Origin of the sequence: Nocardiopsis sp. JB363, assembly GCF_900143625.1 — a bacterium.
Lineage (GTDB): Bacteria > Actinomycetota > Actinomycetes > Streptosporangiales > Streptosporangiaceae > Nocardiopsis.
This window is the reverse complement of the sequence record NZ_FRFF01000040.1, coordinates 1-114,851: the sequence shown is the minus strand read 5'-3', so window position 1 is coordinate 114,851 and position 114,851 is coordinate 1. Positions and strand designations below refer to the sequence as shown.

100 protein-coding genes and 1 pseudogene (1 of these 101 running past the window's edge) are annotated in these 114,851 nt (G+C 69.0%); 31 read left to right on the top strand and 70 right to left on the bottom strand.

Going from position 1 to position 114,851, the window contains the following annotated elements; all coding sequences use genetic code 11:
* Positions 1-1,597 carry the 3' portion of a GH92 family glycosyl hydrolase gene (locus tag BQ8420_RS06515; protein WP_087096901.1) on the top strand. Its footprint begins 848 nt before the window's first position, so the window shows 1,597 of its 2,445 coding nt (coding positions 849-2,445); its start codon lies beyond the left edge, outside the window; its stop codon occupies positions 1,595-1,597.
* 7 nt (positions 1,598-1,604) lie between these two features.
* Here BQ8420_RS06515 and BQ8420_RS06510 read toward each other — a convergent pair whose 3' ends face one another.
* From BQ8420_RS06510 to BQ8420_RS06490, 5 genes are all read right to left on the bottom strand, one after another.
* Complete coding sequence (locus BQ8420_RS06510; protein ID WP_087096900.1) at positions 1,605-3,155, bottom strand: AbgT family transporter; 1,551 nt, start codon at positions 3,153-3,155, stop codon at positions 1,605-1,607.
* Between the two features lie 29 nt (positions 3,156-3,184).
* The gene (locus BQ8420_RS06505) at positions 3,185-4,162 is read right to left on the bottom strand and encodes a PHB depolymerase family esterase (protein ID WP_087096899.1); all 978 of its coding nucleotides are present in this window, start codon (positions 4,160-4,162) and stop codon (positions 3,185-3,187) included.
* Between the two features lie 86 nt (positions 4,163-4,248).
* On the bottom strand, positions 4,249-5,022 hold the full coding sequence (locus BQ8420_RS06500) for a creatininase family protein (RefSeq protein WP_087096898.1): 774 nt from the start codon (positions 5,020-5,022) through the stop codon (positions 4,249-4,251).
* Entirely contained in the window at positions 5,019-5,708 is a 690-nt protein-coding gene (locus tag BQ8420_RS06495; protein ID WP_087096897.1) for a FadR/GntR family transcriptional regulator, read from the bottom strand. The genes BQ8420_RS06500 and BQ8420_RS06495 overlap by 4 nt, the downstream gene beginning before the upstream one ends.
* Positions 5,709-5,745: 37 nt before the next feature.
* Positions 5,746-6,474, bottom strand: coding sequence for a TetR/AcrR family transcriptional regulator (locus BQ8420_RS06490; RefSeq protein WP_200815827.1), 729 nt, complete (start codon positions 6,472-6,474; stop codon positions 5,746-5,748).
* Between the two features lie 89 nt (positions 6,475-6,563).
* Between BQ8420_RS06490 and BQ8420_RS06485 the strand changes: the two genes are divergently transcribed.
* On the top strand, positions 6,564-8,423 hold the full coding sequence (locus BQ8420_RS06485; RefSeq protein WP_087096896.1) for a type II CAAX prenyl endopeptidase Rce1 family protein: 1,860 nt from the start codon (positions 6,564-6,566) through the stop codon (positions 8,421-8,423).
* Here BQ8420_RS06485 and BQ8420_RS06480 read toward each other — a convergent pair.
* The 20 genes from BQ8420_RS06480 to BQ8420_RS06385 all read right to left on the bottom strand — a co-directional run bounded on the left by BQ8420_RS06480 (position 8,401) and on the right by BQ8420_RS06385 (position 30,557).
* Positions 8,401-9,921 carry an acyl-CoA synthetase gene (locus BQ8420_RS06480; protein WP_087096895.1) on the bottom strand — a complete coding sequence of 507 codons (1,521 nt, stop codon included), beginning with the start codon at positions 9,919-9,921 and terminating at the stop codon, positions 8,401-8,403. The two genes, BQ8420_RS06485 and BQ8420_RS06480, sit on opposite strands and share 23 nt — an antisense overlap.
* Positions 9,922-9,940: 19 nt before the next feature.
* Positions 9,941-10,813 (bottom strand): CoA ester lyase, encoded by an 873-nt coding sequence (locus BQ8420_RS06475; RefSeq protein WP_087096894.1) that lies wholly within the window; start codon positions 10,811-10,813, stop codon positions 9,941-9,943.
* Complete coding sequence (locus BQ8420_RS06470; RefSeq protein ID WP_087096893.1) at positions 10,810-12,279, bottom strand: dihydroorotase family protein; 1,470 nt, start codon at positions 12,277-12,279, stop codon at positions 10,810-10,812. The genes BQ8420_RS06475 and BQ8420_RS06470 overlap by 4 nt, the downstream gene beginning before the upstream one ends.
* Before the next feature lie 43 nt (positions 12,280-12,322).
* A complete protein-coding gene (locus BQ8420_RS06465; RefSeq protein ID WP_087096892.1) occupies positions 12,323-13,747 on the bottom strand; it encodes an MmgE/PrpD family protein in 1,425 nt (474 codons plus the stop codon).
* Positions 13,744-14,607 carry a cyclase family protein gene (locus tag BQ8420_RS06460; RefSeq protein ID WP_087096891.1) on the bottom strand — a complete coding sequence of 288 codons (864 nt, stop codon included), beginning with the start codon at positions 14,605-14,607 and terminating at the stop codon, positions 13,744-13,746. Before BQ8420_RS06460 ends, BQ8420_RS06465 begins: the two co-directional genes overlap by 4 nt.
* Positions 14,604-15,800: a CaiB/BaiF CoA-transferase family protein gene (locus BQ8420_RS06455; RefSeq protein ID WP_087096890.1), complete on the bottom strand. Its 1,197-nt coding sequence runs from the start codon at positions 15,798-15,800 to the stop codon at positions 14,604-14,606. Before BQ8420_RS06455 ends, BQ8420_RS06460 begins: the two co-directional genes overlap by 4 nt.
* 212 nt (positions 15,801-16,012) lie before the next feature.
* Complete coding sequence (locus BQ8420_RS06450) at positions 16,013-16,369, bottom strand: hypothetical protein (protein ID WP_087096889.1); 357 nt, start codon at positions 16,367-16,369, stop codon at positions 16,013-16,015.
* A 41-nt stretch (positions 16,370-16,410) separates the two neighbouring features.
* Complete coding sequence (locus tag BQ8420_RS06445; protein WP_160049274.1) at positions 16,411-18,363, bottom strand: NAD(P)-binding protein; 1,953 nt, start codon at positions 18,361-18,363, stop codon at positions 16,411-16,413.
* Positions 18,360-18,803 carry a nuclear transport factor 2 family protein gene (locus tag BQ8420_RS06440; RefSeq protein ID WP_087096887.1) on the bottom strand — a complete coding sequence of 148 codons (444 nt, stop codon included), beginning with the start codon at positions 18,801-18,803 and terminating at the stop codon, positions 18,360-18,362. The genes BQ8420_RS06445 and BQ8420_RS06440 overlap by 4 nt, the downstream gene beginning before the upstream one ends.
* Positions 18,800-19,279: a (2Fe-2S)-binding protein gene (locus BQ8420_RS06435; protein WP_087096886.1), complete on the bottom strand. Its 480-nt coding sequence runs from the start codon at positions 19,277-19,279 to the stop codon at positions 18,800-18,802. The genes BQ8420_RS06440 and BQ8420_RS06435 overlap by 4 nt, the downstream gene beginning before the upstream one ends.
* A complete protein-coding gene (locus BQ8420_RS06430; RefSeq protein WP_087096885.1) occupies positions 19,276-20,157 on the bottom strand; it encodes a xanthine dehydrogenase family protein subunit M in 882 nt (293 codons plus the stop codon). Before BQ8420_RS06430 ends, BQ8420_RS06435 begins: the two co-directional genes overlap by 4 nt.
* Positions 20,157-22,544, bottom strand: a complete 2,388-nt coding sequence (locus tag BQ8420_RS06425) for a xanthine dehydrogenase family protein molybdopterin-binding subunit (RefSeq protein ID WP_087096884.1) — start codon at positions 22,542-22,544, stop codon at positions 20,157-20,159. Before BQ8420_RS06425 ends, BQ8420_RS06430 begins: the two co-directional genes overlap by 1 nt.
* The gene (locus tag BQ8420_RS06420) at positions 22,541-23,113 is read right to left on the bottom strand and encodes an ureidoglycolate lyase (protein WP_087096883.1); all 573 of its coding nucleotides are present in this window, start codon (positions 23,111-23,113) and stop codon (positions 22,541-22,543) included. The genes BQ8420_RS06425 and BQ8420_RS06420 overlap by 4 nt, the downstream gene beginning before the upstream one ends.
* Positions 23,103-24,479: an MmgE/PrpD family protein gene (locus tag BQ8420_RS06415; RefSeq protein ID WP_087096882.1), complete on the bottom strand. Its 1,377-nt coding sequence runs from the start codon at positions 24,477-24,479 to the stop codon at positions 23,103-23,105. The genes BQ8420_RS06420 and BQ8420_RS06415 overlap by 11 nt, the downstream gene beginning before the upstream one ends.
* On the bottom strand, positions 24,476-25,327 hold the full coding sequence (locus BQ8420_RS06410; RefSeq protein WP_087096881.1) for an ABC transporter ATP-binding protein: 852 nt from the start codon (positions 25,325-25,327) through the stop codon (positions 24,476-24,478). The genes BQ8420_RS06415 and BQ8420_RS06410 overlap by 4 nt, the downstream gene beginning before the upstream one ends.
* Positions 25,296-26,066 (bottom strand): hypothetical protein, encoded by a 771-nt coding sequence (locus tag BQ8420_RS06405; protein WP_087096880.1) that lies wholly within the window; start codon positions 26,064-26,066, stop codon positions 25,296-25,298. Before BQ8420_RS06405 ends, BQ8420_RS06410 begins: the two co-directional genes overlap by 32 nt.
* Positions 26,066-27,520 carry an FAD-dependent oxidoreductase gene (locus BQ8420_RS06400; RefSeq protein ID WP_160049273.1) on the bottom strand — a complete coding sequence of 485 codons (1,455 nt, stop codon included), beginning with the start codon at positions 27,518-27,520 and terminating at the stop codon, positions 26,066-26,068. The genes BQ8420_RS06405 and BQ8420_RS06400 overlap by 1 nt, the downstream gene beginning before the upstream one ends.
* Positions 27,517-28,548 (bottom strand): ABC transporter substrate-binding protein, encoded by a 1,032-nt coding sequence (locus BQ8420_RS06395; RefSeq protein WP_087096879.1) that lies wholly within the window; start codon positions 28,546-28,548, stop codon positions 27,517-27,519. Before BQ8420_RS06395 ends, BQ8420_RS06400 begins: the two co-directional genes overlap by 4 nt.
* A 21-nt stretch (positions 28,549-28,569) precedes the next feature.
* The gene (locus BQ8420_RS06390) at positions 28,570-29,409 is read right to left on the bottom strand and encodes an ABC transporter permease (protein WP_235005967.1); all 840 of its coding nucleotides are present in this window, start codon (positions 29,407-29,409) and stop codon (positions 28,570-28,572) included.
* A 341-nt stretch (positions 29,410-29,750) separates the two neighbouring features.
* On the bottom strand, positions 29,751-30,557 hold the full coding sequence (locus tag BQ8420_RS06385; protein ID WP_087096878.1) for an IclR family transcriptional regulator: 807 nt from the start codon (positions 30,555-30,557) through the stop codon (positions 29,751-29,753).
* Between the two features lie 123 nt (positions 30,558-30,680).
* Between BQ8420_RS06385 and BQ8420_RS06380 the strand changes: the two genes are divergently transcribed.
* The 4 genes from BQ8420_RS06380 to BQ8420_RS06365 all read left to right on the top strand — a co-directional run bounded on the left by BQ8420_RS06380 (position 30,681) and on the right by BQ8420_RS06365 (position 33,692).
* Entirely contained in the window at positions 30,681-31,343 is a 663-nt protein-coding gene (locus tag BQ8420_RS06380) for an SDR family NAD(P)-dependent oxidoreductase (RefSeq protein ID WP_087096877.1), read from the top strand.
* Between the two features lie 98 nt (positions 31,344-31,441).
* Complete coding sequence (locus tag BQ8420_RS06375) at positions 31,442-32,128, top strand: haloacid dehalogenase type II (RefSeq protein ID WP_087096876.1); 687 nt, start codon at positions 31,442-31,444, stop codon at positions 32,126-32,128.
* Between the two features lie 87 nt (positions 32,129-32,215).
* Complete coding sequence (locus tag BQ8420_RS06370; protein WP_200815826.1) at positions 32,216-33,148, top strand: ketopantoate reductase family protein; 933 nt, start codon at positions 32,216-32,218, stop codon at positions 33,146-33,148.
* A gap of 97 nt (positions 33,149-33,245) precedes the next feature.
* A complete protein-coding gene (locus BQ8420_RS06365) occupies positions 33,246-33,692 on the top strand; it encodes a carboxymuconolactone decarboxylase family protein (protein WP_087096875.1) in 447 nt (148 codons plus the stop codon).
* Between the two features lie 15 nt (positions 33,693-33,707).
* Here BQ8420_RS06365 and BQ8420_RS06360 read toward each other — a convergent pair whose 3' ends face one another.
* The 19 genes from BQ8420_RS06360 to BQ8420_RS06270 all read right to left on the bottom strand — a co-directional run bounded on the left by BQ8420_RS06360 (position 33,708) and on the right by BQ8420_RS06270 (position 54,461).
* Entirely contained in the window at positions 33,708-34,508 is an 801-nt protein-coding gene (locus BQ8420_RS06360; protein ID WP_087096874.1) for a methyltransferase domain-containing protein, read from the bottom strand.
* Positions 34,505-36,118, bottom strand: coding sequence for a class I adenylate-forming enzyme family protein (locus tag BQ8420_RS06355; protein WP_087096873.1), 1,614 nt, complete (start codon positions 36,116-36,118; stop codon positions 34,505-34,507). Before BQ8420_RS06355 ends, BQ8420_RS06360 begins: the two co-directional genes overlap by 4 nt.
* Complete coding sequence (locus tag BQ8420_RS06350) at positions 36,115-37,785, bottom strand: CoA transferase (RefSeq protein WP_235005966.1); 1,671 nt, start codon at positions 37,783-37,785, stop codon at positions 36,115-36,117. The genes BQ8420_RS06355 and BQ8420_RS06350 overlap by 4 nt, the downstream gene beginning before the upstream one ends.
* A complete protein-coding gene (locus BQ8420_RS06345; protein ID WP_087096872.1) occupies positions 37,776-39,386 on the bottom strand; it encodes a class I adenylate-forming enzyme family protein in 1,611 nt (536 codons plus the stop codon). The genes BQ8420_RS06350 and BQ8420_RS06345 overlap by 10 nt, the downstream gene beginning before the upstream one ends.
* A complete protein-coding gene (locus BQ8420_RS06340; protein WP_087096871.1) occupies positions 39,383-40,732 on the bottom strand; it encodes an NAD(P)/FAD-dependent oxidoreductase in 1,350 nt (449 codons plus the stop codon). The genes BQ8420_RS06345 and BQ8420_RS06340 overlap by 4 nt, the downstream gene beginning before the upstream one ends.
* A complete protein-coding gene (locus tag BQ8420_RS06335) occupies positions 40,729-41,727 on the bottom strand; it encodes a UbiA family prenyltransferase (protein WP_087096870.1) in 999 nt (332 codons plus the stop codon). Before BQ8420_RS06335 ends, BQ8420_RS06340 begins: the two co-directional genes overlap by 4 nt.
* Positions 41,724-42,869, bottom strand: coding sequence for a DegT/DnrJ/EryC1/StrS aminotransferase family protein (locus BQ8420_RS06330; protein ID WP_087096869.1), 1,146 nt, complete (start codon positions 42,867-42,869; stop codon positions 41,724-41,726). Before BQ8420_RS06330 ends, BQ8420_RS06335 begins: the two co-directional genes overlap by 4 nt.
* A complete protein-coding gene (locus BQ8420_RS06325) occupies positions 42,866-44,074 on the bottom strand; it encodes a DegT/DnrJ/EryC1/StrS aminotransferase family protein (protein WP_087096868.1) in 1,209 nt (402 codons plus the stop codon). Before BQ8420_RS06325 ends, BQ8420_RS06330 begins: the two co-directional genes overlap by 4 nt.
* Before the next feature lie 81 nt (positions 44,075-44,155).
* Entirely contained in the window at positions 44,156-44,686 is a 531-nt protein-coding gene (locus tag BQ8420_RS06320) for an EF-hand domain-containing protein (RefSeq protein WP_087096867.1), read from the bottom strand.
* 154 nt (positions 44,687-44,840) lie between these two features.
* Positions 44,841-45,311: a DUF6917 domain-containing protein gene (locus tag BQ8420_RS06315; protein ID WP_087096866.1), complete on the bottom strand. Its 471-nt coding sequence runs from the start codon at positions 45,309-45,311 to the stop codon at positions 44,841-44,843.
* Complete coding sequence (locus tag BQ8420_RS06310; RefSeq protein WP_087096865.1) at positions 45,308-46,228, bottom strand: Gfo/Idh/MocA family protein; 921 nt, start codon at positions 46,226-46,228, stop codon at positions 45,308-45,310. The genes BQ8420_RS06315 and BQ8420_RS06310 overlap by 4 nt, the downstream gene beginning before the upstream one ends.
* Positions 46,225-47,361: an Ldh family oxidoreductase gene (locus BQ8420_RS06305; protein ID WP_087096864.1), complete on the bottom strand. Its 1,137-nt coding sequence runs from the start codon at positions 47,359-47,361 to the stop codon at positions 46,225-46,227. The genes BQ8420_RS06310 and BQ8420_RS06305 overlap by 4 nt, the downstream gene beginning before the upstream one ends.
* Positions 47,358-48,656 carry a M20/M25/M40 family metallo-hydrolase gene (locus BQ8420_RS06300; RefSeq protein ID WP_087096863.1) on the bottom strand — a complete coding sequence of 433 codons (1,299 nt, stop codon included), beginning with the start codon at positions 48,654-48,656 and terminating at the stop codon, positions 47,358-47,360. Before BQ8420_RS06300 ends, BQ8420_RS06305 begins: the two co-directional genes overlap by 4 nt.
* Entirely contained in the window at positions 48,653-49,531 is an 879-nt protein-coding gene (locus BQ8420_RS06295) for a sugar phosphate isomerase/epimerase (protein ID WP_087096862.1), read from the bottom strand. Before BQ8420_RS06295 ends, BQ8420_RS06300 begins: the two co-directional genes overlap by 4 nt.
* On the bottom strand, positions 49,515-50,543 hold the full coding sequence (locus BQ8420_RS06290; protein ID WP_087096861.1) for a Gfo/Idh/MocA family oxidoreductase: 1,029 nt from the start codon (positions 50,541-50,543) through the stop codon (positions 49,515-49,517). The genes BQ8420_RS06295 and BQ8420_RS06290 overlap by 17 nt, the downstream gene beginning before the upstream one ends.
* Before the next feature lie 233 nt (positions 50,544-50,776).
* Positions 50,777-51,085 (bottom strand): hypothetical protein, encoded by a 309-nt coding sequence (locus tag BQ8420_RS06285; protein ID WP_087096860.1) that lies wholly within the window; start codon positions 51,083-51,085, stop codon positions 50,777-50,779.
* A 264-nt stretch (positions 51,086-51,349) separates the two neighbouring features.
* Positions 51,350-52,219, bottom strand: a complete 870-nt coding sequence (locus tag BQ8420_RS06280; RefSeq protein WP_087096859.1) for a carbohydrate ABC transporter permease — start codon at positions 52,217-52,219, stop codon at positions 51,350-51,352.
* A complete protein-coding gene (locus BQ8420_RS06275) occupies positions 52,216-53,199 on the bottom strand; it encodes a carbohydrate ABC transporter permease (RefSeq protein WP_087096858.1) in 984 nt (327 codons plus the stop codon). The genes BQ8420_RS06280 and BQ8420_RS06275 overlap by 4 nt, the downstream gene beginning before the upstream one ends.
* Positions 53,196-54,461, bottom strand: a complete 1,266-nt coding sequence (locus BQ8420_RS06270) for an ABC transporter substrate-binding protein (RefSeq protein ID WP_087096857.1) — start codon at positions 54,459-54,461, stop codon at positions 53,196-53,198. The genes BQ8420_RS06275 and BQ8420_RS06270 overlap by 4 nt, the downstream gene beginning before the upstream one ends.
* A 312-nt stretch (positions 54,462-54,773) precedes the next feature.
* On the opposite strand from BQ8420_RS06270, the gene BQ8420_RS06265 reads away from it, so the two are divergent.
* The 4 genes from BQ8420_RS06265 to BQ8420_RS06250 all read left to right on the top strand — a co-directional run bounded on the left by BQ8420_RS06265 (position 54,774) and on the right by BQ8420_RS06250 (position 60,553).
* Positions 54,774-55,295 carry a hypothetical protein gene (locus tag BQ8420_RS06265; RefSeq protein ID WP_087096856.1) on the top strand — a complete coding sequence of 174 codons (522 nt, stop codon included), beginning with the start codon at positions 54,774-54,776 and terminating at the stop codon, positions 55,293-55,295.
* Between the two features lie 133 nt (positions 55,296-55,428).
* Positions 55,429-58,803 (top strand): NACHT domain-containing protein, encoded by a 3,375-nt coding sequence (locus BQ8420_RS06260; protein ID WP_087096855.1) that lies wholly within the window; start codon positions 55,429-55,431, stop codon positions 58,801-58,803.
* 129 nt (positions 58,804-58,932) lie between these two features.
* A complete protein-coding gene (locus tag BQ8420_RS06255; protein ID WP_087096854.1) occupies positions 58,933-59,676 on the top strand; it encodes a GntR family transcriptional regulator in 744 nt (247 codons plus the stop codon).
* A 277-nt stretch (positions 59,677-59,953) separates the two neighbouring features.
* Positions 59,954-60,553, top strand: coding sequence for a hypothetical protein (locus tag BQ8420_RS06250; protein ID WP_087096853.1), 600 nt, complete (start codon positions 59,954-59,956; stop codon positions 60,551-60,553).
* Between the two features lie 102 nt (positions 60,554-60,655).
* Here BQ8420_RS06250 and BQ8420_RS06245 read toward each other — a convergent pair whose 3' ends face one another.
* Entirely contained in the window at positions 60,656-61,513 is an 858-nt protein-coding gene (locus BQ8420_RS06245; RefSeq protein WP_087096852.1) for an SDR family oxidoreductase, read from the bottom strand.
* A 113-nt stretch (positions 61,514-61,626) separates the two neighbouring features.
* Here BQ8420_RS06245 and BQ8420_RS06240 point away from each other — a divergent pair, with 113 nt between their 5' ends.
* Together BQ8420_RS06240 and BQ8420_RS31325 are read left to right on the top strand one after the other, a co-directional pair.
* Positions 61,627-62,007 (top strand): helix-turn-helix domain-containing protein, encoded by a 381-nt coding sequence (locus BQ8420_RS06240; protein ID WP_087096851.1) that lies wholly within the window; start codon positions 61,627-61,629, stop codon positions 62,005-62,007.
* A gap of 651 nt (positions 62,008-62,658) precedes the next feature.
* A complete protein-coding gene (locus BQ8420_RS31325) occupies positions 62,659-64,716 on the top strand; it encodes a tetratricopeptide repeat protein (protein ID WP_160049272.1) in 2,058 nt (685 codons plus the stop codon).
* A 51-nt stretch (positions 64,717-64,767) separates the two neighbouring features.
* Here BQ8420_RS31325 and BQ8420_RS06235 read toward each other — a convergent pair whose 3' ends face one another.
* Positions 64,768-65,139 (bottom strand): hypothetical protein, encoded by a 372-nt coding sequence (locus BQ8420_RS06235; protein WP_087096850.1) that lies wholly within the window; start codon positions 65,137-65,139, stop codon positions 64,768-64,770.
* A 193-nt stretch (positions 65,140-65,332) separates the two neighbouring features.
* Here BQ8420_RS06235 and BQ8420_RS06230 point away from each other — a divergent pair, with 193 nt between their 5' ends.
* Positions 65,333-65,749 carry an NUDIX domain-containing protein gene (locus BQ8420_RS06230; protein WP_087096849.1) on the top strand — a complete coding sequence of 139 codons (417 nt, stop codon included), beginning with the start codon at positions 65,333-65,335 and terminating at the stop codon, positions 65,747-65,749.
* 139 nt (positions 65,750-65,888) lie between these two features.
* On the opposite strand, the gene BQ8420_RS06225 is transcribed toward BQ8420_RS06230, so the two are convergent.
* Positions 65,889-66,404 carry an NUDIX hydrolase gene (locus BQ8420_RS06225; RefSeq protein ID WP_200815831.1) on the bottom strand — a complete coding sequence of 172 codons (516 nt, stop codon included), beginning with the start codon at positions 66,402-66,404 and terminating at the stop codon, positions 65,889-65,891.
* A gap of 366 nt (positions 66,405-66,770) precedes the next feature.
* Here BQ8420_RS06225 and BQ8420_RS06220 point away from each other — a divergent pair, with 366 nt between their 5' ends.
* Complete coding sequence (locus BQ8420_RS06220; RefSeq protein ID WP_087096848.1) at positions 66,771-67,271, top strand: metallophosphoesterase; 501 nt, start codon at positions 66,771-66,773, stop codon at positions 67,269-67,271.
* 25 nt (positions 67,272-67,296) lie between these two features.
* Here the strand turns inward: BQ8420_RS06220 and BQ8420_RS06215 are convergent, their stop codons facing one another.
* From BQ8420_RS06215 to BQ8420_RS06200, 4 genes are all read right to left on the bottom strand, one after another.
* Positions 67,297-68,328, bottom strand: a complete 1,032-nt coding sequence (locus tag BQ8420_RS06215; RefSeq protein WP_087096847.1) for a ParA family protein — start codon at positions 68,326-68,328, stop codon at positions 67,297-67,299.
* 67 nt (positions 68,329-68,395) lie between these two features.
* Positions 68,396-68,605: a hypothetical protein gene (locus tag BQ8420_RS06210; protein WP_087096846.1), complete on the bottom strand. Its 210-nt coding sequence runs from the start codon at positions 68,603-68,605 to the stop codon at positions 68,396-68,398.
* Positions 68,606-68,771: 166 nt separating this feature from the next.
* Positions 68,772-69,191: a hypothetical protein gene (locus BQ8420_RS06205; RefSeq protein ID WP_235005965.1), complete on the bottom strand. Its 420-nt coding sequence runs from the start codon at positions 69,189-69,191 to the stop codon at positions 68,772-68,774.
* Between the two features lie 131 nt (positions 69,192-69,322).
* On the bottom strand, positions 69,323-69,889 hold the full coding sequence (locus tag BQ8420_RS06200) for an ATP-binding protein (RefSeq protein WP_087096845.1): 567 nt from the start codon (positions 69,887-69,889) through the stop codon (positions 69,323-69,325).
* A gap of 230 nt (positions 69,890-70,119) precedes the next feature.
* Between BQ8420_RS06200 and BQ8420_RS06195 the strand changes: the two genes are divergently transcribed.
* From BQ8420_RS06195 to BQ8420_RS06190, 3 genes and pseudogenes are all read left to right on the top strand, one after another.
* Positions 70,120-70,971 (top strand): helix-turn-helix transcriptional regulator, encoded by an 852-nt coding sequence (locus BQ8420_RS06195; protein WP_087096844.1) that lies wholly within the window; start codon positions 70,120-70,122, stop codon positions 70,969-70,971.
* Between the two features lie 17 nt (positions 70,972-70,988).
* Positions 70,989-71,051, top strand: a pseudogene (locus BQ8420_RS33195) (DUF397 domain-containing protein); the annotation flags it as partial.
* Positions 71,049-71,294: a DUF397 domain-containing protein gene (locus tag BQ8420_RS06190; RefSeq protein WP_369825474.1), complete on the top strand. Its 246-nt coding sequence runs from the start codon at positions 71,049-71,051 to the stop codon at positions 71,292-71,294. The pseudogene BQ8420_RS33195 and the gene BQ8420_RS06190, both read left to right, overlap by 3 nt.
* A gap of 127 nt (positions 71,295-71,421) precedes the next feature.
* Here the strand turns inward: BQ8420_RS06190 and BQ8420_RS06185 are convergent, their stop codons facing one another.
* Positions 71,422-72,216 (bottom strand): SAM-dependent methyltransferase, encoded by a 795-nt coding sequence (locus tag BQ8420_RS06185; protein ID WP_087096843.1) that lies wholly within the window; start codon positions 72,214-72,216, stop codon positions 71,422-71,424.
* Positions 72,217-72,425: 209 nt separating this feature from the next.
* Between BQ8420_RS06185 and BQ8420_RS06180 the strand changes: the two genes are divergently transcribed.
* Both BQ8420_RS06180 and BQ8420_RS06175 read left to right on the top strand, forming a co-directional pair.
* Complete coding sequence (locus tag BQ8420_RS06180; RefSeq protein WP_087096842.1) at positions 72,426-73,751, top strand: cytochrome P450; 1,326 nt, start codon at positions 72,426-72,428, stop codon at positions 73,749-73,751.
* The gene (locus BQ8420_RS06175) at positions 73,733-74,827 is read left to right on the top strand and encodes a cytochrome P450 (RefSeq protein ID WP_087096841.1); all 1,095 of its coding nucleotides are present in this window, start codon (positions 73,733-73,735) and stop codon (positions 74,825-74,827) included. The genes BQ8420_RS06180 and BQ8420_RS06175 overlap by 19 nt, the downstream gene beginning before the upstream one ends.
* Before the next feature lie 60 nt (positions 74,828-74,887).
* On the opposite strand, the gene BQ8420_RS06170 is transcribed toward BQ8420_RS06175, so the two are convergent.
* Positions 74,888-76,213, bottom strand: a complete 1,326-nt coding sequence (locus BQ8420_RS06170; protein WP_087096840.1) for an MFS transporter — start codon at positions 76,211-76,213, stop codon at positions 74,888-74,890.
* A 79-nt stretch (positions 76,214-76,292) separates the two neighbouring features.
* A complete protein-coding gene (locus BQ8420_RS06165) occupies positions 76,293-76,970 on the bottom strand; it encodes a GntR family transcriptional regulator (protein WP_235005964.1) in 678 nt (225 codons plus the stop codon).
* Between the two features lie 174 nt (positions 76,971-77,144).
* Between BQ8420_RS06165 and BQ8420_RS06160 the strand changes: the two genes are divergently transcribed.
* The 3 genes from BQ8420_RS06160 (at position 77,145) to BQ8420_RS06150 (ending at position 79,285) form a co-directional block, all read left to right on the top strand.
* Positions 77,145-77,867, top strand: a complete 723-nt coding sequence (locus BQ8420_RS06160) for an NUDIX domain-containing protein (RefSeq protein WP_087096838.1) — start codon at positions 77,145-77,147, stop codon at positions 77,865-77,867.
* 77 nt (positions 77,868-77,944) lie between these two features.
* Positions 77,945-78,625, top strand: coding sequence for a histidine phosphatase family protein (locus BQ8420_RS06155; protein ID WP_235005963.1), 681 nt, complete (start codon positions 77,945-77,947; stop codon positions 78,623-78,625).
* Between the two features lie 360 nt (positions 78,626-78,985).
* Positions 78,986-79,285, top strand: a complete 300-nt coding sequence (locus BQ8420_RS06150; protein ID WP_087096837.1) for a WhiB family transcriptional regulator — start codon at positions 78,986-78,988, stop codon at positions 79,283-79,285.
* A 255-nt stretch (positions 79,286-79,540) separates the two neighbouring features.
* Here the strand turns inward: BQ8420_RS06150 and BQ8420_RS06145 are convergent, their stop codons facing one another.
* The gene (locus BQ8420_RS06145; RefSeq protein WP_235005962.1) at positions 79,541-81,328 is read right to left on the bottom strand and encodes an ABC transporter ATP-binding protein; all 1,788 of its coding nucleotides are present in this window, start codon (positions 81,326-81,328) and stop codon (positions 79,541-79,543) included.
* Positions 81,325-83,097, bottom strand: coding sequence for an ABC transporter ATP-binding protein (locus BQ8420_RS06140; RefSeq protein ID WP_087096836.1), 1,773 nt, complete (start codon positions 83,095-83,097; stop codon positions 81,325-81,327). The genes BQ8420_RS06145 and BQ8420_RS06140 overlap by 4 nt, the downstream gene beginning before the upstream one ends.
* 368 nt (positions 83,098-83,465) lie before the next feature.
* Between BQ8420_RS06140 and BQ8420_RS06135 the strand changes: the two genes are divergently transcribed.
* The 3 genes from BQ8420_RS06135 to BQ8420_RS06125 all read left to right on the top strand — a co-directional run bounded on the left by BQ8420_RS06135 (position 83,466) and on the right by BQ8420_RS06125 (position 87,779).
* Complete coding sequence (locus BQ8420_RS06135) at positions 83,466-85,868, top strand: ABC transporter permease (RefSeq protein WP_200815825.1); 2,403 nt, start codon at positions 83,466-83,468, stop codon at positions 85,866-85,868.
* Between the two features lie 11 nt (positions 85,869-85,879).
* Complete coding sequence (locus BQ8420_RS06130) at positions 85,880-86,674, top strand: ABC transporter ATP-binding protein (protein WP_087096835.1); 795 nt, start codon at positions 85,880-85,882, stop codon at positions 86,672-86,674.
* 106 nt (positions 86,675-86,780) lie between these two features.
* Positions 86,781-87,779, top strand: a complete 999-nt coding sequence (locus BQ8420_RS06125) for an iron-siderophore ABC transporter substrate-binding protein (protein WP_087096834.1) — start codon at positions 86,781-86,783, stop codon at positions 87,777-87,779.
* A 77-nt stretch (positions 87,780-87,856) separates the two neighbouring features.
* On the opposite strand, the gene BQ8420_RS06120 is transcribed toward BQ8420_RS06125, so the two are convergent.
* From BQ8420_RS06120 to mtr, 7 genes are all read right to left on the bottom strand, one after another.
* Entirely contained in the window at positions 87,857-88,669 is an 813-nt protein-coding gene (locus tag BQ8420_RS06120; protein ID WP_087096833.1) for an ABC transporter ATP-binding protein, read from the bottom strand.
* Entirely contained in the window at positions 88,666-89,718 is a 1,053-nt protein-coding gene (locus tag BQ8420_RS06115) for an iron chelate uptake ABC transporter family permease subunit (RefSeq protein WP_087096832.1), read from the bottom strand. The genes BQ8420_RS06120 and BQ8420_RS06115 overlap by 4 nt, the downstream gene beginning before the upstream one ends.
* Positions 89,715-90,761, bottom strand: coding sequence for an iron ABC transporter permease (locus BQ8420_RS06110; RefSeq protein WP_087096831.1), 1,047 nt, complete (start codon positions 90,759-90,761; stop codon positions 89,715-89,717). Before BQ8420_RS06110 ends, BQ8420_RS06115 begins: the two co-directional genes overlap by 4 nt.
* Entirely contained in the window at positions 90,758-91,783 is a 1,026-nt protein-coding gene (locus BQ8420_RS06105) for an iron-siderophore ABC transporter substrate-binding protein (protein WP_087096830.1), read from the bottom strand. Before BQ8420_RS06105 ends, BQ8420_RS06110 begins: the two co-directional genes overlap by 4 nt.
* Positions 91,784-92,130: 347 nt before the next feature.
* Positions 92,131-93,270 carry a hypothetical protein gene (locus BQ8420_RS06100; protein ID WP_087096829.1) on the bottom strand — a complete coding sequence of 380 codons (1,140 nt, stop codon included), beginning with the start codon at positions 93,268-93,270 and terminating at the stop codon, positions 92,131-92,133.
* Between the two features lie 210 nt (positions 93,271-93,480).
* Entirely contained in the window at positions 93,481-96,912 is a 3,432-nt protein-coding gene (locus BQ8420_RS06095) for a phosphodiester glycosidase family protein (RefSeq protein WP_087096828.1), read from the bottom strand.
* 281 nt (positions 96,913-97,193) lie between these two features.
* Positions 97,194-98,603, bottom strand: a complete 1,410-nt coding sequence (gene mtr / locus BQ8420_RS06090) for a mycothione reductase (protein WP_087096827.1) — start codon at positions 98,601-98,603, stop codon at positions 97,194-97,196.
* A gap of 248 nt (positions 98,604-98,851) precedes the next feature.
* Between mtr and BQ8420_RS06085 the strand changes: the two genes are divergently transcribed.
* Entirely contained in the window at positions 98,852-100,066 is a 1,215-nt protein-coding gene (locus BQ8420_RS06085) for an acyltransferase (protein ID WP_087096826.1), read from the top strand.
* Positions 100,067-100,081: 15 nt separating this feature from the next.
* On the opposite strand, the gene BQ8420_RS06080 is transcribed toward BQ8420_RS06085, so the two are convergent.
* The 3 genes from BQ8420_RS06080 to BQ8420_RS06070 are packed head-to-tail and all read right to left on the bottom strand — an operon-like array spanning position 100,082 to position 102,689.
* Positions 100,082-100,540: a hypothetical protein gene (locus BQ8420_RS06080; RefSeq protein ID WP_235005961.1), complete on the bottom strand. Its 459-nt coding sequence runs from the start codon at positions 100,538-100,540 to the stop codon at positions 100,082-100,084.
* Positions 100,541-100,575: 35 nt separating this feature from the next.
* The gene (locus tag BQ8420_RS06075) at positions 100,576-102,015 is read right to left on the bottom strand and encodes a HAMP domain-containing sensor histidine kinase (RefSeq protein ID WP_087096824.1); all 1,440 of its coding nucleotides are present in this window, start codon (positions 102,013-102,015) and stop codon (positions 100,576-100,578) included.
* Positions 102,015-102,689, bottom strand: a complete 675-nt coding sequence (locus BQ8420_RS06070; protein ID WP_087096823.1) for a response regulator transcription factor — start codon at positions 102,687-102,689, stop codon at positions 102,015-102,017. The genes BQ8420_RS06075 and BQ8420_RS06070 overlap by 1 nt, the downstream gene beginning before the upstream one ends.
* Positions 102,690-102,801: 112 nt before the next feature.
* Here BQ8420_RS06070 and BQ8420_RS06065 point away from each other — a divergent pair, with 112 nt between their 5' ends.
* Both BQ8420_RS06065 and BQ8420_RS06060 read left to right on the top strand, forming a co-directional pair.
* On the top strand, positions 102,802-103,650 hold the full coding sequence (locus BQ8420_RS06065; RefSeq protein WP_235005960.1) for an SGNH/GDSL hydrolase family protein: 849 nt from the start codon (positions 102,802-102,804) through the stop codon (positions 103,648-103,650).
* An 804-nt stretch (positions 103,651-104,454) separates the two neighbouring features.
* Positions 104,455-106,500 (top strand): BCCT family transporter, encoded by a 2,046-nt coding sequence (locus BQ8420_RS06060; protein WP_087096904.1) that lies wholly within the window; start codon positions 104,455-104,457, stop codon positions 106,498-106,500.
* A gap of 25 nt (positions 106,501-106,525) precedes the next feature.
* Here the strand turns inward: BQ8420_RS06060 and BQ8420_RS06055 are convergent, their stop codons facing one another.
* The gene (locus tag BQ8420_RS06055) at positions 106,526-107,431 is read right to left on the bottom strand and encodes a formylglycine-generating enzyme family protein (protein ID WP_087096822.1); all 906 of its coding nucleotides are present in this window, start codon (positions 107,429-107,431) and stop codon (positions 106,526-106,528) included.
* A 38-nt stretch (positions 107,432-107,469) separates the two neighbouring features.
* Here BQ8420_RS06055 and betC point away from each other — a divergent pair, with 38 nt between their 5' ends.
* Together betC and BQ8420_RS06045 are read left to right on the top strand one after the other, a co-directional pair.
* Entirely contained in the window at positions 107,470-109,008 is a 1,539-nt protein-coding gene (betC, locus tag BQ8420_RS06050) for a choline-sulfatase (RefSeq protein WP_087096821.1), read from the top strand.
* A 375-nt stretch (positions 109,009-109,383) separates the two neighbouring features.
* On the top strand, positions 109,384-110,901 hold the full coding sequence (locus BQ8420_RS06045) for a polysaccharide lyase family 1 protein (protein ID WP_200815828.1): 1,518 nt from the start codon (positions 109,384-109,386) through the stop codon (positions 110,899-110,901).
* A gap of 227 nt (positions 110,902-111,128) precedes the next feature.
* Here BQ8420_RS06045 and BQ8420_RS06040 read toward each other — a convergent pair whose 3' ends face one another.
* Both BQ8420_RS06040 and BQ8420_RS06035 read right to left on the bottom strand, forming a co-directional pair.
* Positions 111,129-111,953, bottom strand: coding sequence for a hypothetical protein (locus BQ8420_RS06040; RefSeq protein ID WP_087096819.1), 825 nt, complete (start codon positions 111,951-111,953; stop codon positions 111,129-111,131).
* Complete coding sequence (locus BQ8420_RS06035) at positions 111,946-112,236, bottom strand: hypothetical protein (RefSeq protein ID WP_087096818.1); 291 nt, start codon at positions 112,234-112,236, stop codon at positions 111,946-111,948. The genes BQ8420_RS06040 and BQ8420_RS06035 overlap by 8 nt, the downstream gene beginning before the upstream one ends.
* Positions 112,237-112,623: 387 nt before the next feature.
* Here BQ8420_RS06035 and BQ8420_RS06030 point away from each other — a divergent pair, with 387 nt between their 5' ends.
* Positions 112,624-113,856, top strand: a complete 1,233-nt coding sequence (locus tag BQ8420_RS06030) for an MFS transporter (protein ID WP_087096817.1) — start codon at positions 112,624-112,626, stop codon at positions 113,854-113,856.
* Positions 113,857-113,885: 29 nt separating this feature from the next.
* Here BQ8420_RS06030 and BQ8420_RS06025 read toward each other — a convergent pair whose 3' ends face one another.
* Positions 113,886-114,752, bottom strand: a complete 867-nt coding sequence (locus BQ8420_RS06025) for a helix-turn-helix domain-containing protein (protein ID WP_369825473.1) — start codon at positions 114,750-114,752, stop codon at positions 113,886-113,888.
* Positions 114,753-114,851: the final 99 nt, after the last annotated feature.

Sequence of the window (114,851 nt, the reverse complement as noted above, 5' to 3'; positions counted from 1 at the left end):
CGACGCCCGCAGGGGCAGCGGTTCGGGCGGCTACGTGTCCTTCCCCGAGGGTTCGGACGTGCGGATGCGCGTGGGGGTCTCCTACGTGAGCGCCGAGGGCGCCCGGGCGAACCTGGAGGCCGAGGTCGAAGACGACGCCACCGTCGACACCGTGGCCGCGCGGGCGAGCGAGGCCTGGCACGAGCGGCTGGGCGCGGTCGCCGTCGGTGGCGGGAACGAGGACCTGTACACCGAGTTCTACACGTCGATGTACCACGCGCTGCTCCAACCCAACCTGGTCAGCGACGTGGACGGGCGGTACCCGGGCATGGACGGCGAGCCGCACCGGATCGTGGACGGGCAGGGCGCCCAGTACTCCAACTTCTCCGGGTGGGACCAGTACCGCGCACAGATCCAGCTGTCGGCGCTGTTGGAACCGGAGGTGACCGGGGACTTCGCGCAGTCACTGCTGAACTTCTCCGAGCAGAACGGCGACGTGTGGGACCGGTGGGTGCACGTCAACGGCCCCACGCACGTGATGACCGGTGATCCGTCGGCGGTCACCCTGGCCACGTTCGCCGCGATGGGGGTGGACGGCTTCGACACCGAGGCCGCCTACGCGTCGTTGCGCGCCCAGGCCACCGAACCTCACCCGGACGGGCTGTCCGACGCCGGTTGCCCGGGTCAGTGCGAGGGGCAGCGCCCGAACCTGGAGCGCTACCTGGAACTGGAGTACGCACCGCACGACGACTGCCACTGCTGGGGCGGGGCGGCCGAGACCTTGGAGGGGTCCGTGGCCGACCATTCCCTGGGGCAGTGGGCGGGGCGTCTGGGCCTTGAGGAGGACGCCCGGATGTTCGCCGACCGGGGCGGCTACTGGCACAACGTCTTCGACCCCGACGCCACCGAGGACGCGGGGTACATGCGGGCACGTGACGGCGACGGTTCCTGGGTGGCGCCCTTCGACCCGGCGTCGGGGACCGGGTTCGCGCAGGGTACGGCGGCGACGTACACGTGGATGGTGCCGCACGACGTCGGCGGTCTGGCCGAGGCGATGGGCGGCCGTGACGTGGCCGCCGAACGGCTGGACGGGTTCTTCCGCACCCCCGACGGTGAGTGGTCGGTGGGCGGCGGCGACCCGTTGCGTTACGACCCCACCAACCAGCCGGGGTTGCACACGCCCTGGTTGTACAACGGGTTGGGACAGCCCTGGAAGACCCAGGAGACGGTGCGGGAGATCATCGCGTCCCAGTACGGGACGGGTCCGGCGGGTCTGCCGGGCAACGACGACCTGGGCACCATGTCGGCCTGGTACGTGTTCGCGTCGTTGGGCTTGTTCCCGCAGGCGCCCGGGCGCGGGGAGATGCTGTTGTCGAGCCCGGTCTTCACCCACGCGCGGCTGACCCCTCCGGGACGTGAGCCGATCACGATCAGCGCCCCGGCCGCCGGGGCGGAGTCGGTGTACGTGCACGGGGTGCGCCTGGACGGGGACGAGCACTCGCGTTCGTGGCTGCCGGAATCCTTCCTGGCGGAGGGCGGACACCTGGAGTTCGATCTGGGTGCCGACGCCGACACCGCGTGGGCGACGGCACCCGAGGATCTGCCCATGGACCACTGAACGCGGGTCAGCGCACCGGCGCGCCGGGGCCGAGCGGGATACCCAGGGCCCACCAGGCCAGGAACAGCAGGGTCCAGACCGTCGTCATACCGATCGCCAGCGGCAGCGTGTAGGAGGCCAGGGTGCCGATCCCGGCGCTCTTGCGGTACTGCTGCAGGAAGCCGAGCGCCATCACGAAGTAGGGGCTCATCGGGGTGATGGCGGTCGACCCGGAGTCGGCGATCCGGAACAGCGCCTGGGTGGTCTCGGCCGGCACCTCGATGAGCATGAGCATCGGCACCAGGACGGGTGCGCAGATCGCCCACATCGCCGAACCGCTGGTGATGATGATGTTGATCAGGCTCAGCAGCACCAGGATGAACAGGAACAGCACGACCACCGGGATCCCGCTGGTCTCCAGGGCCTCGGCCGCGCGCACCGCGATCACGTCGCCGATGTGGGTCCAGTCGAAGTAGGCCAGGAACTGGGCGATGGCGAAGAACAGCACCAGGACGGGTGCCATCTGCTTGATGCCCTGAACCATGAGCGCGGGCACGTCGCCGGGCTTCTCGATGGTGCCGACGCGGTGGCCGTAGATGATGCCGACCAGTCCGAACAGCAGTGCCACGAGCGCGCCGACCCCGGTGAGCAGCGGGGACTCGGCCAGTCCGCCGTCCTCGCCGCGCAGTGGGGAGCCCGCCGGGATGACGATGGCGGTCAGAGCGATCAGGGCGAGCACCAGCGCGACCAGGGCGCGACGCAGGCCGGATCGTTCGGCGTCGCTCAGTTTCAGCGAACCGATGTCCTCCAGGTCCGCGTCCGGGTCGGGGTCCAGGTCGGGCCGCTTGGCCAGGACGAACTTGGTGATCACGGTGATGACCGTGGCCAGTACCACCGAGGAGGCGATGTTGAAGTACCAGTTGCTCAGCGGCGAGACGAAGGCCCCCGGGTCCACGACCTGGGCGGCAGCCGTGGTGATGCCCGCGAAGATGGCGTCGTTGGGGGTGGGGATCGGGCTGGCGTCGTAACCGGAGGCGATGGCGGTGTAGGCGACGACCACGCCGAGGATCGGCGAACGTCCGACCGCGCGGAAGGCCAGCCCGCCCAGGGGCACGAGGATGATGTAGGCGGCGGCCGAGGCCACGTGCGACATCGTCCCGGCGAAGGCGACCGCGAACACCACCCAGCCGGTGGGAACGCGGGAGACGCTGACCCGCATGAGCGAGGCCAGGAAACCGCTGCGTTCGGCGACCGCCACACCCATGATGACCGCGACGATGGTCGCCATGGGCGGGAACGCGGCGAAGTTGTCGATCATCGTCGACAAGGCCATCGCCATGCCCTCGCCGCTGAGCAGGCTGCGGACCACCACGGTCTCCCCGTCGCTCGGGGAGACCACGGAGACGTCGAGCCCCGCCATGATCGCGCTGGCCACCGCCAGGATCGCGGCGAGGATCCAGAACAACCAGAACGGGTGCGGGAGTGCGTTGCCGACCCGTTCGATCACCGCCATGGCGCGGATGATGCGCGGCAGCGGGACGTCTTTTTCCCTGGTCGGATCGGTGGTGGAATCGGACATGGGTACTCCTGGGCTGTGAGGATCGGGTCTCATACGAGGGGCAGGCGGAAGCGGCTCATGAACCGCCACATCTCCTCGTGGGCCTCGATGGTCTGGGTGGTGTGCCCGCCGCCGCTGTAGGAGTCGGCGCCGGGCCAGGTGTGTCCGCCGCCCTCGACGGCGACGTGACGTACCGGGGCGTTCGGGGAACAGCCGCTCCAGCGGTACTCGGTGATGTCGGGCTCGACCCTGCGCGTGCGCGGGTCGGGGCGGCAGTCGTTGGTCTCGGCCCGTTCGGTGGTCCAGGTCAGGACGTCGGGCAGGCCCCGCTCGGGGTCTCCGGCGTAGGGGATCGTGGCGTCCTCGGTCCCGTGGAAGGACAGGGTCGGGACCCGGCGTTCCGGAGCGCAGTCCAGGTCGTTGGGGTACAGCGCCGCGGCGACGGGTGCGATCGCGGTGACGCGTTCGGAGGCGGCGCAGGCGAGGATCGCGGTGAAGCCGCCGCCGTTGGACTTGCCGGTGGCGTAGACGCGACCGCGGTCCACGCACAGCTCGGATTCGACGGTGTCGAGGACGTCGTGGGTGAAGGTGACGTCGTCCACGCCGGGCGCGGAGTAGGGGGCGCCCTGCCAGGCCTGCCGGTCACCGTCGCCCTGGCCGATCACCCCTTCGGGGTAGACGACGACGGCGGGCAGTTCGGAGAGTCCGGAGAACTCCTCAGTGCCGGCGCCGGTGTTGCCCCGCCCGTGGTAGGCGAGGACGACGGGCCAGGCGCGATGCTCGTCGTAGTCGTCGGGCAGGTGGAGACGGTAGGAGCGTTCGAGTCCGCCGCTGGTGAGAGGGTGCTGCGCGCTCTGCCCGGGTTCTTGGGGCGGTGCGCTCTCGCAACCGTCGGAGCGGTGCGGGGCGGCCTCGGGGGCCGGGGCGGCGGCCGTGGCCGTGGCCGTGGCCGTGCTCGACAGGAGCAGGACCGGTAGGGCGAGTGCGATCGTCAGGCGGGCGAGGGGTCGTCGGTACGGGCGACTCATGGTGTCCTCTTCCGTCGGGGGGCGTTTTCGGGTACGGCTGATGAACCCTCGGCGGACGTGGCCGGGGGCTGGTCAGGTGGGTGGGGTCAGGCCTTGAGCCACTCTTCGACGAAGTCGGTGACCTCGGCGACGACGCGATCGACGATGGCCGCGCCGTCCTCGGCCGTTGCCCTGGCGGGATCGCCCAGGACGCCGTTGGCGCTGAGTCTGTCGTAGCGCACTTGGAGGGTGGGGTGGCCGGGGCGGCGGGCGAGTCGGGACAGGGCGTCGAGCTCGGTCAGGTCCCTGGTGCCGGGGACGAAGCGGTCGGTGTGGACCATGTCGGGTGCCAGGTGGAGCATCTGCGCGGTCTCGGCCTCACCGCTGTGGCCGTGGACCTCGCTCTTGGGCATCCGGGCCACGACGTCGGCGGCGACGGTGGTCAGGGGGGACCAGGCGAACTGGAGGTCGGGCAGGTCCGCGAGCAGGTCCTGGGCCAGGGTGGTGAGGGAGGCGTTGTTGCCGCCGTGGCCGGTGATGACCAGGACCCTGCGCCATCCGTGCCGGTACAGCCCGTCCAGGTACTCGCGCAGCACCGTGCGGAAGGTGTTGACGGACAGGCTGAGGGTGCCGGGAAAGGCGACGTGGTGGGGTGAGACGCCCACCGGCAGGCTCGGGCCGATCACGGCTCGCCCGGACAGACGTTCGGCCACGCGTTCGGTCACCGCTTCGGCTCTGACCAGGTCGGTGGCCAGTGGCAGGGCGGGGCCGTGTTGCTCGAAGGCGCCCGCGGGCAGGAGGACGACCGGGCTCGCGGTGACGGCCTCGGCCGCCTGCTCGGTGGTCATGTCGGCGAGGTGGTGGGGACGGGGCGTGCTCATCGTCCGGCCTCCTCACGCGAGGCGGCGGCCACGGCGTCCCTGATCGCGGTCAGGTGTTCGCGGGTGAGCCGTTCGGCGGCCTCGGCGTCACGGTCCTTGACCGCGGTGTAGATCTCCATGTGCTCGGCGTGGTCCCGTTCGCGGTCGTGGTAGCGGTGCCTGATCTCGACCTGTTCGCGCGAACGCACGTAGAGCAGTGCCTCGACGGTCTCCCGCAGCAGGGTGTTGCCGGTGGCTGCGGCGAGCGCGACGTGGAAGTGCACGGGTGCGTCGCCGTCGAAGCGGGGCGGGTGCAGGGCGTTGTCGGTGGAGCGGTGGATCTGGGCCAGGTTCAGGTCGTCGCGCACGCGTGCGGCCGTGGCGACGATCGGCGGTTCCAGGACCAGACGGGCCTCGGCGAGTTCGAGGACCGAGTCCTCGCTCTCCCGGGGCAGGTGCGGGTTGACCAGGAGGGTCCGGCTGAAGCCCGCGCCCACGTAGGTGCCCGATCCGTGGCGGAACTCCACGACCCCGGTGGCCTCCAGACGACGCAGGGCCTCGCGCACGGTCGGGGTGGTGACCTCGAAGCGCTGGGCGAGTTCACGGGAGGACGCCATGAGATCCCCGGGAGACAGGCTCTCCTGACGGATGATCTCCACGATGTCGTCGGCGAGCCGCTCGGACAGGGAGGGCGCATGCTTGTTCATATAGTGACTAAATCACTTAGTCGGTTGGTGCGTCAAGTCACACGAGCTCGGCGATGCGTCGCTCCACCCCGTCCAACAGCCAGGCCAGGGCTTGCTCGAAGACCTGCACGGGGTCGTAGGGCTCCCGGAGGCGCTCGATGGCCTCGAAACGGCCCGCCTCGATCCGCCGAGTGGCCAGGTAGCCCTCCTGGACCGTGGCGAACGATCGACCCTCGGGGTCGACCCAGACCCGGGCCCGGTCGGCCGCGATCGTCTTGGCCACGTGTCCTTGGACGAGCCCGTCGACGGCCTCCACCACGGCGAGTGCCTCCTCGGCGGTGAGCCCCGTGCCGTCGAACACGCGGATGGCCGAGTCGGTCCAGGCGAAGGCGTGGGGGCCGATGAACGGGCCGGAGGTGATCTCGACCAGCCAAGGGTGCGCACGAAAGGAGGCCAGGTCCTCACGGGCCCAGGCCTGGACCTTCTCCCGCCAGGCGCCCGGGCGGGTGTGCGGGAGCGGCGCCTGACCGGTCATCTCGTCGACCATCAGGGCCAACAGGGCGGCCTTGTCGGGCACGTAGGTGTACAGGGTGGCGGCGCCGACGTCCAAGTGGGCGGCGACCTTGCGCATCGACAGCGCGTCGACGCCATCGGACGCGGCGACGCTCATGGCAGCCTCCACCACGCGCTGGACGGTGAGCCGGTGACGGGGGCCGCGCTTGGGCCGACCGAGACCGGTCCACAACAGGTCCAGGGTGGCCTCGATGCTCTTGCGTGTGGTGCCCACTCGACATCCCCTTCACCGAACCCCTTTGCCAAAACTCCGTACACTGTTCTACATTAGCCGAACAGTGTACGGAGTTCTTTGGAGCACTCATGCCCCCACCGGCAACCCCCCGCCTACGAGGCGACCTGATCCGGATCGGCTCACTGGTCGTCGTGTTCACCCTGACCGGCGTGGCCGCGTACGCGCTCATCGGCCTGCTCTCCGCCGAACCCGACGGCCCCCTGGGGCTGGGCGTACGTTCGGCCGCGTTCGCCCTGGTGATCCTGCCGCTGGTGTGGGCGCTGTGCCGTACGGCCGGGCGCACCCTGTCCTCGATCGGCCTGAGCACCCCTGGGCGGGCCTGGCCACCACTGGCGACCGCCGCCCTGAGCGCCTGGTCCGTGTCCGCCCTCGTCGTGGGCGCCGCGCTGATCACCGACAACGCCACCCTCGACTCCGCCGCCCTGCTCCCGGCCCTCCTCTGGGCCCTGCTGCTCGCCCCGCTGATGACGCTCGCGCAGATCCTGCCCGAGGAACTGGTCTTTCGCGGCTACGTCCAGCACCTGCTCGGGTTCCATCTCTCCCAGGTCGCCGTGCTCCTCGTCCAGACCGTGCTGTTCGCGGGCGCGGTGTCCTTGGCCATGGGATCCACCGACGCACTCCTCGACCTCGTCCTCCTCGGTGTCCTCACCGGCCTGTTGCGCATGACCACCGGCGGGGTCTGGGCCGGGGTGGGCGTGCGTCTGGCCCTGACCGCCACCGTCATCGTGCTGCACGGCGTCGACCTCTCCTTCGGCGCCGGCTCCGGGGCCTGGAACCTGGGGGTGAGCATGGGCGGTGCCTTCGCCGCCTACCTGGCGATCCGCTTCCTGTTCGCCGCCCGCCCCGAGCTCACTCGGGTGCCGGCGGATCAGGACGCCCTGCCACGCCGCCGGATCCCCGTGCGCGGCATCATGTACGACGTCGGCTCCAGCTACGTGCCCGGGCAGAACTCACGCGAACGCTGGAACCCCGAGGCGGTCCGCGAGGAGATGCGGGTCATCCACGAGGACCTGCACTGCACCACCGTGTCCCTGTTCGGCCAGGACCTGGACCGCCTGGAGCAGGCCGCCCGCTTCGCCCTGGCCCAAGGGCTGGACGTGTGGCTGCAACCCCGTTCCCTGGACGCCCGCCACGACGAACTCGTCGAACACGTGGGCCGGGCCGCCGAACTCGCGGGGCGGCTCATCGAGGAATACCCCGACCGGGTGGTGCTCAACGTGGGCTGCGAGCTCACCATCCTCAACCGTGACATCATCCCCGGCCGCGACATGAGGCGCCGGACGATGGCCCTGTACGTGTTCGGGATGCTCCCCTTCTACTACAATCGCCGGCTGAACAGAGTGCTGCGCAGGCTGGCCGAGGTCGCCCGGGAGCGGTTCCCGGGGCCGCTCACCTACGGTTCGGGCACCTGGGAGACCGTGGACTGGACGCCCTTCGACATCATCGGAGTGGACTACTACCTCGACGAGCTCACCCGCGGCTCCTACCGGCAGGGGTTGCGGGCCCTGAACCGGCTGGGCAAACCGGTGGTGGTCACCGAGTTCGGCTGCTGCTCCTACCGGGGCGCCGAGACCCTGGGCGGCTCGGGCGGCGACCCCCTGGACTGGCGCGACCTGGACGACCGGCGAGTGCGGGGAAACCCGGTCCGCGACGAGGGCGTCCAGGCCGACATGATCGAGAAACTCATCGACGTGTACGAGACCGAGGACGTGCACGGCGCATTCCTGTGCATGTTCGTCGAGGGCGACTGCCGCTACTCCCCCGACCCCACGCGGGACAGCGACATGGCGAGCTTCGGGATCGTGCGACCGCCCTCCCTGGAGTCGGGCCTGTCCCCCGACGACGGCCACTGGGAACCCAAGGAGGGCTTCCACGCCCTGGCCCGCCGCTACGGGGCCGAGGACCTCAATCGCGCAGTTCGCGCTTGAGGATCTTGCCCGAGGCGTTGCGGGGCAGCTCCGTCACCACCCGCACCGCCTTGGGCACCTTGAACGGGGCCAACCGCTCCCGCACGTGCTCGATCAGCGCTTCGGGGAGCTTGTCGGTGTCGGCGCCGGGCGCGGGCACCACGAAGGCGGTCACCGCCTCGATCCACTTCTCGTCGGGCATCCCCACCACCGCGGCCTCGGCCACCTGGTCGTGGGCGAAGAGCACGTCCTCGATCTCCCGGGAGGCCACCATCACGCCGCCGGTGTTGATGACGTCCTTGATCCGATCCACGATCTCGATGTAGCCCTCGGCGTCGGCGCGCACCAGGTCCCCGGAGTGGAACCAGCCGCCCCGGAACGCCTCGGCGGTGTCCTCCGGTTTGTCCCAGTAGCCCTCGCACAGCTGCGGGGATCGGAAGACCAGCTCGCCCGGCTCCCCCGGGGCCACGTCGTGGCCCTCTCCGTCGACCACCCGCAGCTCCACGAACAGGACGGCCCGTCCGGCGGACGAGGGACGGTCGTCGTGCTCCTCGGGTCGCAGCACGGCGGCCAGCGGGCCGATCTCGCTCTGCCCGAAGCAGTTGTAGAACCCCAGCTCGGGAAGGGTCGTGCGGAGTCTCTCCAGGACCGGTCCGGGCATGATCGAGGCCCCGTAGTAGGCCTTGCGCAGGCTGGAGAGGTCCCGGTCGGCGAACTCGGGGTGGCCGGCCAACGCGACCCACAGGGTCGGTGCGGCGAAGAACGCGCCGTGGCGGTCGGTCTCGATCCGACGCAGCAGGTCGGTGGGGTCGGGCGTCTCCACGAGGGTGTTGGTGGCGCCCACGGCCAGCCAGGGCATGAGGAAGACGTGCATCTGGGCGCTGTGGTACAGCGGCATCGCGTGCAGCGGATCGTCGTCGGCGCTCAGGTCCAGGGCCACCAGGGAGGACAGGTACTCGTGGACCAGGGCGCGGTGCGTCATCATGGCGCCCTTGGGTCGGGAGGTGGTCCCGGAGGTGTAGAGCAGCTGCACCAGGTCGGTGTCGACGACCTCCACGTCCAATTCCGGTACCGGCCCCTCGGAGGCGTCGGTCAGCAGCGAACCGGCGCCACCACGCAATTCCAGCACCTGTTCGATCCCGGTACGCGAACGCAGCCCGTCGACCGCGGACCGCAGCGCCGGGTCGGTCAGCACCATACTGCTGCCGGACTGTTCGAGCAGATAGGCCAGTTCCTCGCCTTGGAGGGCGAAGTTGACGGGCACGTGCACCAGCCCGGCGCGGGCACAGGCCAGGTAGCCGATGAGGTAGGCGTCGGAGTTGCGTCCGTAGGCGGCGATCCGGTCGCCCTTGGTCGCGCCCAGTCCCAGGAGGCGGGCGGCGGCGCGGGTGACCGCGTCGTCGAGTTCGGCGTAGGTCCAGGTGCGGTCCGCGAAGACCAGGGCGGTGCGGTCGGGGGTCCTCGCGGCGCTGCGGTGGAGGATGTCGTCCACGCGGCTGGAGGTGGTCGAAGTGGTCATGGCACCTGCCCTTCCAAGGTCAGTCGGCACGGACCCCATCCTGTTGTCCCCCCGCCCCCGTTCGCAAGAGCACTTCGCGGGCCGCGCGGGCCACGGCCTCGTCGACGAAGCCTCCGCGCTCGTCCGTCGTGGCCCCGGTCCCCTCCCCCTCCAGCGCGGACAGCACCGCTTCGGCTCGACGCACCTCCTCTTCGGAGGGGGTGAACACCTCCTCGACCACGGGGATCTGGCGGGGTGAGAGCAGGGTCCGAGCCCGAAATCCCTGGCGGAGCAGCTTCCGCGTGCCCTCGCGCAACCGTTCGACGTCGCGCACCGCCGTCTCCACCGGACCGATGGGGGCAGGCAATCGGGCCACGGCCGAGGCGAGCACGACCGACATCCGCAACGGGGCGAACTCGTCCCGCTCGGGGCCGGGCACCAGGCCGAGATCGGCCGCCAGGTCCGCCTCCCCCAGGCCCAACCGATGGACCCGTGGGGCCCGGGCCACCTGATCGACCGACGCCATGCCCGGAGCGGTCTCCAGCAACGCCAGTACCCGAACGCTTCCGCGCGGCACCGCAGCGCCCTCCTCCCACCGGCCGAGCAGGTCGTCCAGACGGTGGAGCGTCTCGGGCTCGGCCTTGGGGAGGACCACACCGACACGACCGTGGCCCGGTAGTACCGCGAGGTCCTCCTCCACGGAGCCGGCGTCGACCCTGACCCAGAGTTCGTGGGCCGACCGGTCGGTGGTCCGTTCGAACCAGGTGCGCAGGTTCGACCTCGCCGTGTCCTTCCGGTCGGGCGCCACCGCGTCCTCCAGGTCGAGGATGAGCGCGTCCACCCGCGTCCCGCCGGCCTTGAGGAGCTTGTCCTCCTGGTCGGCGGGCACGTAGAGGTAGGTCCGGGGATTCATCGGCCTCGACCCGTGGGACGGGCCTGGTACTCCCCGCCGGGTTCACCGGTCACCACGCCGTCGACCAGCACGTGCCGCCCGCGCAGGAAGGTGTCGGTGACGGCCGCGTTGAGTTCGAAGCCCTCGAAGGGGGTGTACTCCTGTGCGGACTCCGAGTCCTCGGCCCGCACCGTCCACGTCCTCTCCGGGTCCACGAGGGTGAAGTCGGCGTCGAATCCGGCCTCGATGGCGCCCTTGGTGCGCAGGCCGAAGCGCTGCGCGGGGTTCCAGGAGGTCAGTCGGGCGACCTCGCCCAGGGGCAGCCCGCGCCGGGAGGCCTCGGTCACCATGCCCGGCAGCAGGTATTCCGCGCCCCCGAATCCGGACTTGGCCAGGAAGACGTCCTCGGCCGGGTCGCCGAACTTGTCCTCCTCACGGCAGCAGGCGTGGTCGCTGACGACCCAGTCGACCTCGCCCCGGAGCACGTGCCCCCAGAGCGCCTCCACGTCGTCACGGCTGCGCAGGGGCGGGTTGACCTTGCCGCCGACACCCGAGGCGGTGGTGTAGTCGGCGAGCAGGTGGCCCACCGTGACCTCGCGGCGGAAGTCGATGTGCGGGAAGGCGCGCGCCATGGTCATGGCGGCTTCCATGGCCTTCGCGGAGGTGAGGTGGAGCAGGTTGATGGTGGGCAGTTCGGTCTCGTGCGCCAGGTAGGAGGCGATGGTCACGGCCAGGCCCTCGGAGTGGGGCGGACGGGAAGCGCTGTAGGCCTCCAGCCCGGACAGTTCGCCCTCCTCCTCGACCATCCGGGTGTAGGCGGTCATGATCTCGGCCGTCTCGCAGTGCAGCGACAGCGAGATCTCGTCGGCCAGGTCGGGGAAGCGTCGGCGGGCCTCCTGGACACCGCGCATGACGAACTCGAAGTGGGCCAGGTCGTAGCGCTCCCCCTCCGGGATCATGAGGAAGGAGTTCTGGTCGCTGGATCGGCCGTGCAGCCCGTGGCTGCCGTAGAACATGAAGATCTTGAACGAGGTGACCCCGTGTTCCTCCACCAGACGCGGGATCTCACGGATGTGCTCCCCCATCATCGGTGCGAGGTGGAAGGTGTAGTCGACGTGGGAACGCGACTCGACGGCCTTCAGGACCTGGGGGAAGACCTCCTCGTAGCTGCCACCGCTGTTCATGTAGTACTGACCGGTGCGCATGTAGTTCAGGGCCGTGGTGACGCCCCCCTGGGCGCAGGCCCGGCTCTCCTTCTCCGCGTCCACGGAGAGGGGGTTGTAGATGCCCCAGTGCTGGTGGGCGTCGACGAGGCCGGGGAAGGCGAGTCTGCCACCGGCGTCCACGATCTTGCCCGCTCCGGTCCGGTCGAGGCCGGGGGCGACCTCGGCGACGCGGCCCCCGATCACGCCGATGTCGGCGATGGTGGGCTCGGGGGCGGAGTGGTGCACGACGGCTGCGTTGGTGACGATGAGGTCGAAGGACATGGCGCGGACCTTTTCTGTTGCTTCTTCTACGGCCGGGTGGGGATCACTGCGTTGCGGTGTGCGAGACCGGAGGTTCGAGCGCGCGCACGAGCCGCCCCGTCTCCTCCAGGTCGCCCAGGTTCAGGGCCAGTTCCCGAGCGGCCATGGCCTGGGCGTCGGGCAGCCGTTGGGAGGTGTTGTCGAGGAACTTGCGGGTGATCTCGTCGTCGCTGAGCGGACGAGCGGGACCACCACGGTTCTCCAGGACCTCCTCGCGCAACCGCCGTCCGTCCCGGGTCCGCACGGTGACCACCGCCGGGAACTGGTACGGGTAGAGGCTGTCGCAGAGGGCGTCCGGTACGACGTCGACCAGGGCCATGAGGTCCCGCCTGCGCGGGTCGCGGGCGAGGTCGTCGGTGAAGTCGTCGGTGCCCACGCCCAGGCCTCCTCCACCCAGCAACCCCGCCACCAGGGCGTAGGGCGCGCTGAACTGGGCCTGGTAACCGGTCTCCGGTGTGCGCTTGACGTCGATGGGCTCACCGATGGTCCGGATCACCGCGGCGGGGACCCCGACCTCCACACCGACGATGTCCTCGGCGTCGACACGACCGCGCAAGCGGATGCCGGCGTCGATGACGGTGTGGGTGAAGTGGTTGGCCGGATAGGGCTTGAAGAAGATCCCGGGCACTTCCCAGTCCTCGCCCAACCCGTCGGTGATGGTGTCCACGTCGGAGTCCTCTCGAAGGAAGGCCCGGAGGAATCCGAACCGCCCCTCGATGACCGTGGGCGGTCCGGTGAACCCGCGCGCCACGAGCTGCGCGGCGTTGAGCGCGGACTGGGCCGCCCAACCACAGTGCAGGCGCTTGACGGTTCCTCCGGTGCGGTTGGCCTCGATCAGCCCGGAGGCGAAGGAGGCGGTCAGCCCCAGGGCGTGGACGATGTCCTCGGGCCCCTCACCGAGCAGCATCGACGCGGCCACGGCGGCGCCCATGGCACCGCAGATGGAGGTGGCGTGCTGCCCGTGTTCGAAGAACACGGAGTTGCCCAGCTTCCGGTCGTATCCGGCCATGCCCAGGCGAACGGTGACCTCCAGACCGGCGGCGATGGCGCGTTCGACGTCCCTGCCCCGGGCCTGGACGTGTTCGGCGGCGGCCAGGGCGGCGGGGACGACGACGGCGCTCGGGTGCAGGATCGAGGGCAGGTGCGTGTCGTCGTAGTCGAGGGAGTGGGCGAGCACCCCGTTGGCCAGCGCCGCCAGGGGGGCCGGAACACGTTCCGACGTCCCGATGATCCCCGCCTGGGGACGTCCTCCCTGGTCGATGACGTGTTCGATCACCGCGGTACTGGTGGGGAGCCGGTGGGCGGCCACGCACAGACCCAGGGTGTCCAGCACGCGGTGGCGAACGCTGCCGGCCACCTCGTCGGGTACGCCCTGGTCGGTGAGGCCCCAGGCGAAGTGGGCGAGGGAACGGGCGACGGTGTCGGTCATCGGTTCACCACCGCGAGCGGACGGACGGGGGATCCGGTGGCGCCGACCAGGGGCAGGGGCGCCATGACGAAGGTGAACTCGTGGATCCCCTCGGCCGCCACCTCCTCCAGATCCATCGCCTCGATGATGTACACGCCGTGTTCCACCAGCAGGATGCGGTGCGCGGGCAGGACCGCGTGCCCCGCCCCGGGGGCCAACCGTTCGAAGGCGATGGTGTCGGCCCCCGTCGCACGCGCGCCGCGTCGGGCGATCCACGACGCTCCTCGCGCGCCGACCCCGGGCACCCCGCTCTCGCGTCCGGTGTAGCGGGTCGGGTCCGCGTCGAAGTGGCGCCCCCAACCGCTGCGCACCAGGACCACGTCGCCTTCACGGACGGGGGTCCCCTGCACGCTCTCGGCGTGTTCGAGGTCGGCCGGGGTGATCTCGTATCCGGGAGGGCAGCCCTCCGGTGTCCCCTGTGCCGCGGGCACGTCCAGGAGTACGCCACGGCCGACCATCGGGGCGATGGTGTGGACCCCGTGTTCCAGGTAGCGTCCACCACGGCCCGCTTCGACCGCGTCGGCTCCACCGTGGAGGAGACCCTCGTGGGAGACGTGGGCGAGTGCGTCCACGTGGGTGCCCACGTGGGTGCCCATGGTGATCATGTCGTTGGCCGCCGAGCCTCCGTCCTCCCGCACCATGTCGCCGTGGCGGCGTGGAAGGGTGTGCCAGTAGGCGGGGTGGTTCGGTGATTGGGGCATGCCGACCTTCAGTGGTCGGCCCAGGTCGTACACGGCCACCCCCTCGGAGACCGCCCGCAAGAGGGTGTCGCCGTCAGGAGCGGTGGCAGCGGTGCCGGTGTGCGGGTTCGTGGTGGTCACGCGATGATCCGCCGTTCACGTAGGTTCTCGATCTCGTCTGTGTCCATCCCGAGTTCGTCGAGGATGGTCTCGGTGTCGGCTCCCAGAGGACGCCCGGTGAAGCGGATGCCCCCGGGCGCGTTGAGCGCTCGCCACATGACGTTGTGCATGAGGACGCTGCCGAGCTCGTCGTCCTCGACCCGGGTCAGCATGTCCGTCTCGCGAACGTGCGGGTCCTCGGTCAGGTCCCGCGCGTCGTACACGGGGGCCAGGGCGACGCCCGCCTCGGCGAAGGCCGTCTCCAGTTCGGGGAGGGTGCGCTGAGCGATCCAGTCACCGACGTGACCGTCGAGCAGGTCCGCGTGGGCGGCTCGGCCGGCTCCCGTGCGGAACCACTCCTCCTCGACGACCTCCGGGTGACCGACGAGTTCCAGCAGCCTCTCGGCGATGCGCTGGGCGCTGGAGGAGACCACGACCCACTTCCCCTCCTTGGTCCGGTAGGTGTTGCGGGGGGAGTTGTTGTGCGATCGGTTGCCGTTGCGGTGGCCGACCGTGCCCAGTTGGTCGTAGACGGTGGGGCCGGGCCCCACCGCGGCCATGATGGGTTCCAGGAGGTTGATGTCGATCACCTCTCCCTTGCCGCCGTTGTGTTCGCGCGCGTACAGGGCGGTCAGGGCCGCCGACGCGGCGGCGAGGCCACAGATGCTGTCGGCGAGTCCGAAGGCCGGAAGGGTGGGTGGCCCGTCCGCGGGGCCCGTCAGGTGCGCGAAGCCGCTCATCGCCTCGGCGAGGGTGCCGAAGCCGGGACGGCTCGCGTAGGGGCCCTTCTGTCCGAACCCGGTCACCCGGAGCAGGACCAGGGCGGGGTTGTCCCGGTGGAGCGTCTCGGGGTCGAGTCCCCATCTCTCCAGTGTTCCGGGGCGGAAGTTCTCCACGAGTACGTCGGCCTCGCGCACCAGGGTCCGGAGGATGCGCGCGCCTTCGGGGGTGGACAGGTCCAGTGCCAGGGCGCGCTTGTTCCGGGAGATCTCCTTCCACCAGAGGGGGACGCCCTCCTTGGCCGGCCCGTGCCCGCGCATCCCGTCCGCCAGTACCGGGTGCTCGACCTTGATCACGTCGGCGCCCTGGTCGCCGAGGATCTGGCAGCACAGTGGACCCGCGAGGATGGTGGACACGTCCAGGACCCGCAGTCCTTCGAGCGGTGCTCTTGGCATCGACTTCCACTCCCTTTCATTTCGTTCCCTTGGCGGGAACGCCGGTCCGCTTAGAGGTTAGGCAATGAGCGATCCATAAGTCAATCGTCAATTTTTCCGGCATCCGATAAAAAACGCATAGGGGTATAGGCCCCCGGCCGTACCGGCCGGGGGCCTGTCATCACCATGGAATTCGAACGACGTTTTACATCAGCGCGATGAACCCTCGAAGATCATCCCCAGATCTCATTGGCATACGTGATGTTGACGTCACTTCTCCAGCCGGTCTCGGGGTCCTTTCCCCAACGGTCGCGCCACTTCTGGGCGTGTTCGAGGATCACGGCGTCCCCGAAGTGCAGCTTGCCTCCGGCGTCGAATCCCTCCAGGTCATCGACGAACATCAGGTCGAAGTGCTGGAACCACTCCCCTGTGCCGCGCCCTTGCCCCGCGACGATGTAGTTGGAGTACTCCATGATGTGGGGGTTCTGCCGGAAGATCGGGTAGTCGACGGTTCTCGTGAACTCCTCGTACTCCTCCCTGGGGACTCCGGGGCGAACGTTGTAGGTGAGCATGACCAGTTTCCGTGCCATTGTTTCTCCCTGTTCTCACGCCGGGACAGTAAGCGATATCGTCAAAGCGCAAGCCCGGCCTTGCGCCCTTCGTGGATGGCTTGAAGAAGGGATCGGGGCGCTAACGCGTCTCCCACCATGCGAACCCGGATTCCTTGATCCTGCGCATGGGACGCGAGACCGTCTCTCGCCGACGGGGGCCGCACCAGGAACAGGGCGGCGACCTCGGGCAGGGTGTGCCGTCCGGGATGCAGGGGCGAGCGGACGGTGACGCGGGGACGCAGGCAGCGGACCTCGCTGGAGGGCCACACCGAGACGCCCACCCGGGCCAGTCGTTCGAGCAACGTCATACGGCTGTAGTCGTTCACGCCCCACAGGGGTGTCGCCCCCGGGGTCACCAGGTGGACGCCGGCTCCGGCTCCCGCCAGGGTCTCCACCGCCGAGGCCGAGGCCCAGGAGCCCTCCTCGTCGAGGACGACGACACACCGCCCCTCCCACCGCGCGGGATCGTCCAACGCCTGTTCCGCGGTCAGAGCGGCGCCCCATCCGGGCACGAGCGCTTCCTCGGGCTCGGCGCCACAGGCGACCACGAGCGTGTCCGGGCGTTCCTTCGCCAGCACCTCCGCGTCCACGGACTCACCGGCGCGCACACGGACCCCGAGACGGCTCAACCTGGCCTCCTGGTAGACGCGGAGCAGGTCGAGTTCCTCCCGCCCGCGTCCCCGCCGCGCCGTGACGGTGCGACCGCCCAGATCGGCCTCGCGCTCCCACAGGGTGACCCGGTGCCCCCGCTCGGCGGCCGTCGCGGCGGCCTCCATCCCCGCGGGTCCCGCGCCCACGACGCAGACGTCCAGGGCCTCGGTCGCCGGCCGGGATCGTTCGCCCTCGTGGCCGACCTCGGGGTTCATCATGCAGGTCAGCGGCCGGTGAGCACCGATCTCGCCGATGCAGAAGTTGCAGGACACACAGGGCCGGATCTCGTCCTCGCGCCCGCGGAGCGCCTTGTCGATCAGATGCGGGTCGGCGATGTGCGCCCGCGTCATGGCGACCATGCTCAGGTGGTCTCCGGCCAGGGCACGCTCGGCGTCGTCGAGGTCCACCACCCGGCAGGCCGCCATGACGGGCGTACGGGTGCAGGCACGGGCGACCTCCAAGGCCTGTTCCAGGTAGGGGGTGCGTCCCTCGCTCATGTCGGCGACGTGGTGTCCGATGGAGGGCACGGTGTAGGAGGCCAGGGACACGTTCAGGAACCCGAGGTCACGGGTGGTGTCCAGTCGAGAGGCGAGACGGACCGCCTGGTCGAGGTCCTGTCCGCCCGGAACCAGCTCGTCGGCGCTCAGTCGCACACCCACCAGCGCGTCCGATCCCACCTCGTCCAGGACCGCGTCCAACACCTCCAGGGGGAAGCGCCATCTTTCCTCCTCCCCTCCGCCGTAGGCATCCGATCGATCGTTGGAGGCCGGTGAGATGAACTGGTGCAGCAGGTGCCCGTGGCCGAGATGCACCTCCACTCCCTGGAACCCCGCGTCCACGGCCAGTCGGGCCGCGGCGCGGTAGGCCTCGCGAACGGTCCGCATCTCCGCTCGGGTCATGGCATGGGGCACTTGGCCGGCCAGGTGCCATCGGTGCGCCGACGGCCCCCAGGCCTCACGCCGGTGGAAGAGGTTCTCGCTGTGCCGCCCCGCGTGGGTGATCTGGCTGAAGACCGCGGCCCCCTCCGACCGGACCGCCTCGGTGATCCGTTCGAGGCCCTCGCGCGCCTCGGAAGAGGCGTGGAGTCCGCCCACCCGGCCCAGGCTGGTCTCGTGCACGCGCAGTGGCTCGGTGATGATGAGGCCCGCCCCTCCCCTGGCGCGCTCCCGGTGGTACTCCACGTGGCGGTCGGTGGGGAGGAAGTCCCGGGCGAAGTTGGTGGTGTGCGCGGACACGAAGATCCGGTTGCGCAGTTCCAGATCGCCCAGGCGAACGGGCGAAAGGGCACGTCCACGGTGTTCGGGAACGGAGGTGGTGTTCACGGCCGCGCCTCCTTCGCTCCCTCTCCGGGTCGCCGGCGCGGATCCAGCTCGTGGGTGGAGCGCACCCGCAGGACCCCGGTGACGGCGAGGTCGTTCCACACCCGTTGTTCGCTGATGAGCCCGTCGGTCAGACGGAAGTGGTCGGCGTAGCGGACGTTGTCGAAGGCCACGCCGTGCAGGTTCACCCCGAACAGGCGGCCCGTGGACAGGACGTGGGTGCCGTCCTCGGCTCCGTCATAGGTGTCCCGGTGCTTGTCCACGAAGCGGTATCGGCGCAGACCGTCGGCGCGAAGGGACTCCAGGTCCGTGTGGACCACGTCGCCGGGGAACATCATGCGGGCCCCGGGCGCCAAGTACGCGGCGGCCTCCCGCAGACGGCCGATGCCCACCAGGGCGAGGAAGTCCTCCACCACGGCGACGGACTCCTCCAGGGAACTCATGATCCCTCACCGCCCCGGGTCGAGCGCACGGCCGCGCGCACCGCGCGCACGATGGGGCCGTAGCCGGTACAACGGCACAGGTTTCCGCTGATGGCCTGCAGGATGGCCGCGTCGTCGGGGTCGGGTTCGGCGTCGAGGAGTTCGCGCACCGTGAGGAGCATCCCCGGCAGGCAGTATCCGCACTGGAAGGCGAACTCGTCCAGGAACGCCTGTTGTACGGGGTCGAGGTCTTCCTCGGTCCCCAGGTACTCGATGGTCCGCACGCACGCCCCGTCGGCGCCGGCCGCCAGGACCGAGCACGACTTGACGCTGCGGTCGTCGACCATCACGGTGCAGGCGCCGCAGTCACCCGTCAGACAACCGACGTGCGTCCCGGTCAGCCCCACCTCCTCCCGCACCACGTGCACGAGAAGCCGACGCGGGTCCACCTCGACCTCGTGGTCCTCACCGTTGACGTTCAGACGGATGTTCCTCATCCCTGCCTCCTCTCAAGGGCGCCGGCCACCGAGCGCGCCACGATCACCGGGGTGATGTCGGTCCGGTAGCGCGCGTCGGCCAGGACGTCGTCCACCGGGACGGCTCCATGGGTGTCCAGCGCTCGGGCGAATTCGTCGGCGACCAACGCGCGCCAAGCGGGGTCGTCCGTACCCTCCGAAGGGGTGGGAAGGTCCAGAGGCACCGGGCGGTCCGCGGCGCCTCCCACCCCCACCCTCAGTCCCCCGTCCGGTAGAACGGCCGCGGCGCTGGTGACCACGGGCCAACTGCTCTCCACCAACTTGAACTTGACGTAACCCCAGGCCGTGGCGGTGCCGCGTGGGAGCACCAGCGCGGACAGCACCTCGTCGGGCCGCCGCGCGGTCCGGAAGGCGCCGAGGTAGAACTCCGCCGCCGGGACCTCCCTGACTCCGCGCGGCGAGGCCAGGCGCACTCGGGCGTCGAGCGCCACCAGGCACCCGGGGACGTCCGAGGAGGGGTTGGCGTAGGCGGCCGATCCGCCCAGCGTGCCCTTGTTCCGGATCTGTGGACCACCGGTGATCCCCGAGGCGGCCCGCACCAGCAGGTTCAGCGGGTGGCCCGGTTCCCTCAGCCGTTCCCGTTCCCCTGCCAGGAGGGAGGAGTAGGTGGTCATGGCGCCGATCACGGTGGCGCCGTCCTCCTCCCGGATCCCCTCCAGACCGGAGCGGACCAGGTCGACGATCACGGTCGGCACCAGGTGGCCGTGGGTCATGGTGGGGACCACCATGGTCCCTCCCCCCACCACGACCGTGCTCTCGTCCGCCCCGTCGAGCGCGCGGAGCACGCCGTCCAGGTCCGTGGGGGCGAAGTAGCGGGGTGCGTCATCGCGGCCGGTCATCACATCCGCCCTTCCTTCGCGCGACGAATGAGTTCCAGGACGGTCGGGGGTGACAGCGGGAGACGGTCCACCAGGACCCCGAGCGGGGACAGCGCGTCCTCCACCGCGTTGGCGATCGCCGCCTGGGCGCCGCCGACCCCGGCCTCGCCCGCGCCCTTGTTCCCGTGCATGGTGAACGGGCTGGGCGTGACCTGGTGCTCCATGCGGATCATGGGCACGTCGGAGGCGCGGGGCAGCAGATAGGACTTGAAGCGGTCACTGACCGTGTGTCCGGCCTCGTCGAAGACCAGACGTTCGGACAGGGCAGCTCCCAGACCCATGACCACGGCGCCCCAGGCCTGCCCCTCCACCAGCGCGGGGTTGATCATCGTGCCGCAGTCGTGGGCCATGGCGTAGTCCGCGATCTCCACCTTCCCGGTCTCGGCGTCCACCCGTACGGCGGTGGCGTGGAGACAACTGGAGTAGGTGGGGTAGGGCTGGATGCGTCCGTGCTCGTCGGGCCGGTGGTCGATGTTGCCGGGTTTGTAGGCCCGGGTGGACTCCAGGATCGGCTCCACCTCGGAGGCGATCTCGAAGGAGCGGGTGAGCACGGCCCGGGCGACGTCCGGCACCGGCACCGAATCGCTTCCCTCCGGGTCGACGACCGCGCCCTCACGCACCTCGACCCGTTCGACGCCGAGCATGCGGGCCCCCACCGTGGTCAGGGTCCTCAGCACGTCCCGCGAGGCCAGGGCCGCCGAACCGCCGCCCACCACCATGCTGCGTCCACTGAAGTTACCGAACCCGTTGGGGCACTGATCGGTATCCCCTTGGACGACGCGCACCCATTCCAGGGGAATTCCGAGTTCGGTCGCGACGATCTGCGCGATGCCGGTGTCGTTCCCCCCTCCCGGGGAGGTGACCCCGGTCAGGACCGTGACCGAGCCGGTCACGGACATGCGGACGGTGGTGGTGTCGAAACCCGAGACGAAGCTGCCCGGGGAGTCGGAGGATTCGGGGGTGAGTTCCAGGGCCAGTCCCAGACCGATGTGTTCACCTGCGCCCCGGGCCTTGGCCTGGCGTGCGCGCCACCCCTCGTAGTCCAGGCTCTTGGTGGCCTTGTCGAGCAGGCCGTGGAAGTCTCCGCTGTCGATGTTGAGACCGGTGCTCGTTCGGTAGGGGAACTCGTCCGAGGAGATGAAGTTCCGTTCGCGGACCAGGGCCGGGTCCAGCCCGAGCCTGCGCGCGACCAGGTCCACCACGCGTTCCATCACCAGGTGCGCCGAGTCCTTGCCGAAACCGCGCGCCGCGCTCAGCGGGGGTTTGTTGGTGGCGACGATGGACAGGTCGATCCGGCAGTCGGGGATCCGGTACCCGGACGGGAACGTGGTCGCGGACATGTTGGGCATGGCCCACCCGGCCTGCGCCGTCATGGCCCCGGCGTCGGCGACGATCTCGTTGACCAGGGCGACGATGCGCCCGTCGGAGCGTGCTCCGACGGTGAAGCGGTGGACCTGTTGGCGGGAGCCGGCCAGGAACGACTCGCGCCGGTCCTCGATCCACTTGACCGGGGAGCCGGTCAGGACGCTCAACAGCGCCACCAGGGTCTCCTCTGGTTGGCCCTGCATCTTGAGCCCGAAGCTGCCTCCCACCTTCTCGGTGATCACACGAACGCGGTTCTCCGGAATCCCCAACGTGGTGGAGAGCATCCACCGCAGTTGATGGGGGTTCTGGCAGGAACCGTGCATCGTCAGGGTCTCTTCGCGGGCGTCCCAGCGCGCGAGGAAGCCCCGTGGTTCGATGGGCGCGGTCGTGGTGCGTTCGCTACGGAAGGAACCGGTGACCACCACGTCCGCCGAGGACAGGGCCCCGTCAGGGTCGCCCGTGCCGTAACTCTTGGAGAGCACGACGTTGTCGGCCCATTCCTCGTACACGCGCGGGGCGTCGTCGGACATGGCCTGTTCGGCGTCCAAGACGTGCGGGAGGACGTCGTAGTCGACCCGCACCAGCCGTGCGGCCCGCTGCGCCCCCTCCCAGGTGTCGGCCACCACGGCCGCGACGGGCTGGCCGACGAAGACGACCCGTTCGGACTCCAGGCAGTGGATGTCCACCCGGCGCGCCCCACGGACCACGGGGTCGATGAAATAGGGAATCGGTTCGGTGAGCTCACGGGCGCGCTCACCGGTCAGGACCAGTTCGACCCCCGGCAGGCTCAGGGCCTCCTCAGTGTGGACCCGGCGAATACGCGCGTGGGCCACGGTGCTGCGCACCACCGCCGCGTACAGCGTCCCGGGAAGTCGCACGTCGTCGACGTACCGGGCGCCGCCGGTGAGGAGCGCCTTCCCATCCCGTTTCTTCGCGGCTTCACCGACGCGGCCCGTTCCCTTCGACGGCACGGAGGTGTTCATGGCATTCTCACCGTGAGGACGCGTCCGGTGCGGTGGCGGGTGTTCCGTTTGTCCACGTCCATCAGGTGCACTTCCCCGTCCTGGTCGGGACTGGTCTGGAGTCCCCGCGTGACGCTGGGCTGGCTGCTGATGAGGAACATCTGCCCGTCCTTGGTGGGGAAGGGCGGTTCGTGCCAGGTCCCCCTGCGCAGGTTGACGCAGACGTTTCCGGGAACCGAGAAGGCCCGCACGTGGTCGGGGTCGGGAAAACCGTCCACCAGCGGTGCGTCGGGGGCGGCGACCACGCACACGAAGGGGTCCCCTCCCAGGGGGATGAAGGTCTGGGTCATACCGCCGTGCCGTTCCAGGTAACGGATCTCACCGCCCCGGTGGCCCACCCGGAAGAGGATGAACTCCGGGGTCTCGTCCGACTCCAACACCACGGGGCCGTGAACGGCGTTGCGCCCCGAGTAGAGGTCGATCGGCAGACGCGGCGTGGTCTCCAGGGAGATCACCTCGCCGAAGGGCGAGAAGTCCTGTCCTTCGACAGGGATCGGGTCGATGATCATGGACTCGGATTCACTGCTCACTGTTGCTCCTCTCGGGGGTCAGCGCGGCGATGACCTCGGTGACGGGGACGTCCTCACCGGACAGGACCGCCTCGATCACGACCGCGGCCCGCTTCGCCCCCACGACCGGCTCCGCGTAGGTGCGGAACTTGGCCTCGATCTCCCCCTCCGCCAAGGGGGCTCTGCCGTCGCCGACGGGGACGTCCACGCGATGGGTGAACGTCGTTCCCTCGTGGGTGGTGGCGGTGATCCGGGTCGGGGTCTTCGCCGGGTAGACCTCTTGGAGGTCGGACGCGGTCGTGACGCGCACCCGCGAGGCCAGGGCGAGGACACGAGGGTCGGCCAACCGCTCGGGCGTGTAGTGGGTTCCGTCCACCACACCGTGATGGGCGGCGCAGGCGAGGACGTATTGAAGGCTGAGCGTGGCCGCCGCGGCCGTGGGCGCGGTGCGAACCGGGCGGTCGACCAGTTGCGCGGCCACGTCGTAGACCTCGACTTCGATCGAGCGAAGGTCTTCGGGGTCGAGCCCGTGGGCGGCGACCAGTTCGACGCCCGCCTGGGCGGCGGCGTGGGTGTGGCGACAGGCCGCGAATCGCTTCTGGTGCACCTCCATCAGGCTCCAGCGCTCCCCCAGGTCATGGGTGTCCAGGTCCCGGGGACCCTCGGAGACGAGGGAGAGATGGCCCCGGGGGTGGTCCAGGGACTGGCCCCAACCGCCCAGGCCCACCCCGGCGGCCTTCGCCGCCCAGACGCCCGTGCGGGCGATCTGGCCGGCGAAGGCGGGTTTGCCGGTCACTCCCGCGAAGATCGACTCCAAGGTGACGGCCGGAACGTGGAAGGCGACCAGCCCGATCGCCTGCTCGATCCGGTCGGCTCCGTATCCGGCGACGCGAGCCGCCGCGGCCGCGCCCCCGTAGGCGGCGGCCGTGGGGAACCATCCCCGCAGTGTCGCCTCGGGGTGCAGGGCCTCGCCGATGCGGTTCGCCACCTCGTATCCGGCGATGACGGCGGTGACGAGTTCCTCCACTCCCACCCGTTCGCCCTCGGCCAGGGCCAGGACCGCGGGTATCAGGTGGGAGGGGTGGAAGCCGCCGAACCGGTAGCCGTCCTGGTGCTCGTAGGCATCGGAGGCACAACCGTTGGCGAAGGCCGCGTCGGCGGCCGGCACCCGACGGTCGGTGCCCAGGACGCCGGCCTGTGCGGGGGCCTCCCCCATTTGTCCGGGTCCGGTCAGGGCGCGGACCTCGGCGCTCGAACGACCGCCCACGGCGGTACCGAGGAAGTCCAACAGGAGCCGCCGCGCGTACGCCCGCACCCGATCGGGTGGATCGTCGTGGCCGAGTCGGTGCGCGAAGGAGGCGAACGCACGGGCCGAGGTGTCGGTCATGGTTGTTCCCCCAGCTGGGAGCGGAGGTAGGCGACGAGCTCACCGAACTTCGGATCGGCGGACACGCTCAGGGGCCGGGGCCGGGGGAAGCCGACCTCCACGATGTCCTGGACCCGACCCGGACGCGGTGAGAGCAGCACGATCCGGTCGGCCAGGAAGACGGCCTCGGAGATCGAGTGGGTGACGAGGACCACCGTTTTCCCCGTGTCCAGCCACAGCTGTTGCAGCAGGATGTTCATCTGGTCGCGCGTCATCGCGTCCAACGCGCCGAAGGGCTCGTCCATGAGCAGGATGTCGGGGTCGTGGACGAGGGCGCGCGCGATGGCCGCGCGTTGCTGCATCCCACCGGAGAGCTGACGTGGGTAGTGGCCGAGGAAGTCCTCCAGTCCCACCTTCTCCGCCATCCGAGTCGCGCGTTCACGGCGTTCACGGCGACCGGGGCCCTTGCCCTCCAAGGGCAGCTCGATGTTCTTGGCGATCCGTCGCCAGGGCAGAAGGGTGGGCGCCTGGAAAACGAATCCGAGCGATCCCAGGGCCTCGGACTGGGGCGTCAGGGCACCGGGCGCGAACAGGGTCCGGTCCCCGATCCGCACGGAGCCCTGGGTGGGCACCTCCAGGCCGGCGAGCATCCTCAGCAGGGTGGTCTTGCCGCAACCGCTCGGCCCCAACAGGACGACGAACTCTCCCGGTCCGACCCGGAGGTCGGTGGGGGTGAGGGCGTGTACGGGGCCCGCGTCCGCGGCGTAGGTCTTGGAGACACCCTCGATCTCGATGGCGCTCCCGGAGGGCGCCCCCTCCTCGGAGACGGCCGAACTTTCAGTAGCCGTAGGCTCGGTGCGCGAGCTCATCCCAGTTCCCTCCGCTCTGCGGGGTTCGGTAGTCGGTCGTGGTGGGGGCGTTGGAACGGATGAAGGACATCGTTCCGCCGCGTGAGTACAGGGGTCCGTGGTAGACGCCCGGCGAACGGAAGAAATAGGACGCCTCCCGCATCACCCCGCGCGCGCCCATGAGCATGTCGCCGTAGACCTTGTAGGACTCTTCGTAGACGGGGTGGGCCTCCTCCATCTCGCTGCGCCAGCCGGGCACCATGGCGGCGAGATAGATCTGGACCCGGTCGTCCTCACGCAGGGTCTTGACGAGGGCCCCGGTACGCAGAGGCACGTCACCGTTCCAGCCGGGAGAGCTCCACTCCATCTCCTCCGTGCGCAGATGCGTGACCCCCTCGGTGGTCCCCGCCTCCGAGAGAAGAGCGGCGTCACCCCAGAACCCGCAGTAGAGCGTGAGCCCCACGACGGAGGGGACGAGGTCGATGGCGGTTCCGGCGGGAAGGTAGAGGTAGTCGGCCTGCCCCAGGGCGGTTCCGTTCAGGGTTCCCTCTCCCGCCAGCACGTAGAGGTCGAGGTCGGCGGCGAGCGTCCCCTTCTGGTGCTCCCGCACCCGCAGGACCGTGGTGCTCGCCTTGGAGCCCAGCGAGGAGCTGAGCACCCGCCGTACCCCGCTGCCGGCCGAGCCGAATTCCCCGGCCGGAACCTTCTCCCAGGGAAGAAGGTGCGTGTCGACGAAGTCGACGTCGTGTCTGTCCCACATCAGGTCCTCCGGTGATGGTCTGCGCCCGCGACCGCACGGCCGATCAGGCGTCCGAATGAGAGAGCCGGGGTGACGCTCATGCCGCTGACGAACGATCGTCCGGACATGCTCGATCCCCCCAGTGCCTCGCCGACGGCGTACAGGTTGGTGAAGGGCCGGTCGTCCCCTCCGAGGACTCGCAACCGCCCGTCCACCGCCAGTCCCGCCGGGCTCTTGAGGGCGGTGCCGTGGTTGCGCACCGCGTAGAAGGGCGCCCTGTCGATGGGGGCCGGCAGGTGGGTCCGGCCCCACGGATCGGTACCGGTGGCCACGGCCGCGTTGTACTCCTCCACGGTGGTCCGCAGCCCTTGCGGATCGACCCCCGTGAGCGCGGCCAGTTCGTCCAGGTCGTCGGCACGGGCGAAGGACGGGTGCTCGCTGAAGGCCTTCTCCAGGTCCTCCTTCTCCCAGGCGGGGAAGAGCGGTGACGCCTCTTCGGCCGCCCCCTGGTCGTACACGATCCAGAACTCCAGCCCGCTCTGGCGGGTCAGCGCGTTCTCCCGCTTGTCGACGCTCTCGTCGTCCTCGGCGACGAAACGCCGTCCCGAGCGATTGACGTGGATCTCCCAGGGAAGACGCGACTGGGGCGTGAGCAGGGGATAGTCGTCCAGGTGCGACGTCACCCAGTCACTGTCGGGCTTCAGGGTCCCGCCGTAGGTGGGCAGGAACATGTCGCGTCCACGCAGTCGGGCGCCCAGGGCCAGTGCGGCGATGATGCCGTCACCCGCGGAGGTCGGCGCCGCGGGCCCCCGCAAGGGGGCTCCGTCCGTCAACAGGGGGAACAGTCGGGGATTTCCCGCGTACCCGCCCGTGGCAAGCACCACGGCATGGGCCTCGACCTCTTCCACCGCGCCCGCCGCGCTCCGGAGCACCGCGGCGTCGACGCTCGGGCCCTCACCGCCGCGCAGTCCGACCAGGTCGGTCCCGGTGCGGACCCGGATCCGGCCCTGGTCGATGTGGCGCTGGACCTCGGGGAGGAGGACGTCGAGCACGGACCGCCCGGCGTTCCGCCCCCAGTAGGTCCTGGCCACCGAGTAGGGCTCGTGGAAGTAGAGGATGGCCGGAGCGTCGGGGTCCATGTCGAACCCTCGGGACATGAGCCAGTCGATGGTCTCGGCCCCGTGGTCCACGGCCAGGCGTACCAACTCCGGGTTCGCGGTGCCCCGGCTGATGCGCATCACGTCGTCGTAGTGCAGGTCGGGATCGTCATGGATCCCGTGCCGGCTCTGGAGTTCGGTGCCCGCGGCGGCCATCTGCGCCCAAGAGCGCCAGAGGGTGCCTCCCAGATGGCCCGACTTCTCGACCAGGAGAACGCTCAGACCGTTCTCCGCGGCCTCGATCGCGGTGGGAAGACCCGCCGTGCCACCGCCCACGACCAGAAGGTCGATCGGGTCACTCGTCCGCTCGGTACTCACAGGCGGTCCATGATCGCCGTGCTGACCATGTCCTCCAGGGGCGTGTCCTGGTCGGTGATGATCTCCGCGTCGCGCATCAGGTCGACCGCGCTCTCCCAGGCGGCCATGTCGAGGTCGAGGAACTGGCCGGATTCGGGGGTGCACAGCTCCACCTGGGCGCGTAGTTTGCGCTCGGCGAGTTCCCTGTCGTCCACCTCGACCTCGTTGAACTCGGCCACCGCGTCCAGGACCGCGTCGGAGTTGGCGGCGTCGGCCATGAACTCGAAGCCCTTGCGGCAGGCGCGCACGAATCCGGCCAGCTCCTCCTCCCTCTCCTGGAGGACGGCGCGCTTGGCGAAGTAGGAGTCTCCCGGCATCGGGGCGAACTCGTCGGTGTTGAGGTAGTGGAGCTCCTCCCCGAGTTGGCGGAGGGTGGACTCGGAGCCCAGGAAGGTGATGAAGCCGTCCACCTCTCCGTTGCGGAGGAATTCCAGGGAGCTGATGTCTCCGCCGGTGACGACCTTTTCGACCTTGGTGGGGTCCAGGCCCTCGGCGACCGCCATGGCGTCCAAGAGGAGTTCGGTGGTCCCTCCCTTGGAGATCACGCCGATCGTCTTGCCCTGCCATTCGGAGGGGTGGACCAGGGGGCTGCCGGGGATGGAGGCGACGCTGTACTGGCTGCGCTGGTCGCCCTGGGCGAAGGTGATGATGTCGGCGCCCTCGTCGGCGATGAGGGGGCAGGTGATGACACTGGCCGCCTTGCCGATCTGCCCCTGGTCGGCGGTGACCTGGGTGACGGACGTGGCGGTGCCGTTGCCGCCCACGGCCTCGATGCTCAGGCCCTCTTCCTCGAAGTAGCCCTGGCTGATGGCGACGTAGACGTCCGCGTAGCTGATGAGGTGCTGGAAGGGAGTGATGAAGGTCAGCCCGGCCAGGTCGGGGTTCGACTCCGGGGAGCCGCTGCCGGGGGCGCACCCGACCAGGAAGGAGCCTCCTGCTGCCATGACGCTGAAGTAACCGGCTCCAGCGAGAAAACGACGACGTTCCATGGTGTGTTCTCCTCGGATGGGTCAGAGCGAGGTGACTCGCCCCGATGATTCGTGCCAGGGGATGGCGACCCTGCGGATCGCAGAGACGACGGCGTAGAGGACGAACCCCATGAGGGTCATCACGATCACCGTGGCGAAGAGCTGGTCCGTGCGCATTCCGGCGAGCATGACGACCGCCAGAGCCCCCAGGCCGTCGTCGCCGCCGAGGAATTCGCCCACGATGGCGCCGGTGATGGCGAAGACGACCCCCAGTTCGACCCCGGTCAGCACAAAGGGAAGGGATGATGGGATGTCAAGAGAGATGATTCTTTTCCACCAGGGCGCTCTGATGACCTTCATCAGGTCGCGGTGGCCGGGATCGATCGAGCGGATTCCCAGAATCGTGTTCTGCATGACCACGAAGAAGGAGATGATCGCGGCCATGAAGATTTTGGAGGCGATCCCGAAACCGAACCACAGCAGGACCAGGGGAACGATGGCGACCTTGGGTACCACCTGGGTCGCCACCAGGAAGGGCGCGGAGATCTTTTCCAGAAGGTGCATCTTCCCGAGGACGATGCCCAGCCCCACGCCGACCACCACGGCGATGATGAAGCCCATCACCGTCGAGTAGAAGGTGTAGTAGGCGGCCTCGTAGAGCATGTCGCGCCCCAGGAGTTCGAACAGGGCCCCACCGACGGCCTCGGGTGGGGGAACCGTCAGGGCTCCGACCCCGGAAATCACGGTGTAGAGCTTCCAGGCTCCGAGCAGGAGCAGAAGCAGGACCGGGGTGGTGACCCAGAGTATCCAGCGCGATTCCATCAGGCGGCGGCGACGCAACCGACGCAGGTCCGCTCGTGCTACCTCGGACACAGCCGCCATACATACCTCCCAGGGGACCAACCAAATGTTCCGCTCAGAGGAACGGTGTTCCTCTTAAAACAAAGGCTAGGCCGAACCAAGGAGACGGTCAAGAGAACGACCACCCCTTTCTGCCTTTCGTCGTTAAGTCCATGTTCCCCTGGGGGATTCTTCGCGAAAGAGCACAGGGCCAACACGAAGGGTGACTTGACCAGCCAAGACAGCAGGAGGCCAGAAGAGCACAAAAGAGGGAAAATTGCACGCATTACTTTCTGTTCCGCTAGCGGGAACAGCTTGGATGGGCATGCGTCGAGAGCGCCGAAGGGCGCTCGTCAGAGAAAAACAGAAACCGCGCTCGACGATCAGACCGCTGAGCGGAACCCCAATCCGTTGGAGACCGCCTTGGCCGCCTCGACGACCACCGGCCCCAAGGCTTCGGCGGCCTCCCCACGCATACGGTTCAAGGGACCACAGATCGACAGAGAGCCGTAGACATGGCCCCTGGCGTCGAAGACGGGCGCGGCCACCGAACCGGCGTCGGCCCGGCGCTCCCCCGAGCTGACCGCGAACCCGCTTTCACGCACCGCGTCCCGGTCGGCGGAGATGCGTTCCCGGACCTGGGCGTTCTCGGGACCGGCGAAGGACCGCTCCAGGTAGCGATCGAGCTCCTGCGAGGTCATGCCGGACAGGATGGCCCGGGACGACCCTCCCGTGTGCAGGGGCAGGAGCTTTCCCAGCGGGACCGCCATCCGGATCTCCTGTGGGGAGAGCACCTGGGAGAGGTACATGCGCTTGTCCCCGTAACGGACCGAGAAGGTGGCGGTCTCGGAGCTGTACTCGACCAGCGCTTCCAGGTGTGGACGCACGATCTCGGGCACCTCCATGCGGGCGAGGGCGGACAGGCCCACGCTCACGGCGGCCGGACCCAGGCGATAACGCCGGGTCCTCTCGTCCATCTGGAAGAAACCGTCGGCCACCAGGGCCCGCACCACCCGGTGCACGACCGTCTTGCTCAGGTCCAGCGAACGCGCGAGCTCGGAGACCCCCACGTCGGGACTCTCGGACTCGGCGACGGCGAAGATGATCTGCAACGCACGACGCACCCCGCTCGCGCCCTGACGATCGTCCGCGCGCTCGGAGGGGTCGTGGGAAGCCGACGACGAACTCATGGGGCACCTCGGATCATCGTGGGTGGAGGGGTGGCCGCTCGTGTCACACGACAATAGGGCAACGGCGGACCACCGGGGCCTCCTCTTGCCAAAGCGGCGCGGCTCATGGATTAATGAGCGCCCATGGAACGAACGACGCTGGTGGTGGGCGGGCTCGGCGGTATCGGCAGGGCCTGTGTCGAGGAGTTCGAACGGCTGGGCCACCGCGTGGTGGTGGCCGATCGCGCCCTGGGACACGACGCCTGCGACCCGGAGGTGATCCTGGGTCTGATCGAGGGAGTGGAAGCCCTGGACAACGTGGTGCACGCCGCGGGGTCCGTGGGTTCGGGGGGCATCGAGAAGGAGGGCCCCGAGCAGTGGCGCACCGTACTCGACGACAATCTGGTGTCGGCGCTGGCGGTGTCCCAGGCGGTGATCCCCTCCCTGCGAGAGGAGGCCTCCATGGTGCTGTTCAGCTCGGTGAACGGACGACATGGCGGTAACAGGCTCTCCGGCCCCGCCTACGCGTCGGCCAAGGCCGGCCTCCTCGGCCTGGCCCGCCACCTGGCCAAGGACCTCGCACCGCGCGGGGTGCGCGTCAACGCCGTGGCCCCGGGCCCCGTGCGCACTCCGATGGTGGACCGACTGACCGAGACGGAGTGGGACGACCTCCTCTCCTCGATCCCGTTGAACAGGGTCAGCGAGCCCGAGGAGATCGCCGGCACCGTGTCCTGGCTGTGCTCACCGGCCGCCGCGTCGGTGACGGGAACCGTGATCGACGTCAACGGCGGAATGTGGATGGGCTGAGGCCGGAGCCGAGTTGTCCACAGGCTCGAAATTCGCTCTTGCGGCGGGGTGGGGCGGTGGCGGAAGGTGGGGTTCCACCACCCCGCCCTGGAGGTCACATGTCCGTTCCGGAGGTCGACGCCCTGGTGTTCGACGTATTGGGCACGCTCGTCGACGAGCCCGCGGGGCTGCGCGCCGGCATCGCCGGGCTCGATCCCTCCCTCGGCCCCGAGGAGGTCGACGGGCTGCGAGACCTGTGGCAGCGGCACGTGGCGTGCGAGGAACGGCGGATCCTCGACGGGGAACGCCCCTACGAGGTCGGCGACGTCCTGGACCGGGAGGCGGCCGGGGTCGTGGCCGAGGCCGCCGGGGTCGCGGGCGCCCACGTGACGACCCTGGCGTCGGCGGGGCGACGGGTCCCACCGTGGCCGGACAGTGTGGCCGGACTGGAGCGGCTGGCCGGGCGGTACCCGTTGATCGGGTTGTCCAACGCGGGCCGGGCGGCGTTCCTGAGAATCAACGCCCACGCGGGATTGCGCTGGCACCAGGCGCTCTCGGCCGAGGAGGCGCGGACCTACAAGCCGGATCCGGAGGTCTACCGGCTGGCGGTGACGGCCTCCGGGCGGCCGGCCGAGAGGCTGCTCATGGTGGCCGCGCACGCCTGGGACCTGCGCGGGGCGCAGAAGCTGGGAATGCGGACGGCGTACGTGGCCCGTCCGGTGGGCGACCCGCCCACCTCGGCGGACCGGTTCGACCTGCACGCCGAGGGTCTGGAAGATCTGGCCGACCGTCTCGGGGTGGACTGACCGGGTAGGCGGATCGCTCTTGCGGCGGGGTGTCCCATCGTCATACCTTTTTGCCTGGTTCAGCGGGTTCGACGGAGTGGGAGCGGCATGAGGATTCTTGTGGTGGGCGCCGGGGCGGTCGGTGGGTACTTCGGTGCGCGGCTGGTCAAGGCCGGGCGGGACGTCGACTTCCTGGTGCGACCGGCCCGAGCCGAGCGGCTTCGCGACCAGGGGCTGGTGCTGCGCACGCTGGAGGGAGAGACCGAGAGCGTGCCCGTACGTGCGGTCACCGCGGGCGAGCTCACCCCCGAGTACGACGTGGTCCTGCTGGCGGTCAAGTCCTACGGGCTGGAGGAGGCCGTGGCCGACCTGGCCGGGGCGGTGGGCCCACGGACCGTCGTGGTGCCCTTCCTCAACGGCATGCGACACCTGGACGTGCTCACCGCGCGCTTCGGCGAGGACCGCGTCTACGGCGGGGTGAGCATGGTGATGGCCCGTCTGGGAGAGGCCGGGGAGATCGTCGAGGTCGGCAAGATGGGCGAGCTGATCTACGGGCCGTTGGGGCCGAGCCCCGTGGTGGAGCTCGACCGGGTGCACAAGGCCCTGGACGGCGCCGGTTTCACCGCTCGGGCGGCCGAGGACATCCGGCAGCAGATGTGGGACAAGTGGGTGTTCCTGGCCAGCCTGGGCGCCGCCACCTGTCTGATGCGCGCCCCCATCGGCCGGGTCAACCGGGCCCCGGGCGGCTCGGAGTTCAGCGCCGGGATGTTCGCCGAGGCGATGGCGGTGGCCACCGCCTCCGGGTTCCCACCGAGTGAACGCATCCGGACCTTCGCCGACAAGGCCATCGGCGACACCGAACGCGACACCTCCACGTCCATGCACTGGGACCTGACCCACGGCAACCCGGTGGAGGGCGACCACATCGTCGGTGACCTGGTCGGACGCGGTCGGGAGTCGGGGGTTCCCACACCGCTGCTCTCCTTGGCCCACACGCACCTGAGCGTGTACTCGGCCACGCGCGAAGACCGACGGACCTGATCTTTTCGCGAACCCACGGCACCGAAGGCATCACCCTTGGTAGTTTTCCCCTGCTCGGCGCACCTTCGCCCGGGCACACCGAGGAGAGGACGATCCCATGGGCACGCCCCGCGCACAGTCGGCACAACACCTGCCCGAGGTCCACACCGAACTGACACGGCTCCGCGCGATCGTGGCCGCCGCCCTCGACGAGGACCTGCACGCTCTCGTCGACCTGCGGGCCTCCCTGCTCAACGGCTGCGCCTTCTGCGTCGACCTGCACACCGACGCGGCGCTGAAGGCGGGCATGTCCGCGCAACACGTGTCCCTGGTGGCCGCCTGGCGCGAGGCCGGCGCCCATTTCACCGAGGTCGAACGTGCCGTCCTGGGGGTCGTGGACGCCCTCACCCGGCTCGGCGAGAACGGTCTGCCGGATGAGGTCTACGCGCGGGCCGCCGAGCACCTGTCGGAGCGGGAGATGGTCGCCCTCATCAGCGCCGTCGGCTTGATCAACCTCTACAACCGGTTGGGGGTGGGCACCGGGCTGACCCCGCCCGTGGGCTGATCCCACCTTCCAGCGCTAGGGACGGCGCCCTCGTACGGAGTAGATCAGGCAGGAACAGGCCCGGAACGAGGGGTCGGCCAACAGTGCGCGCACGTCGGCGAGCCGTTCGTCCGTCATGCCCTCGCGCACGAAGGCGTCACGTAGGTGCCGGGTGTGGTGGGAGATGAGGTGGACGCCCGGGGAGTCGGCGTCCCACAGCTCCACGTGCGGGCGCGGATCGACGTCGACCAGCCCGGCCCGGCGCATCGCCTCACCGGCGTCGCGCCCCCAGGCGGGGTCGGCGCCGGCCCGGCGCATCAGGGCGATCTTCGCCGCCAGGAACTCCTCGTACAGTGCGCGGGCCTCGGGGTCGGGCATGAGCAGGGACGGCCCGTAGGTGATGTCGAACTCGTCCAGTTGCAGCACCCCGCCCGGTTTGAGGGCGCGCACCAACCGGTCCAGTACCTCCAGGCGTTCGGGCAGGTGCAGCAGCACCAGACGCGAGTGGATCAGGTCGAAGGAGGCTTCCGGCAGCGGGTCGCGGGTGACGTCGTGTCGCCACACCGACATCCCCTCCACGGGGGTGATGTGGTCGGGCTTGATGTCGGTGGCCACGACCTCGCCGCCGGGGGCGACCCGTCGCGCCAACCAGTGGGCGACTCCGCCGCCCCCGGCGCCCACCTCCAGGCAACGCCATCCGGGGCCGACCCCGGTCTCGGCGAGCCTGCGGGTGCTCAAGGGGTCGTAGGCGGCGGCCAGGAACCGGTGCTGGTCGTCGGCGTTCTCGTTGTGGTTGTCGAAGACGTAACCGGCTTCGGCGGGGACGGTGCTCGTCATCGGGTTTCTCCTGAGAGTACGGTCGGTCGGTCTCGGACCGCGTCGGCCGCCATCCGGGTCAGCGTGGAGGTGCACGTCTTCCCGGTCGGGCCGAGCGGTAGCGCGGGCAGGAACACCACGTGTTCGGGCAGGGCCCGAACGTCCATCCCCTGCCGGTCGCGCAGGTGGAGGAGCAGGTCGCGGGACGTGGGCGGGTCCACGCCGGGCAGCGGGCAGACACAGGCGCACATGCGTTCGCCCAGGTCGGGGTCGGGCACGGGAACGCACTGCGCCTCGGCCAGCGCGGGGTGGGCCGCCAAGGCGCGCTCCACCTCCGAGGGGAAGAGGGTGACACCGCCCCGGATCACCGTGCGACGCAACCGGTCCACGACCCACAGGGTGCCGTCGGCGTCCAGACGGCCGGCGTCACCGGTGCGCACCCATCCCTGGGCGGTTCGTCCGCGCGCGTCGAGTGCGGGGTCCGCGACGTGACACAGGGGCGTCATCGGTCCCCTGGCCAGGATCTCGCCGACCTCCCCCGTCGGCACCGGGTTCCCCGCCCGGTCGCACACCCGGATCCGGGCGACTTCCGGGGCGGGCCGGCCGGCCATGCCCGGTTCCCATCCGTCGGGGTCGTGCGCGGTGTGGCAGTTCACCCCGTCGGTGGATCCGTAGACGTTGATCACGGGTCGGTCGAAGCGCCGCCTGCACAGGTCCCGCACGTCCTGGTGCAGGGGCGCCCCGCTGGCCACCAGGGCGCGCAGCGACGAGGCGTCGACGGTCTCCGCCACCAGGGCCACGCGCCGCAACATGGTGGGCACGCCGATCAGATGGGTGGGCCGGTGGCGTTCGATGGAGCGCAGGACCTCCGTGGGATCGAACCGTCCCGGAACGATGAGGGTCGCCCCCAGCCGGATCAGGGACACCAGGCCCAACGAGCCGAAGGAGGAGGCCAGGGGAACCGGGATCAGCGCGCGGACGGGGTCGGTGCCCAACAGCGCCCGTGCGTAGTTGCCCCGCCCCCCGGCCATGGCGTCGTGGGAGTAGGCCACCATGCCCGGTGCGCCCTCCGACCCCGAGGAGACGAGGATGCGGGCGGGCGAGGCGGAATCGGGCCGTGCCGGTTCGGGGACCCCCGCGCGGGCGAGCGGCCCCTCGGGAATCAGATCCCCCGCCCCCACGCACCACAGGGGCCTCTCCCCCAGTTCGTCGGCCCGTCCGGGATCGGTGACCACGAGCGCGGCACGGGACCGATCCACCAGGGAGAGCACGTCGGGCCGGGAGCGCCCATAGGGGATCGGAAGGGCGACCGCGCCCAGGGCGGCGATGGCGAGTTCGACGGCGATCGCGTCCCGGCCATCGGGAAGCAGCACCGCGATGACGTCGCGCTCACCGCGTCCGTGAGCGGTCAGGGCGGCGGCGGCCCGTCCGACCCACGCGGCCAGCCCGGCGCGGTCCAGGCCACCGTGGGCGTCCACGATCGCTTCGCGCGCGGGGTCCTCGCGCACGGTGTCCAGGAACAGGGAGTACAGGTCCCGTCCCGGGCACACCCCCTCCCGCACCCATCGCGCACGCGGTTCGGCGGGCACGAGGTCGGGCAGGGCCAGGCCCGCCGAGGACGTCCAGGTCATCGCCGCGCCTCCCCACCCGGGGGGCCTTCCAGGGGCGTGAACGTCCATGGCGCGCGGGGCAGGGCGACCCCGTGCTCCCTCGTGAACGCCTCGGGGAAGGTTCCGGCGACCGTTTCCGGCCGCGCGACCGCTGGTGTCCCGCCCTTGGCCAGGTGGGCGGTGCCGCGTCCGGCCCGCCGAAGCAGGCGGGCCGCGTCGACCAACGCCGTACGGCCGGCGACCCCGACACCCGTGCGGGTACGCAGCAACAGACCGGCCAGAGCGGCCTCGGCCGCCAGGAAGGCGCCGAGCACGTCGGTGAGGGTGATCAGGGACGGCGCGGGCTCCGCGTCGCCGTCGACCAGCAGGTCGGCGATCCCGCCGTGGGCCTGGACCGAGAAGTCGGTGGCCGGCGCACCGGGGTCGGGTTCCTCACCGGCCCAGCCGTCGGCGTGGACGTGCACCAGGCCCGGGGCGCGAGCGGTGAGGTCGTCCACGCCCAACCCGAACCGTTCGGCCCGGCCGGGCGGCCAGTTGTAGAGCAGGACGTGCCCTCGCGCGGCCAGGTCGCCCGCCGCGCCACGGCCCTCGGCGGTCCTCAGGTCGCACTCGATGGCGTCCTTGCCCCGGTTGAACGCGGCGAAGCGGGCCGAGACCCCACCGGCCAGGGGCGGTACCCCGCGCATGGGGTCACCGCCTGGCGGTTCGATCCGGACCGTGTCGGCGCCCATCAGTGTCAGCAGCAGCCCCGCCAGGGGGCCTTGGACCCGGTTGGTGGCCTCCACCAGACGCAGTCCGGCCAGCGGCCCCGTTCCGGTGTCGGGCCAGGGGGGAAGGGGCTCACCCGGTGTGGCGTCCAGACCTCGCAGCCGCCAGGGCGAGGTCGGTCCCTCGTCGGTGTTGTCCTCGGGCGCGCGCACGGGGACGACCCCCACCGCGCACTCGCGGGCGACGTCGCGCACGAGCGCGAACGGTCGCGCGGCGAGGATGTCGAACAGCGCTCGGGGCAGCGGGCACACGGCGGTGGCGAAGCGTCGTTGGAACGGCGCCCATCCGGTGGCGATCACCTCCATGGGCGCACCCAACGTCTCCCAGAACCGTAGCCACGCCTCGGGGTCCAGGGTCTCGATCTCGAAGCGGACCCCGTCCGAGGAACCGAACGGCGGCGCCTGCCCCGCGTGCGCGACGAACGGTGTCCCCGGTGTCGCGGTGGCCGGGGCGACGTAGTGGGCGATCGCCGTCAACGCCGCCCCGGCCACCGACACCGATCCGCGCAGCGCCGGACCACCGCGTTCCAGGGTCAGCACCGTCGCCATCACCGCCTGGGCCGCCAGCACACCCGCGCACACCGACGCGTAGTCGATCGGCAGGAACCGGTCCTCGCCCCGGGACCGGCCGTGCAGGTGCGCCAGGCCGCACGCGGCCTGCACGTCGCGTTCGTCCCTCAGGGGCACCGAAGGGGTCGACCACCCGATGTCGCACCCCAGGGTCGGTCCCGCGGGATCGGTGAGCAGGTCGATCCGTCCGGCGGATCCGGGCGCGAGCGAGGTCTCCCCCACCCGTTCGATCGCACAGCCCAGTTCCCGCAACCGGGACGCCGCCACACGCACCGGCACGGTGTCGCCCACGGCCCACGCCGGGGTCCCCGCCAACGGGGCCGCGCGGACCCGCGTCGTTATCACGTCCACCGACCCGTCCCACGACCGTCGGCGGGCAGACCCAGCTTCTCCCGCAACGCGCTCCGCCGGACCTTCCCGGTTCCGGTGCGCGGCAGTTCGTCCCAGGTCACGACCATCGGGTCGGCCATGGTCGGCAGGTCCTCGACCGCCACTTTCCAATCCCCCAGGTCCAGGGTGCCGTCCTCGGTGGCCACCACCGGGACGGGCGGCCCGTCGGTCACACCCAACACGAGGCATTCCAGTGCCCGGGGGAGTCGTTCGTCGACGACGTCCTCGATCTCCAGGCACCCGCCCTCGGTCAGGGCGTCCACCTCGCGGTCCACCAAGCGGACCGCGCCGGTGCGGTCGATGGAGCCGATGTCGCCGGTGCCCCACCAGGGGCCGACGAGCTTGTCCCGCCAGCGACCCTCCTCACCGACGTAGCCCAGGCACAGGGCTTCGGTACGGCAGAACAACAGGCCGGGCGTGCCCGGCGGGAGGGGGCGCAGGGTCCGCGGGTCCACGGCTCGGAGCCGGGTCCGACCCGGGATCGGACGGCCCAGGTCGCGGGTGGTGGCTCCGACCCCCTGGCTCCGCGAGAGCGAGCGGCGCGTGAAGAAGCGGAAGGTCAGCGGTCCCGTCTCGCTCTGGCCCCAGCCCTGCATCCACACCGGGGCGCGGCGTTCGCTGGCGTTCAGGAACGTGCGGACGGTGGAGGGATGTACGGCGTCGAAGGTGCTGACGAACAGTCGCACGCGTTGGAGCCCCTCCCATCGCCGGTCCTCGTCGAGGTGGTGCTGCCAACGCGCCAGGGTGGCGGGCTGGGCCTCCAGAACGGTGGGGCGATGCAGACGCAGCGCGGGTTCGGCCTCCGCCCGGTCGGATGAGGTGATCACCGAGAGCGCGTCGGGGGACAGCCACAGCACCCCGGCGGTCCAGGCCAGGGCACGGCCGTGGGCGAAGGAGAACGAGGAGGTGACGGTGTCGTCGCGGCGACTGCCCAGGATCGGCCACCGGTGTGATTCGAACCCGGCCAGTCTGCGCATGAGGGTCCGGGTGGAGTGCACGGCCAGTTTCGGCACCCCGGTGGTGCCGGAGGTGTGCATGATCGCCAGTGGGGCGTCCAGGTGCGGACGGCGCGGTGGAGGCGCGTTTCCACCGCGCACGTCGTCGAGGGTGAGCGCGCCCTCGACCGTCCCGTCCACCACCAGGGTCCGGGCCGCGTGGAGCGAGGGGTCGTGTCCGGCGTCTCGCGCCCCACGGAGCAGGGCGGTGTCGGTGACCAACAACGCCGGGTCCGACCTGCGCAGCAGGATCGCCAGGGTCGACGGCGCCAGGTGGGCCGACAGCGAGACGGGCACCGCTCCCATGCGCGCGGCGGCGCACGCGAGCAGCACGTAGTCCCAGTGGTTGCGCTTGGCGATGGCCACACGGTCACCCGACCGGACGCCGGCCTGGGCGAACCAGCCACAGATCCGAAGGACCAGGCTCCGAGCACCCGGTACGTCGAGTTCGACGCCCGCCTCCGGAGCGATGTCCAGGGGCCGGCTCAGGCGCACGGCGGTGGTGGATCCGCGCACGGTCAGGTCATCGAAGAGGGTGCCCAGGTGGATGGGTTTGCTCGGTATCACAGTGCCTCGATCGGAGTGGGTGCGCGGGTCGCGGTGAGGAAGGCGAAGACGCGTTCGGCCGCCGTGTAGGCCGAGGCCACCGCCCCCTCGCTACAGGGACGTGAGGAGATCCAGTCCCCCGCGTAGTCGACGGCCGCCGGCGGGCGGTCGACGAAGGCGGGACGCGCGGACATCGTGTGCGCTTCGGGCAGGGGCAGGCCGTGCCGGAAACGGTGCGTGACCGTCCCGCGCACGCGCGCCGTCGCTCCGGGCAGGTAACGCTCGACCCTCTCCAGCAACCGCCGGTCCACCTCGTCGTCAGGGGCGTCCATCAGGTCCCGCGCCGCCGTGGGGGTGGCGATCAGGGAGATCAGGCCTCGACCCCTCGGCGCTCGGCCGGGGTGTTTGGCGTGGTCGATGGTGACCACCCCGATCCGGGGGTCGTCGGGCACCAGGTGGGCGAAGCCTCGGCGTGCCCCGCGCGGGGACAGTGGCGCGTCCAGCATCAGGGACAGCCGGAGCATCGGCGCGTATCCACAGGCCGCCAGGTAGGCGCGTTCGGCCGCCGGGGCGTCGGGGTACAGGCCCGCCGCGACGGGGGCCGGCACGGCCAGGACGGCCGTCCGGGCGGTGAGCGCGCCTCTCGGTGAGTCCAGGCGTACCCCGTCCGGGCCGGGGGCGAGCGCCGTGACCGGGTGGCCGGTGCGCACGTCGAGCCGGGCGGCCAGGGCCCGCGGCAGGGTGTCCATCCCGTCCCGGTAGGTGCGCCAGGTCGCGGTGCTGCCGGCGGAGGCCAGGTGGGCGGCGAAGGGGGCGGCGGCGGCCCGTTCCGCGGGCCAGCCGAAGAACCCCGCCGCCAGTGGACCCAGCAGCCGTTCGCGCAACTGCGGGTGGTGGGTGCGCAGGAGGTCGGCGATGGTCGCCTCCCCTGTCCCCGCCCTCTCGGGGTGTTCAGGGTCCGGATCGGACCGACCCAGGTCCAGTTGCAGGCGTGCCAGGTCCAGGCGGGCGCTCGGGGACAGACCCATCCCGGTGAGCAAACCCAGGGGACGCCCCGCGTGACGGTGGGATCGTCCCTTCCACCACACCGACAGGGCGTCGCGCACCAGAGGGATCGCTTCGGGATCGTGGTCCAGTCCCATGGCGCGGATGAGCCGCCAGGTCGCCGGATAGGCGTCGGCCGAGGGGATCATCTCGGCGCCGGTGTCGATGAGGTGGCCGTCGGTGCGCAGGGTGCGCATGCGTCCGCCCACTTCTTCGGCGGACTCCAGGACCCGGACCGTGCACCCGGCGGCGGTCAGCAGATGCGCCGTCGCCAGTCCGGCGGGGCCGGCGCCCACCACCGCCACGTCGATCGGTGTGCTCACGCCGCTCCCGTCAGGAACGCGACGGCCAGGTTGGCGCCGATGAGCAGGACCACCGCGACGCGGTGGGTGTGGATGGCCATCCGCCGGGCCCGCAGGATGTCGCCGCGGACGAACCCGATGAAGAGTTGCATCATCCGCATCGCGATGACGGGCAGCAGCACCACGGGGAACCACCACGGGGCGATGCCGAACAGGTGCGAGCCGGTGACCAGTAGGGTCTCCACGGCGGTGAGCGCGATGATGAAGATCGAGTTGACGCGCGGGGAGACCTTCGTGGCGACGGTGATGCGCCCGGCGGCCCGGTCCCCGTCGGCGTCGTTGGTGTTGGAGTACAGACCGAAGATCATCGGGCCGCCGCCGAAGATCAACGCCTGGACGACGACGAACCCGTCGACGTGCCCGACGAGCAGTCCGTAGGGCACCAGCACCCAGCCCACGCCCAGGCCGACGAGGAAGATCTCCTGGAAGCCCCGGTAGCTGATCTTCAGCCCCCAGGAGTACTGGACCGACGCGACCAGGCACAGGGCGGCGCCGATGACGGCCCACAGCGGCCGGTGCGGGGCCAGCGCCACCACCAGGGTCCACAGGACGACGCTCGCGATGGTCGCGGACCGACCGAAGCGCAGTGCCTGGGGTTCGGTGAGGGTCCCGGCGACCAGGGGTTTGCGGGCCAATCGGCGGCGGGCGGCGTCGGATCCGTAGTTGGCGGCGTCGGATCCGTCCCGGTATCCGGTGACGTCGTCGAAGGCGACCATGGCGGCCACCACCGCGATCTCGGCGACCAGGATGAGCAGGAGGAGTCCGACCGTGTCCACGCGCATGCCCAGCAGAGGCAGCGTCAGGGCGAACACCAGGGGCAGGCCGATGTAGTAGTCGACGATGTCGAGCTTGGCCAGCCGGGCGTAGGTTCCCAGAGTGGGCCGTGGCGGGGCCGAGGAGGTGGAGGACGGGCCGGGGGCGGGCGACGCGGAGGGCGCGGTCACATGTTCGGTCAACGTGTACTCCCGTGGACGAACGAGCGGACGGCATCGGCCACGTGTTCGACGCGGGCGTCGCTCAGGTGCGGATACAGGGGCAGGGAGATGTTGCGGCGGGCGGCTTCCGACGCCCGGGGCCAGTGCCCGCCGGGGCAGGCGTGCTCGCTGAAGGCCGGTTGTTCGGGCAGGATCCGCGGGTAGTAGACGTGGGTGGCGATCCCCTGGGCGGCCAAGTGGTCGCGCAGGCCCTCGCGGTCCTCGCACAGGAGCGTGTAGACGTAGGGGAATCGACCGTCCCCGCCCACAGGTGGCGCGACGACACCGGCGTCGGCCAGATCGGCGAGACGCTCGGAGTAGTACGAACAGATCTCGGTACGGCGGTCGACGCGCTCGGTGAGGCCGGCCATACGGTGCAGCTGGAAGGCGGCCATCACCTCGTCGAAGCGGCTGTTGTGGCCGACGTGGTGGTGCAGGAAGCGATTGCGCCCGTCCTGGCCGTGGTTGCGCAGCATCCGCACCCGCTCGGCGAGGTCGGTGTCGTCGGTGAGGACCACGCCTCCCTCACCCGGCATCCCGAAGATCTTGACCTGCACGAAGGAGTACACGCCCGCGTCGCCCCACCGGCCGGCGGGGCGGCCCGCGAGCACACCGCCCTGGGCGAGCGCGGAGTCCTCCACGAGTCGCACCCCCGCTCGGGAGGCCAGGGCGCGCAAACGCGGCATGTCGGCCATGACGGAGAACATGTGCGCGGGCATCAACGCCCGTGTCCGCTCGGTGACCAGGGCCTCGGCGTGCTCGGGGTCCATGGTCAACGCGCGCGGGTCGACGTCGGCGAACACCGGGGTCGCGCCCTGGGACAGGACCGTGCTCGCCAGCGGGGCGCACCCGAAGGCCGGGACGATGACCTCGTCACCGGGTCCGATGTCCATGGCGGAGAGGATCAGGGTGAGGGCGGAGGTCCCGCTGGAGCAGGCCACGACGTCGGAGGCGTCCAGGCGGGTGCGCAGCGCGTCCTCCAGCCGTGCGGTGCGCCGGCCCAGGATGAACTTCTGTTCGGGGTCGGTACCGACCTCGTACAGGGCCCCCAGGAGGGCGTCGCGGTCGGCCTCGAACAGGTCGGGCGCGAAGAACGGGATCGCCCGTTCGGCGGTGACGGTCATCGGGGTCCCCTTCCGGTGAGGAAGTGTTCGATCTCGTCGCAGACCCGGTCGACGTGGTCCTCGGTCAGGTCGGCGTAGAGCGGTAGCGCCACGGTCGATCGGCACACGGACTCGGCCCGTGGCGCGTCGCCCGGCCGGTACCCCAGATGGGTGAAGCACCGTTGCAGGTGCAGGGGGCCCGGATAGTAGACCTCGGTGCCGATACGCGCCGCCGTCAGGTGGGCGACGAGGCCGTCGCGGTCGTCCACCTCGATGAGGTGGACGTAGACCACGCGTTCCTCACCCGAGCGGGTGGGGACGTCGCCGGGGACGACCCGCACCCCGGGCAGTTCGCGCAACCGGGCGTCGTAGCGGCGGGAGAGCGCGGCGCGGTGTTCGATGTCGGCGTCCAGGTGGGCGAGCTTGGCCAGCAGCACCGCGGCCTGGAGGTCGTCCATCTTGCTGTTGCCGCCGGTGACGACCGTCGGGTTGGAGATGCCCGGGAACTCCGCCAGGGTGCGTCCGGAGCGGCCGTGGTGGCGCAGCATCCGCGCGGTGTCGGCGATGGCGTCGTCGTCGGTGAGCAGCGCGCCGGCGTCGCCGACGGCCCCCAGTGTCTTGGCGGGGAAGAAGGAGAGCACACCACCGGCGCCGAACAGGCCGGCGTGCACGTCGTTCGCGCGCATACCGATGGCCTCGGCGCTGTCCTCCACCACGGTGAGACCGTGGGCGCGGGCGACCCGGCCCACCCCGTCCATGTCGGCGAGCCGGTCGAAGAGGTGGACCGGCATGACCATGCGGGTGCGTTCGGTGACGGCGGCCTCGACGGAGTCGGGGTCGATGCCGTATCCGTGTTCCTCGATGTCGGCGAAGACGGGTACGCCGCCGGCGTGCACGACGGCGGTGGCGGTGGCGACGAACGTGTAGGCGGGGACGATCACCTCGTCACCGGGGCGCAGCCCGGCGGCCCGCAGCAACAGCACGAGGGCGTCGGTTCCGGAGTTGACGCCGACGACGTGGCGGGCGCCGGTGAAATCTTCCAGGGCGCGCTCGAATTCGGCGACCATGGAACCGTGGGAGAACTTACCGTCGTCCATGACGCGAACACAATTTTGTTCGATCTCCGGCCACAGTCTTCGAAAGGTCTCCGACTGGCCGAAGAAGGGCACACCCGTGTTCTCCCCGTCCCGTTCTCCGGCTGCCGGGGAGGAGAATGTCGTCTTCATTTATTTTGTTCCTTGGGACGGGGGCCCGGCCACGCGCGGGGGCGCGGCCGGACCGGAGGGGGTCGACACCGAAGGGAGGTGTCAGACGCCCAGGAGGGGGATGTCGTTCTTGCCGAGGTGGTAGTCGCGGACCGCGGCGACCAGTTCGGTGACCGTGAGGGAGCCGTCGCCGTCGGCGTCGATCTCCCGGAAGGCCTCGTCGGACTGCTCGGGGGCCAGACCGATCGCGGCGAACCACCGCTGCATCTCCGTCGGGCTGATCTGACCGTCACCGTCGGTGTCGACGATGGTCGCGACCGCCTGGATGGTCGGCTGGAGCACCTCCGAGAAACCGGCGTCCCCCCTGCTGACGATCTCGCTCTCGGCGGCCCGGATGAAGTCCTCCTTGGACATCTCCTCGGTGCCCGCGGCCTGCGCGAGCCGGTCGAACAGGCCCTGGTAGGCGGCCCGGAGGGCGGCGGCCCCGGGGGCCGAGGCGTCGACGCCGAAGCGCTCGATGATGCCCTCGAACTCCACCTCGAAGTCCGAACGCTCGATCACACCGTTGCCGTTGTGGTCCCACAGACGGAAGCGCTCTTCGAGACGGTCGTTGGCCTTGACGGCAGTCGTCATCTGCTCTCCTTCGAAAGAAATACGCAAAAAGAAAGGGGTTCCCAGAGAAGGAATCTCAGGACGATCAAAGAATCGCTCTCCCCACGCCGAAGACTACCAATAGAGAGCCCCCCATAAAGACCTCACGGAGGAGAAACCCAAAGCTCAGTGAATTTTACATCGGACATTCATCGACATTGTTTACGTATTGGATGGAGAAAAGTTCGGCGACGATTCCCGCGCTCCCCTGCCGGAACACCACGGGCTCCTCCGGGCACAGTCCCAGCTCACCTCCGGTGGGCATCGGGACGGCGTGGATCAGCACGTTGTAGTGGTTGGGGGTGTGGCAGGCGTCGAACCCCAGCACCACGCCCACCCTGCGCGAACCGATCCACACCTGGTCCCCCCGGTCCACGACCCCGGCCGCGGTGATCTCGGCGAACCCCAGGAAACCGACGCGGTCGATCCGGGTGCCCTCGGCGGTCCCGGTGTGCTCGGTGGCGACCAGTTCGTGAACCTCGCCCACCCGCACGCACCGACTCGCGAACGGCTCCAACCGCATCCCCCGTTCGGTCCTACGATGCGTCAACACCTTGACCAGGGACGCGGTCACCTCTCGTTTGGCCCCGTCCTCGCGCGGATTCACCGGCCCACGCTCTCTCCCTCGGCCACCGCCCGGTAGGCCTGGCCCACCAGGCGCAGCGCCGACGTCCCGGCCCCGTCCTCGACCCGGCCCACGCGGACCCGTCGGGCGAAGTCGGCGGCGACGCCCTCGTACTCGTGCCACAACGACTCCTTGAAGGCGGGTCGGTCCGCCAACATGTCGGCCGTCCACACCCGTCCGTCGGCCGTGCGCACCCGAACGTCCTTGCGCTCCCCCTGGTGGGACCAGTCCAGGAGCACCCGGACCCGGGTGCTTCCCGCGGTCAAGGAGATGTCCGCCCACCGGTCCACGCCCGCTTCGTCGCACACCACCCGGGCCTCGGACACCTCGGCCCGGCCCAGCAGGTCCTCCACGAGGTCGAAGGCGTTGGGGCCGTTGTCGGCCACGCAGCCGCCCCCGCACCGCGCCGGGTCCAGGTACCAGGTGTCCTCCCCCGCGTGCTCCTCGATCCGTTCCAGGTAGCGCACGGTCACCTCCGTCACCGTGTCTTCCCGGACCCGTGCACGCAACGTCGCGAACTCGGAGTTGTACCGGCGGTGGAAGGCCGTGAAGAGGGGCACGCCCCGCTCCCGGGCCAGGGCGCTCAACACCTCCCCTTCCATCAGGTCCAGGGCCAACGGTTTCTCCACGCACACCGCGACTCCGGCGGAGAGCGCGTCCGCGCAGATCCGGGCGTGCGCGTCGTTGGGCGCGGTGACCACGACCGCGTCCAGGTCCGCCTCCGCCAACATCCGCACGTGGTCGGTGTATCCGATCGTGCCGAGCGCGGGCACGGCGACCTTCTCCGGGTCCAGGTCGCACACCGCCACCAGGTTCCAGTCCGAGGACGCGGTCAGGGCCGCCAGGTGGAAGCGGGAGATCACCCCCAGGCCGACCACTCCCACGCGCAACGCCTTCATCGTTCCTCCACCACCGATCGCGGGGCGCAGATCCCCGCCCCGCGGGCGGTCTCCACCAGTTCCTCGTACAGGTCGACGGACAGGGGCACACCGCGCACGCGTCGCTCGGCCGCCAAGTGGTACTCGTGCCAGCCCGGATAGCGCACGGGGTGCTCCGGGTCGACGGGCGGGCAGTCCGTCAGCACCCCGAACAGCTCCTCGGCGTCGGTCCGGGCGCCTTCGCGCAACGCGTCCGGAGCGATGGCCAGCATCAGGAAACCGATGTCGTCGTCCCGTCCGGTGGGCCCGCCGTCCCCCGTCAGGGCGTCCGGGCGGGGCCCGCGGCCCGAGCCGGAGACGACGGCGGACAGTACCTCCACCAGCACGCCGAGCCCGAACCCCTTGAACCGGCCCACCCGATCACCGAGCCAGGTCAGGTGCGCCCGGCCGGCGTCGAACTCGGACGGGTCGGTGACCGGGGCTTCCCGGTCATCGCACAGCAGCCCCTCCGGAACCGACCGGCCCTCCCGAGCGGCCTGCCGGATGCGCCCGGTGGGCGCGGCCGTGGTGCTCATGTCCAACAGGAAGGGTGGGAGCGCACCGGCCGGGGCCGCCGCGCTGAGCGGGTTGGTGCCCAGGAGCGCCACGGTCCCGCCGGGTGGTCGGGCGATGCGCTGACCCCCGCAGTTGCTCGTCACCACGCCGACCATGCCGCGTTCGACCGCGCGCAACGCGTGGTGTCCGGCGCATCCCAGGTGGGTGGCGTCGCGTACCGCCACCAGTCCGATCCCGTGGCGTTCGGCCCGTGCGGCGGCCAGGTCCATCGCCTCCGAGGCCGACCACAGTCCGAGGGCGCGGCGGGCGTCGAGCAGCACGGCCGCGCCCAGGTCGGTGACGACGCGGGGTTCGGCGCGGGGGTCGGCCCGCCCCTCGTCGAGCAGGGGCAGGTAGAGACGGGTCAGGTTGGCCACGCCGTGGGAGTCCATCCCGGTCAGGTCGCCGTGGCACAGGGCGCGCGCCGCCTCCCTCGCGCGGTCTCGGGGCAGCCCCCGCCCCACGAGGATCTCCGTGAGGAATTCCAGTAGCGCGTCGTGGTCGACCAGGACCCTCTCCCGGGTCGGAGAGGGTTCCGGCGGTGCGGGAAGGGTGGTCACGATCCTCCGTCGGTCTCGTCGGTCTTGTTCGTCCGGTCGGTGAAGGTGGTCAGGAGCCGGGCCACCATGGCGGCGAAGCCGTCGAGGTCGGTGCGGTGGGCGCGCTCGTGGTCTCCGTGGGCTCCGTCCGCGGCCAGGTCCCCCGGGCCCAGCACGACCGTGCAGGTGTCCGAGACCCCCGACATCCAGATGGCGTCGCAGGTGAAGGCGGCCTCATCGGTCGGCCAGGCGGGCACACCGATCCCCCGCAACAACTCGTGTCCCCAGCGGTCGTGATCGTCCAGGACCGGCAGCCCCCGTTTGAGCCAGTCCAGTCGGGTGATGTGCCGGGCGTCGGCCGCGGTCCGGGCGAACAGGGTGGTGTCGCCGAAGAGTTCGGTGAACTCGGTCAGGGCCGCCTCGAACGCCTCGGTGACCGCCCCCTCCAAGGCGCGGCCGGTCTCGGCGTCGGCGTAGGACAGGTTGAACAGCAGGTCACCGGTGCCGTAGACCCGGTTGTGCAGGTCGCCGGTGCGTAGCCCCGCCACGCACACCGCCCCGTCGTGGGCGCGCTCGTCCAGGGAACGGCCCATGCTCTGGGCGAGGAAGCCCAGTAGGACCGAGGCGTTGTGCCCGGTGTGGGGGCGATCGTCGATGGCGTCGTCTCCGCGCACCGACACCCGTGCGGTCATCGACGCCGTCGAACGGGTGAGGAAGCGTCCGGAGGTGGGTTCGCAGAACACGTTGACGCGGCCGATGTGTCCGCGTTCCACCAGGGGGCGGGTGCCCAGCACACCCATGGCGCCGCCCTCCTCACCCGCGACCGCCTGGATGATCACCGCGCTGTCCCGGCCCACATCGACCGAACGTTCCCGGGCGGAGCGCACACCGGCGAGCAGCGCCACGGCGGGCCCCTTGGCGTCGATGGCGCCCCGGCCGTGGAAGACCTCCCCGTCGAAGCCGGCCGGTGGCCCGCCGGCGACGGTGTCCAGGTGCACGTTGAACATCACGGTGCGCTCGCGTGGCACGGTGTCGGGTCCCAGCCGCAGGACCAGGCTGGGTTGGCAGGCCAGGAAGGCGGGGTCCGCCGAGGCGGCGCGCACCGTCTCGGGCACACCGGGCGCCGTCAGGTCGGCGGGGTCGGCGGGGGCGTGGCGCACCACGTGGAAGCCGATCCGCGCCGCCGCCTCGGCGTAGTCGCGCTGGGCCTGCCACAACCGGGGCGAAGGTCCGGTGGCGCCGACCTCCAGGGGTCCGGCGGTGGGGGTGGCCATCAGGTGCAGCAGGAGGGCGTGGTCCCGTTCGGTCAGCGTCATCGGACCTCCTCCGGGTGCCGGATCCGGTCCACCGTCCGCTCCAGGGCCCGCCCGTATCGGACGAACGCGGCCCGGTCCCCTCGGCCGGGGTCGACGCCCTCGGCCCCCAGGTGGGGGCGCAGGTGCAGGTGGGGTTCGATGGACAGGGCGCCCCGGTAACCGTGGTCGGCCAGGATGCGCAGGCACTCCGCCACACCGGCCCGGCCCTCGCCGGGCAGCACGTAGGCGATGTCCCCGTCGGGTCCGGTGACGGCGTCCTTGACGTGGACGTGGGTCACGTACTCCACGAGTGGGCGCAGCATCGCGGCGGCGTCGTAGCCGTGGGCGACCCCGTTGCCGATGTCGAACAACACGCGCAGCGCCGGACTGTCGACGTGGGAGATGAGGTCCAGGGCGCGGTCGGCGTCCTCCCCGGCCCAGCCGGCGCAGTTCTCGTGCGCCAGGATCAGACCGGCGTCCTCGGCCCGACGGGTCAGTTCACGCATCCGGGTGTACACCGTGCGCCGCCACTCGGGTTCGGCCAGACCACCGGAGGGATAGGACATGATCCGCACCGTGCGCGTGCCGAGGACGGCGCAGCGACGGGCCAGGATGTCCAGTTCGGCCGTGTCCAGGGCGAAGTCGCCGGTGGCGGGCCGGGACCAGTCACCGATCTTGGCGGCGATGGCGACGACCTCCACTCCGGCCGCACAGATGTGCTCCGCGGCCCGTGCGAAGTCGGCCTCGGGCAGCGCGGCGAGCGGGACGTGGTCCAGGGAGCGCAGCTCCAACCGGTTCCACCGGAGTTCGCGCACGGCGGCGAGCTGGTCCACGAGCCCGGGGGCGGCCTCGTCGCCGATTCCGGCCAGGCGGGGCGGTTCAGGCACCGACGGCATCGGCCACCTCCCAACGTGTGGGGAGCGAGGGGTGCGGTTGCGGGGAACACCGTCTCTTGGCCTCGGCCAGCAGTCGGACGGCCTCCACGTGGACCGGCAGGTCGCCGCGCTCCCGTCGGGGTTCGCGGTAGCGGGCGTAACAGGAGTGCAGGAGAGCGGTGAGGGCGTCGTCGACGAAGATCGAACGGGTGGGTTCGCGGCCGGGCACGGCCACCATCAGTTGTGCGGTGTGGTCGGCCTCGCTGCACGGGTAGTGACCGGTCAGTACGGCCTCGTCGAACTCCAGCACGATGCGCCGCTCGCGCAGGGGCGCGGTCAGGTCGGATTCGATACGGGTCAGCACCCCGGTGTGGTGCGCCAGGGTCAGCCGCGCTCCGCCCAGGCCGGGTATTCGAGTGCGACCCAGGACCATGTCGTCCAGTTCGGCGGCCGTCACGTCGGCTCCGCCCGCCAGGGTGACGGCCATGGCCAGGGCGTGGGGGACCTCGATGTCGAACGCCGTGGGATGCGAGGGGGCTTCCAGGGTCCGGGTGAAGCGGGGTTTGTGCTGGAAGACCGTGATGGCGCGCAAGGCCCCGAAGGCGTGCGAGCGACGGACCTCCAACAGCCGTCCGCTCAGGGCACTGGCCGACCAAGGGGTGGTGACGGTCAGGTCCAGGTCCCAACGGCGGCGCAGTCGAGCGATCGCGGCCAGTTCCACCAGGTCCGGGGCCAGTGGTTTCTCCACGATGATCCAGCGGTAACCGAGTCGGGCCAGCCGCTCCAGTGACCGTGCCCGCAGACCGGGTGGTGTGCACAGGTGGACCACGGTGTCCCGGGGCGGTCGGTGTCGGGCGGCGTCCTCCAGGGAGGGGAACGGGAGGATTCCGTCGACCTCGCCGACATGGGGGTCGTGGCCCATCACCGGCCCCGGCGCGAAGAGGGCGGGGGCCGCCGCCCGCACCTTGGCGAGCGACGGCGCGTGCAGTCCTCGTCCCGCTCTCCCCAGACCCACGATGAGGGTGTGCAGCATGAAGGGAGGGCACCTTTCCGTTCTCCGTTCCCGTAGGCCCGTTGCCCTTTCCAGGCGAACGGAACCATCGAACGGTGACCCAGTTTGGCGCACTGCGAGAAAGACCGTCAAAACGGGAACGGATCGTCATGTCCCGAACCCCGAGGAACGCATACCTAATCAGTCAAGAAAAAGGGGGAAGGATGCGTGATGCACCGATAGCGCATTCCGCACCTTTTTTCCGATTTCTGAGGTCACGCCACCGAGAAACTGAACAGGCCGCTGGGCGGCGCGTGCCATCCCCGGTCCGGCTCCACGGTCACCCCGGGACCGGCGCACCGGGTTCCGGCGTGCAGGCTCACGTCCGTGTCGGTCAGGTTGACCAGGACGTGCGCGGTGGCGGGAAGGCGTACGCAACTTCCCGACTCGGGGTCGGAGTAGCGCACCAGGTCCTCGAACTCGGTCGTGAAGACCACGACCTCACCGGTCGCCGCGTGAGCAGGGGCCGCACCCAGGAAGAGGGTCCCCAGGACCAGAGCGGCCACGGCGGAAGGAATCCTCATTCCACCTTCCTTTCGCATTTAATGCACGTTTCACGGAAATGATCCCCTCACTCACGCATGACACGGAGGGCGATCGGGTCGATCCTCTCCAAAGCGGGGGTTCCGCGCAAGGCAAATACCCGGGAATCAGGTTTCGGCCCACCGATCGGCGATGAATAAAACCAGAGCCGCGCGTCCGCGAGAATTCATATTTCCCTTTTGTCCTTATGAAAAGGACACCCGGGCGTCGCCCCTCGTAGCGAAGGCGACGCCCGGGCGCGGGTCTCATCCCTTGAGCGCCCCGGCCATCAGACCGCGCATGAAGTAGCGGCCCAGGACCAGGTAGACGATCAGGGTCGGCAGCGACGCCAGGATCGCCGCCGCCATCTGTTGGTTGTAGGGCACCACCATCGACCCGGCCACGTTGTTCAGCTGCACCGTCACCGGCCAGCTGTTGGGGCCGGTGAGGAACACCGCGAACAGGAAGTCGTTCCAGGCGGAGGTGAACTGCCAGATCAGCGTGACCGCGAAGGCCGGGGCCGACACCGGCAGCACCACCGAGGCGTAGGTGCGCAGCATGCCCGCACCGTCCACCCTGGCCGCCTCGATGAGTGTCTGCGGGATGCTCGCGTAGTAGTTACGGAAGATGAGCGTGCAGATCGGGATGCCGTAGACGGTGTGCGCCAGGATCAGCGGCAACACCCCGCCCATGAGGTTCGCGCTCACCAGCATCTGCTGGAGCGGGATCATCACCGCCTGGTAGGGGATGAACATCCCGAACAGGAACAGCGTGAAGACGGTGTCCGCGCCGGGGAATCGCCAGCGCGCCATCACGAACCCGTTCATGGAGCCCAACGTCGCCGAGATGACGGCGCTGGGCACCGCCACCATGACGCTGTTGTACATCCCCGGGGCCAGGGCCTCCCAGGCCGTGACCCATCCCTCGACACTCCACACCTGAGGCAGTGACCAGGCCCCGGCCGCGGTCGCCTCCGCGAAGGGCTTGAACCCGGTCACTATCAGTACGTACATCGGCAGCAGGAACAGCACCGCGAGGGCGAACAGGACGGTGAACTTGACCGCCTGTCCGCGCCGTGTGGTGCCGGCGACCCCGCCGCCGGGGGCGATCACCCGTTCGGGCGCGCTCTGGGTCATCGGCCCTCGCTCCGTTCCTTGCGCACGGTCCACACCAGGTAGGGGATGACGAACACCGCTACCGCGAACAACAGATAGGAGGCGATGGTGGCGCCCTTGGCCGGATCTCGGACCTCGAAGACCATCGCCCACATGTACACGGCCGGGACGTCAGCGATGATCTGTTGCCCGGCGATCGCGATGATCAGGTCGAACACCTTCAACGACATGTGGCCCAGGATGATGATCGCGCTGAGCAGGACCGGCCGCAGCTGTGGCATGACCACGTGCCGGTACACGCCCCATTCGGAACATCCGTCGACGCGGGCCGCCTCGCGCAGGTCCTCCGGCACGCCGCGGAACCCGGCCAGGAACAGCGCCATGATGTACCCGGCCAACTGCCAGATCGCGGGCAGCGCCATGGCCGCCATGCCCAGGTCGGGAGCGGTCCACCAGTCGTTGACCAGGAAGTCCAGGTTGAAGTGGACGAACAGGGCGTTGAGTCCGGTGGCGCGTTCGGCGGGCGCCGGGTTCATCAGCCAGCGCCACACCACACCGGTGGCGATGAAGGACACCGCCATCGGTGCCAGGAACAGGGTGCGAAAGACCGCCTCGCCGCGGACGCCCTTGTCCAGGAGCAGCCCCAGGAGCCAGCCCATGAACAGCGCACCGCCGACGAAGACCACGGTGAAGACGATCGCGTTGCCCACGGCCGCGGGCCAGCGGGCCTCCTGCCACAGGGCCACGAAGTTGACGAGGCCGACGAAGTCCCCGTCCTGGACGGGCGCGTGCTTGTCACTGAGCGCCAACCGGGTGTTCCACCCGATCATGCCGTAGACGAACACCCCGATGAGCAGGATCGACGGGGAGACCAGCAACAGTCCCGGCAGCCAGGTGCGGGCACGGTTCAGCGCCCGACGGAACCGGTTCGGGCGCGCGGGCGCGGTGGTGCGTCCGGGGTCGCGGTGCGCGACCCCGGACGGGTTGTGCGAGTTGCTCATTCGGACTGCGCGGCCTCGTTCAGAGCGGCGTTGAGCGCCTCGGTGTCACCGTCGCCGAGGTACAGGCCGACGGCGGTGTCGATGTCGTTCTTCCAGCGGTTGCCGACGGTCACGCCGTGCCAGAAGGAGCCCGCGAGTTCGGGGCCGGACTGCCATTCCTCCAGCGTCGACTCCAGGTAGGGGCTGTCGGCGTAGCGGGCCGGGTCGGCGTCCTCACGTGCGGGGATCGAGCCCTTGAGCGGGTTGAAGGTGTCCTGGCCCTCCTGGCTCGCGACCAGTTCCAGCCAGGTCATCGCCGCTTCCTCGTTGGGCGCCCCCTCGGGCAGGGTGAAGCTGTCGGAGAGCCACATGTAGGTGCCGTCGGTACCCGGGGACGCGGACCAGTCGTAGTCCTCGCCGGGGAGCGCTCCCAGTTCGTCGAAGTAACCGGCCGCCCAGTCCCCCATGATGTTGAAGGCCGCCTCGCCGTCGGAGACCCGGCGCGCCGCCTCCTGCCAGTCCTCCGCGGCCGACTCCTCCTGGGTGTACTCCATGATCTCTTCGAAGGTGCCCAGGGCGTCGGCGACCTCGGGGGTGTCCCAGGAGGCGCCGGGCTCCCAGAGCTCGTTGTAGCCCTCGGGACCCAACGATCCCAGCAGCACCGACTCCAACAGGTGGGAGACGGTCCACTGCGCGCCCACGGCCATGGGGATGGCGTCGGTCTCCTCCGAGACCGCCTCCAGGGCTTCGAGGAGTTCGTCCAGGGTCTCGGGCGGGGCGTCGACCCCGGCCTCCTCCAACACCGTCGGGTTGGACCACATGACGTTGGAGCGGTGGATGTTCACCGGGACGGAGTAGACGGACCCGTCGTAGGTGATCTGTTCGACGAGCTGGTCGGGTAGCGCGTCGTGCAGCCCCTGTTCGTCGAAGAAGTCGTCCAGCGGGGCCAGGTACCCGGCCTCGATGTAGTCCTGGAGTTCGGCCCCGGCGTGCCCCTGGAAGGAGTCCGGCGGGTCCTGGCTCTGCAGGCGGCCCTCCAGGACCGCCTGAGCGTTGGTGCCCGAACCGCCGGCCACCGCCGCGTTGACGAACTCGACGTCGGGGTTGTCCTCCTCGTACTGCTCGATGAGGGCGTTCAGGCCGGCCTCTTCACCGCCGCCGGTCCACCAGGAGAAGACCTCGACCTGCTCACCGCCGCCGCCATCGCCTCCGTCTCCACACGCCGAAGCCATGAGCACCAGACCCAGTGCCCCCGCCGCGACCGACCACCGTCGTGCACGCATGAGTTGTCCTCTCGTAGAGGCAGATCCGTCCCACGACCGCGACCTGCCCCTCGTGTCCCACATCACAGAAGTTGATTGCCGTGCCATCTTTCGCACCCAGGTCGATCAAGGTCAAGAGGCGGACGAATCCGAATCCGAGGCGTGACCTGACAGCTCTCCGGATCTTCCGGACGGCCGGAAGACACGCCGAGGCCGACCCCGCACCGCGAACGACACCGAGGCCCATCGTGACCTGTGCTCTTCGCCGCGTCCGGGCCTCCGAGAGCCCGAAGCGGCCCACCATGGGGGCACGGACCTTGGCACAATCACGGCATGTCCGCCATCGACAGAGCCACCTCGGTACGACTGGCCGCCCTGCCACTGACCGCCCTGCTGCTGTCCTCGTGCGGCGCCGATGGTGGTGCCGTGGGAGCCGTGGCCACCGGCCACTTCTCCGCCCGTCACCACTTCCCCGTCATCATGATCGACTGGTGCGGGGACAGCCCTCCCGCCCGGATCGACCTGGTATCGGAGGAGCACCAGTGGCGACTGACCGCCAACGAGGAGTTCTCGGAGAGCCCGATGGAGGTGGACCTGGCCGCACCCGGTGAGGAGTGGGACATCACCGACGACGCGGGAGCCCCCGCCTACCGGGTCGTCCCCGAGAGCGCGGACACCGAGTACACCCTGGGCGTGACCTCGGTGCGGGGAACCGAGGACGACAGGGAGAACGACATCGCCTCCCTGCGCTTCGACACCGACACCCTCGCCGCCGAGGACGGGGTGCTCCTGGGCACTCACCAGAGCGACGAGGGCACGCTCATCGGCCCCGACGAGTTCCCACCGGAGTGCTGAGCCCGAACGAAAAAGGGGCCTCGCGTCACACGGGCCCCACCGACAACCCCGGCACCGCCCTTTGTCGCGATCGCGCGACCAATATCTCGATCCGCACCAATAGGGACACCCCGCTCGGTACATAATGTGCCCCATGCGCGAAGCGGGGAAGAAGACCCGGATCGCCCTGGGCGCGATCCTCACGGGTGCCCTCACGGCCGGTCCCCTCGTCCTGGACGGGGAGGCGGTCACACCCGGTACCGAACCCGCCGTATGGGTCACCGCGGCCATGGTGGCGACCTACACGGCCTGGATCGCCATGTCCCTTCGCCGATCACCGCGACCCGGTTCCGACACCGACCGCCCCCGAGAGCGAGAGGAAATCGGCCCGCACCACCCGGGTCCCGCCCCGGAACATCCATTGCGGACCGTCTTCACCTCACCCGACGGATCGGCGCCCGAGGGTTCCCTCCACGACGTGCACACCGTCTTCGAAGGCCTCGCACATCCCCGCCTGCTCGTGCTGGGCGAACCCGCGTCAGGTAAGTCGTACCTGGCCGCGACCCTGGCCCGGCGGCTCACCCGGGACGATCCCGAACGGCACGCGCTCGTCCTCGACCTGGGCACCTGGAACCCCGAGGCCAACGAGGACGTGGCCCTGCACGCCGCCCGGGTCAGTCGTCTCGCGCTCCACCCCGGAACCGATCCACCCTCGGAGCGGGAGCTCCACGCGCTCATCCACGAGGGACGCGTCCTTCTCGTACTGGACGGCTTGGACCAGGTCCGACCGGCCTGGCGACCCACGGCCCTGGCCGCGATCGAGGGGTTACGCACCCTCGGAGCCCCCCTCCTCGTCACCTGTCGCACACAGGAGTTCGCGGCCCTCGAACGACTCTCCCCCCACGCCCTGCCCGACTGCGCCAGGATCCTGCTCGGCCCGGTCGGCCCCACCGACGCGCTGGACCTGCTCACCGACACCGAACCCGCCCCGGGGCCCGCCGACGTCGAACCCCGGTGGGCGCCGGTGGTGGAGCGGATCGAACACCGCCGCTCCGGTCCCCTCGCACGCGCCTCGCGCTCGCCCCTGGCCCTGGACCTGGCCCGGATCGTCCACTGTCCCCCGGGCGCCGAACCGGCCGAGCTGGTGGAGGTCGCCGAACGCTCCTCCACACTGCGCCACCTGGTCCACGAACGCGTCCGGCAGGCCTTCGACGCCGATGGCACCGACCCGGAACGGGCACGAAGGTGGGCGGCGCACCTGGCCTACCACCTGTACTTCACCGGGCGACAGCGCTTCCACTGGTGGCGGCTGCACGGGGGGCTGCTCCCCCGATGGTTCACCCACGGCCTGCTGCCCGCCCTGCTCGCGGTGGTGGTCGCCGTGCTCGCCACCCCGATCCTGGGCACCGGCGGCGTCGCCGCCTCCCCCGAGTCCCCCCTCGCGCTGGCCACCCTCCTCGTCCTGGGTTCCCTGGGCGTGTTCTCCCCGCTGTGGCGCAACACCGACCTGTCCACCGAAGGGCACCCCAGGGACAACACCCGCGGGATGGAGTGGGACCGTCCCGCGCACGCGCTGTCGGCGCTGCTGTACGGAACCCTCGTCGGGGTGGCGGTGACCGGCGGGGTGACGGGCCTGCTCCTGGGCGGGCTGTTCGGTGTCGTGCTCGCGTTCGCCCAGGTGTGGCTGAACCGACCGCGCAACGGTCCCCCGGTCGACGTCGGGCCCGCCGACGCCCTGTCCGCCGCCATGGCGCTCGGGTTCGGGTTCGGTCTGTTCGGTGCGCTCTGCTTCGCCCTCGCCGGCTGGGCCGTTCCGCAGGCGGGCGGGTCCCTGTCGGCCGCCGGGTCGGCGTTCCTGGTGTGCGCGCTCACCTCCGCCCACCCGTTCGGGCTGTGGCCCTGGTTTCGCTTCCGGGTGACCCACCTGCTCCTGGCCGCGAGGGGACGACTGCCCCGACGGCTGGACCTCTTCGTCGACCGACTGCGCGAGGCCGGTCTGGTGCGCGGACACGGGCCGACCTGGCGGTTCCATCACCCCCTGATCCGCGACCACCTGGCCGACGACGTCGAGATCGCCCGACTCACCTCGCAGGTCCAGAGCCTGTACGGGGCGGCGGGGCAGGGCGGGGACCCCCAGGGGCGGCGCCTGGACGAGAGCGTGGAGCTGCACAACCTCGTCGAGCTGTACGCCGAACGCGGTGACGTGGACGCGCTGCACCGACTGGTCACCGAACGGGAGAGTTCCACCGCCGAGATCAGGTTGGCCGACGTGCTCACCGAACGCGGCGACCACGAACGGCTGCGCGAACTGGCGCGCGGCGGCAGTCGCCCGGCGCGCCTCAGATGGGCCGACGTCCTCGTCGAACGCGGCGAACTCGACCAGTTGCGCCTGCTGGCGGCCACCGGCGACCACGCCGTCACCGAACGGCTGGCCGACGCCCTGGCCGCCCAGGGCGACACCGTGGAGTTGGCCGCCATGGCCGATCGCGGCGGATGGGAGGGGCCGGCCGCCCAGGTGGAGCGGCTTCCGACCCTGCACTACGTGCCGGACGGGGCCCTGTGGACCGCCGCCCAAGCGCTGGAGCGTTTGGGGACCTCGGCCCTGGCCGACGCGCCCCGCTGGCACGCCGCGCACAACCTCGCGACGTCGTTGGCCGAGCGCGGGGATCTCGAAGGGTTGTCCGCCCGTTCGGCGGAGGGCGACTGGTGGAGTGCGGAACGGTTGGCGTCGCTGCTCGCCGAGGAGGGGAACCTGTCGGCGTTGACCGCCCGCGCGGAGCGCGGCGACTGGTGGTCGGCCCAGCGCTTGGCCCCGGCCCTCATCGCCCACGGCGACCTGGCCGGCGCCGCCCGGATCCTGGAGTCCTACCAGGTCAGGGAGCACTGCTGGGCGTTCCTGGGCCAGGCCGACCTGTGCACCCGGGCGGGCGACACCGAGAAGGCCGTCCAGGTGCTGGAGGAGATCAAGGACCGGCACCGCGAACAGGTCGGCACGCACCTGTGGAGCATCGACGCCAAGATCATCGACCTGCACCTGGGCGACGGACGGCCGGAGGCGGCGTTGCCGGAGCTGCGCCGTCAGGCCGACCGCGGGCGCGAGTGGGCCGGGCGTCGGCTCGCCGTGGTCCTGCTCGACCTGGGCCGGTGGCAGGAGCTGGAGCAGCGCGCCCGGCAGGGTGACGCGGGCGCGGCGTTGACCCTGGCCGACGCCCAGGTCGCCGAGGGACACCCGGAGCGGGCATTGCGCACCCTGGAGCTGGGCTTCGATCCCCGTGCCGAGGAGATCGGCGAGGCGCTGGCGGACTCCTACGCGCGCTTGGGCAGGGTGCGCCGCCTGCGGCGCCTGGCGCGGGACGACGTCAGGGCCAGGCGGCGGCTGGCCCGCCACCTGGCCGAGTCGGGACGGGTGGAGGAGGCCATCGAGCTGTTGCGGGGGCGGGGACACACGGGGGTCGAACGTGATGCCGACACCACCCGACTCCTCCTGGAACTCCACCGTTCCCGCGACGAGTCCCCCTCTCCCGCCTGACCTCGCCGGTGCGGGCGTCGCCGTACGGCCCGGACCCGCACGTGGCTCGTGGCGTGGCCGCTCTGTGCTTGACTTCCGGAAGGACACGGACACTATCGGCGACCGAAGACGTGAAGGACCCGAACAACCATGGCGACCGGCGAACTCGATCATTCATCCGGGGTTCCCCTGTACCGACAGATCAAGGACCTCCTGCGTTCGGAGATCTCCGGGGGGTCCGCGGACCCACAGACGCCGATGACCGAGGCGCAGTTGATCGACCGGTTCACCGTGAGCCGGGCGCCCATCCGTCAGGCGCTCAAGGAACTGACCATCGAGGGGTACGTCTACCGACGTCAGGGAAAGGGCACCTTCCCGGTTCCGGGTGCGCGGGTGCATCGACCGGCCGACGTCAGGCCGGGGGCGCTGTACCAATACCTGTTCGAGAGCGGCCTGCACCCGGCGTCGAAGGTGTCCGGTGTCGAACGCGTGGAGCCACCGGACCCGATCCGGGACCGCTTGGGCGCGGAGCCGCACGAGCGGCTGCTGCACTTCGTGCGGTTGATCCTGGTGGAGGACGAGCCGTTGGTGGAGGCCGACGTCTACATCCGGGCGCCCGAGGGGTTCGACCCGACCGCCGAAGAACTGGCGAGCACGGGTTCGGCGTTCGAACTGTTGGAGGCAGAGTTCGGTATCGCGCTGGACCGGGCCGAGCACGAGGCCTGGGCGACCTCCGCCGATACCGGGCACGCGGCGACCCTGGGGGTTCCGGAGGGAAGCCCGTTGCTGGCCATCGAGACGATCTTCTACGCGGTCGGGGGGCTGCCCGCGGGGTGGCGTTCGGCGGTGCACCGCGCCGAGGAGTTCAAGTACCGGTTCGTCACGAACCAGTGAGTCACCGGTGGGCATCGGTCGTGGTGGTGCTCGCGGCCGTGCCCTCGCCCTCGGGTCGTCGGTGAAACCGGTGGTCACCGGTGTGTGACGCTTCGAGAAGCCGAGAGACATGTACTTGACTTTGGTATAACAACATATCAATATGTAGTCCAGATCACATCCGCACGGTGGCGGACCGGCCAGGTCTTCGATGAGACCTCCGCGTTCCCGAAGCGGCGCCGAGCCCCGTCCACGGCCCTCCCCGCATCCCCCGACGTCACCTCTTGGAGACCACACAATGTCCAAGGCCACCTCCGCGATCCTCCTGGAATCGATCGCGGCTCCGATCCTGATCACCCTGTTGCTCTTGCCGTTCCAGGCGCTCACCCCGATGGTCGCCTACACACCGTTCGTGATCCTGCCGATCGTGCTGTTCTTCGCCCTGCGCATGCCGGTGGGCGGGCTGGTCGCGATGTTCCTCAGCTTCACCGTCGGGGTCGTTTGGTTCTGGTTGTTCACACTGGTGGCCGGGCTACTGCCGAACGTGCCGCAGCCCGCCCTACTGAGCGTGGGCGTCACGGTGGTGATCTTCCTGGTGCTGTTCGTGCACAGGGTCTTCCTGGCGAACACGCCCTTCGCGGTCGTGCCCGCCGCGCTCCTGGGGGTGGTGCAGGGATTGGTGGTCATGCTGGTCATGCCGATGATCGGCGAGGACGCACCCCGGCTGACGCTGCTCTGGCTGGTCGGTATCTTCGCGTACGGTTGCGTGCTGACCGCCGTGACCGTATTCACCACGGACGCCCTGAACAACGCGATCTTCGGCAAGGGGTGGCGCGGGGAGGACGCCTCCCCCGACGTCGACAAGGATGACTCGGAGGTCACGCCCCAGCAGTCCTGAGCGGATCGTCGAAGCTCGCATGGGGAAGGGGCGGTGCGCGTCGAACGACGCGCACCGCCCCTTCCGGCGTCATGGGTCGGCGCCCCTCACAGGTCGGCCCGGTCAGACACCGGCACGCAGGGTGTCGACGATCGGGGTGGTGGGGCGACCGATCAGCTTGGACAGCACGCCCGACTCCTCGTACAGCTCATCCTCGCGGATGCCGGTGTCGATACCGACGACGAACCCCGCGGTGCCCTCGTCCAGGCCCGCTCCGATGAGCGCCGCCCGGTGGTCGTCCTCGCTCAGGTCCTCGTAGGCCACCTCCCGACCCAGGACCTGTCCGATGGCGGCGGCCAGGTCGGCGTAGGTCCAGGCCTGGTCGCCGGCCAACTCGTACACGGCACCGGTGTGCGCGGCGGGGTCGAGCAGGACCACGGCGGCGGCCTCGGCGTAGTCCGGGCGCGAGGCGCTGGACACGCGTCCCTCCCCCGCGCTGCCGACGAAGACTCCCTGCTCTCGGGCCTGCTCCATTTGGGTCGAGAAGACCTCACTGTAGAAGCCGTTGCGCAGCAGGGTGTGGGGCAGGCCGGAGTCGGCCAGCATCTCTTCGGTCGCCTTGTGTTCGGGGGCCAGGGAGAGGGTGCTCCGGTCGGCCCGGAGAACGCTGGTGTAGACGAGATGACCGACGCCGGCCTCCTTGGCGGCCTCGATGGCGTTGCGGTGCTGAGGGGTGCGCTTGCCGACCTCGCTGCCCGAGACGAGAAGGAGGGTCTCGGCCCCGGCGAAGGCGGCGCGCAGGGAGGCGGGGTCATCGAAGTCGGCCCGTGCGGTGGTGACGCCGCGTTCGGCCAGGTCGGCCAGCTTGGCGGTGTCGCGGCCGGTCGCGGTGATCTCCTCGGCGGGCAGGCCGCGCTCCAGGAGGGATTCGACGACGAGGCGGCCCAGGTGGCCGGTGGCACCGGTGACGACGACGGACATGCTGTTCCTCAGTTCTGTGACGGGAGTGGACGGTGTGTCCTGTCCATGGGCAACCGCGCCGTTCAGCAACACATTCCTTTGGTGGGGTACCCACCTTTAGGTAAGGTGGTGCCATGAGCGAACCTGGAACCGAAGAGTCGGAAGGCCGGCGCGAACTCCCCCTGATCGGGGGTCGCATCCTGAGCAGCGACTGCCCCTCCCGTGCCCTGATGCGCGACATCACCGGCAAGTGGGGGATCCTGGTTCTAGTCGCCTTGTCCGAGGGGCCGCGTCGGTGGAGCGAGCTGCGCCACGGCATCGCCGTCATCAGCGAGAAGATGCTCGCCCAGACGCTGCGCGTCCTGGAAGCGGACGGCCTGGTCTATCGTGATTCCCGCCCGGTCGTCCCGCCCTACGTGGAGTACGGGCTGACCGTCCCGGGCGAGGACGTGACGAAGCTGCTCATCCCCCTCCTGGAATGGGTCGGCGAATACTCCGCCGACCCGGAGGACTGAGCTCTTTCCCACTGGACGGACGGGTTCGATTACCGTCACTCACCCCAGAAGCTCAAGCCCCTGACTAGCGGACATCGCTCGCACACCAACAGCCATCTTCGCGTCGAGGGTGCACCAACGGTTACGCGGAGCCCCGATGCCGTGTCCAGCTCCCACCATGAACATGGTTCTGCGGGCGCATGGGAGTGCACGAACTGTGGTCAAGACACCGAGCAGCATGCCTTAGTGCCCAGCGGCAGCGCCTCGCTTGCCTATTCAATTTTCGCTTCCGAGCCGCCCTGAAGCTCAGGCGATGACCACAGCAGCGAACAAAGCAGAGCGGCAGACGGTGGCTTCCTCTACCGTGGGCACACACCGTTTCGCTCCAGGAGAGGTATGAGCACCCCCAACCCACGCTCCCACGAAACTCGCAATCTGGCCCGAGATGTTCAGGAGTCCACTCTCATACAGGGGGAGCAAGTCACGGTGAACTTGCACCCTGTGAAGACAGACGAAGCACCGCCTGCCGACACACGGTCTGACTCGCTAGGTCTTCCCATCTCGGACTGGGATCCCCATAATCTCGAGGTTCACCCAGCAGTCGATGCCCAATCCGGTTCAGGCAGTAGTGGGTCTCTGCCGCAGCGCTCAACCGTCACCCTGCCCACCTACGTGCGCCGACCTCACGATGAGGAACTGACACACATTGTCGAAGCCGCGGGTGAAGGGCGCAGCGGGATGGTGGTCCTGATCGGTTCCTCCTCTACCGGCAAGACCCGCGCCTGTTGGGAAGCTGTCCAACCGCTGGCAGACCTCGGTTGGCGGTTATGGCATCCGTTCGACCCAAGTCGTGCCGAGGCAGCGTTAGCTGACCTGGAGAACATCAGTCCGCACACCGTGATCTGGCTCAATGAGGCTCAGTACTATCTCGGTGCTAGTGGTGGCCTCGGAGAACGCATAGCTGCGGCTCTACACACTCTACTCACAACTCCTGACCGTACCCCAGTTCTAGTTCTGGGCACGCTATGGGAGAGCTACGCCCGCATCTACACCTCTCCACCCAAACCAGGCACAGCAGATCAGCATGCCCAGGTAAGAATGCTCTTGGAAGGCCGCCAACTTCCGGTGCCTTCCGGCTTCGAGGAATCCGAAATCGAGACCGCAAAAAAGTTAGCCGAGGACGGTGACAGCCAACTTGCCCACGCACTTGCACACACCAGAAATGGTCGCTTAGCACAAACCCTAGCAGGAGCACCTGAACTTCTTCGTCGCTATCAAACCGCTTCCCCTGGCGCAAAAGCCGTATTGCATACAGCAATGGATGCTCGCCGTCTCGGAATTGGACTGAACCTTCCCTTAGGATTTTTGGACGAGGGCTCCGAAGACTACATTTGCGACGATGAATACGATTCCCTTGAGGATGACTGGGTCGAACACGCCTTGGTTGAAACTAGCCAACCCGTGCACGGCGGACTGTCTCCCTTGCGACAAGCACGACCACGCCGCCACCAACGACGCAAATCCGCCCCTGAAACCAGAGGAATCAATTACCGACTAGCGGATTATCTGGAACAATTTGGACGAGAAGAGCGGGTAGAACTATGCCCCCCACCGTCATTCTGGAGGGCTACAGAAAACCACCTCACAGATCCCGATGATTTAGCCAAGATTGCTAAATCTGCTTGCGAACGTGGATTCTTGAGACATACAGTCAGGCTGTGCTTAATGCTTCCTCCCGCCCGTGAGTTAACCTCTCCCATTCATCTAATGATGGCCCTTTCTCCAGAAGTCGATCCAAACCGACGAGGCTTAAAGTGGTTCATTGAGCACGCAAACCCCGCCGACACAAACTTCATTACGATACTAGCGGAAGAGCTAAAGGAAGCAGGACAACACGAATCAGCCGTTCAAATTGCTTCACAAGCCATCGAATATTTGGATACTGCAGACATTCACGGGGCAATTAGCCTAGCGGATACACTAACAGTCCTTGGGGAAGTCGAATCTGCAGCAATAATCACCACCCGGGCAACCCCACAAAACGACCTTAATGACACGTTTACATCTGCGGCATTAGCAATGAGCCTGAATGAGGCTGGAGAAAGTCACGCTGCTGCCAAGCTCGCCTTCCAGGCCAGCAATAGATTAGACCCGTCAGACTCAGTCGGAGCTTCCTTCTTGGCACGAGCAATGTATAAGCTCGGGGAACCTAGGTTCGCCCTCCAAGTCGCAAAGAAAGCAATCCATCACATCGACATTTCAGATGCTGGAAGGGCATCTGAACTAGTCAGTTTACTGCATTACATCGGCGAAAATGAAGATGCCCTAAAACTCGCCCGGCGCGCATCCAGGAGCGCAGATTTGAGGAATACACACCAGACAGGCCTTCTAATGGACACCTTAGCCAGAATCGGAGAGCACGATTCAGCCCTCAAACTTGGAATCCACGCCCTAGATGCCACTCCTGCAAATTCCTACAAGGCGTTTATCCTCCTTGAGAAAATCAAAGAGATAGCCAATAGCACCACTTCATCAAATCTGGACAAAGATCCCCTGATTATCCATTTGCGTTCAAGCGAATGGGAATCGCTAGTGGAAGAAATGGATCGCGAGTCCATGGATTCCGGTTCTTTCTTCGAACTCCCCAGTCCATTTCTGCCTTACGGTCGCGATCTTGACGGATCTCCTGCAGACCCATGGATCTGGGATGACCAGGAACCGAACCGGTAATCTCATCACTCCAAAGTTGCGCGTTGGGCGCCGTCTTCCCTCGAATTCCGATTAGATCGGGCAGAAGCGGGCGTACACACCACCAAGACTCGGTGAGGCCCCACTAGGACAGGGCCAGGCGGAGCGCGGGGCACGGCTGAGCAAGCCCACCAACTCCTTGGCGTCCTCCGCCTCCAGTTCCAGCCACATCCGGTCGACGTAGAAGTCGATGCACCGGCGGTCCCCCGCCGCCAGTCCAGGAGATGAAGCGGCCAACATGGCCCTGTAGTCCTGACAGTTCGACCGGGTGCGAATACCGAAGTCCCAGAGCCGGGGGATGAGCGGCACCAAGTCTTCGTTGATCGGGACCGTCACTCCCTGAGGTGTGCGCAGTACCGCCAAGGATGGAGCGTGGGCGACGACGTCATCTCGGTCTCCGCTCATGCGTGCATTCCGTGAGACGGCTAGGCTCAGGTCCACACCCCGTCAATATGGGAGCGTTGCAGGCCCCGGTAGGGGTCAGGTTGGATCAACAGGGTGGGTACCCCCTGTCAAGGCACGATCCGCCCAAGGACAGGCGGTTCCCTGCTAGCTTCGCCGGTGTCGATCCTGCACGCCTTCGAAAGCGAGCCCTCCCGTGTCCGACACTCCCTACGTCCCGCACATGTTCCCCATCTCGGTCAAGGGCATCGTCATCCGCGATGACAGGGTGCTGCTATTGCGCAACGAACGCGACGAGTGGGAACTTCCCGGCGGCAAGATCGAGATCGACGAGACCCCTGAGGAGTGCCTGGCCCGGGAAATCGAGGAGGAGACGGGCTGGCCCGTTCAGGTAGCCGACATCCTCGACTCGTGGATCTACCACATCACCCAGGTCGACCGGCACGTCTTCATCGTCACCTACGGGTGCCGCGTCGACTCCCAGGCCCCGGTCGTGGTCTCCAGCGAACACAAGGAGGCCGGGCTGTTCACCGAGGCGGAGGTGCCCGGTCTGCCGATGCCCGAGGGCTACAAGCGGTCGGTCCTGGCCTGGTTCGCCCAGTCGCGCCCGTGACCACCGCGCCTACCGTCCGCTGGCTCTGGCCGCTCCCCAAGGCCAGCCTGCGGTGTTGCCACAGGCTGCGTAAAACCCCAGCTCACAGGTGTCTACCGAACTGAAGCAACTTCATTCACGGTGCGCGCCGGAGAAGCCGTCACATCAGAGTGAGCGCCCGGTACACCGCCACAACGGTGGACGCACCGACGATCTCTCCGCGGTCGATCATCTTCGCTGCCTCCTCCAGAGGCCACCAGCGGATCTCCTGTGCCTCGTTGATGTCGGGAGGGGTGTCGGTCAGATCAGCGCCGCGAGCCAGATAGAGGATCTGGGGTTGGTCCACCGACCCGATCGCGGGTTGGAAGGTCACCATGTGCTCCATCGAGCGGGGACGCCACCCGGTCTCCTCCTCGACCTCACGCGCCGCCGCGCCCTCGATGTCCTCGGCGCCGTCCACGTATCCGCCCGGCAGCTCCCACACCCAGCGGTCGATGATGAACCGGTGCCGCCGCATCAGGAGCACTTCGCGCTGGTCGTTGACCACCAGCGTCATCGCGGCCGGGGGCATCACCACGACGTACTGCCTGAAGGACACCCCATCCGGGAGGGTGATGTCGACCGTGGACAGCCGGATGTGCCGGTTCTCGTCTACGAGCTTCTCGCCGTGGATCATCCATTGCGCACTCACACCGGCACAGTAGGGCACGGCAGTGTCCCGGGAAGCACATGCACTGGTCGGTAACACCCGGACCGACCACCAGCGTCAGGTAGCCGATGTGGTCGGTACCAACTGTTGTCACTGCTTCGGTTCAAGGAAATCTGTGACGGGCGGTGTCATACCGTCGCAGCAACACCGCAGGTCACAGGGGTTAATCATGCAAAAACGATGGATATTCACCTTCGCTGAACGCGAGGAGATCACCCTGGCCCACCACGGCTACCGGGTGTGACCTGTGCTGCTCAGGTGCGGGAGAGGGCCGGGCAGGAATTCGGCTCCAGAAGACGCTGCCCGACCTGGTCGCCGAGTACTGTGCGGGCCATGCGTCTGTTGATCATCTCCGACACCCACCAGCCGCGACGTGCCCGCGACCTTCCCGCTCAGGTGTGGGAGGAGGTCGACCGCGCGGACGTCGTCATCCACGCGGGCGACTGGTGCGACCTCGATTCGCTGGTCTCCCTTCAAGCGAGAGCCGAGCGGGTCATCGGCGTGTACGGCAACAACGACGGACCCGAGCTGCGCGAGCGGCTGCCCGAGGTGGCGCGTGCGGACCTGGGCGACCTACGCTTCGCGGTCGTCCACGAGACAGGAGCGGCCCAGGGGCGGGAGAGACGGTGCGCGAAGCGCTTCCCCGACGTGGACGTACTGGTCTTCGGCCACTCGCATATCCCCTGGGACACCCACACCGATACCGGGCTGCGGTTGCTCAACCCGGGTTCGCCCACCGACCGCCGTAGGCAGCCCCACCACACCTACATGACGGCCGAGATCGAGGCCGGTCGACTCGACCTGCGGCTACATCGAGTCGAGACCGGCCACTGATCCGGGACCGGAGCCACCCGGTTCCTCAATCGTTCACGGTCTGTGCGAGGCGGGCGTCGATCTTCTCCATCAGGTCCCGAAAGTCCCGGTAGCAGGTCTGGACGAACGCCTGGGTGCTGCCCAGGGCCCCATCGGCCGCACGTAGGTCGAACATGGGCTTTCGGGCGTCATGGGCCAGTGGCATGAGGCTGCGGTAGTTGCGGATGGTGGCGATCTCGTGCTCGGTACCTGCCGGGTCTCCGCTTCCGTCCAAGACGAAGCGGTCGTAGACCATCGGAATCCGATCCAGCCAACGACGGTAGGCCTGAACCGGCCGGTCCAGGCGCATCTCCGGCTGCATGATGACGTAGCCGAGTGGCTTCATGTGCCCGACTGGAAGATCGAGTCCCTTCGGCGCCCAAGGAAGAACCACCCGCTGCCACTTGTGCCGCCATTCCCTGAGTGTGGGCCCCAGGTTGCGCAGACCACGCAGCGAGAACAGATCAGCCGCCAAGGGCATGAGAACCGTGTCGGCGGACAGCAGCGCCGCCCGATTGATCGCGCCCAGGTTGGGCCCCACGTCGATCAGCGTGATGTCCGGATCGATACGCCGTTGCGCGTCCTGGATGATGCGGTGGAAGGCCGAGGTGGTGCGCAGAGCCTTCTCGTCACCGCTGAACCCCGGTGCCCAACTGTTGGAAAAATCGTCCTCGAACCGACTCAGCCCCAGGTCACCCGACACAAGCCATAGGTTCTCGGTCACCTCGATGGGGTCGACCGTCTGGATGTCCCCTGTCCCCCTGACGATCGGTTCGACCGCGTGCGCCATCGTGCGGGCTCCTTCGAGTCCGAAGCGGGAGAAGAGCGCTTCCTGGTGTCTGGGGAAGGTCGGGTCGGACTCATCCCAGAGGAAGGCGAGGTCGTCCTCGTCCAGGAACGACGAAGTGAGATTGGACTGCGGATCCAGGTCGATGGCCAGAACACACTTGCCCTGCCGCTGGTACATGTGTGCCAGGTGGTAGACGAGCGTGGTTTTACTGCTTCTGCCCTTGATGTCGAACAGTGCTATCGAAGTCATCCGCCATCCAAGGGAGAGACGTCCATCGAAGGGGACGTGTAGCCCCGACGCAGGGAACACTGACGCATCACTCCTCGTCTCCCCATGCCTCGTCATGGGTGAAGACCTGCTCTCGCCCTTCCTGCACGGCTTCCAGAATCCGCACGGACTCGGCGTCGTCGTGTTCTTCGAGGAGCTGTTCGTAGTGTTCGCCCCATCTCGCGGGGACCAACACGTATCCGGTCACATCACGTCCCACGCCCGGAACGCTCCCTGATTCCGTGGGCTTTTCGCTCATGGCTTCCCCTGTCGGTCTCGTGAGGTCGGCCCATACGTGGGCTACTTCTGACGGCGCCCTGATTCAGGGCGCGAGATGGTGGCCGGCACAACGGGATACCCCGGGTTGTCCACAGGCCGGGTGATGCGCGCTGGCACCACCCGGCCCGGGTGTGGGGAGGATCGGATCAGATCAGGACCGGGTTCAGGTTCGGGTTCGTCGGATTCAGGTACGGCCTCAGGAACGGTGACGGAGGTGTCGGCGCGGGAGGCGGTTCCGGGGTCAGAAGTCGGGTGAGGGTCTGCGCGTCGGGGACTTCGGCCAGGCCGGTGGAGGAAGCCACCCAGTAGGAGCCGGTTTTCTCCCCATACCAGATGATCAGGTGCCGGTTGCGGGCCTGGAGGGAGGCGGCGAAGGCGTGTTCGTCGCGGTACTCGGCCAGGTGACCGCCCAGTCGAGGCAGGCATTCGGCGCGGATCCTGCGGCAGGAAGGGTGTGCGCAGGAGGGGCAGACCGGGCCGACGATCAGGCCACACTGGGGCAGACCCGGGCGGGTGCGATAGAGCGGGTCGCTGGACGGGCGGGGTGCGGGGATAGGATGCGTCACTGATCCTGCTTTCTGAACACGTGAGACTGTGCGGAATTTAGGGTTGAGGGCCCGGAAGGCGTTGGTGCGCTTTCTGGGCCCGTTTCGCGTCTACGTCGCGATGTGGTGCTGTGCTTGAGGGAGCCTGCTGGTCAGAGCAGGCTGTTCCAGCTACTGCCGGACAGGTCTCCGGCCAGGAAGAACCAGACCTGCCGGGTGCCGGTGAACCCGTTGTCGCCCCAGCTACTGGCTAGGGAGTCGATCATCGCCAGGCCGCGCCCGGACTCGGCGTCGCTGGTCAGGCGTGAGGCGCAGGTGGTCAGGTGCTCGAACCGATTCGGCCGGCTCGCCTGGTCGGTGTGCTTGCTTCCCTGGTCCCGGCAGGTCAGGCGCAGGCCGTTGTCGCGGCGTTCGCATTTGAGGGTGTAGAAGCCGTACGGCTCCCCCGAACGGGAGTGCGTCAGAGCATTGTTGGCGAGCTCGCTGCCGAGCAGGGTGAACAGGTACCGGTAGTCGGTGTCGCGTTCGGCCGCGCAGGTGTCCAGGAAGGCGCGGACCAGCGGCATATACTGGACCGAACGGCCGAAGGTGAAGCAGCGCGACTTGAAGAAGCGGATGTCGGCCGGCCCGGTGAAGTAGTGCCGCTGGAACCGCGGGACCAGTTCACCGAGAGGGAGGGTGACGTCGGGCAGACCGGCCAAAGGGGCGTTTACGGGCATGACGAACAGAACTCCTGTCACAAAGGTGAGGGAAATGGACAATCCGACGCACCCGCAAGACCGACGGCCTTCACGATTTCCCGGAGGAGGGAAAGGGGCACGGCATAGCCTGGCCACATGAACCCTGAGTGAGAGCCCAGTCACTGGCTACAGGTTCCATGGTGCGAGTGGACTCCACTCAAGTCAAGCGAACTCCGCAATATGACCGAAGAATCCGCTAGAGTGCTCACATGGCAGCTCCCTACAGCCCCAGCGTCCGCCGCCGTCGCCTCTCCGCTGAACTTCGCCGTCTTCGCGCAGAGGCCGGACTGACACTTTTCGAGGCAGCAAAGCAGGCCGGGATGGGCAAGTCGAACCTGAGCAAAATCGAACAGGCCGAGTCCAGAACAGTTCCTGCCCTGACGCTGAACAAGCTCCTCGACCTCTACCAAGTCGAAGATGCGACCCGAACAACCCTTCACGAGCTATCGAAGTTGGCAGGCAAGAAGGGGTGGTGGGCGCACTATAAGAACCTCATGCCCCAGATGCTGGCCGACTTTGAGGCTGAAGCATGTGCGCTACGGACCTACCAGGCTCAAGTGATCCCCGGCCTACTACAAACACATCAGTACGCAGACGCCATCTTCCGCGCGAACGAGGTCAGAGATGATGACGAGGTTGCTCAGCGTGTAGCCGCCCGCATTACACGACAAGGTGTTCTGCACCGTGTGGAGCCCCCCAAGCTCATGGCCCTCATCGACGAAGCAGCGTTGCGCCGTGTCGTCGGGTCGCCTCAGGTGATGGGTGAGCAGCTGCGACACCTGACACACATGGCGTCACGGCACAACATCAGCATCTATGTGCTCCCCTTCACCGCAGGGGCCCACCCGTCAACCGAGGGAAGCTACGTGATCATGGACTTCATGGATCCCCGCGATGCCAGCATCGCTTACCTGGAGACCCCGGTTACTAGCATGTATTTGGAAGAGGAGCATGAAGTCAGGCTTTTTACTGACATGTTCGGCAGCACTCAGAGTTGCGCGATGACGCCAGCTCAGTCTCTGAACGTCATTAATCGCCTACTTCAAGATCTAGAAGAGTGAGCGCAGTGATCGACGAGATGATGTGGCATAAGAGCAGCTACAGCGGAGTCAACGGCGACTGTGTAGAGGTCGCGCACATCCCCACCGACTTCCACAAGAGCAGCTACAGCGGACAAGCACCGAACTGCGTGGAGGTCGCGCACATCCCCACCGACTTCCGGAAGAGCACCCACAGCGGCCAAGAGCCGAACTGCGTAGAGGTCGCCGAACTCCCCTGCGGCGCGGCGATCCGGGACTCCAAGCACCCCACCAACGGCCACATCCCCTTCCCCTCCTCCGAATGGGACGCCTTCCTCACCACCGCCCGAACCCCTCAGGCCTGACCCGGCCCGACGCCACCGCTCCGGGGTGGCCGACAGGAACCCCTGTCGACCACCCCCCGTCGTTCCACCCCGCCCCTCGCCCCCTCCCTAAGGCCACCGCTGGGACGGCCCACTCCCCAAACAGTGGTCAGACCTTGCGGCCGACACCGCCGTACTGGTCGACCTCGACCGGCTCCTGTTCGCCGGTGAGAGTGGGCCGCCAGCGGGTCACCGAGACCACACCCGGGTCGACGAGTTCGAGACCTTCCAGGTACCCGGCGATCTGTTCGGGGCTGCGCGGGATGTAGGGGACCGCACCGCTCTCGTTGTACTCGTCCTGGGCCTGGACGTTCTCCTCGCTGTGCACGTTGCTGCCCTCGCTGATGGTGAGGTGGCTGCCCGGAGGCAGGCCCGCCAAGAGTCGGCGCACGATGGAGACGGCCTCGTCGTACTCCTGAACGTGCCCCAGGACCCCCAGCAGCATCAGGCCCACGGGCTGTTCCAGGTCCAGAAACCGTCCGGCCTGTTCCAGGACGGCCTCGGGATCGTAGAGGTCCTCGTGCACGTACCAGGTCCTCCCCTCGGGCGTGCTGGTCAACAGCGCACGCGCGTGGGTAAGGACGAGCGGATCGTTGTCCACGTAGACGATTCGACTGTCGGGAGCCACCGACTGGGCCACCTGGTGGGTGTTCTCAGCGGTGGGAAGTCCGGTGCCCACGTCCAAGAACTGGCGGATGCCGCACTCACCGGCGAGGTGGTGGACGGCGCGGCCCTGAAAGGCCCGTGAGGAGCGAGCCATCCGGGCGATGCCGGGGAAGACCTTCAGGAACTGCTCCCCCGCCTCTCGATCGACCGGGTAGTTGTCCTTGCCGCCGAGCCAGTAGTTCCACACCCGGGCCGAATGCGGCACCGTGGTGTCGATGGCCGTGTCCTTCTCGTTCATCGCGTCCCGTCGTCGATCGGCGTGCCATGGAGGTTCCGATCCTACGGACCCTGGATCACACGGAAACCCCTACGGTGCAAGGGATTCCAACGCATCGAACGGAACGGGTGGTGTCGGGTTCCGGGACCACCCACGGAATGGGACAAAAATCCCGAAACGCCCTTTACACTTGTCCCGCCCACCAGCCGCCCACGTAGTTCAGGACACGTGTGACCACCTGCCCCCCCGCCCGGTTGTTCGACCCCGACTACCACGCCGCCCCCCACACGATCCACCGACACCTGACCGCTGAGCACGGCAGCGTTCACCCCGCGGAGATCGCCCCCGGCGTCAACGCCTGGATCGTCACCGACTACGCCACCATCACGGCCTGGTGCCGCGACACCCGGACCTTCCGCCGCGACTCACGGCTCTGGCGCGACTGGAAAGAAGGCCGCGTCCCCGACGACTCCCCCGTCGCCGCGATGATGGCCCACCGCCCCAACCTGCTGTACGCCGACGGCGAGGAGCACAGCAGGCTCAAGCGGGTCGTGGTGGACTCCCTGGGCCGTGTGCCCGAGAGCCGAGTCGGTGACGTCACGCGACGACACGCCGACGCGCTCATCGACGCCTTCGTCGAACGGGGTGAGACCGACCTGGTCGCCGAGTACACCCGGATGCTGCCCCTCATGGTGATGGCCGACCTGTTCGGTTTCTCCAGGGACGTGGCCGAACGGGTCCTCACCTCCATCAGCGAACTGTGGGACGGGACCGACGTCCTGCGCGCCAACCAGGAGTACGAGCGGGCCCTGTCCGACGCCGTCTCCGCCAAGCACGCCGAACCCGGCGAGGACATCACCACGTGGCTGCTCCAGCACCGGGCGGGGCTCTCCGACGAGGAGATCCTGCACCAGATGGTGGTGACCTTCGGTGCGGGCGCCGAACCCACCGCCAACCTCGTCGCCTCCAGCGTGCACGTCCTGCTCACCGACCCCGAGACCGCGAGCGCCCTCAGCGGCAGCCGGGTCGGTGTGGCCGAGCTCGTGGACCAGGTGCTGTGGCGCGAACCACCGATCACCAACTACCCCGTGCTGTACCCGACCCGGGACGTTCCCGTCGAACGCGGCGGGGTGATCAAGGCCGGAGAACCGATCCTGCTCGGTTACGCCGCGGCGCACCACGCGATGGCCGGCGCCGCCGATGACGTCGAACAGCACAACCGTGCCCACCTGGCCTTCGGTGTGGGACCGCACCGCTGTCCCGCGCGCGGGTTCGGCCAGGCCATCGCCGAGGTCGCCGTCCAGTCCCTGGTCCGCCGCCTGCCCCGTCTCCGGACGAGCGACCCGACCCCGCGCTGGCGGGTCTCGCCGTTCGCCCGTGCCCTGTCCACCCTGCCCGTCACCTTCACACCCGGCCTTTCGAAGGGAACCCCGTCATGGCAGAACAGCGACCCGTCCTCCTCCCCCAGGACCTCCACCGACAGTCCGCCCGCCTCCGTGAACTCGGACCCCTCGTCGAGGTGGAGATCGTTGGTGGCGTGGTTGTTCGGGCGGTGACCGACCACGCGGTGTTGACCGAGGCGCTCGCCCACCCCGGGGTGCGCAAGGAATTGCGGCACTGGCGCGCGTGGAACGACGGCGAGATCCCCATGGACTGGCCGCTGGTGTCGTGGGTGGCGCCCGACAACATGCTCACCGCCGACGGTGACCGGCACCGTCGGTTGCGCACTCTGGTCTCGCAGGCGTTCACTCCGCGCCGGGTGGAGGCGCTGCGGCCCCGGGTCCGGGAGATCACCTCCGAGTTGCTGGACGAGATCGCGGCGGCCGGAACGGAGACGGTGGACCTGAAGGAGGCGCTGGCCCTGCCACTGCCCATCACCGTCATCTCCGAGCTGTTCGGGGTGGCCCCCGAGCACCGAGACGTCCTGCACCGGATGATGCATACCGTCTTCGACGCGAGCACCACCCCCGAGGACGCCGCCCGTCTCCACGGCGAGATGCAGACGTTCCTGGCCGACCTGGCCGAGGCCAAGGCGAAGGACCCCGGTGACGACCTGACCAGCGCCCTGTTGGAGGCACGGTCCGAGGGTGAGGAGCGGCTGTCGCAGAGCGAACTGGTGTGGACGCTCATCCTGATGATCGGCGCCGGTTACGAGACGACGATGAACCTCATCGGCAACTCCGTGCACGCGCTTCTCACCCACCCCGACCAGCTGGAAATGGTCCGCTCCGGCCGGGCCTCGTGGTCCGACGTGGTGGAGGAGACCCTGCGCTGGGACGCGAGCATCCAGTACCTGCCACTGCGCTACACCGCCGAGGAGGTCACCCTGGGCGGCGCCACCGTGCCGGCCGGTGAGGCACTGCTCATGGGTTTCGGACCGGCCGGACGCGACCCGGAGCAGCACGGGGACGACGCCGAGGAGTTCGACCTGACCCGCGAGCAGCGCGGACACCTGGCGTTCTCGTACGGTCCGCACTTCTGCCTGGGTGCCGGCCTGGCCCGTCTGGAGGGGACCACCGCCCTGGAGATGCTCTTCGAGCGTTTCCCCGACCTGTCCTTGGCCGGGGAAGCCGTGCACGAGCCCTCCATCGTCGCCAGCGGCTGGTCCATCCTGCCCGTCCGCACCTCCTGAACCACCCGCCCCGGCCCCCGGACGCGACCACGTGTCCGTCGGGTCGGGGCCTCGTGCCGTCTACACCCGACCGTGAGAGACCCGGGACGCCCAGGGATCGACCGGGTCTACCGCGGTGGGCAGGTGGCGGCGCCACGACAGCGCCACCACCACCACGCTCAGGAACGCGAGCACGGCCCCGATCGCGAACATGGTCGGGTAGTCGAGCCAGCGGGTCAGCCCCGCCAACGCCGCGGGGACGAAGAAGCCCAGGTAGGCGAGCGAGTAGTAGACGGCGGTGAGCCCGGCCAACCGGTCGGGGCCCGCGATGCGCTGCACCTCTTGGAGGCCGGAGACCAGCAGTAGCCCGTAGGCGGCGCCGAGCACCGCGGCGGCCACCAGCGCCATCGGGACGGTCAGGGTGCTCGCCGTCCAAACGGCCAGGGCCATGCCGACTGCGGCCAGGCCCAGGGCGACCACGACCGCCCGGGAGGAGTGCGGGCTGTCCACCCATTTGGCCGCCTGCTGGCTGAGGACACCGAAGGCCAGCGCCACCAGGCACAGCAGGCCGGAGAACCCGACCTCGTAGCCGGGCACCCGGTGGGCGATCAGGTTGGGCAGGATCGCGTAGGCGGTGGCCGAGGTGCCGAAGACCCACGGTGCCATGGGCACGACCACCAGGAGGAACCGGCGGTGCAGCGCGGCCGGAACCAACAGGTCGCCCAGGAGACGCCCCGAAGCGGCACCGTCTCCACGAGTCCGCCGAGAGTGGGTTTCGGGGGCGCGCAGCATGGCCACCGCCAGTACCAGAGTGAGCGCGATGTTGACCGCGTACGGCAGGACGGCGGACAGCGGGGAGAACTGGGCGAGGGCGGCGGCGACCACGGCCCCCAGCAGGAACCCGAGGGTCAACGAGAGCGAGGCCCGGACGGCCCCGGCCCCCGCCGACGCCTCGGGGTCGAACGGCGCCTGGGACAGCTCCTTGACCCAGCTCGTGCCCACCGCCATCACCAGGCCGAGTGCCAATCCCGAGAACACACGTCCGGCGAACAGCAAGGCGACCGAGTTCGAGCCCAGGGCCAATAGGCCGCTGCCGACAACGCACAGGATCGGCGCCGGGATCATGAGGGGTCGGCGCCCGTAACGGTCGGAGAGTGGACCACCGACCAGCAGCGCGGGCACGATCCCCAGCACGTAGGCGCCGAGCAGGATGTTCACGACCTGGACGCTCATACCGCTTTCGAGGCGGTACATGACCAGGAGCGGCGTGAACTCGTTGCCGCCCCAGGCGACGGCGAAGAGCATCCCGCAGACGGCGAGCCACCCGGGGAGACGGCGTCGCGCGGCCCCGTCCACGTTCTTTCGGTCGCGTGCGGGCTGGGATCTGTGGGCCTCGATCGTGGCCATGGTCGGTGCTTCCTCCTGCGTTTCGGGGTCAGGGAGGGGGTCGGGTCGGATTCGTGTCCGAAGGTTCAGGGAGTAGGGGTCACACGGTGGAGCCGTGGATGTCGTTGAGGTGCTCGGCGGTAGCCTGGGCGAACCCTTCGGCGTCGCCCTCTTCTATGAGCCGGGTCAGTCCGGTGTGCTGGGCGAGCACGAGTTCTGCCTGGTCGGCGTCGTCACTGATCGACTGCGTGGTCATCCGCCGGTGGCGGTCCTGGAGGAGCTGGTAGAAGCCTTGGAGGAGCGAATTTCCGCCCGCGGCGACCACTTCCCGGTGGAACTCGACGTCGGCGCGGGTGAAGGCCGCGAGGTCGTCCGACTCCCAGGCACGCCTTTGCTCTTCGGTCACCTCGCGCAGGCGTCGCACCAGCCGTTCGGAACCGTTCTTGGACGCGCACACGCTCCGGACCGCGGCGGACTCGATGATCTGGCGTGCCTGGAGCACTTCGCGGAACTCGTGCGGCGGCACCGGCCGGACCATGGCCCCGCGTTTGGGGTACAGGCGCATCCAGCCCTCGGCCTGGAGCTGGAGGAAGGCCTCGCGCACCGGGGTCCGACTCATCCCCAGCTCCGTGGCGATCTGTCCTTCGCTGAGCATGCTGCCGTCCTCGAACTCCCCGTCGAGGATCCGGTTCCGGACCAGGGTGTAGGCCCGTCCCGCCGCCGACTCCGGGGTGGTGGCCGCCCCGACCACCGGGCCTTGCCCTCCGACACCGCTCACATTCACAGGACCTCCCTAGTTGGATACAACATAGATACTAGTTGCACACCAGATGCCCGCCATCGTGTCCCTCCTCACCGATACGACCCCGACACGGTGACATCCGGGCGGCGAAGGGCAGGAAGTACCCGGAGGCGGCCGAGCTCCGGCCGTGCGGGCCACCGAAGGAGAAGGATGACCGTGGAACCGATGGTCGACGTGCGCTTCGACGACACCGGACTCGTCGCTACGGAAGCACCAGGGGAGGACGGAGAAGACGGAACCTACCGACTCCCCCGACCCGGCCACCACACCCCGGGCGACATGTGGTGTTCTCTGTCCCTGCCCGAAGCGCTGCACGCCCGCATCAGGCCGGTGGGAAGTGCCGAAGCCGTGCTCCGGGCGTGGGTTCGGGGCGGCCCGGTACGTACGACGGTGCCCTGGGACGACCCCGCGGCCGCCGACCCGGTCCGGGTCCGGGCCGGTGCGGTCGTGATCCGATACGACCGCATGTTGCTCATCGAGCGCGAGGATGGTGAGGATGGTGGGGAAACGTTCTACGAGATCCCCGGCGGCGGGGTCGAGGAGGGTGAGACGCCCCGGACCGCGGTGCTGCGGGAATTGTGGGAGGAGACCCGCCTGGAGGGAAGCGTTGTCAGGGAGGTCGCCCAGGTGTGGAAGGACGGCCGCCGCGAGCACTACTTCCTTTTGGAGGCCGAGGGTGAGGTCGGGGCTCTGGAGGACCTCGACATCAGCGGCATCCCCCTGTGGGTCCCGGTGGACCGGCTGCCCACCACTCCGCTCTGGCCGCGGCGCCTCGCCTGGCGCATCGCGCACTGGCACACGGCGGGGTGGCCGAACCGGCCGACCGAGCTCGCCGACAGCATCCGTGATCTCCGAGCCCACTGCGACTGGTGAGTGTCGGCGCGAAAAGCACCCGAACGTCTTCGGTTGAGACCAAACACACCTTCCTCCACCCGGTTTCCGTGGCGCGGATGGCCGACCATGAGGACATGCGCCTGTCCCTACTTCGCCACGGTCAGACCCCTTCGAACGTCGCCGGTCTTCTCGACACCCTCGCCCCGGGCCCGGGGCTGACGCCTCTGGGCCACCGCCAGGCGGCGGCGGTGCCGACCGCTCTCCAGGAGCGCCCGATCGACGCGCTCGTGGTCTCGCCCCTGCTCCGCACCCACCTCACCGCCGCTCCCCTGGTCACCACGTTCGGAAAGGAACCGGTGGTCATGGAGGGGGTGCGCGAGGTCGAGGCCGGCGCCCTGGAGATGGGCGCCGATCCGACGCAGCACCGGACCTACGTGGACACGGTGTTCGCCTGGTCTCGCGGCCAGGTGGACCTGTGCATGCCGGGTGGGTCGGACGGGCGTGCCTTCTTCGACCGGTTCGACGACGCCGTCGGCCGGATCGCCGAACAGGGTTGGGAGGACGTCGTCGTGGTCTCCCACGGCGCCGCGATCCGTTCCTGGGCCTGCGCCCGTGTCACCGGGGTCGACGTCGCCTCGGTCGCGCGCACCCCGCTGGCCAACACCGGCATGGTCGAGATCGAGGGCGACCCCGACTCGGGTTGGCGTCTGCTCGGTTGGAGCAGCGGACCGATCGGCGGCGCCCACCTGCTGAATCAGGACGGGAGCGATCCGACGGGCGAGGCCGTCAACGCCTGAGCGCCGGCGACCGCGGGCGGGCGCCCGAATGCGGCATGTCACCGCACGTTCCACGCGCGAGGTCAGATTTCCATAACGTTCGGTCGACCCGTCGCGCAATGCCCGGACAGCCGGAAGCAATGGTGGCATGATGACGGGCACAAGGCGGGCGGAAGCCGTCACCGATTCCGCCGCCGATTCGCGTGAGAAACCTGGGTCGGCCGCACACGTCTGCGCGGCCACTTTTCTCCGCACACTCACATCGCACGATAGCCGCGCCGTAGGCGCCTATTCGGCGTATTGGTGATCGCGAACAGCGATCAGTCATCGGTGACCGAAATCGCCCTCTTGGCCTGTGATGTTCGAAAAGGTGGTTCCACCATGTCCCGGTCCCGTCGTCGTACCGAGTTGCTCCCGATCCCGAGCCGGGGGTGGCAGGAAGCCGCCGCCTGCCGAGGAGAGGACCTCGCACTCTTCTTCGGCCCCGAAGACGAGTCCTGGCCGCAGCGAGAGATGCGCGAGCGCAGGGCCAAGCAGGTCTGCGCGGGCTGCCCGGTACGTACCACCTGTCTGGACGACGCGGTCTCACGTCCGGAGAAGTACGGCACCTGGGGTGGCCTGAACGAGGTCGAACGCACCTCCGAACGCCGCCGTCGCCTGCGCCGCGCCAACGCCGCCTAGTGCGGTGACCGGGAAGGTTCACCGGCTCGACCCGTCCCCGTGATCTTGCTACCAGAAGCAAGGAAAGGGCTTTCCTTGCTTCTGGTAGCAAGATCACGGGGGATGAGAACCCATGAGCCGACCCGGGCGAACGTTTCCGGCCACAGCACTAATACCGCGTCGGCCGAGGTCACGCTCCACGGTGCTCGTCCCGGTCCCGTGCGGGACCGGGACGAGCACCGTGGAGGTGCCTGGCGCGGACGGCTCCGTCCCGCGTCAGCGTTGCCAGCTGCGCCAGAGGCGGGCGTAACGACCGTCGGCGGCGACCAGTTCCTCGTGCGGCCCCTCCTCCACGATCCGGCCCTCGTCCATGACGACCACCCGGTCGGCGGTGGCCGCCTGGGTGAGCCGGTGGGCGACCACCAGGGTGGTGCGGCCCTTGGTGGCGGCAGCGGCGGCCTCCTCCAGCCGGCGGGCGCCGGAGCTGCCGGCCTCGGCCGTGGCCTCGTCCAGTACCGCCAGGTCCGGGTCGGCCAGCGCCAACCTGGCCAGGGCCAGGTGCTGGGCCTGTTCGGCGGTGAGGGTGTGCCCGCCCTCGCCCACCACGGTGTCGACCCCCTCGGGCAGGGCTCGCACCCAGTCCAGGGCGCCCACGGTCTCCAGGGCCCCCTCGACCTCGGTGGCCGTGGCCTCGGCGCGGGCCAGACGCAGGTCCTCCAAGAGGGTTCCGGCGAACACGTGGGTCTCCTGGCTGACCAGGAACACGTGTTCGCGCACCCGCTGCTCGCCCATCTCCTCCAGGGAGACCCCGCCCAGGTACACGATGCCGGAGGTGGGGGTGCGCAGGCCGCTGATCACCGCTGCCAGGGTGGTCTTGCCGGCGCCGCTGGCCCCCACGAGGGCGACGCGTTCGCCGGGGGCGACGGTGAGCGAGACCCGGTCCAGGGCCTTGGGGGCGTCGGAGGCGTAGGCGTGGCTCACCGACTCCACGCGCAGGGACGACCCGGCCGGGCCCTCCTGGGCTCCGGGGTCCTTCGCCTCGGGCAGGTCCACCACCCCGGCCAGGCGGGCCAGGCTCGCCCCCGCCTGCTGGACGTCGTTGAAGGTCATCACCAGGAATCCGACGGGGCCGAACAGCCGGTGGAAGTACAGGGCGGCGGCGGTGACCATACCGACGGTGGCCAGGTCACCGCGCACCAGCCAGAACCCGACGACGAGCACGGTGCCCAGTCCGACCAGTTCGGAGCCGTTCATGCGGGCGCCGAGCCTGGTGAACAGGCGGAACACGTCGAGCGTGAGCTGCATGGCGCTCAGCGAACGGTCGGCGATGCGCTCCTCGTGTTCGGCCTCCATCCGGTAGGCGCGCACGGTGTCCCGGCCGCGCAGGGCCCCCATCATGGCGTGGGAGCGCTCGCCCATGGCGACGCGTTCGCGGGCGTAGTAGGGGCCCGAGAGCGGCATGTACCAGCGGATCGCCCACACGTAGAACGGCATGGCGGCCAGACCTGCCAGGCCCAGGCGCCAGTCCAGGGCGGCCATGCCCGCCGTGGTGAGCACGACGGTGGCCAGGGCCGTGACGACCTCGGGGCCGTTGCGGGCGATGGCGTTGGTGACCACGGCGACGTCGTCGCCCACGCGGGAGAGCAGGTCGCCGATGCGCACGCGTTCCAGTCGGGCGGCGGGCATGTGCAGGACGCGGCGCATGACGCGTTCACGCAGGCGGGCCAGGATGGTCTCGCCCAACCGGCTGACCTGCCAGGCACCCAGACCGACGAAGACGCCGCCGACTGCCGCCGCGCCGGCGATGAGCGCGGCCGAGCGCAGGATGGCCTCCGGTCCGGCGCCGTCGGTGATGTCGTCGACCATGCCGCCGAGCACCCAGGGGGCGACGAGTCCGGCGGCGCTGCCGGCCAGGACGGTGAGCAGGGCCAGAACGGAGGTGCCGGGGCGGGCGCGCAGTCCTTCGAGGAGTACCGCCCAGGTGCGGCGGGCGGTGGCGGTGGGCAGCAGTTCGGGGCCGCCGGTGGGGAGGGCGACCTCGTGCTGGATGGTGTCGGTGCTCAACGCAGGACCGCCTCGCGGTAGTAGGTGTCGTCCTCGGCCAGTCGGGTGTGGGTGCCCTCCGCGCACACCCGACCCTCCCGCAGGACCAGGACGCGGTCGGCGCGGGCCAGGAGCGCGGGGCTGCTCGCGATGGCGAGCGTGCCGCCGCCGTGGGCGACGCGCAGTGCCGCGGTGCCCTGGGCGATGGCCTCCTCGGTGACGGCGTCGACCGCGGTGGTGGGGTCGTGCAGGACGAGCGCGGGTGGGGCGGCGGCGAGCGCGCGGGCCAGGGCGACGCGTTGACGTTGGCCGCCGGAGAGGTTGGCGGCGCGGTCGGTCACGGGCCGGTCGAGGCCGTCGGGGTGGCCGGTGACGAGTTCGCCGGCGGCGGCCGCGTCGAGCGCGGTGAGCAGGCGCTCGTCGTCGAGGTCGGTGCCGGTGTCTGTGTCGGTGGTCAGGTTGGAGCGCAGGGTGCCCTCGAACAGGTGGCTGCCGTGTTCCTCGACCAGGACGGTGCCGCGCAGGGAGACCAGGTCGAGGTCGGGGAGAGGAACCCCGGCGATCAGGGTGGTGCCGCGGGCGTCGGCGGCGCGTCCGGCGAGGAGGTCGACGAGCGCCTCGGCGTCTCGGGGGTCGGTGGCGAGCACGCCGAGGAACTCTCCGGGGCGCAGGGTGAGGTCGACGCCTTCCAGGGTGCGGTGTCCGACCTCGCGGAGTTCGACGAGGGGCACGCGCTCGGACAGGGGTTCGGGCAGGGAGAGCTCGCCGGGGGTGACGGCGTCGGGGGCGGTGAGCAGGCGCACCAGGCGTCGGGCGGAGGCTCGGGCGATGGCGAACATCTGGCCAACCATCCCCAGCCCTTGGACGGGTTCGGCGAGGAACTGGGCGAGGCCGACGACGATGACGAGTTCGCCGACGGTGAGGTGGCCTCGCAGGGCCATCCATCCGGCGGTGCCGGCCACGCAGGCCAGGAAGACGGCGCCGGCGGCGGTGACCAACCCCTTGTAGACGCCGTTGCTGGCGGCGGCTCCGACCGAGGCGGTCAGGGCGTGGTCGCTGGCCTGTCCGTAGCGCAGGGAGGCGTTGTGGCGGGCACCGATGCCCATGAGCACGCGCAGGCCGCCGACCAGGTCGGTGGCCATGGCGGTGGCGCGGGCGGCGGTGGCCTGCTTGGTCTCGGTGCGTCGGGCGATGCGGGCGGCGGGCACGCGCAGCAGCAGGAGCATCAGGGGCAGGCCCAGGAGTACGCCGATCCCGAGGGGGATGTTGATGGTGAGCAGGACGATGGTGGTGACCACGATGGCGGTGACCTGGGCGATTCCCACGGCCCAGGCGCGGGCGTAGGTGGCGGCCTGTTCGGCGTCGGAGGTGGCCACGGACAGCAGTTCGCCCGAGCGCAGGCCGCTGCGTTGTCCTCGGGGGTGCAGGACCCGATGGGCCGATTCCAGGCGCAGCAGGTGGGCTTCGCGTTCGACGACGCCGAGGGTGAGGCGGGCGCCGGTGCGGTAGGCCAGGGCCAGACAGGTGAAGAGGAGGATGAGTCCGGCCACGCACCACAGCAGGGCGGTGATGTCGCCGGTGGCGACGGCCAAGTCGATGGTGAGGCCGATGGCGACGGGGACGAGCGCTTCGCACAGCTGGTGCGTGGACAGCAGGGTGACGCCGAGGGTGATGGGGCGGCGGTGGCGGCGCAGGGAGCGCGAACGTAGGGCCGCGGCGCTGGTGGGGACGGGTTCGGGGGTGGTCGGGGATGCGGGTTCCGGGGCGGCCCGTCCCTCGGTTGTGGTCATGTGGTCCGTCGTCCCTGATCGTCGTTGTCTCGGTGGCCGTCTTCGGTGGCTCTGCGCCAGGTTAGCCAGGTCGCGCGGTACACCCGACCATGGGATGTGCGATTCGACGCCGTATGCCCGCTTTCCTTGGCAGACCATTGGTGAGCCTAACCTCACTCGCCGTGGGTGTCGACGTACCCCGAACCCTCTTCGTCCCTGACCCTCTACGGGGCACAGACCCCCGGTATGATCGGGGTTCTCTCCGTTGTCGAACGGGGTCCTTCCCCGATGTGCTCGCCCCTCGCATCGGCCTACGTTGATCGGACCGGTTCCGTTCCCGGAACCCACGGACCGTCACTCGAACGGCCCGACGAGGTAGGGAGATCGCGGTGGAAACGAGGGGCTTCTTATATCTGCGCTACGCCTGCAACGACCTGATCAGGAACAAGGGCGTGCACGTGGCGCTCCTGGTGGTCCTGACACTCAGCGCGTTCCTCATGGCCACCGGGGCGATGGTGATGGAACGCATGCTGGGGTCGGTCGACGAACTCTTCGAGCAGGCGAAGCCACCCCACTTCCTACAGATGCACGTCGGCGACATCGACGCCGACGCCCTGGCGGGATTCGCCGCCGAGCACCCGGAGATCGAGGACTGGCACGTCGTCGAGATGGTCGGATTCGACGGCGCGACCCTGTCCTGGGAGCGTTCCCACACCGGTGAGTCCGGTGACCTCTCCGACAGCCTCATCGACCAGCTCTTCACGACCCAGAACGAGGAGTTCGACCTCCTCCTGGACGAGACCGACGCCGCCCCGGACCCCTCCCCCGGCGAGACCTACCTCCCGGTGGCCCACCGCATCGCCTTCGACCTGCGGGTCGGCGACGAACTCAGGATCGCCACCGACTCCGGCCCCCTGGAGCTGCGCGTGGCCGGGTTCGTGCGCGACGCGCAGATGGCCTCGTCATTGTCCTCGGCGACCCGATTCGTGGTCTCCGAGGCCGACTTCCAGACCTTGGAGGGCGCCGGTGGCGGCGCTCCCGAGAGCATCGTCGAGTACCGACTCGACGATGCCGGTTCGGCCGTCGACCTCCAGCGCGCCTACGAGGCCGACGAGGCGCTGCCCAAGAACGGGCAGGCCGTCACCTATCAGATGATCCGCCTGGTCAACGCATTCGGCGACGGCCTGGTCGCGATGGCTCTGGTGTTCGTGAGTCTGCTGCTCATCGTGATCGCGCTGCTCAACGTGCGCTTCGTGATCCGCGGGACCCTGGAGGACGAGGTCCGCGAGATCGGCGCGATGAAGGCCATCGGTCTGCCCGACCGTTCGATCTCCGGGCTGTACCTGACCAAGTACAGCGTCATGACCGCACTGGCGTGTGTCCTCGGGGGTCTGGCGGCGATCGTCGCCACGGGTCTGCTCACACGGAGCGTGCAGGTGAACTACGTCGACGCCCCGCTGGGCATCGCCGCGTTCGTGGTGCCGGTGACCGCGCTCGCCCTGGTGTACGCGTTCGTCCTCCTGCTGTGCCGTGCCGTCCTGCGCCGGGTGCGCCGGATCGAGGTCGTGGGCGCCCTGGTCCACGGCAGTGTCCTGGACGAGAAACGGGCCGCGCGCCGGAACCGGAGGCGGGCGCGACGGGTGCGCGGCACCGCCCTGGCCTCGACCCGCGGCCTGGGAGTGAACGGCCGTCTGGCCATGCTGGACCTGCGCGCCGAGGCCGGCCAGTGGGTGCTGCTACCCCTCGTGTTCTTCCTGGCCGCCGTGCTGATGGCCCTGCCCGCCAACCTGCTCGGCACCTTCGAGAGTCCCCGCTTCGTCACCTACATGGGCGACGCGGAGAGCGACGTGCGCGCCGACCTGCTCTTCTCCGAGGACCTCGACGAGGCCCGCGACGAACTACTGAGGAGCATGCGCGATGACGAACGACTGACCGACGTGCGCGCCTTCTCCGCCCTGCTGTACGAAGCCGAGGGCGAGGAGGGGTGGGAGACCCTACGAGTGGAGGTGGGCGAACACGACCCCGACGCGATCGCGTACGCGCACGGCGGGAGCCCCGGGCCCGGCGAGATCGCCCTGTCGGTGCTGAACGCGGACGAGTACGGGCTCTCCGTGGGTGACGGGTTGGCCGTGCGCCGAGGCGGAGAGGAGACCACGCTCACCGTCAGCGGCATCTACCAGGACGTCACCAGCGGTGGGTTCACCGCCAAGGCCCATGGCGAGGAGGTCACCGGAGCGGCCGGCCACATGGTCTACGCGAACACGGCCCCGGGCACCGACGCCGCCATGATCGCTACGGAGTACGACGAACGTTTCGACACCGCCACGGTGATCCCCATGCGCGAGTACGTGCGCCAGACCCTGGCGTACGTGACCGGGGCCCTGCAGAGCGCCACCCTGGTCTCCTTCGTCTTCGCGGTCGGGGTCGCGGCGCTGATCACCGGGCTGTTCCTGCGACTGCGTCTGGCCCGGGAGCGCACGCGGATGGGCGTACTGTCCGCGATCGGCTTCTCCACCGGGGAGATCATCGCCCAGGTGCGCGGCAAGACCTTCCTCGCCGTGGTGGTCGGCACCGTCCTGGGCACGGTGTTCGCGGCCACGGCCGGGGAACCCATGATCGGTTCGCTGCTGTCCGTGGCGGGGCTGGGGATCGCGCACCTGGAGTTCCTGCCGAACCCGTGGCTGGTGTACGTGGCCTATCCCCTGGCCCTGATCACCACCGGACATCTGATCGCCGTGGCGCTCACCGCGCCGCTCCGCCGTGTGGACAAGAGCACGTGGCTCCGAGGATGAGAGGCCCTTCCATGACACAGCCCACCACAGAGCCCGTGACGGAGCGGGCGCGGATCGCGCTGGCCTCGCGGGGCCTGACCAAGACCTTCCACTCCACAGACCCGCCCACCCGGGTCATCGACGGCGTCGATCTGTCCGTGGCGAGCGGCGAGTTCCTCGTCGTGATGGGCGCCTCGGGTTCGGGAAAGTCGACGCTGCTCTACACGATCAGCGGCATGGACCGGCCCACCGAGGGGAGCGTGCTGTTGGAGGGACGGGACCTGACGTCGCTGGACGATCGGGAGATGAGCCGGGTCCGGTTGACACGGATGGGGTTCGTCTTCCAGCAGGCGCACTTCCTCGCCAATCTGAACATCGGCGACAACATCCTGCTGCCCGCCCTCCAGGCCGCGCCCAAGGACAAGAAGGGGGCCATCGCCCGCGTGGACGCACTGCTGGAACGGTTCGGGATCGCTCACGTGCGTCGGCACGGCATCACCCAGGTCTCCGGCGGCCAATTGCAGCGGGCCTCGATCTGCCGTGCCCTGGTGTGCGAGCCGTCCCTGCTGTTCGCCGACGAACCCACCGGGTCGCTGAACAGCAGTATGACCTTGGAGGTGATGGACGCGCTCACCGACGTGCACCGGGAGGGGACGACACTGGTCATGGTCACGCACGACCCGGGCTGCGCGGCCCGGGCGGACCGCGTGGTCTACCTTCGCGACGGGTCGTTGGTGGACTCCCGTGAGATGGGGGCGTGGCGCCCGGAGCGGGCGTCCGAGCGCGAGGACGACCTGATCGCGTGGCTGCGCGGCCTGGGGTTCTGAGAGGGCCGCGCCCCCGTGTTCACATCGGTCCCGGGATCACGCTAATCTGGGCAAATCAAGCTTAGGCAAGGCAAGGCTAAGCTAAAAGCCATTCAGTGAGGTCCCATTGATCCCCGGTCCGCCCACCCGTCTCGGCATGATCGCCGCCGGCGCCCTGTCCACCGTGCTGCTCGCCGCCTGTGGTGGCGGGGGCACCGACTCCTCCGAGTCCTCCGGCCCGACCGCCGAGGGCTACCCCGTCACCGTCGAGACCCTGTTCGGTGACGTGGAGATCGAGGACCACCCCGAGAACGTCGTCGCGATGGGTTGGTCGGACGCCGAGACCGCGCTGGCCCTGGGGGTGCAGCCGGTGGGCGTGGCCGACTGGCAGGCCTACGGGGCGCCCTACGTGGGCCCCTGGGCCGCCGAGCTGTTCGACTCCGAGCCGACCGAGGTCGGCACCATGGAACCGAACCTGGAGGCCATCGCCACCATGGAGCCGGACGTCATCCTCGACACCCGCTCCGACAACTCCCAGGAGCGCCACGACCTGCTCTCCCCGATCGCTCCCGTGGTCGGCCCGCCCGCCGACGTGGAGGTCACCTACGGCACCACCTGGCAGGGGCAGACCCGCCAGGTCGCCCAGGTCCTCGGTGAGGAGCCGCGGGGCGAGGAGCTCGTCACCGAGCTGGAGGACCGGTTCGCGCAGCTGCGCGAGGAGAACCCGGACTTCGCGGACATGACCATCGCGGTGGGCGCCTACTTCGACGGCCAGTACGGCGCCTACGTGCCCGGCGACACCCGCGTGGACGTGCTCACCGAGCTGGGCTTCGAGTACAAGCCCGAGCTGGAGGAGATGGCCGACGGGGCGTTCTACGTCGACCTGAGCTCCGAGCTCGTGGAAGAGCTGGACGCCGACCTGACCGTGGTCTTCCCCATCGGTGACACCGCCGACTTCCTCAACGAGGACCCGGTCCTGCAGGGCATCCCCGCCGCCGAGGACGACCGGTTGCTCGTCCTGGACGACCCGGTGCTCGCCGACTCCTTCTCCAGCGGTTCGACCCTGGGCATCCACCACGCCCTGGACGAGATCGTCCCGATGATCCAGGAGACCCTGGAGGGCTGAGATCCCCCACGCACGGACAAAAAAGGGGGGGCTCCCGCCGCGCGGCGGGAGCCCCCCCTCTTTTTGTCCGTGCGGAGTCAGCCCGCCTCCACGACCTCGTGGTGTCTGCCGATGGGCAGCATCAGGGGTTTGCCCGAGGTGGGGTCGGTGATGATGCGACTGCGCAGCCCGAACACCGATTCCACCGTCTCGGGGGTGAGCACCCGCTCGGGTGGCCCTTCCGCGTGCAGCCGGCCCTCGGCCAGGGCGACCAGGTGGTCGGCGTAGCGTGCCGCCAGGTTGAGGTCGTGCAGCACCAGCACGATCGTGGTGCCCAGCGACCGGTTGAGGTCGGTGAGCAGGTCCAGCACCTCCACCTGGTGGCTGACGTCCAGGAACGTGGTGGGCTCGTCCAGCAACAGGAGATCGGTGTGCTGGGCCAGGGCCATGGCGATCCACACGCGCTGACGCTGCCCCCCGGAGAGCTCGTCCACGGGCCGATCGACCAGGTCGGTGATCCCGGTGGCGTCCAACGCCTCGGCGACGGCCTCGTCGTCCTCACGGCTCCACCGGGTCAGCACCCGTTGGTGGGGGTGGCGGCCTCGTCCGACCAGGTCGCCGACGGTGATGCCCTCCGGGGCGATCGGGGACTGCGGAAGCAGGCCGAGCGTGCGGGCGACCTCTTTGGAGGGCATCCGGTGGACCTGCTTGCCGTCCAACAGCACCCGCCCTCCCTTGGGCACCAGCAGCCGCGACATCGATCGCAGCAGGGTCGACTTGCCACAGGCGTTGGCGCCCACGATCGCGGTGATCCGCCCCGGCGGGATGGCCAGGTCCAGGGTGTCGATGACGACGCGATCCTGGTATCCCAGGGTCAGATCCTGGACGAGCAGCGAGTGGTCCGTGGTCACAGGGATCCTCCGGCGCGGTTGGTGCGGACGATGAGGTAGACGAGGTAGGGGGCGCCGAGCACGCCGGTGACCACACCGACCGGGAAGCGCGTGCCCAACAGGAACTGGCCGACCAGGTCGGCGACCAGCACCAGCAACGCCCCGACCAGGGCCGAGGGCAACAGCAGGGATCCGTTGGGCCCCACCAGGCGTGCGGCGATGGGACCGCACAGGAACGCCACGAACGCGATGGGTCCGGCGGCGGCGGTGGCGAAGGCGATGAGCCCCACGGCCGCGGTGACCGCCAGCAGACGGGTGCGGTTCACCCGCACGCCCAGGGCCGAGGCGGTGTCGTCGCCCAGTTGGAACAGGGCCAGGTCGTCGGCCTGGGACAACAGCACGGGGCCGATGAGGACCAGGGCGACGACCACCGGCAGGACCTGGTTCCAGTCGGTGCCGTTGAGGCTGCCGGTGAGCCAGCGCATGGCCTCCTGCAGGTCCCAGTCGGGTGCCTGGTCCAGGACGTAGGAGACGACGCTGTCGAGCATGGCGGCCACACCGATGCCGATGAGGATGAGCCGGGTCCCGGCCACCCCTCCCTTGAACGACAGCGTGTACACGAGGGTGGACACCGCCAACGCGGCGACGATCGCCATCACCGACACCGCGGTGCCGCTCAGCCCGAGCACGACGATCGCGAACACCGCGGCGGCGCTGGCCCCGGAGCTGATTCCGATGATGTCGGGGCTGGCCAGGGGGTTGCGCAGCATGGTCTGGAAGGTGACACCCGCCAGGCCGAAGCACATCCCCGCCACCACGGCGAGCATCGCGCGCGGCAGCCGCAGACGACCGACCGTGAAGGAGGCGCCGGGTACGTCCTGGCCCAGGACGACCCGCCACACGTCACCGAGCGGGTAGAAGGTCTGCCCGACCATCAGGGTCAGGGCGAACACGACGACGATGAGCACGGCCAGGACCGCGATGACCGTGCCGCGCCTGCGTGCGCGGCGCAGGCGGCCCCGGGTCACGGTCTCCAGGGTGGACCCGGCGGTGGTCAGGGACGGGATCACAGGGCACGGACCTTCTGACGGCGGACGATGTAGATGAAGAACGGGGCGCCGACCAGCGCGGTCACGATGCCCACGTCGATCTGGGCGGGCCGGGCCACGATCCGGCCGACGATGTCGGCGGCGGTGAGCAGGGCGGCCCCGCCCAGGGCGGAGAAGGGGACGAGCCACCGGTGGTCGGGACCCACCAGCAACCGGCACACGTGCGGCACCACCAGTCCGACGAAACCGATGGGGCCGGTGACCGCGGTCGTCGCCCCGCACAGCACGACGGCGCCCAGGGCCGCGGTCCCGCGGGCCACGGCGACACGTTCGCCGAGCCCGGCGGCCAGGTCGTCGCCCAGCGCGAGCATGTTGAGCCCGCGCGCGCAGAACAGGCACAGGACGAAGCCCGCGGCGACGAACGGCAGGATCTGGTTCAGGCTGTCGTAGGTGCCACCGCCCACCCCGCCGATCTGCCAGGAGCGCACCCCGCCGGCCATGTCGTTGCGCGGCAGCACGACGGCGCTGATGAAGGAGGCCAGGGCGGCGGAGGTCGCCGTTCCGGCCAGGGCCAGTTTGAGCGGGGTGGCCCCGCCCCGGCCCAGGGAGCCGATCACGTAGACGAACACGGCGCTGGCCCCGGCGCCGACGATCGCCACCCACACGTAGGAGGCGGCCGAACTCAGCCCGAAGGTGGCCATGCCCACGACCACGGCCAGGGAGGCGCCCATGTTCACGCCGAGGATGCCGGGGTCGGCGATGGGGTTGCGGGTCACGCCCTGCATGACGGTACCGGCGACGCCCAGGGCGGCACCGGCGAGCACCGCGAGCAGGGTGCGGGGGATGCGCTTGGCCACGGCGGCCTCGTCGAAGCCCTCCGCCGAACCGCCGAGGGCGGCCACGATGTCGGCCCAGCCGACCTCGCGCGAGCCCACGGCCACGGAGGTGAACATCAGGGCGACCAGGACCAGGATCAGGGCCGGCAGCCACAGGACCCGCAGCCGCCGGGGGCGTCGCACGGCGGCGACGTCCCCGGCGGCCGGCGGGGTGAGGGTCGAGGTCACTGCGCCCCGTCCGCGGCATCGGCCAGCAGGGACACGTAGTCGTCCAGGACCCAGGAGATGGACAGCGGGGTGGGGTTGGCGGCGGTGCCCAGGGGGTCGTCGCCGGGCAGGTTCACCACGGCGCCGTTCTCCACGGCCGGGATCTGGGACAGCAGTTCGTCGCCCTCCAGGGAGTCGATCAGGTCGTCACCGCCGTAGGTGACGATGATGTCGACGTCGTCGAAGACGTCGGCCTGCTCAGCGGTGCGGGTCAGCGCGAACTGGTCGGTCTCGGCGGTGGCGTCGGCGATGCTGCCGGGGGTGCTCATGCCCAGGTCTTCGAAGAACATCGCCCGGGTGTCGTGGGCGGTGTAGAAGCTGACCTCGCTGAGGTCGGTGGTGTCCACGTGGGTGAGGAACATGGTGGAGCGTCCCTCGATCTGCGAGTACTCGGCCGCGGTGGCCTCGATCTCGGTCTCCAGCTCGCCGATGAGCTCCTGGCCCTCGTCCTCCAGGCCCAGGGCCTTGCTGTTGAACTCGATCATCTCCCGCCAGGCGGTGCCCCACGGGGTCTCGGGGTAGGCGACGACGGGGGCGATCTCGCTGAGGGTGTCGTACTCCTCCTGGGTCAGTCCGGAGTAGGCGGCCAGGATGACGTCGGGGGCGGTGTCGGCCACGGCCTCGAAATCGATGCCGTCGGTCTCGTCGAACAGCACGGGGGCTTCGGCGTCGAGTTCGTCGAGCTTCTCCTCCACCCAGGGCAGGACGCCGTCGTCGTTGTCGTCGCCGAAGTTGGCGGCGGCCATACCGACGGGGACGACGCCCAGGGCGAGGGGGACCTCGTGGTTGGCCCAGGCGACGGTGGCGACCCGCTCGGGCTGGGATTCGATGGTGGTGGTGCCCAGGGCGTGCTCGATGGTGATCGGCGTCCAGTCCCCGGAGGCCTGGGCCTCCTCGTCGGGGGTGTCCGACGAGCACGCCACGAGTCCGACCGCCAGCAGCGCGGCCGTGGAGAGGGCGACCGACCTTGTCACGTGGCGCATGGTGTCCTTTCGGTTGTGGGGCGGGGTGCCCCGAATCCACGCAACCCGCCCTCAGGCGCATGACTCAGCGGTTCGATACGGCGACGCTCGGTGAGGTCATGGGGATACGCCGAGGGAGGCCCCTCGGTGAGCACACCGAAGACCACCCCCAAGAAGGTAAGGGTTGCCTAACCGAACTTAGAGCGCGAGGCCCGACCGCGCAATCACGCAGATGTGACAAGCGCCTTCGCGAAACGGACAAATCACAGAGATCGGCCCCCGGAACACCGGCTCCAGCCGACGTTCCGGTCAGCCGAGTCCGTGACCGTGACGGCGCTCACGACCACGGACCGGAGCCGAAACCGATGTCATCCTCTTGCCGGTGGCGTTGTACCGGCGCAGGCCGGCACGGCCGGTTCCCCGAGCTCCTCGCGGCTCACGTTCAGCGCCTGGGCCCGCGCGTCCACAGCCTTTTCGAGGAGCCTGAGGGTCGACTTGTAGGTCACCCGGGTGGTGAGCCGGGCGAGCTCGGCCAGAGCGGCCTGTCCCTCCATCGCTCCCAGGGCGTTCGCGCAGGCATTGGCGAGCTTGGGCAGGGCCGGCCCGATGCCCGGCGCCTTTCGCAAGGACTCCTCCAGCATCGATCCCAGACCGCGAACCGTCCGTGGGTCTTCCGGCAGGAACGACAGCAGCCACACCAGGCCACGGGTCGCGAAGTAGTTGTGGTCGTCGAAATTCTCGACCGTGCGCGGATCGCTCGCCAAGGACAGCCAGCCCAGGGACCGGTCCCGGAACGCCTCCGCGTCGAGCTCGGCGAGCAGCGCCCGGCCCTTCCTCTCCCACGCCGCGCTGGGACGAGAGGCCCTCGCGGTGACCGCGTGCCCGACCAGATCGGTCCATGCGGCCGGCAACTCCACGAGTTCGGCGAGCGCGCGATCCGTCCACGGTTGGCCCTCGTTGAGCGGCGGGTGGTGATCGTCCAGCATCGGCACGGTCTTCTTCAGCTCCTTCACCTTGAAGGAGTTGCCGGCGGCATCCGCGCGTCGCATCTCCGCGCCGAAGTCCACCGGGACACCCCGCCCGGAGGCCAGCTCGACCCATGCCATTTCCACTGCGAAGTGGATACCGTAGCGTCTTCTCGGAACGGCCTTCAAGGCCTCCTGGCGTGCGCTCGCCAAACGATCATCCGGCCTGCCCAAGGAAAACGACAGCAACGCGTGCGTGAGGAGAATGGACTCGCGTCGGGCCGTCGAACCAGCCGATTCGTACAGGTCCGTGAAGGCTTCGAGCATCGGGAGTCGGATGTTCTCGGGAAGACTCTTCAGATTCTCCGAGGTGCCGATCCCCTCCTTGTCCGCGAGGACCATTTCGCACGCTGCCACCACGTCACCACTTTCGACCGCGGCCGCCAACGCGGTCTCGAACTCGTAGAACCCGTCGAAGTCGTGTATCAGCGCCTCTTCACGACCCCCGGACATCGTCTCGTCGGTGCACACCAATCGCGTCATGGCGGGAGACTAGAGCCTTGCGCCGACAACCCGTCTCGATGTGAGACCGACCAAGGTAAGCGCTTTCTCCCCGCTGCGGGGGATGACGTGCGCTTTCCTGGCGGGTATGCGTTTTCCCTGGGTATCGACAGGTGCCGAACCGAGACCGGGGGCCTCAGGGTCTCCTCCTACCGGCGGACGGCCCTGAGGCACTCCCGTGCAAGCCCGAGGTCAGGGCGTCAGTTCGATGGTGACTTCTTCGGTGACGCCGTTCACGGTGACGCCGAGGTCGATCGTGGCCGCCGCCAACGCGCTCAACCGGCCCGTCTCCGGGTCGAACGCGGCGACGTGGTCGGCCTCGGCCTCGTCGGCCGGTCCGATGTGGACGTCGTCGGAACCGGACCAGTCCGCGCTCACCGGGTAGGCGACCGGCAGGGCGGTGCCGTCGTTGTCCACCGTCGCGGTGACCTCGACCTGTTCACCGACCTCGACCGAGGTCGGCGCGTCCAGTTCCAGCCCGTCCACGTGGGGGCGCGTTTGGGTCGACACCCAGTCCTCCGTGGGGTCACCACCGGTGTCGATCCCCCACATCGACCAGCCGGTGAAGCCACCGTCGGTGGGACCGGCCGAAGGGTTCTTGCCGACGTTGCCGTTGATGACGTAGGGCACACCGTCCACCCGGTCGGCGTGGAACACACCGACGTGCGCGCCGATGAACGCCACCCCCTTGCCGGTGTCGCTCTGGAAGTCGGCCAGCCAGTCCTCGACGGTGTCCGCCTCCTTGCGGTCCGACAGCTCGCTGGCCTTGGAGGGCAACGGATCACGGAAGGGCACGTGCTGGGACACCACGACCGAGGTCACGGCGGGGTCGTCGGCCGCGTCGTTGAGTTCTTCGCGCAGCAATGGCAGCTGCGACCAGTCTCCGGCCCGGTAGGAGAACCGCGCCGTGTCCAGGAGGATGAACCTGGTGCCGTGGTGATCGACCACCTGCCGGGTCTCCCCGAACGCGTCCCGGAAGTTCTCCAGCGTCCCCTCGGACACCTCGTGGTTGCCCGGCACGTAGTAGTAGGGCAGCTCACCCTCCAGCTCCTCGTCGAGGATGCGTCGAGCCAGCGCGAAGTCCTCCGGTGCGGCCTCGTCCACGAGGTCGCCGTTGATGATGAGGAACTCGGCGTCGCTCTCTCGGATCGCGCGGAGCGCGCGCCGGGTGTTGGCGACGATCTCGCTGTCGGGGTCCCGGGCGACGAACTGGGCGTCGGACAGGACGGCGAACCGCCAGTCCTGCCCGGCCACGGTCTCACCGGACGTCACCACAGGGTCGACGACCGGTTCGGTGGGCGGCACGTCCAACGGCGGCGGAACCATCGCGGTCAGGTCGTCGACGATCACCTCGCCGTGATAGCTCGCGTCGGGTTCGGTCTCGGCGAAGTAGATCCGGCGCAGCGAAATCGGGTATTGCGTGCCCGGTGGCACTTCGAAGGCCACCTGCTGCCAGCCCGGTTCGTCGAGGTATCCGGCGCGCATCGCGGGCAGCAACTGGCCGGTGCCGTCCCAGACCTGCATGCTCGCCCACTCCCCGTTGCCCTCGGAGTGCACCCAGGCACGCAGCTCCCGCGGCCGGCCGGGGATCTGTAGTTCCTCACCGGGTGGCAGGGCACCGCCGGTACGGGTTCCGGTCTCGGCGGTGAAGTCGTAGGTCAGACCGACCCCGTCACCCTCTCGGCCCTCGGCCACCGCGACCTCCCCTTCGGCGCGCTCACCGAAGTAGGACCAGTCGGCCGCGTCCTCGAAGTCGGCGACGACGACCTCGTCCAGGCCGACGGTGACCGCGAGGGTCGTCTCGACCTCACCGACCCGGATCGTGGCGAGCGTGGCGCCGCTGTCGGTGGCGGCCCGGATCTCGAACCGCCCGTCCTCGGTCACCGATACCTCCGCGACGGACTCGTCGATGCTCGTTTCGACGTCGGCGGCCTCGATCGGCGCGGTGAATCCGTGGGAGTCGTAGCCGATGACCTCGATCACGGTGGCGGCCTCGGAGTCGCTGAGTCCCACCCGTTCGGGTGTGGTCTCGATCCGGGTGAGCTCGCCCAGCACGGTCAGGTCGATGTCGCTCGTGGCGCCGCGTTCCCTGGCGGTGACGGTGGCGGTGCCGGCCGCGTGCGCGGTGAACACGCCCTCCCGATCCACCGAGCCGACCCCGTTGTCGTCGGAACGCCAGATCGGGTCGCTCTCCACCGGCGCGTAGGTCTCGTCATGGCCGGCCGCGGTGAGCGTCCGGGTCAGGCCGGGGAAGACACGGTCGGGCCGGCCGGGCGCGACGTGGCCGGAGCCCTCGGCACGTTCGGGTTCGACCTGGGTCCGCACCCAGAACCCGTCGAGCCGACCGCTGCCCTCGGGGGCGAACAGGGCGAGCCCGTTGGGCACGGCGCGCTCCTCCCCGTCGGAGGGCCGGTTCTCGACCTGGACACGGTCCCCACCCGGGGTGCGCGCGACCATGGTGGCCGAGCCGCCGCCGTCGAGGTTGACCGCGGTGTGCGCGCCGGCCTCGACCATCATCTGACCCAACTCGTCCAGGCCCACCCCCTCGGCGAAGGAGGGCTGCCGCCCGTCGACGCTGAGCAGGTACATCTGTGAGCCGTCCTCGGAGAAGCCGATGGCCATGCGCGGGGCGCCCGGGGTGTTGTCGTTCTCGCTCGCGTCCTGGGCCTGCCCGTCGACGACGAGCATCTGACGGCCGTTCAGCGCGGCGTGGATCTCTTGGTCCTCGGCGGCCCTCGCGTCGTAGTCGATACCGACCGCGTCGCCCACTTCCAGTTCGGACAGGGTCTGGGCGCCGTCCTCCCGGCCGACCAGGACGAAGGCGTCGTCGGCGATCTCTCCTTCGCGCGGCTCGTCCACGATCTCGGTGACCACGCCGTCGGTGACCACGACCTCCAGCGCCCGCGTCGCGTCCTCGGTGACCCGGCAGCGGCAGTAGCTCCCCCACATCGGGGTGAACGCGGCGATCTCGCCCGTGCCCAGCGCCGGCTTGTTGATCGCGTCCAGCGACGGTGTCTCGCCGGTGGGCAGCTCCACGGTGCCCTCGAAGAACACCTCGCCGATCGAGCCGAGCCCGTCGGGGGTGAAGATCGCGGCGGACTCCCGGTAGTCGCCGGCGATCGGCGACTGGATCAGTTCACCGTCCCGCACGGCCACGCCCTGCGAGGCACCGGAGGCGTTGATGTCGAAGAAGTCGCCGTTCACCGCGGCGACCGCTTCGACCTCGTCCGCCTGCTCGCTCACCGGCGCGGTTTCGGTCACCTGTCCGGGGAACAGGTAGTCCACGCTGACTCCGCCGGTGAGGTCGGTGGTCAACAGGTCGCCCTGCAACCAGTTGGGCGTCCCGGTGTAGGCGTCGGGCCCGTAGGCGTCGAACGAGGTCAGCGTGACACCGGGGGCGACCGGGCGTTCGGTGTCGAAGGTCTCCAGCCGTGGCTCGGGGTCGTCGGCCCGGGTGGTCGATCCGGTCGGTGGGATCTCGACGGTCTCGCTGAACCCGGTGCGCTCGCGCGGATCGTCGGTGTCCGCGCTCGCGGCCGGGGTGAGGGTGAAGGTGAGGGCCAGAGCGGAGCCCGCGGCCACGAGGGCACGCGTGCGTGAGGGAATCGGCCACCGGCGATCCATGGGAAGCCTCCGGGCGGGGGATGTACGGGGGGAACCCTTTGCGTTGACTTCCTACCACCGAGAGGACCTCTTGGGTAGGAAGCCAACACACCCCGGATTCTGTTCGTCCCCGGACAGGGCCCGCCACGCGAGGATCCGACCTGCGAACACGCCGCGTTCCCATCGCTATCGGGCGATCCCCGAACAAGCCCCCCGTATCCGGGTTTCACCCGCAGTCGGTGCTTTCGTCACGTGCCCGACGGGCCGCGGTACCCGTTCCCGCGACCCGTCCGAACGTTCTGTCAGTCGAACTCCAAGCCGAGCAGGGCGTTCTCGGTGACCTCCGGCAGCGCCGGGTGGATCCAGTACTGCTCCGTCGCGACCCGGCGCACGTCCAGGTCGAAGGCCAGGACGGTGATCATCTGCTGGATCAGGGTGGCCGCCTGAGGGCCCATGTAGTGCGCGCCGAGCAACTTGCCGGTGTCGCGGTCGGCGATCAGCTTGCAGATGCCGGTGGTGTCCTCCATGGCCCAGCCGTAGGCGACGTCCCCGTACTTCTGCACCTTGACCGTCACGTCGTGGCCCCGTTCGCGGGCCTGGTCCTCGGTCAGTCCGACGGTGGCGATCTGTGGGTGGGTGAAGGTGGCCGCGGGAACGTGGTCGTGCGGCATCTTCCGTAGATCGTCCGGGTGGAGCAGGTTGTGGCGCACGGCGCGCATCTCCGCGTTGGCGACGTGCTTGAGCATGTAGGGCGAGGAGACATCACCGAGGGCCCAGACCCCCTCCGCGGAGGTCGAGCGGCCGTACTCGTCGACCACCACGCTCCCCGTCTCGGACATCTCGATCCCACCCGAGGCCAGGTCCAACCGATCACCGTTGGGTACACGTCCAGTGGCCACCAACAGCACGTCCCCGGAGACCGACGAGCCGTCGTCGAGACGGACGGTCACCCCGTCCTCGGTCTGGTCGGCACCGATCACGGTCGGACCGCAGATGAGCCGGTAGCGGTCCGCGGCGAGCTCGTTGAACCGCTCGTTCAGGTCCGTGTCCAGTCCGCGCATCAGCGCGGAGCGGGAGACGATCGTGACGTCGGATCCCAGCGCGTCGAAGACATGGGCGAACTCCATGGCGATGAAACCCCCACCCACGATGAGCAGGGACTTCGGCAGCTCCGGCAGCCGCATGATGTCCTCGTTGGTGTGGTAATGCACCCCCGAGGCCTCGATGGCGTTGGGGATGAACGGGCGGGAGCCCGCGGCGATGACCACCTGGTCACCGGAGATGATCTTCTGCTCATCGCCTTGGCCGGTGCGCAGGGTGCGTTCGCCGACGAAGACGGCGTGCTGGTCGTAGACGTCGATGTTGGGGGTCTTCGGGCCGCGACGGTACTCCTCGCCCCCGGCGGAGATCGGGTCGACGCGGTCCTCGAAGACGCGGCTGACGATGCCCTTCCAGTCCACGGATTCGACCCGGGCGTCCAGGCCCAGCCGCCCGGACCGAGCGGTCTCCAGCGCGGTGTCGGCGGCGTGGACGTACATCTTCGTCGGGATGCAGCCGACGTTGAGGCAGGTACCGCCGAACGTCCCCTTCTCGATGATCGCGATCGACCTGTCCTCGAACTCGGGCCCGGGGATCGAGTTCCCGGACCCGGTGCCGATGATGACCAGGTCGTAGTGGTGATCGACCACGATGTCACTGGCAGGGGCGTCCATGTCATGTCCTCACTACGGGTTCTGTGCGTGCGCGACCAAGGCGGACCCGATGCACGGCCCCGCCCTGGACACCCCAGGGTCTCAGGGACCCCGGCACCCGATCCGAGCGCACACGAGTACCCAAGGACGGCCCGGACGGCGATATTCCGATCCGTCGCCCGTCGTCGTCTCACCACCCGACGGTTCTGCGACAGAGCCGGGACATTCCGGGGACGGGGCGGCCACCGTCGCCGGACACCCTTCACCTCATGACTCGGAACCCGACCACCGCGCGCTCCCTGCCCCCTCCCACGCACAGAACGCACGTACCCGCGTTGGACGGGCTCAGGGGCGTGGCGGTCATCGGGGTGCTGCTGTTCCACACCGGCCACCTGTCCGGTGGCTTCCTCGGGGTCGACCTGTTCTTCGTCCTTTCCGGATACCTCATCACGGACCTGCTGCTGTGCGAGATCCGGGCGAGCGCGAACGTGTCGCTCGGAGCGTTCCTGGGGCGGAGGATCCGCCGACTGCTACCGGCCCTGGCCGTCATGCTCACCGCGGTCACCCTGCTGGTCTGGTCCTTCGGGCCGCCCGACATGGTGCGCACGACGCTCGCGGACGGACCATGGGTACAGCTCAACGTCCTCAACTGGCATCTGATCGCGGAGTCGGCGGGGTACTGGGACGCCTTCGGCTCGGCCCGCGTGTTCGAGCATCTGTGGAGCATCGCGGTCGAGGAACAGTTCTACCTGGTGTGGCCGGTGTTGCTGCTGGTCCTGGCGCGACGTGTCGGCAGCCCGGGCCGTTGGGTCATGGGGGTCGCCGCCGCGGGCTCGGCCCTCGCCCTCGTCCTGATGATCTGTCTGGTCGACCCGGCGGACCCCACCCGTGTGTACGTCGGCACCGACACCAGGGCCTTTTCCGTTCTGCTGGGCGCGTTGGTCGCCACACCGACCGTCCGTGACGCTCTGGCCCGAGGGATCGATCGATGGGCGGGAGCCGCACTGGTCGTATCGGCGCTCGGACTCGGTGTGTCCTGGGTCCTGGTCGACGGCACGACCTCGCCATGGTTGTTCACCGGCGGCCTGTTCGCGCACTCGATGGCGACCGCCCTGCTGATCGCCGTGACCGCGCACGCGCCGCGGACCATCGTCGCGCGGATCCTGGCCTGGGGGCCGTTGCGGTGGACGGGACTGATCTCCTACAGCCTGTACCTGTGGCACTGGCCGGTCATCGTGCTGCTCTCCCCCGAGGTGATCGGGCTCCACGGATGGACCTGGACCCTGGTCGTGAGCGCCGTGTCCATCGGGGCTGCCGCCCTGTCGAAGTACCTCGTCGAGGATCCGATCCGGTTCCACGCGAGATGGGCCAGAGGACGCGGGGGCCTGGTGGCGTTCGCGGCCGTCATGGTCGCTCTCGCCCTGCTGTGGGTGGTCCTCCCCGTTCCCCCACCGGCCACGGTGGATGTGACCAAACTGGATTGACGCTCCGAACCGGCGTCACTCGTACAGGGGGCAGGTGCGGCGCACTTCCGACTCGGGGGTGAACTGCACGAAGCGGATCCGTACACGCGTTCGCTCGGATCCGCCGTTCTGCACATGAGAGGTCCGCGCGGTGCACACGATCTGGTCGATGCCCATCGGGGTCACGTCGCCGATGTCCAGGGGCACCCGCAACTCGATCGCCTCCGAGTGGGTCGTCACCTCGACGTTGGTGACCGACGTCGACGCGATCTCCGTTCGCACCTCGGAATCGCCCGGGCCGCTCAACAGCAACGACACCGCGTCGGAAACCGTGCCCAGGCGCTCGGTGCGCCGAAATTGGGGCCGGAGTTCATCGTTGTCGTCCACGAAGTACAACGTCACCCCGGGGGCCACACCGGTGGGCGCCTCACCCGCGTCGGAGACACCGGAGGGCCGGACCCCGCAGCCCACCACGGCGACCAGGAGCACCGACACCAGCGCACACACCACCGTCGAAGAAAAGTCCGATCTCACCCCCGCACCCCCCGTTCCCGCCCCGGATCGATATCCCCGGATGCTCTGGGCAGCCGCAGCACGAAACGCGCACCACCATCGTCACCGTTACCGGCGGTGAGGTCACCGTCGTGCAGGCGGGCGTTCTCCAGCGCGATGGCCAGTCCGAGCCCGCTGCCCGGGGTGCGGGTACGTGCGGCGTCGGCCTTGAAGAACCGGTCGAACACGTGCGGCACCACGTGTTCGGACAAGCCCGGTCCGCCGTCGGTCACCACGAGGTTCACATGGGTCCGGTCGGCGAAGACGCTCACCCGCACAGGAGGTTCCCCGTGCCGCAGGGCATTGCCGACCAGGTTGGCCACGATCACGTCCAGCCGTCGACGATCCACGCGCACGGGCAACTCCTCCGGAGCGTGGATTTCGACCTGGTCGAGCCGGTCTCGGGCTCGCAGGGTGTCGCGGACCGCCGAGACCATGTCCACCTCCTCCTCTCGCAGGCGGGCCGATCCCGCGTCGAATCGGGAGACCTCCATCAGGTCCTCGACCAATCGGACCAGCCGTTGGGTCTCGCTGATGGCCATCCGCGCCGATTCCCTGGCGTCCTCCGCCATGTCCTCCGTTGAGGCCGCCAGGACCTCGGTCACCGCCGTCAACGTGCTCAGCGGGGTGCGCAGCTCGTGGGAGACGTCCGCGGCGAACCTCCTGGCGTCGGCCCGCATCCTCTCCATGCTCTCCATGGAGCCCTGGACCGACTCCGCCATCTCGTTGATCGTGACGGTGAGTTCGGCCAGCTCGTCCACCCCCTGCGGTTCGGTCCGCGCGTCCAGGTCACCGGCGGCCAGTCTCCGCGCGGTGTCTCGGAGCTCGCGGACCGGGCGGAGCACCCCACGTGCGGTGAAAAGGGCCAAAAGGGTGGCCAGGAGAAGCACCGCCGCGCCCGCGACGGCCGCCGCCCTCACCAGAGCGTCGACCTCCTCCTGCACCGCCGACAGATCCCGCACGGTGTACACCTCGATCCCGGACGGGGTGCGCTCACCGTCCGGCGCGGTGATCATGACGGGGGCGCCCACCAGGAGCCATGGTCGGTCCGCGTCGACGACGCGTTGGGTGACGACGCGGTCCCCCGCCCGCACCGCCTCGCGCAACCCGTCGGTGATCAGGTCGGTCTCCGTCCCGTCGACCGATCGCAGGTCCTCGAAGACCACCAGGGTGTCGGTGCCCACGCTGTCGCGTAGACGGTCGAGCGCGGCCTGGTCGGGCGGATGGGAGACCTCGTGGGTGACCGCGCCGATCTGCCCGGAGACGGTCTCTGAGATTCGCCGCTGGTTCGAGGCCACCAGCGCCTCGCCGGCCGATTCGGTGATGGCCCAGGTCGCGGCCAGCGACCCCAGTACCGTCACCAGCGCGAAGCCCGCCAACAGGCGAGGGCGCAGACCACGGGGCCACCAACGACCCATCACACCGGCCCGAACCGGTAGCCGAACCCGCGCACGGTCTGGACGTACACCGGTGCGGCGGGGTCGGCCTCGATCTTCGCCCTCAGCCGCTGCACACAGTTGTCCACGAGCCGGGAGTCACCGAGATAGTCGTGCTCCCAGACCTCCTCCAGCAGTCGCTGCCTGCTGTACACCCGCTCGGGTGACCGGGACAGGGTGAGCAACAGGCGCATCTCGGTCGGGGTCAGCATGACGGGCGCCTCGCCCACCGTCACCGTCAGCGACACCGTGTCGACGCGCAGGTCGCGGTGGACCCGCACCTCGTTCGGCACGTCGACCGTGCGCCGCAGCACGGCGCGGACGCGCGCGTCGAGCACGGTGGGTTGCACCGGTTTGACCACGTAGTCGTCGGCGCCCGCCTCCAGGCCACCGATGACGTCGAAGTCGTCGCCTCGGGCGGTCAGCATGATCACGGGCACCTCGCTCTCAGCCCGGATGCGACGGCAGACCTGGAACCCGTCCATGCCCGGCAGCATCAAGTCGAGCACCACGATGCCCGGTGACCTCTCGCGGAACTCGCGCAACCCCTCCTCGCCCGTGTCCGCCGTACGGACCTCGTGGCCGTGCCTGGACAGGGCGAGCTGTAGTCCGCGTTGTAGCAGCGGATCATCTTCGATGAGCAGGATCTCCGTCACACGTCCAGTATGGGTCGTCGTGACCTTCCCGGGCGGGGCGGCGGAGGTTCTGCGACACATCCGCGACATGACGGCGCAGGCGCCGGGACACGGCCCGGAGACGATCGGCGCCATGACCACGACACAGAACCCCGACACGATGTCGCCCACGCGGACCGGGTCGCTCACCGGGCCCGCCTCCACCTCTCCCCGCGGCCGAACGGCCCTGGCCACGACCGCCGCCCTGACTTCGCTGGCTCTGGCGTTGACCGCCTGTACCGGCTCCTCCGAAGCGGACGCCCCGTCCACGCCCCCGGCCTCGGACGCACCGACCACCACGGCACCGCCCAAGGTCCTCCTGCTCGGCGACTCCGTTGGCCAGGACGTCGCGCTCGCCCTGGACGCGGCCTTCGAAGCGAGCGGGGTCGAGTTCGAGTCGCTCGCCTCCGAGGGCGGGGGCAACGTCGTCGGGCCGTTCTCCGAGGAACGGTGGGAGACGTTGCCCGAGGAGGTCGAGACCGCCGAACCCGGCCTGGTGATCTACCAGATCACCGGTTACGACTGGGGCACCGAGGAGGAACAGCGGGAGGGCTACGAGAAGTTGGTGGACACCGTCACCGACGTCGACGCGACGCTGCTCTTCGTCACCATGCCACCGATCGAGCCCGACGAGTTCTACGAACCCCACATGGAGGACTTGGAGCGGGCCCCGGAGGTGGCGCGCTCGGTGGCGGCGGACTCCGATGGCCGAGCGGAGGTCCTGGAGGCCGGTGAGGTGTGGGGAGACGACTACCAAGCGAGCAGGGACGGTGAACCCGACCGCAACCCCGACGGCATCCATCTGTGCCCACAGGGCGCCGCCCGGTTGACGCACTGGATGCTCGACCAGTTGGAAACGCGTTTCCCCGGCCTCACCCCGGCGGCGCCCGAGGAGTGGGCCGACACCGGTTGGGCCTCGGACGACCGGTTCGGAGCGTGCTGACGACGAACCCTGGTGTGGCGACACGAACGCGACACCTCGAAGGACCTTCCGGCACGGGGCTCTCCCATCGGGACGAGCTCGTGCGATCGGAAAAGCCCGGGAGAACGGCGGGGCGAGCAACATAGCGGGTGGCAGCACGAGCGCCCAGGGGCCGAAGGACCGACGCCCCTGGGCGCTCGTCCTGGTCGTCGGCCTCGGTGATGGACGAAAGCCGGCCACCATCGGTGTTCGGGGCGCCGCCGCTCTCCCCGCTGAATTCAACGCCACAGGGAAAGTCTGCCCCCAGAACAATAAGCACAATTATTCCGTTAACATCGAGGAAACAATACAAAACAACTCAACCTTCGGACTCCAGCCCGAAGAGTTGACAGTGGCGTGCGACACAGTTACTCTATGTTGCATATGTCGGAATTTGCATTGTCGGCGCAGCGCCGATCCGGGCGCGGGCTCAGGTCGTACTCCACGACCCGAGCCGTACTTCGCGACCCGGCCGACTCGCACGCCTCGACTGACACGATCGGTCACGAGAACGACTCGTGGGCAGGCGTAGCGATCGGCTGGTGGGGCGGCGATCCCTAACCGGGCGCACTCCGGGGCATCGAATCGACATCGACATGCGTGCCGAGCCGCACGCATATCATTCTGCGGCACCCTCGTAAGTAGGGTCTGCTGTTTTCGCCGTAATTCGTCGGAATCAGCCCTGTCTTTCCCCTCTCCCTGATTCACTTTCCCAACGCGCACTCGCGTATTCTGAGACCCGACCCGTGTCTCTGTCCGAATATTCACGAGGAGGCTGTGTTCGTCATGCCCGAAAACCCGAACCCAGGAAGAGATGAACCAAGCTACCACCGAAAAGGTCGAAAGGATGACAAAGATAATGATGAATCCTTGAGCCCACGGAATCGGCCGAGCACCACAGCACTCGGAAGCCTGGACTATAAGCATCCCCATTACCCCCACGACACACACCCGGTCCTTGTTCCAGGCATCGCCATCGACGAACAACGCCGCCGCTACCGGGTCGACTGGCTCGTGTTCGCGGTCGCCGGCTCGCTGACGGTCGCTTTCGTCGTCTGGGGCATCTTGTCACCGGAAAGCGTCGCCGGGGTCGCCGAGACGGCCTTCTACTGGTCGACCGACAACCTCGGGTGGATGTTCAATGTCGTGGCCATCGTCGTGCTCGTCGCTCTCCTGGGCATAGCGTTCTCGCCCTACGGAAGGATCCCGCTCGGAACGGACGGCGAGAAACCCGAGTTCAGTACGTTCTCCTGGACGGCGATGCTGTTCGCCGCCGGACTGGGCGTGGCGGTCCTCTTCTGGGGACCCTCGGAACCCCTCGGCTACTTCATCTCACCGCCTCCGCTGACCAGCGAAGCCGAGTCGGTCGAAGCCCTGCACACGGCTCTTGCCCAGATGTATTATCACTGGGGCTTTCACGCGTGGGCCATCTACGCACTGGTCGGCGGCTCCGTCGCCTACGCCGCATATCGCCGCGGGCGCTCCCTGCTCATGTCCTCGATCTTCCGCGCGTTGTTCGGGCAGCGGCTCACCGAGGGTTTCGCCGGAAAACTCGTCGACATCTTCGCGATCATCGCGACACTCTTCGGCACCGCCGCCGCTCTCGGTATCGCGGCCATGCAGATCGGCTCCGGTGTCAGCATCATCTCGGGTGCCGGGGATCTCACAAACGATACTCTGGTCGTCATCATCGCGATTTTGACCATCGGTTTTGTTGTTTCGGCCGTCTCAGGGGTCTCCCGGGGCATTCGGTACCTGTCGAACATCAACATCGTACTCACGATCGGCATGATCGCGATCGTGCTCTTCCTCGGCCCCACCCTGTTCCTCCTGAACCTGCTTCCCTCGGCGATCATGGAGTATTTCGGCTCCATGTTCGATATGATGGGTCGATCGCTCTCGTGGGGTGCGGACACACAAGAATTCCAATCGGTGTGGACCGTCTACTACTGGGCATGGTGGATCTCCTGGTCGCCCTTCGTGGGCATCTTTATCGCACGCATCTCCCGTGGTCGCAGTATCCGTCAGTTCATTCTCGGAACGATCCTCATCCCGTCTTCGCTGCTCTTCATCGCCTACGGGGTGATGGGTGGAACCTCCATCTGGATGTACCGGGAAGGCGCGAACGGATTCACCGATGACATGCCCGCGCCCGAGGTGCTCTTCGCCCTCATCGGAAACCTGCCGTACGTCGAATGGCTGCCCTATGTCGTGATCCTGGTGCTCGCGATCTTCTTCATCACCGCCGCCGATTCCGCTTCGGTCGTGATGGGCATGCTCACCACGCAGGGAGATCAACAACCCCGCCGTTGGGTGGTCGTCTTCTGGGGCCTGGTCATGTCGGGAATCGCGATCGTGATGCTCCTTCTCGGCGATGCGATGGCATTGGAAGGATTGCAGCAACTCGTGATCGTCACGGCGGTGCCGTTCGCACTCGTGCTGATCGTCGCCATCATCGCGTGGTTCAAGGAATTGCGCACCGATCCCCTCGCCCTGCGCATGCGCTATGTCAAGACGGCGGTGAACAACGCCGTGACCGAGGGAGTGGACCGGTACGGCGACGACTTCTCACTGAAGGTCGTCGAATCCCCGCCCGGGGGCGGAGCGGGGGCCGACATCGACTCCACCGATGAGAGTTACACCGAGTGGTACCAGCGCACCAATGAGGAAGGCGAACCGGTCGGCTACGACTTCGAGACCGGGGAGTGGGCCGACGGCTACGACGCGGCCACCGGTGAGACCTCCAAGACCACGCCCGAACAGTTCGCGACGGCACAGGACGTTCTTCGTGCCGAGGCGTCGGAGACCGGGGAAGACCATGGGGACCGCTGACCTCCTCGCCCTCGGCCCCCGCCGATCAGCCGACGTCGAGGGCCAGGCGAAAGCCCGTATGTCCGAGGGTCGTGTCCGCGGTCACCGCGGTACGCGCGGAGGTGCGATATCGACGGCAGTACGACGCGTGGCACATGTACGATCCGCCGCGCAGCACGGGTCGTCCATCGGTCTCGCCGAAGACGCCGCTGGTCCACTCCCAGACATTGCCCGTGGTGTTGTACAGACCGTAGGCGTTGGGTACGAACGACGCGGCGGGCACGGTGCCGACCACTCCGGTCGGGCCGTCCGGGAAGTCACCGGGGAAGGTGTTCATGCGAGGCACTCCGTCGGGTTCTCGTACCGCACCCCAAGGGAAAGACCGCTGTTCGAGCCCACCGCGCGACGCGAACTCCCACTCGGCCTCCGACGGAAGCCGGGCACCGACCCACTCGGCATAGGCCATCGCGTCCCGCTGCGACACGTGGGTGACCGGGTGTGCGCCGCGGGACTCCGCCGAGGACCCGGGGCCCTCGGGCCGGTACCAGCACGCTCCCTCGACCCGACGCCACCAAGGAGTCCTCGCGACCGCCGGCGCACCGTCGCGCAACCTCTCAGGCAGCAGGCCCTGGAACACGAGCGAGTCCCCCAGCCGCTCTGCCTCACTGCGGTACCCGGTGTCGAGCACGAAGGCGGCGAACTCGGCCACCGTCACCGTCGTCGGGGCGATGGCGAACGGCTCCACCCGCTCCTCGCGAACAGGTCCCTCTCCGTCCTCGGGGTAGGCGAACCGATCCGTGCTGCCCATGAGGAACGCGCCTCCCGCGAGGCCGATCATCCGCAGCTCGTCGTTCGCGGTGGCGGTAAGGCGCTCCAGCGTCTTCACGTCGGCGCCCGCCAGGCCCTCCGGCCGTCGGCGGGTCGTGTCCCGTTCGGGACCACAGCAACTCATTCGAACCCCTTTGTTCCGTCTCACTGAAGGGAAGACCCATGACTCGGAATCGGCCGAACATCATCGTGATCCAGGCTGACCAGATGGCAGCGCAGGCTCTCGGCGCCTACGGTGATCAGGCCGCGAAGACCCCGAACATCGACGCGCTCGCCGACGAGGGAGCTGTGTTCGATCGCGCGTACTGCAACACTCCGTTGTGCGCGCCCTCGCGTGCGTCGATGATGACCGGCCGCATGCCCTCGGCGATCGGCTGCCACGACAACGGAGATGATTTCGCGGCGTCCGAACCGACCTTCGCCCACCGGCTGCGGGCGATCGGCTACCACACGGCGCTGATCGGGAGGATGCACTTCATCGGACCGGATCAGCAACACGGCTTCGAGGAGAGGCTGACCACCGATGTCTACCCGGCCGACCTCGACATGGTGCCCGATTGGAATCGCCCACTGGCGGATCGGCTTCAGTGGTATCACGACGCCGACGCGGTGTTCACCGCCGGAGTCTCCAAGGCGACGGTGCAGCAGGACTTCGACGACGAGGTCGGTTTCCGGACCCTACGGCACCTCAACGACAGGGTCCGTGTCAACCAGGCCGCGGGGGAGAACCTGCCCTTCCTGATGGTCACCTCGTTCATTCATCCGCATGATCCGTACGAGCCGCCACGCGAGCACTGGGACCGGTTCGCCGACGTCGAGATCCCTGATCCGGCCCACCCCGAGGTTCCCGACCCCGAGCAGGATCCGCACAGCCACCGCCTGCGAACGATGAGCGGGTTCGACGTACGGGAGCCCGGCATCGGCGAGGTACGCAGGGCCCGCCGCGCGTACTACGCCGCGGTGAACTATATCGATGACCATGTCGGCCGTATTCGCGAGCGCGTCGAGGAGCTCGGGCTGGCCGACGACACCGTCATCATCGTCACGAGCGACCACGGTGACATGCTGGGCGAGAAGGGCCTCTGGTACAAGATGTCACCGTACGAGCAGTCCTCGCGGGTACCGATGATCGTGCACGGACCCGAACACCTGGTGCCCAAGGGCCGTTTCGCCAACACGGTCTGCCTACTCGATCTGATGCCCACCCTGCTGGAGCTCTCGGGGGCTCCTGCGGCAGGTGAGCAGGACGGGCGGTCGCTGCTGGAGACCGCACGTCGGGAGCGCTCGGGCGAAGAGACCCCGCAGGATCGCGACATCGTGATCGAGTACCTCGCGGAGGGCACGTTGCGTCCCCAGTTGACGCTGGTGCGAGGGCACCTGAAATACGTGCTGTGCCCCGGCGATCCGGAGCAGCTCTTCGACCTCTCGGTGGACCCGGACGAACTGCGCAACCGCGCCGGGGCGCCCGAGTACGCGGAGACCGTTCGCCAGATGCGGGCAGCGCTCCATGCGCGATACGACGTCCCCCGCCTGGAATCCGATGTGCTCGCGAGCCAGGCGAGTCGTCGTCTCGTCGCCGAGGCGCTGCGGAACGGGCGGGTGCGCCGTTGGGACTTCGATCCCGAGCCCGAGCAGCGCTACGTGCGTGGCGACTTCTGGGAGGCACTCGGCTACGGGAAGGTCTCCGACCCTTCGAGATGAGGCCCGCGCGGGCCGGGCTTGCCACCTCCTCGCAGGCCCGGCCCGGCGCCACTCGTATGACGACGCGATTCCAAACGCTTGCACCTCTTGAGGTACTCACTCCCGATTTCCTTCTCGGATGCCGGCGAACCCGCAGGACACAGAGGTTCTGGACGGTCGGACTCTTCTTCTCCTTTGCAAGCGCTTGCAATACACCCCTTGACATGGAAAGCGCTTTCTCTACTCTCGGGGAGTACGGCAGATGAATGTTCACCCCCTAGTCAACGCTCATTCTTCAAGCTGAAAGGTGGGTCATCAGTGAGACGATCAATCACGCGACGACTCGTGTCGACGCTGGCCACCGCGGCCCTGCTGGGAGCCGTTCTGTCCCTGCCCATGTCCCCCGCATCGGCACAGACCGGAAGCGCCACGGGTTTCGCGACTCAGAACGGCGGGACCACCGGCGGCGCGGGCGGGCAGACCGTACGGGCCACGACCGGAACCCAGCTCCACCAAGCCCTGTGCGATCGGCCCGACACCAGCACTCCGATCATCATCGAGGTAGAGGGCACCATCGACCACGGCAACACCTCCAAGGTGTCGGGGGACGGCTGTGACACCGCCGACGACGTGATCGAGCTCAAGAAGATCAGCAACGTCACGATCGTCGGCACCGGCAGCGGAGCCGTGTTCGACCAGCTGGGTATCCACATCCGGGAGTCCCACAACATCATCATCCAGAACGTGACCGTCCGGAACGTCAAGAAGTCCGGCTCGCCCACGTCCAACGGCGGTGACGCCATCGGGATGGAAAAGGACGTCCGCAACATCTGGGTCGACCACGTCACCCTGGAGGCGTCGGGTGGGGAATCGGAGGGCTACGACGCCCTCTTCGACATGAAGAACAACACCCAGTACGTCACCCTCTCCTACAGCATTCTGCGCAACTCCGGCCGTGGCGGCCTGGTCGGGTCCAGCGAGAGCGACCTCTCCAACGGCTACGTCACGTACAACCACAACCTGTACGAGAACATCGACTCGCGCGCTCCCCTCCTGCGCGGCGGCGTCGGACACATGTACAACAACCACTACGAGGGACTGCAGAAGTCCGGCATCAACTCCCGTGCCGGGGCCAGCGCGAAGGTGGAGAACAACTACTTCAAGGACTCCAAGGACGTCCTGGGCACCTTCTACACCAACGAGAGGGGCTCCTGGGACGTCGGCGGCAACGTCTTCGACAACGTGACCTGGTCCAGCCAGGGCGACGAGAACTACCCCGCCGGGCCCGACCCGCAGTCCACCACGTCGGTGAGCATTCCCTACCCCTACGAGCTCGACGACGCCGGCTGCCTGTCGGAGGTGCTGAACCAGACCGCGGGCGCGGACAAGGGCAATCGGGTCTCGGACGGTGACTGCGAAGCGAGTGAGCCCACCGATCCCGATCCGACCGACCCGGACCCCACGGACCCGGACCCGACCGACCCCGATCCCGATCCCACCGACCCTGACCCGACCGATCCTCCCGCTGGGACCAACCTCAGCCTCGGGGCCGGGTCCGGGGCCGACGGCTCCGGCAAGGCCGGCGGGACCAGTTACGGGAACGTCATCGACGGTGACATGAACACCTACTGGTCGCCGAGCGGCTCGACCGGTCGCATCTCGGTCAAGTGGGGTTCCGACACCACGGTGTCCACGATCGCCATTCGCGAGGCGGCCGGAGCCGAAGGCGACATCGGTTCCTGGCGGGTCGTCGACCACGACACCGGCGCCGTCCTGAGCACCGGCAGCGGAGCGGGGGTCATCACCTTCACCCCGACGACGCTGCGAAAGATCAACTTCGAGATCACCGACTCGAACGGCACACCGCGCGTGGCCGAGTTCGAGACCTACGCCGGCGCGCCGCCGAACAACTGAGGTCGACCCCCGCCTTCGGGCGATCGGTCCTTCGTGGCCCGGGACGGTAACGATGGTGTTCCCGTCCCGGGTCCGACCCGCCCCCGCTCCACGCGGGGGCGGCCGGTCCTGGGTGGTGGGCCAGCAGCGGCCGGACGATTTCCCAGAGCCCGACGGGCAACACATCACTCACCGAAGGTGCTCATGTCAGGGTCAGAGCTATCTCGCAGAACTTTTGAGATGAGCTCTTACACCAGGGTCGAACGGGAACCCCTCTCTGTCATTTCTGCCCGAACGATCTGCCACGCACGTACGGTCGGCCAGATCAGTGGAAGGGCGATAACGAGGTACAAGAGAAGGCCGAACCCGCCGGCCGTGAACAACAGGGCAGGGCACATGACGGCCAGGGAAAGCAGACCGGCGACAAGAATGGGTCGGGCTCTCTCTATGTGTCTTGCGAGTGCGAAAGAGAGGCCGACAGCCAGGAAGATGAAAGGCGAACACAGGAAGATCGCTCCCGTGACCACCGATCCGGGCACGTAGGCTCTTGAGAACCCTGCGGTGAGAGCGAATACGAGAACTCCGAGGATCGCGTAAACGAGGATCGCTCCGGCGCTCGACACGATCGGCAGGGGGACTGCGGTATCCCCTGGTTCGTACGGCTCCTTCGGACGATCGACGTTCTTCTCGGAAAGCGCGGCCAACAGGCCTGAAAGTGCGGCCAGGAGGCTCGGCGCGACCCATATCGCATACAGGGCCCACGGGGCGTGAGCCAGAGAAGCCGGCAGGGAGAAGGGCACCATCAGCCAGTGCAGGAGGACGGCGATCGGTATCGGAGCACACGTGAGAGGGACGAAGATCGACCTTCGACTCCTCTTCGACCGGTGCAGTCCCCAGCCGGCGGAGGCGGCCGATCCTGCGAGGATCACCGCGGCCACGACGTTGGGGGCCGACGCGATTTCGTCCAGGGACCTGAACAGCGCGTAGAAGAGGAGAGCCCCGAACGTCCCGTGCACGGTCACGGTCATCGCGGCCCAGAACCGTGAGATCAGGGCGATGCGGTTGTCATCCACTCCGGTCACCGCGGCCCATCACATCGAACATCGAATATCTCCCACTCTCCTCCGGCCACGCCGCCCATGTAGTCGAGGGACGATTCCTCGTGGAAGTATCCGGAATGGTGGTACCTCTCCACGTCTGTTCTCCCATGCTGCACACGCCCCGCAAAGTCGACGGGATGCCGTCCAGGTCGCGCAGGAGGTCGGGGTGCACCTCCATGGCGGTCTCCTGCTCGGCCTTGCTCAGGGAGTTCCACCAGGTGTGGGCGGCGCCCGGGGCGGCCTTCTCAGCGATCATACGGTTCGGTGGCCTTCGAGTCTGCGGCAAACCGGTCAGCCGGCCAACGAAATCCGAACAGCCACCAAGAATTTACATTGATTACCATAAGACAACAACACGAGGGCGCCCTCTCCAAAATATTAACAGCCCCGAAATTTCCCGCCTCTCCGACCTCGCACTTCCCGCATTCCGAGACATCTCTTCCCTCTGGGAACAGCACTGTGTAGAGTCCGACCGACTGCGCTTCATCAGAGATCTCCTACCCTCAAGGAATCTGGGATTCACCAATGATCGTCCTCTCGCACACCGATGTCATCGGACCTGATTCTGATGTCGAATGGGGAAACGTGAGGAGCCGGTCGGAAACGTTCGCCGCGGCGTCGAACGATCGGATCCCGGGCTGACATGCGCGCCTACCTCACCTTCCTGGGTACCAACCGGCGCTGGCTGCTGGGCTGTTTCGCGCTCTTCCTGTTCTCCTCGTTCGGGCAGACCTTCTTCGTCTCCCTGTTCTCCACCGCCATCCGCCAGGACCTCGACCTCACCCACGGGCAGTTCGGCTCCCTGTTCATGATCGCGACCCTGGCCGGAGCCCTGGTGATGACCCAGTTGGGCAAGGTGGTGGACCGGTACGGCGCCGGGCGGGTCATCCCCGTGCTCATGCTGATGCTGGCTCTGGGTGCGGCGATGATGGCGCTGGCGACCCACGTATGGATCCTCTTCCTGGCCCTGTTCGCCCTACGGCTGTTCGGTCAGGGGATGATGACCCACACGTCCTTCACCCTCACCGGGCGGTGGTTCGTCCGGGATCGCGGTCGCGCCACCTCGGTGGCCACCCTGGGGCTGAACAGCGGGGAGGCCGTGCTTCCGCTCGTGGTCATCGCCGTCTTGGCCGTGGTCGGGTGGAAGGAGACGTGGTGGGTCGTGGTCGCCCTTCTCCTCCTGCTGGCCTGGCCGATGTCCGCCCTCATGCGCCGGGAGCGCGCACCGGCCGGCGTGGACGATGACCCGGCGGTGGCCACGGTTCGCGGCTGGACGCGGCGCCAGACCCTCCGCGACCCCTACTTCTACCTGCTGCTCACCGCCATGGCCGCGCCCGCCCTCATCGGCAACACCGTGTTCTTCCACCAGGCGCACTTGACCGAACTGCGTGGTTGGGAACCCGCCCTGTTCGCCTCGGCCTTCTCGGTGTACGCCGTGACGACGGTGGTGTTCAACCTGGTGGGCGGTTTCCTCGTGGACCGCCTCACCGCGCTGCGGCTCGTGCCCGTCTACCTGGTTCCCCTCGGCCTCGGTCTACTCGTCCTGGCTGCGGTGGAGGGGCCGTGGAGCATCGTCGTGTTCATGCTGCTGTACGGGATCACGAACGGACTGTCCCTGAGTCTGTTCGGTGCGGTGTGGCCCGAGGTGTACGGGGTCGAGCACCTGGGGTCCATCCGGTCGGTCATCGTGGCGGTCCTCGTCCTGGCCTCCGCGGCGGGTCCCGGTGTCGCCGGGCTGCTGATCGACGCCGGAGTGGCGTACCCGACCCAGATCGCGGCCCTGGGTGCCTACTGCCTGCTGGCGTCGATCACCGTGGCCTGGTTCGTCTCACGTATTCGGAGCCGACTACGGAACGACCGGGCTTTGGCGAAGTGAACCCCCGGAACCGACCCCCACCATGAGCGCTACTGGGACCGGAAGCGTCCCGGGCTCATCCCGGTGACCCTCCGGAAGGCCGTGCTGAACGAACTGGCCGAGCGGAAGCCCACGCGTTCGGCGACCTCCTCGATGCCCTCTCCCCGGGCCAGCATCACGATCGCGTGCTGGGCGCGGGCGGTCGCGCTCCACTGGGCGAAACCCATCCCGGTCTCGGCGTGGAAGGCCCGAGTGAGGGTCCGCGAGCTCACTCCCAGACGTGTGGCCCAGGCGGCCAGGGTGGTGGTGTCGGCCGGGTCCTCGCGCAGGGTGTCGATGATCGGCCGCAGCACGTCGGATTCCGGAAAGCGCAGCAGGAATTCGCGTTCGGCCGGGGCGAGCACGTCCAGCACCATCGACTCGGCCTTGGCGCGCGATTGGGGGGTGAGCTCCTCATCCCCCAGCCGGCCGAGCAGCAGCTTGAGCAGCGGGGTGACCTCGACCGCGACCGGGCGGTCGGACAGCGGCGCGACCTCGCGGACGCTGAAGTGGGCGGCGCGGTGCCAGGTTCCCGAGGGGGTCCATCCCGAGTGCGGCACGCCCGCCGGGATCCACAGCCCCACCGAAGGGGTGATGGACCACAGGCGCGCGCCCACGGTGGCCGAGGAGGCACCCCGTTCGTTCCAGAGGAGTTCGTGGGTGGGATGGGAGTGCTCCTCCCAGAAGGTGTCCTGCGCGATGACCTCGACGCTGCCCCGCATCACGAAGGGCACGTCGATCTCACCGGCGGCGTAACTGGGCAGCCTACGGCTGTCGGAACTGGCGCGCCGGGCGGAGCGAGGGTCGATGCGGGGGTCGGATACGGGCACCTCACCAGGGTACGCGGCGGCGATCGGGGCGGAGCGGGGCGAAACTATGCTTAGAATGAAAACCGTTTTCATTCCCTATTTCGTACGACCCCCGGAAAGCGAGGACGGATGCGGCACGCCACCGCTCCCCCCGACGCACCTCCCCAC

What these genes read in the sequence shown, in the direction of transcription:
- BQ8420_RS06510 (WP_087096900.1), bottom strand. Translation starts at nt 3,155, where the DNA reads ATGTCCGATTCCACCACCGATCCGACCAGGGAAAAAGACGTCCCGCTG.
- BQ8420_RS06505 (WP_087096899.1), bottom strand. Translation starts at nt 4,162, where the DNA reads ATGAGTCGCCCGTACCGACGACCCCTCGCCCGCCTGACGATCGCACTC.
- BQ8420_RS06500 (WP_087096898.1), bottom strand. Translation starts at nt 5,022, where the DNA reads ATGAGCACGCCCCGTCCCCACCACCTCGCCGACATGACCACCGAGCAG.
- BQ8420_RS06495 (WP_087096897.1), bottom strand. Translation starts at nt 5,708, where the DNA reads ATGAACAAGCATGCGCCCTCCCTGTCCGAGCGGCTCGCCGACGACATC.
- BQ8420_RS06485 (WP_087096896.1), top strand. Translation starts at nt 6,564, where the DNA reads ATGCCCCCACCGGCAACCCCCCGCCTACGAGGCGACCTGATCCGGATC.
- BQ8420_RS06480 (WP_087096895.1), bottom strand. Translation starts at nt 9,921, where the DNA reads ATGACCACTTCGACCACCTCCAGCCGCGTGGACGACATCCTCCACCGC.
- BQ8420_RS06475 (WP_087096894.1), bottom strand. Translation starts at nt 10,813, where the DNA reads ATGAATCCCCGGACCTACCTCTACGTGCCCGCCGACCAGGAGGACAAG.
- BQ8420_RS06470 (WP_087096893.1), bottom strand. Translation starts at nt 12,279, where the DNA reads ATGTCCTTCGACCTCATCGTCACCAACGCAGCCGTCGTGCACCACTCC.
- BQ8420_RS06465 (WP_087096892.1), bottom strand. Translation starts at nt 13,747, where the DNA reads ATGACCGACACCGTCGCCCGTTCCCTCGCCCACTTCGCCTGGGGCCTC.
- BQ8420_RS06455 (WP_087096890.1), bottom strand. Translation starts at nt 15,800, where the DNA reads ATGCCAAGAGCACCGCTCGAAGGACTGCGGGTCCTGGACGTGTCCACC.
- BQ8420_RS06450 (WP_087096889.1), bottom strand. Translation starts at nt 16,369, where the DNA reads ATGGCACGGAAACTGGTCATGCTCACCTACAACGTTCGCCCCGGAGTC.
- BQ8420_RS06440 (WP_087096887.1), bottom strand. Translation starts at nt 18,803, where the DNA reads ATGAGTTCCCTGGAGGAGTCCGTCGCCGTGGTGGAGGACTTCCTCGCC.
- BQ8420_RS06435 (WP_087096886.1), bottom strand. Translation starts at nt 19,279, where the DNA reads ATGAGGAACATCCGTCTGAACGTCAACGGTGAGGACCACGAGGTCGAG.
- BQ8420_RS06430 (WP_087096885.1), bottom strand. Translation starts at nt 20,157, where the DNA reads ATGACCGGCCGCGATGACGCACCCCGCTACTTCGCCCCCACGGACCTG.
- BQ8420_RS06425 (WP_087096884.1), bottom strand. Translation starts at nt 22,544, where the DNA reads ATGAACACCTCCGTGCCGTCGAAGGGAACGGGCCGCGTCGGTGAAGCC.
- BQ8420_RS06415 (WP_087096882.1), bottom strand. Translation starts at nt 24,479, where the DNA reads ATGACCGACACCTCGGCCCGTGCGTTCGCCTCCTTCGCGCACCGACTC.
- BQ8420_RS06410 (WP_087096881.1), bottom strand. Translation starts at nt 25,327, where the DNA reads ATGAGCTCGCGCACCGAGCCTACGGCTACTGAAAGTTCGGCCGTCTCC.
- BQ8420_RS06405 (WP_087096880.1), bottom strand. Translation starts at nt 26,066, where the DNA reads ATGTGGGACAGACACGACGTCGACTTCGTCGACACGCACCTTCTTCCC.
- BQ8420_RS06395 (WP_087096879.1), bottom strand. Translation starts at nt 28,548, where the DNA reads ATGGAACGTCGTCGTTTTCTCGCTGGAGCCGGTTACTTCAGCGTCATG.
- BQ8420_RS06390 (WP_235005967.1), bottom strand. Translation starts at nt 29,409, where the DNA reads ATGGCGGCTGTGTCCGAGGTAGCACGAGCGGACCTGCGTCGGTTGCGT.
- BQ8420_RS06385 (WP_087096878.1), bottom strand. Translation starts at nt 30,557, where the DNA reads ATGAGTTCGTCGTCGGCTTCCCACGACCCCTCCGAGCGCGCGGACGAT.
- BQ8420_RS06380 (WP_087096877.1), top strand. Translation starts at nt 30,681, where the DNA reads ATGGAACGAACGACGCTGGTGGTGGGCGGGCTCGGCGGTATCGGCAGG.
- BQ8420_RS06375 (WP_087096876.1), top strand. Translation starts at nt 31,442, where the DNA reads ATGTCCGTTCCGGAGGTCGACGCCCTGGTGTTCGACGTATTGGGCACG.
- BQ8420_RS06370 (WP_200815826.1), top strand. Translation starts at nt 32,216, where the DNA reads ATGAGGATTCTTGTGGTGGGCGCCGGGGCGGTCGGTGGGTACTTCGGT.
- BQ8420_RS06365 (WP_087096875.1), top strand. Translation starts at nt 33,246, where the DNA reads ATGGGCACGCCCCGCGCACAGTCGGCACAACACCTGCCCGAGGTCCAC.
- BQ8420_RS06360 (WP_087096874.1), bottom strand. Translation starts at nt 34,508, where the DNA reads ATGACGAGCACCGTCCCCGCCGAAGCCGGTTACGTCTTCGACAACCAC.
- BQ8420_RS06355 (WP_087096873.1), bottom strand. Translation starts at nt 36,118, where the DNA reads ATGACCTGGACGTCCTCGGCGGGCCTGGCCCTGCCCGACCTCGTGCCC.
- BQ8420_RS06330 (WP_087096869.1), bottom strand. Translation starts at nt 42,869, where the DNA reads ATGACCGTCACCGCCGAACGGGCGATCCCGTTCTTCGCGCCCGACCTG.
- BQ8420_RS06325 (WP_087096868.1), bottom strand. Translation starts at nt 44,074, where the DNA reads ATGAAGACGACATTCTCCTCCCCGGCAGCCGGAGAACGGGACGGGGAG.
- BQ8420_RS06320 (WP_087096867.1), bottom strand. Translation starts at nt 44,686, where the DNA reads ATGACGACTGCCGTCAAGGCCAACGACCGTCTCGAAGAGCGCTTCCGT.
- BQ8420_RS06310 (WP_087096865.1), bottom strand. Translation starts at nt 46,228, where the DNA reads ATGAAGGCGTTGCGCGTGGGAGTGGTCGGCCTGGGGGTGATCTCCCGC.
- BQ8420_RS06300 (WP_087096863.1), bottom strand. Translation starts at nt 48,656, where the DNA reads ATGACGCTGACCGAACGGGACCACGCCCTCCTGCTGCACCTGATGGCC.
- BQ8420_RS06295 (WP_087096862.1), bottom strand. Translation starts at nt 49,531, where the DNA reads ATGCCGTCGGTGCCTGAACCGCCCCGCCTGGCCGGAATCGGCGACGAG.
- BQ8420_RS06290 (WP_087096861.1), bottom strand. Translation starts at nt 50,543, where the DNA reads ATGCTGCACACCCTCATCGTGGGTCTGGGGAGAGCGGGACGAGGACTG.
- BQ8420_RS06285 (WP_087096860.1), bottom strand. Translation starts at nt 51,085, where the DNA reads ATGAGGATTCCTTCCGCCGTGGCCGCTCTGGTCCTGGGGACCCTCTTC.
- BQ8420_RS06280 (WP_087096859.1), bottom strand. Translation starts at nt 52,219, where the DNA reads ATGACCCAGAGCGCGCCCGAACGGGTGATCGCCCCCGGCGGCGGGGTC.
- BQ8420_RS06275 (WP_087096858.1), bottom strand. Translation starts at nt 53,199, where the DNA reads ATGAGCAACTCGCACAACCCGTCCGGGGTCGCGCACCGCGACCCCGGA.
- BQ8420_RS06270 (WP_087096857.1), bottom strand. Translation starts at nt 54,461, where the DNA reads ATGCGTGCACGACGGTGGTCGGTCGCGGCGGGGGCACTGGGTCTGGTG.
- BQ8420_RS06265 (WP_087096856.1), top strand. Translation starts at nt 54,774, where the DNA reads ATGTCCGCCATCGACAGAGCCACCTCGGTACGACTGGCCGCCCTGCCA.
- BQ8420_RS06260 (WP_087096855.1), top strand. Translation starts at nt 55,429, where the DNA reads ATGCGCGAAGCGGGGAAGAAGACCCGGATCGCCCTGGGCGCGATCCTC.
- BQ8420_RS06255 (WP_087096854.1), top strand. Translation starts at nt 58,933, where the DNA reads ATGGCGACCGGCGAACTCGATCATTCATCCGGGGTTCCCCTGTACCGA.
- BQ8420_RS06250 (WP_087096853.1), top strand. Translation starts at nt 59,954, where the DNA reads ATGTCCAAGGCCACCTCCGCGATCCTCCTGGAATCGATCGCGGCTCCG.
- BQ8420_RS06245 (WP_087096852.1), bottom strand. Translation starts at nt 61,513, where the DNA reads ATGTCCGTCGTCGTCACCGGTGCCACCGGCCACCTGGGCCGCCTCGTC.
- BQ8420_RS06240 (WP_087096851.1), top strand. Translation starts at nt 61,627, where the DNA reads ATGAGCGAACCTGGAACCGAAGAGTCGGAAGGCCGGCGCGAACTCCCC.
- BQ8420_RS06235 (WP_087096850.1), bottom strand. Translation starts at nt 65,139, where the DNA reads ATGAGCGGAGACCGAGATGACGTCGTCGCCCACGCTCCATCCTTGGCG.
- BQ8420_RS06225 (WP_200815831.1), bottom strand. Translation starts at nt 66,404, where the DNA reads ATGATCCACGGCGAGAAGCTCGTAGACGAGAACCGGCACATCCGGCTG.
- BQ8420_RS06220 (WP_087096848.1), top strand. Translation starts at nt 66,771, where the DNA reads ATGCGTCTGTTGATCATCTCCGACACCCACCAGCCGCGACGTGCCCGC.
- BQ8420_RS06215 (WP_087096847.1), bottom strand. Translation starts at nt 68,328, where the DNA reads ATGACTTCGATAGCACTGTTCGACATCAAGGGCAGAAGCAGTAAAACC.
- BQ8420_RS06210 (WP_087096846.1), bottom strand. Translation starts at nt 68,605, where the DNA reads ATGAGCGAAAAGCCCACGGAATCAGGGAGCGTTCCGGGCGTGGGACGT.
- BQ8420_RS06200 (WP_087096845.1), bottom strand. Translation starts at nt 69,889, where the DNA reads ATGCCCGTAAACGCCCCTTTGGCCGGTCTGCCCGACGTCACCCTCCCT.
- BQ8420_RS06195 (WP_087096844.1), top strand. Translation starts at nt 70,120, where the DNA reads ATGGCAGCTCCCTACAGCCCCAGCGTCCGCCGCCGTCGCCTCTCCGCT.
- BQ8420_RS06185 (WP_087096843.1), bottom strand. Translation starts at nt 72,216, where the DNA reads ATGAACGAGAAGGACACGGCCATCGACACCACGGTGCCGCATTCGGCC.
- BQ8420_RS06170 (WP_087096840.1), bottom strand. Translation starts at nt 76,213, where the DNA reads ATGGCCACGATCGAGGCCCACAGATCCCAGCCCGCACGCGACCGAAAG.
- BQ8420_RS06160 (WP_087096838.1), top strand. Translation starts at nt 77,145, where the DNA reads ATGACCGTGGAACCGATGGTCGACGTGCGCTTCGACGACACCGGACTC.
- BQ8420_RS06155 (WP_235005963.1), top strand. Translation starts at nt 77,945, where the DNA reads ATGGCCGACCATGAGGACATGCGCCTGTCCCTACTTCGCCACGGTCAG.
- BQ8420_RS06150 (WP_087096837.1), top strand. Translation starts at nt 78,986, where the DNA reads ATGTCCCGGTCCCGTCGTCGTACCGAGTTGCTCCCGATCCCGAGCCGG.
- BQ8420_RS06140 (WP_087096836.1), bottom strand. Translation starts at nt 83,097, where the DNA reads ATGACCACAACCGAGGGACGGGCCGCCCCGGAACCCGCATCCCCGACC.
- BQ8420_RS06130 (WP_087096835.1), top strand. Translation starts at nt 85,880, where the DNA reads ATGACACAGCCCACCACAGAGCCCGTGACGGAGCGGGCGCGGATCGCG.
- BQ8420_RS06105 (WP_087096830.1), bottom strand. Translation starts at nt 91,783, where the DNA reads ATGCGCCACGTGACAAGGTCGGTCGCCCTCTCCACGGCCGCGCTGCTG.
- BQ8420_RS06100 (WP_087096829.1), bottom strand. Translation starts at nt 93,270, where the DNA reads ATGACGCGATTGGTGTGCACCGACGAGACGATGTCCGGGGGTCGTGAA.
- BQ8420_RS06095 (WP_087096828.1), bottom strand. Translation starts at nt 96,912, where the DNA reads ATGGATCGCCGGTGGCCGATTCCCTCACGCACGCGTGCCCTCGTGGCC.
- mtr (WP_087096827.1), bottom strand. Translation starts at nt 98,603, where the DNA reads ATGGACGCCCCTGCCAGTGACATCGTGGTCGATCACCACTACGACCTG.
- BQ8420_RS06085 (WP_087096826.1), top strand. Translation starts at nt 98,852, where the DNA reads ATGACTCGGAACCCGACCACCGCGCGCTCCCTGCCCCCTCCCACGCAC.
- BQ8420_RS06075 (WP_087096824.1), bottom strand. Translation starts at nt 102,015, where the DNA reads ATGGGTCGTTGGTGGCCCCGTGGTCTGCGCCCTCGCCTGTTGGCGGGC.
- BQ8420_RS06065 (WP_235005960.1), top strand. Translation starts at nt 102,802, where the DNA reads ATGACCACGACACAGAACCCCGACACGATGTCGCCCACGCGGACCGGG.
- BQ8420_RS06060 (WP_087096904.1), top strand. Translation starts at nt 104,455, where the DNA reads ATGCCCGAAAACCCGAACCCAGGAAGAGATGAACCAAGCTACCACCGA.
- BQ8420_RS06055 (WP_087096822.1), bottom strand. Translation starts at nt 107,431, where the DNA reads ATGAGTTGCTGTGGTCCCGAACGGGACACGACCCGCCGACGGCCGGAG.
- betC (WP_087096821.1), top strand. Translation starts at nt 107,470, where the DNA reads ATGACTCGGAATCGGCCGAACATCATCGTGATCCAGGCTGACCAGATG.
- BQ8420_RS06045 (WP_200815828.1), top strand. Translation starts at nt 109,384, where the DNA reads ATGTCCCCCGCATCGGCACAGACCGGAAGCGCCACGGGTTTCGCGACT.
- BQ8420_RS06035 (WP_087096818.1), bottom strand. Translation starts at nt 112,236, where the DNA reads ATGATCGCTGAGAAGGCCGCCCCGGGCGCCGCCCACACCTGGTGGAAC.
- BQ8420_RS06030 (WP_087096817.1), top strand. Translation starts at nt 112,624, where the DNA reads ATGCGCGCCTACCTCACCTTCCTGGGTACCAACCGGCGCTGGCTGCTG.